Origin of the sequence: Streptomyces sp. NPDC058335 (assembly GCF_042723915.1) — a bacterium.
GTDB lineage: Bacteria > Actinomycetota > Actinomycetes > Streptomycetales > Streptomycetaceae > Streptomyces.
Window position 1 is genome coordinate 1 of the sequence record NZ_JBHXHX010000010.1, and the last position, 114,621, is coordinate 114,621.

Below are 114,621 nucleotides of genomic sequence, written 5' to 3' on the forward strand. Positions count from 1 at the left end.
GCATCCCACCCCCGGTCCACCGGAAACCCCGACACCGCATCCACACCGTCCGACACCAGACGCCACAGATCCTCCGGAGACTCCACCCCACCCGGCAACCGACACGCCATCCCCACGATCACCACCGGATCGTCCGCAGCGGCGGTGCCGCGAAGGGGGACCGGGGCCGTCCCGGACACGGGGGTCTCCTCCACGCCGAGGAGTTCTGCGCGCAGGCGACGGGCGACGGCGGTGGGGGTGGGGCAGTCGAAGGCCAGGGTGGCGGGCAGGGAGAGGCCGGTAGCGGCGACGAGCCGGTCGCGCAGGGCGACGGCGGTGACGGAGGTGAAGCCCAGCTCCTTGAACGACCGCTCGGCTCCGCCCTGGGGAGCGTCGGCGCCGAGGGCCGCCGTGGCCGCGTCCCGGATCAGGTCCAGCAGCATCCGGTGCTGTTCTGACGCCCGCAGGCCGGTGAGGCGGGTGCGCAGCGCGGACGCCGTCGCCTCGTCCGGTGCCTTGGCGCGGCGGGGCGCGTCGATCAGCTCGGACATCAGGGCGGGCACGGAGTGCAGGACGAGGGAGGCGGTGTCGAGCCGCATGGCCACGAGGAACGCCTGGTCGACGGTCTGGGCCGCGTCGAACATGGCGAGCCCGTCCTGTGTGGAGAGCGGCCCGGTACCGGCGGGGACACCGGCGGTGTGCGACTGCGTGGGCTCCCAGGCACCCCAGGCGAGCGAGAGGGCGGGCAGGCCCATGGCGCGGCGGCGGCCGGCCAGGGCGTCCAGGAATACGTGGGCGGCGGCCTGACCGCGCCGGGTCGCGTCACCGAGCACCCCGGTCGCGGAGGAGAACAGCACGAACGACGACAAATCCATCGTGCGGGTCAGTTCGTGAAGGTTGAAGGCGCCCTGTACGGCGGCCGCGCAGAGTTCGTCGGTGCCGGCGGCGCCGACGGTGTGCACGACGGCGGACAGTGACTGCCTGTCCAGCGCGGCGGCGAGCTGGTCGCGGTCGGTCACGTCGAACGCGAGGATCCGGGCCTGGGCCCCGAGGGCGGCGAGTTCCGCCCTGAGGTCCTCGGCCACGCCGCCCGGGATGTTCCGGGTGACCTGGAGGAGCAGGCGGCGCACGCCGTGGCCGGCGACGAGGTGGCGGGCCACGGCCACACCGGCGGGGGTGTCGGCGCCGGTCACCAGGACGGTGCGCCGGGGCGGGAAGGCGCTGCCGGTGTCCTGTTCCGCTGGGGCCGACACACGGGCCAGGCGCGGCAGCAGGGCGATGCCGTCGCGGACGGCGAACTGGGTCTCGCCGGAGGAGACGGCGACCGGGAGCGTGGCCGTGGACTCGGCGGAGTCGTCGAGGTCGACGAGGGCGAAGCGGTCGGGGTGGGCGTTCTGGGCGGAGCGCACCAGGCCCCACAGCGGTGCCTGGAGGAGGTCCTCGACATCGGCGTCGGAGCCCACGGCGACCGCGCGCCGGGTGACGACGACGAGTTTGCTGCCGTCGAGGGCGCGGTTCGCGGTCCAGGCGTCGAGCTGTCCGGTGAGACGGTCGCAGGCCTCGTTCACCGAGTCGGCGAGCGGCCGGGTGCGGCGCACACCCGCTCCGCAGGACACGACGGCGACGTCGGGGGCGGCGGCGCCGTCGGCGACCGCGGCGTGCAGTTCCTCGAAGCCGGTGTAGGTGCGCAGTTCGACGCCGTGCCGGGCGAGGGCCTCACCGACACCGAAGGCGTCCGGGCCGACGACGGCCCAGTTGCGGGCCACCTCCGGCCGGGGCGGGACAGAGGTCTGCGGGATCCAGTCGAGCCGGAACAGCGACTGGTAGTGGCTTCCGCTGGTGGCCCGCAGCCTGGCCGGCTGGTCGAACAGCACATGGCGGGTGATCTTCCCGGACGCGGTGCGCGGGACGCTCGCGATCTCGTAGAGCTCCTCGGGCACCTTGAAGTACGACAGGCGCTCGCGGCAGACGGCGAGGAGCCGCGCCGGGTCGAGGCCCTCGGGGCCGGGCACGAGGAAGGCGACGGGTACCTCGCCGAGCACGTCGTGGGGCTTGCCGACGACGGCGACGTCGGCGACGCCGGGCACCGTGCGCAGGACGTCCTCGACCTCGGTGGGGTGGATGTTCTCGCCGCCCCGGATGATGAGTTCCTTGGTGCGTCCGGTGATGGTGAAGTAACCCTCGGCGTCGCGCCGGGCGAGGTCTCCGGTGTGGTACCAGCCGTCGCGCAGCGCCGCCGCGGTCTCCTCGGGCCGGTTGTGGTAGCCGACCATGACGCTCGGTCCGCGGACCCAGACCTCGCCCTCCTCGCCGGGTGCGGTGTCCAGCCCTGTGCCGGGGTCGACCACGCGCACCCCGAGTCCGGGGACGGGCAGGCCGCAGGAGCCCTCGACGCGGGCGCCGGTGGGCCAGTTGATGGTGATCGAGCCGCAGGTCTCGGTGCTGCCGTAGGCGTCGAGGAGCGGGGCGTCGAAGGCCTCCTCGAAGGACTTGCGCAGGGCCGCGGTCGTGATGGCGCCGCCGACCAGGCACATCCGCAGGGAGGGGGCGCGGAAGCCGCGGTCGCGGGCGGCGCGCACCAGGTGCTGGTACATGGTGGGCACGCCGGCCAGGAAGGTCGACGCGTCCTCGGCGAGCGCGTCGAGCACCTCGTCGGCGGAGAAGCCGTCGAGGATTCGGGCGGTGGCGCCGACGGCCGTGACGCCGAGGACGCAGACGATGTGGGCGAGGCTGTGGAAGAGCGGCAGCGGCCACAGCACCCGGTCCTCGGCGGAGAGTCCGGGGACGGGGACGTAGCAGGCGGCCACGGACCACAGGCAGTTGCGCTGGGTGGAGAGCACCCCCTTGGGCCTGCCGGTGGTGCCGGAGGTGTAGAGCATCCAGGCCAGGTCGTCGAGGCCGAGGTCGTCGCGGGCCGGGGTGGCCGGGTCGGTCTCGGCCAGGGCGGCGAACGAAAGGGCGCCGGGCGGCGCGTCGGCGGGGGGCCGGCCGTCGCCGGTGACCAGGACGCGCAGGTTGCCGAGGTCCTGGGTGGCGCGGGCGAGAAGTCCGGCGCGGGCCGGGTCGGTGACGACGAGCCGGGCCCCGCTGTCCTCGATGAGGTAGGCGAGTTCGTCCTCGGTGACCCGCGGGTTGACGGGGACGCCGATGGCACCGGCCCGCAGGATCGCCAGGTAGGTCTCGATGGTCTCGACGGAGTTGCCGAGCAGGATGAGTGCCCGGTCGCCCGGCTGAAGCCGGAGTTCCGCGAGATGGCCGGCGAGGCGCCGGGTACGCAGCTCGAGTTCCGCGTACGTGACGGTGCGCCGCGCGTCGTGGAACGCCACCTTGCCACCGAAGTTCTCGGCGTGTGCCTTCAGCAATTGGGGCAACGGCCGGATCAGTTCGGTACGCAGCATGTCACCATACCTCTCGGAAGAACGAGCCACCTGGCGCGGTATCGCGGGGCCGTCACCGCACCACCGCCAGTGTGGCTTTCCGAAGGGCGTCCGAACCCCCTGCCCACCCCCCTATTGCCGCCCTTACTTGGGTCCGCGGAAATCCGTCGTGTGCTTTCCCGGGAAGAATCGGAGACCCAGGTGAGAAACGAAGGGAATGGCCGACGTGGATTCGACGGGCGACACCGGGCACAAGGAGATCAAGGTCGAACTGGGCGAGCGTTCCTACGCCGTCCGTATCGGGGCGGGTGTCCGGCACGGGCTCGCCGAGGTGATCGCGGGTCTCGGTGCGCGGCGGGCCGCGGTGGTCTCCGCACGGCCCCGGGAGTGGGTTCCGGAGACAGGGGTGCCGACGCTGCATGTACCGGCCCGCGACGGCGAGCGGGACAAGACACTGGCGACGGTGGCGGAGTTGTGCAGCCGCTTCGCCTCGTTCGGGCTGACCAGGAGCGATGTGGTGGTCTCCTGCGGTGGCGGGACGACGACGGACTCGGTCGGCCTGGCCGCCGCCCTCTACCACCGCGGTGTGTCCGTGGTTCATCTGCCGACGTCGCTGCTGGCGCAGGTGGACGCCAGTGTGGGTGGCAAGACAGCGGTGAACCTGCCCGAGGGGAAGAACCTCGTGGGTGCCTACTGGCAGCCGCGTGCGGTGCTGTGCGACACCGACTACCTCCGCACGTTGCCCCGGCGGGAACTGGTCAACGGGCTGGGGGAGATCGCCCGTTGCCACTTCATCGGCGCCGGTGACCTGCGAGGTCTTCCGCTGGCGGAGCAGATCGCGGCGAACGTGGCGCTGAAGGCCTCCGTGGTCGCTGCCGACGAACGGGACGCGGGGCTGCGGCATCTGCTCAACTACGGCCATACGCTGGGGCACGCGCTGGAGCGGGCCACCGGGTACCGGCTGCGGCACGGGGAGTGTGTGGCCGTGGGTACGGTGTTCGCCGGCCGGCTGGCCGGGGAGCTGGGCCGGATCCCGTCGGCCCGGGTCGCCGAACACCTCGACGTCGTACGTCATTACGGACTGCCGACGGCGCTGCCGGAGGGGCCGTCCGTCGCCGAGCTGATCTCGTTGATGCGGCTGGACAAGAAGGCCGTGGACGGGCTGGCGTTCGTGCTGGACGGGCCGCGGGGCGCCGAACTGGTGTCCGGGGTGCCGCAGGACGTCGTGGCGCGCACGCTGGCGGGGATGCCGCGCGCGGACCACTGACCGTCACCGCACGAGGAAGTGCCGGTGACCGCCTCGGGGGATGCGGTCACCGGCCTGCTCGGGCCCGGTCCTCGTCGTCAGCGGACGGGGACGTGCACGGCGGGGCAGTGCTCCAGGAGGTCGGCGGGCTTGTCCAGTACGGCGTCGGGACCGGTGGCGAGGAGTTCGTGCGGGTCGGACTCGCCCCACAGGGCGGCGACGGCCATGACGTCGGCGCCTCGGGCGCTCTCGATGTCGGTCACCGCGTCGCCGATCATCATCGCCTCGTGCGGGGCGGCGCCCAACAGGTCGAGGGCGTGCAGCACGATGTCCGGTGCGGGCTTGGCGCGGGCGACCTCGTCGGAGCCGATGACGTGCGCGAACAGCGGCAGCAGGCCGAGCTGATCGAGCAGGTGCCGGGCGCGGTCGCCGCTCTTGCCGGTGGCCACGGCGAGCCGGAATCCGCGCTCGTCCAGTGTGTGGAGCAGCTCGCGCACCCCGTCGAAGACGGTCACCCGGTGGGCGAGGCGGTAGCTCTCGCGGACGAAGGGCTCCTCCATCTCCAGGGGCAGGCCCATGATGCGCATGATGTCGGGGAAGTACCGGCCCAGATGGCGTTCGTACTCGTCGAAGGGGGCCTCCTCGCCGTCGCCGACCACCTCCGCGTAGGCGATGGTGAACGCCTCCCGCATGACCGGGAAGCTGTCGACGATCACACCGTCGAGGTCGAAGACGACCACGCGCTTCCCGGTGGTGTGCCGGGTGCCGTGCTCGTCGGTGTAGGCCACGGGTTTGGCGGTCATGGGAGTGTGGGTCCTCTCAATACGCGTTGGTCACTGTGCGACCGCGCCCGCGGGTGGGGGCGGGCCGGTTCAGGTACGCGGCTCACGCACCTGTGTGGTGCGGGCCGAGGCGTAGATGCGTTCGATCACGGCGATGGTGTGCCGTACCTCGTCGATCGCCTTGCCCTGACGGTCGGGTTCGCCGAGCAGACGGGTGAGCGCGTCGAGCTGGCGGTCGTACTCGGAGCCGACGGCGCTGTGCGGCAGGTCCACCAGGGTGTGCTCGCCGTCGCGGTGGACGGTGAGGACGGAGCCGTCGAGCCGGTTCGGGCTGAAGCCGAAGGTGCAGCGCAGGGTCGCCGTGCCGGCGCTGCCCTCGACGGTGATCGCGGTGACATCGGTGGCCTGGTGCGAGGCCCAGCTGGCGCGCAGCGCGACGGACACGCCGTCCTCGGTGACGAGGAAGCCGCGTGCGGTGTCCTCGACGTCGCCGGTGCCCGTCTCCGGGTCGTACTCCTGGCCGTCCTGCCGCCAGGCGGCGCGCCGGGAGCGGCTGTTGACGAAGTCGTCGGAGACGGTGCCGGTCACCTGCCCGTAGTCGACCGGGCCGAGCAGCGGACCGAGGGCATCGAGCAGATGCCAGCCGAGGTCGACCAGCGCGCCGCCGCCGGACAGTTCACGGCGGGTGAACCAGCCGCCCGCGTCGGGTACGCCGCTGGCCCGCACCCAGGAGATGTCGACATGCCGGACGCGGCCCAGCGTGGCGACCACGGCGGCGAGTTCCCGCATGTCGGTGCGGTGGCGGGCGGCGCTGCCGGCGAGGAGCACGGACCCGCCGGCCCGCTCGGCGGCGGCGAGTTGTTCCGCCTCCGCCGAGTTCAGGCAGACCGGCTTCTCCAGGAAGACGGGTACGGACCGTTCCAGGAGCCGGCAGGCGACCGTGGTGTGCAGATGGTTGGGTACGGCGACGACGGCGAGGTCGAGGTCGGCGGGGTGGAGCGCGGCCACGTCGGTGACGAGCCGCAGTCCGGGAACCTCGGCTCCGGCCGCCTCGCGGGCCGCCGGGTCGGCGTCCACGCCTGCGACGACCTGGAAGGCCGGGTGCCGGTGGAGCCGGGGCAGCCAGATCGACCGGCCGGCCCAGCCCAGGCCCACGACGGCGACCTTGACGGGGCTGGGGACCGGGCGGGTGCCGTCCGGGTGCGGCACGGTCACGACGCCGCCAGTACGTCGGCGAGTATCTCCGCGATCTCCTGCATCTGCTGCTCGGTGCCGAGCAGGGTGCGGTGGTGCAGCCAGACGCAGTCCGCGTAGATGGCCTCGGTGTTGGGGCAGCGGCGGGCGATGTCCTCGACCGACTCGTCCGGCGCGCCGGTCTCCCAGAAGCCTTCGCAGCGGTAGATCGCGCGGAAGGCGGCGAAGGCGGGCAGCCCTCGCTCGACCAGCCGGTCGACGATCTCGTTGCGGCGTTCCTCGGTGATGCCGGGGATCCGGAACATCGCCATGTAGTGGGGGTTGCGGTCGACTCGGGCGTCGATCCGCTGCGGTACGACGCCGGGGATCTGCTCCAGCAGCGCGGACAGCACCGGCCAGCGCGCCTCACGGGTGTCGATCTGTTCGGGCAGTCGGCCCAGTTGGGCGCGCAGCACGCTCGCGGAGAACTCGTTGAGGCGGAAGTTGGAGCCGGACGTGCGGTGCAGGTAGAAGCGGTCGGTGCGGGGCCTGCCGCAGCTGTGGCGCAGGAAGGCCGTCTCGTACTGCTCAGCCTCGGGGAAGGTGACCGCGCCGCCCTCGCCGGCGGTCATCAGCTTGCCGTTCTGGAAGCTGAAGGCGGCGACGGACCCGAGTTCGCCGACCTTCCTGCCCTGCCACTGCGCGCCGTGGGCGTGCGCGGCGTCCTGGATGAGCGGCACGCCGCTGTCGGCGGAGAGCTTGGCGAGGGCGTCCATGTCGGCGATCTGACCGGCCATGTGGACGGGCATGATGGCCCGGGTCCGCGGCCCGATCCGGTCGGCGACGGCCACCGGGTCGATGTTGTAGGTGTCGGCGTCGACGTCGACCGGGACCGCGACGGCGCCGAGCCGCTGAGCCGCCTGCGAGGAGGAGATGAAGGTGAACGCCGGCACGATCACCTCGGTACCGGGGCTGACCCCCAGAACCTGGAGGGCGAGTTCCAGGGCGTGCGTACCGTTGGTGACGGCGAGCGCGTGGTCGCTGCCGTGGAATTCCGCGAATTCACGCTCGAAGGAGTCGACTTCGGTTCCGCCCATGCGCCACCACTGGCCCTGCTCCAGCGCGTGGATCAGACCTTCCCGCTCCGCGTCGTCGTACTGAGGCCATACCGGGAATTCCGAAGCCCGCTGCGCAATACTACTCACGATTTCCCCGTCCTCGTGTTGCCGAATTTCCGACAGACCGGACGCTACGCGAACGGGGAAGGAACGTCATCCCCCCTATTCTCACCCCTATCGGCCCCCTTACCTGGGACGATCACGCATAAGGCACCCCCCGTTTATCGCAGGAACTGGGTAACTTTTCAGCGAGACCTGATCGGGCGGACTTGGCAGTCCGGGAAATGGGGTACGCACATGAGCAGACTGCTACTGGTGAACGGCCCCAATCTGGGGATACTCGGCCGCCGCGAGCCGGAGGTGTACGGCACGGACACACTCACCGATATCAAGGAGGCCGTCGCCAAGGAAGTGGCCGGCCGCGGCTGGGAGGTGGTCTCCGTCCAGCACAACGGCGAGGGCGAACTGGTCGACGCGATCGAGGCCCACTACGACACGGTCGGCGCGATCGTGAACCCCGGTGCGCTGATGATGGCCGGCTGGAGTCTGCGCGACGCGCTCGCCAGCTACCCGCGGCCCTGGATAGAGGTGCATCTGTCCAACGTGTGGGCCCGCGAGTCGTTCCGGCACGAGTCGGTGCTGGCGCCGCTGGCGACCGGCCTCGTGGTCGGGCTCGGCGCGCTCGGCTACCGGCTGGCCGCACAGGCGCTGCTGGCGAAGGTACCGGCCTGAGATGAGCACCGAGAACCTGTGGATCAGGCGGTTCCATCCCTCGGAGCGGGCCCGGGTGCGGCTGGTCTGTCTGCCGCACGCCGGGGGCTCCGCGAGTTTCTGGTTCCCCGTCTCGCATGCGCTGTCCCCCGAGGTCGACGTGGTGTGCGTCCAGTACCCGGGCCGACAGGACCGGCGCGACGAACCGGGTCTGGACAGCATCACCGCGTTGGCCGACGGGGTCACCGCGGCGCTCGGCCCGTGGCAGGACCTGCCACTCGCCTTCCTCGGCCACAGCATGGGCGCCCTGGTCGGTTTCGAGGTCGCTTCCCGGCTCCAGGAGCGCGGCGTGCTCGCCGAGACCCTCTTCGTCTCCGCGCGGCGGGCCCCGTCCCGGTACCGCTCGGAGCATGTGCACCTGCGGACCGACGAGGAGGTGGTCGCCGAGCTGCGCGCGCTCAGCGGCACGGAGAGCGATCTGCTGGGCGACGACGAGATCGTCAGGATGATCCTGCCCGCCGTACGGTCCGACTACCGCGCCGTGGAGACGTACCGCTACACGCCCCGCCCGCCGCTGAAGGCGCGGGTGGTGGCACTTGCCGGGGAGAGCGACCCACGGGTGGACGTGGCCGAGGTCGCGGCCTGGGAGGAGCACACCGCCGGGGCCTTCGAGCTGCGGACCTTCCCCGGTGGGCACTTCTTTCTCGCGCCGCACCGGGAGGCGGTGCTGACGGTGCTGCGCGAGAACCTGCTCTGACGGCCCCGGCGGTGTGCGCGGTCACGACGCGACGGATAGGTTCGGGCTCTCGGCTCCGGCGAGGACGCACAGGTCCTGCCAGACCCAGGTCCCCGTCGAGGGCCCACGGTCCGCGTCCGGGGTGAGGCCGTGTCTGTCCGGGCGCAGGGCGAGGCTGCGGTGGAAGGCCAGACCCGTCCGGTGGTCGCCGGGCTGCTGCTCCAGCCACAGCGCGGCTCTGCGGTGCTTCTCGCTCCGGGTGGAGCGGGGCAGCTGGGAGTAGGCGACGTCCCGCACCAGCACTTGGGAGAAGCCGTAGTGCGGCGCTGTGCCCGGACGCAGGCCCCGGCCGCGGCGCAACAGGCCCCGCTGCTCCAGCGATTCCAATACGACGGAGGCGTGGGCCGGGCCGCCCTCGCTGAGAGCGGCTATGCCCCGGGCCGTCACCCACTCGCGCAGGACGGCCGCGTCCTGGAGGACGGCCTTCTCGGGCGGCGGGAGTTCGTCGATCTCGGAGGCGACGACCGTGTGCACCGTCTTGGGAAGAGCGAAGCCGACGCCTCCGGGACCGACCCAGTGCAGGGCGGACTCCAGGGTGGCGGGCCGACGGTCGACGGCGGAGCCGCCGTCGCGGAGCATGCCGGCGAACTCCACGGCGAACAGCGGGTTACCGCCGATCCGCAGCAGCAGGGCGCTGCGGAAACGTTCCAGTGCGGCTCCGGTGAGGGATCTGCGGTGTCCCTCGCGCGGGTCTTCGCCGTCGCACAGGCCGTTGCGCAGCGACAGTTCCTCCATGAGCCGGCGCACGGCCCGGTCGGACAGCCGCTGGACGTGGAGCGAGGAGATCCCCTCGGCGTTCCGGGCCCACTCCGGCTTGCGCCGGAAGATCTCGGGCCGGGCCGTGGTGACCACCAACATGGGCGCCGGGACGGTGCGGGTCGCGAGATTCTCGACGAAGTGCAGCAGCGAGTCGCTCGCCCAGTGCATGTCCTCGAAGACCAGCACGACGGGGCGCCGGGCCGCGATCTCCTCCACGAACCGCCGGAACGCCATCAGGGCGGTGTGCCCGTCGGACGGTTCGGGCAGGACGCCGGGGCCGCTGACGAGCTGCGCCAGGTGGGGCAGCAGCCCCTGATAGGCGTGTCCCTCGCCGACCAGTCGGCGCAGGGCGTCGGCCAGTTTCCGTTCGGCGACCTCGGAGCTGTCGCTGTCGGCGATGCCCGCGTACGACTTGACGATTCCGGCCACCGCGCAGAACTCGTTGTTCTGGCCGACGCGGGTGGCGCGGCCGACCAGGAAGCACACGTTGTCGGGGCCTCGGGCGGCCCTGCGGCCGAACTCGGCGAGGAGCCGGCTCTTGCCGATGCCCGCCTCACCGACGACGGTCACGAGATGCTGGCGCCGGCGCCGCAGGACCCCGCCGAACAGCCAGTGCAGTGCGGACATCTCCCGCTCCCGTTCGATGAACGGGCTCGTCTGGTGGCCGTCGGTGGGCTTGGTGCGGGCGGCGATGACACCCCAGCCGTTGCGGGCGTCGCCCTGACTGCAGTGGATCAGCGCCTGTTCGCTGGCCCGGCGGGTCGCGTCGCAGATCACGACGTCGCCGGGTTCGCTACGGGCGAGCAGCGCCAGTCCGGTGTCCACGACGGCACCCGCCGCCTCCGGCACGGTCCGGCCGTCCTCGTCGTAGGGGTGGACCACCAGGACCTCACCGGTGGCGACCGCGAGCCGCAGCGCTGTCGGGGCGGAGTCGGCGAACCTGCCCGGCAGGCTGTTGCGGGTGGCGAACCGGTCGCGCAGGGACAGCGCGGCACGCACCGCGCACTCGGCGTCGTCCTCGCGGGTGCGTGGCACCCCGAAGACGACGAGCCGCGCGGAGCCGATCGTGCCGTGCACGATCCCGCCCAGCGGTTCGGCCTCCTCGCGGACCACGGACGTGAGGTCCTTGAGGATCTCCTCCATGTGCTCCGGGTCGTACTCGCCCATGGTCGCCGCGGTCTCGGCGCGGACCAGGAGCACGCTGACCCGCTTGCGCTCCACCCGCATCTCGCCAGGCAGCCCACCGGTCGCGACGGGCTCGGGGCGTGGCGCGGCGGGCGCCTCGAAGGCGCGGCCGTTCAGCCGGCCGCCGAGCGGCGGACCGACCCGGTCGGGGCCGCCCGCGGGCAGGTTCAGTTCAGGCGCGTGGTCGAGGATGGCCCGTTCCAGCTGGCGCAGTTCGGGGCTGGGGTCGAGTCCCAGTTCCTCGACGAGGCGAGTGCGCAGATGCCGGTAGACGCCGAGCGCGTCGGCCTGGCGGCCGCCCCGGTAGAGGGCGAGCATGAGCTGTCCGCAGAGCCGCTCACGGGGCGACTCGGCCCTGACGACGTCCTCCAGCTCGTGCACGACCTCGTGGTGGCGGCCCATCATGAGCAGGGCTTCCATACAGTCCTCGAGGGCGGCGAGGCGGCTCTGGCGGAGAGCGGCGATCTCCGGCCAGTCGACGCCGGCCTCGACCAGGTCGGCCAGGACCGGGCCGCGCCACAGAGCGAGGGCCTGCTGGAGTCCGGTCGCCGCCTTCTGCCAGTCGCCGGCGGCCAGGTCTGTGCGGCCCAGGCTGAACATCCGCTGGAAGCGCACGGCGTCGACCCGCTCGGCGTCGGCGCGCAGACAGTATCCGGGCTGCTGGGTGACGAGAGAGACGCTTTCACCGCCGCCTTCGCCGCCCCGGGATTCACGGGTGATGGACCGGCGAATTCCAGCCACGGCGTTGTGGAGTATCTTGCGCGCCGTCAAAGGCCCGCCGTTGGGCCACAGGGCATCCAGCAGTTGACTTGTGGCGACCGTCTCGTTGGCGTGCAGCAACATGAATCCGAGGGCGGCCCGCTGCTTCAGGCCTTTTACACCGACTCGCGTCCCGTCGTCTAAGACTTCCAGTGGCCCAAGCACGTTGAAATCCATACGCGTCCCCCATGTTCGCGATGACTGCAAACCCCATAAGTCAACCAGCCCACCTCGGTCCTGTCTCGACGGGGCGGCAAGTGTGACGTTGCTCACTCCGAAGAACTCGACTCGGCGGAATTCCCCGCCGATCAGGACGATGCCCCCGCTCTCCGCCAGACGGTATTCGGCCGGTCAGGAGACGCCGACGCATATGCAGCGCATCTCGCGCCAAATGCGGGCGCCCCTCGGGGGAACCGGGACCGGCCGACTCGGACAGGGAGCGGGGGCGTACGAAGTCACACGATATGGACGTTCGGCGCATAGAGGATCCACCGGCCGCCGGAGTCCTTGAACTCCTGCTCCTTGGCCATGATTTCCTCGGCGTGATTCCACGCGAAAAGCACCGCGTAGTCCGGGTACGACTCCCGGAACGCCTCCGCGGGCCGGATCGGGATGTGCGACCCGGGCGTCACCCGGTTCTGCTTCTCCGGTGTCGAGTCGGAGATGAACGAGATCGACTCCGCGCCGATACCGCAGTAGTTGAGGACCGTGGCGCTCTTGCAGGTGGCGCCGTAGCCCACGATGCTGCGGCCCTCGGCGCGCAGCCGGGTCAGCGTCTCCTTGAGCCGGTCGCAGTTCTCCTTCACCCGGGCCGCGAAGGAGTCGTACGTCGCGAGCTCCCACAGCCCCTGCGCCCGCTCGCGCTCCAGCCACCGGTCGACCGCCGCGGTGGGAGTGCGCTCACCCTTGCGGGCGGTGGTGTAGCGCATCGTGCCGCCGTGCACCGGCAGGTGCTCCACGTCGACGAGTTCGAAGCCGAACCGCTCGGCCATGGCCTGCACCGAACGCACGGAGAACAGGTAGAAGTGCTCGTCGTAGATCTGGTCGAAGTAGGTGTGCTCGACGATGTCACCCAGGTAGCGGTCCTCGAACACGAAGACGCCGGCGTGGTCGAGCAGGACGCCCGCGCCGGCGAAGACCGAGTCGATGTAGGCGATGTGGCTGATCGTGTTGGCCGAGAAGATCAGATCGGCCGGCCCTTCCGCCGCCCGGATCTCGCGTGCGCTGGACTCCTCGAAGAAGCCGACGTGCACCCGGCTGCCGCCCGCGCCGGCCACCTTCGCGGCCTCCTCGGCGGGGTCCACGCCCAGGTGCCGGACGCCGGCGTCACGGATCGAGTTGAGCATGATCCCGTCGTTGCAGCCGACCTCGACGTAGAAGGCGTCGGGTCCGGACAGCTCGGTGGCCAGGAAGTGGGCGGCCACACGCTCGAAGTGCTGCCGCATCAGAGTCGACCCGGACGAACGGTACGGATAATCCGTCGGGAACATGCGGTCTCGCGGCACTTCCTCCAACTGCTGCACGGTGGTGCATTTCTCGCAGAACGCGACGGCGAGCCGGAAGAAGTGTTCCGTGCCGATTTCACCGGGCGCGGGAAACACATCGGATACGGGCTGGCGGCCGAAATCGAAGAACTCCTGGACAGGGCCGTCACAGATACGACACTTTGGCATGTACGGCAGCCTGCCTATCGCCGGAGTACACGGTCAACCCCCTAGCCCCCGGCAGGGGGAGGGATAGGGGGTTGCGTGGGGGAAGGCGAACCGACGGAGAGGAACAGCCGAGTTCAGCCGGTCGGCACCGCAAACCGGTGATACCACTCGACAGTGCGTCGAAGTCCTTCGCGCAGACCGCACGGTTCAAAGTCGATGATCTCGCTCAACTTCCCGAGATCGAGGGTCCGGCTGCGCCTTCCGCCGGATTTGGTGGGGTCGAAGGTGACGCGTTCGGGGCGCCCCAGCGCGGCACACACCTCCCGGGCGAGTTCCAGCAGCGTGACCGTCTCCGCTGTGCCCATGTTCAGGACCGGGTGTTTCTTTTTCTCCACCATGCGCAGGGTGGCGTCCACCAGGTCGGTTACGTACATGTAGGTGCGTGTCTGGCTTCCGTCGCCCCAGATCTCGATCGGCCGACCGGCGGCGGCCCTGGCGAACATGGCCGGCACCACCCGGTCGGTGTCCTTCTCGAAATTGTCCCGGGGTCCGTAGATGCTGGTGAGCCGGGGACGGAAGATGTTCATCCCGTATTCATGGGCGTACGCCTCGGCGAGGATTTCCGCGTAGTTCTTCGACAGGTAGTAGCCGTCCAGGGCGTACGGCATCCCCGCCCTGAAGTCGTCCTCCTCCAGCGTCGGGCGGTCGGTGGGCGACAGATAGATCTCGCTGGAGCCGAGCAGGACCACGTCCTGGACGTCGTGCCGTCTGGCACCGGCCAGGACGTTCGAGACGGCACGCACGTTAGCGTCCAGGATCTGCGCGGGATGCTCGCGCCGGAACCGCGCCCCGCCGGTGAGCGCCGCGCAGTGGACGATCGCGTCGACGCCGCCGGGCTCCTGGGCGAGGACCGCCTCCAGTCCGGTCTCGTCCAGCAGGTCGAGCCGCACCGCACGCAGCGCGGGCCCGCCCGGGAGCTGGGCGAGGACGCCCCGGTTGTCCCGGCGGTACAGGCAGACCACCTCGGCGCCGCGGGCCAGCAGCCCCTCGGTGAACTGCGACCCGATGAAACCGGTCCCGCCGGTCACCACGACCGTCCGGCCCGCCCAGTACGCGGTCTCCATGGTCCTCCCCTTCGGCCACGGGCCGCCCAGACACACGGCCCCCTGGGCACGCTAGTGAGCGGAAACGACCCCCTGCACCCCTCCCGCCCCCTGTCGCTCCCCCTGGCACCCCCCTTGTCGTCTCGCAGCCGCCCTCCCACTCCGCTCGGTACATGCCGCCGATCAGCGGATCCCCCTTGAGGTTGCCGTCGGCAAGCCCCTCCGTGTGAGCGACCCTGTCGATCGCCGGAAGGATGGCCGGTGCCTGCCCGCGGTAGGAGGCGAGGACCAGAGGCACGGGGAGCGGAACGGGCACGGGAAGAAGCGCCGGCACGGGAGGTCCGGGCAGATCGGCGGAGCCCTGGGGGAGCTTGACGCGTTTCTCGGACTCGTCCAGGGCATGGGCGACGTCGCCGAGCCGGTGGATCCAGGGGGTCACTGCCTGCTGCCCGGGGCAGCTGTCCGGATCGAAAGAGTTGGGGATGATCAGGGCCGCCGTCGTGGAGCCCTGGGCCGTGCGCAGGGCCGTGCCATCAGAACAGGCGGGGAAGAGGGCGGGCAGGCCTGTCCGGTCCGGTACGGCGGCGATCGCGGCGCCGCGGCAGGACCGGTGCACCGCGTGCACGTTCCGACGTGTTGGTCTCGAAGACGGCGCGCCAGGACTTCGAGTCGTGTCCCCGTCTCCGTCCCCGCCCCGCGGCACAGCGGGGAGCGGCTCCGTCGATGCCACAGCGGCACCGGTGATGTCGAAGCGGTCGACGGATCTGGCGGCGGCAGACGAGTCGGGCTGTACGCCGGGGAGAGTCACCGCAGCGCTATGACCTGCGCAAACGTGTGGGGAGGGAGCCTGTGTGGCTACCTTGAATGGCTACGTAAGACGACATCCCGCCCTGGAGCGGTCCGGACGGGGACTTCCTCAGTATTGGTGTCAGATGGTCTGCTCGATGCGCTCGAAGACGTCCGAGTCCGTCTCCATTCGGCTGCCTTCGCATATTGCAGGCGACCCCGACGGTGGTCGCGTAGACCGCGAGCCCAACGACGGCTGGGCGGGTGCGGTACCTGCGCGAAGTCGGCAGGCGGACGCCAACCGATCACGATTCGCCGCACGCGGCCTCAACGCCACCACGGTGGACACCGCCAACCGCCTCCAACGCCGCGAGTTCGATGTAGCCCTCGTTTGAAACTCCCTCTCCGGCCGCCAAGACGCCTCCGCCGTGCACCCCGCCGGGTACTCGGCTACTCGATGGCCCCGCACATGCGCGCCGAGCTCGTCATCGACGCGTTTCAGGCCGCAGTAGCGGCCCGCGGCGGCAGCGTCGCCGGAGTGATCTTCCATGCGGACAGGGGCTCGCAGGACACATCCGCTGCGTTCGCCCAGGTCTGCTACCGGCACGTCATCCGTAGAAGCATGGGCAAGGTCGGCTCAAGCTACGGCAATGCCCCCGCTGAGAGTTTCTGGCCCGCCGTCGCCACAGTGCGCTGGGCTACCTCTCCCCGATGGAGTTCGAACAGCAGCACCACAAGACAGCTAAACTCCAACTCGCAGCATGAATCCCTGTGTCCACACTCCAAGGGTCACCTCACTCGTCGTCATCCCCGTCATCGAGGTCGAAATCGAAGGTCAGCTGCCCCCGCGGCTCCCCGTCCGGCGGAGCCGCGGGCTGGGGCTGCGTCGGATCTACGGAGTCTTCGATCTCGTGAGGCAGGGCATAGGCGTCCGCCAACCGCGCGAGGTGCAGGATGAGGGGCATGCCCAGGCCATCGCGGGCCTCTCGGTAATCCTCGCTGAAACGCTGCTGGTGCACGAACGCCGCCCAGGCTTCAGCATCGTCGCCCGGCTGGAGACAGGCGACCGTGAATTCGAGAAGATCCGGGTTCCAGGCGTTCGCCGTCGGGCGGTGTGCGCTGTTGCCCGACGGGTTGGTGTGCGGCGTCAGCTTCGCGTCATCGTTGGTGAGCTTCGTCTGGGTACTGGACTTGCCGACCGTGCTGTAGAAGACGCGGCCCGGATCGCCCTGTACACCGGGCTTCCACAACCCCATCGCAATGCCCCCTCGCTGCTGGCCCTCCAGCTCAGGTTTGAGTTCCTCCCGCTCCGCCCACCACTGCGCCGTCTCGTCCCTGGTGCCGTCGGCGACCCGAACGACTCGTAGCTGTTTGCCGTAGAGTCCGATCCGCTGCGTCGGCCCTCCGTCGAGACCGAGTCGGTCCTGCTCCAGTCCGTCGTTCTTCAGCCACATCCAACGCTTCCGCACGTCCTGCGCATGTGTCAGTACGAGCGTCGGAGTGCTGCGCAGGCTTGACAGCGTCTGCTTGATGAAGGCCGCCATGAGAGCCGCCTGGTCGGCGCTGGTCCTCTTTGCCTCGACACGTCCGGTCAACGCCTTGAGGAGTTCCGGGTACGGAACCCATCCGTGCATGTCCGCGGACCTGCCGAGGACACACTTCGCGCCCGGTCGGACGAGGATCGCGATCGGCGTGAACTGCTGCCTGCCCGTGGGCCCGTCGTGGCGGCGCTCCACGAGGTGGAAGGCCACCTGGTTCAGGCCAACGGGGATGAGGTCGCCGAGAGTGTGCTGCGGCAGCAACCGCATACCGGTCTGGCGCATACCGTCCGACCAGGCCGAGGCAGCACGCATCCGCGCGTCCTCGATGGCCTGCTCCTGCTTTTCAGCGGTGGCGTCCAAGGGGCGGATGAACTGGGTCACCAAACCCGCGTCGGCGCAGCCGAGACGGATCGCGTACTTGGGGTCGCTGCGCCGCCGGGCATGTTGGAAGGCATCCTGGCCGTCGAGTTCCACGATGGCCAACCGCATGCCCGGTACGGTCGCGCGCAGGCTGGTCATGGCTTCCGCCACCTGGGTCCGGCGGTCCGCGATGGCCTCGTCGTGCTCCTTGCCCCTGCGGGGCACGCGGTGACCACCCAGTAGGCCACCCAGCGAGCCCAGTCGCCGGGCATGCAGCCGAACCGTCAGTTCCTCCGACTCCCAGACCCACGTGTCGGCCGTCTCCTCCCTCCGGAGCCCGGCGAGACCCAGTCCGGCCTCCGCGGCAGCGACGATCTGGTCACGCATGATGTCCGACTGGTAGAGAACGAGCGCCGTGAGATCCTCACCCTCCAAAGCCTCGGCCAGGCGGGCGCGGAGCACCTGGGCGTTGTGCGCCGAGAGGAGTTCCCGCTGGTCAAGGATCGCTGCGAGATCCTCGGGCGTCTGCTCCTTCTTGGGAATGGACGGCAGCTTCTTCAACTGCTTCTTGGGCGGCCGAGCGTACGAGCTGCGCGTGAGTGCCGGAATGGGCACGAACTCCGGGGCGAGCGCCTGTTCCGCCCACTCGATCAGCCTCCGTCGTTCGCTGGGCATCAGGCCCGTGCCGATGGTGTGCCTGCCCATGACCGCGTGATGCCCGACGGCGATTCGGATGCCGTCCCGGCCGTGGATCCAGTGGTCGGCCTCCTTGACCAGCCGGTCCGGGGAGGGCAGCGCGTCGAGAGCGGTGATCTGGGTGAGCATTCCCTCCGGCCCGCCCTGTCGCCACTCGGTCGTGCCGTTCCTCCAGTCCAGCATGGCGACCGCGTAGCGCTGCGGGACAGGGCCGTCGAGCACAAGTGAGGCGTCCGGCAGCAGGTAGGCCGACACACCCTTGCCATAAGGGATGAACACCTTGCCGCTTACGAACCGACGGACACCGGCACTCAGGTGGACCCGCGGGACGGGCGAGAACGGCACGGTACGTACGGTGACCCGGATGGTCGCGGCGTAGTACGCCGGCCTGCCGTCTCCTCCGCCGCGGCGCTTGGGCACGTACTCGATCAGCTCGGACATCAGCTCGGCACCCCCACTGCCCGCTCCGCGCGAACCGCCGAGACCTGCCACTTGGCGGAAGGTGAGTCGCTTCCCGTTGTGCTCGTACGGCGCCAGGCGCGTGATCCTGGCTGCGAGGACGTCGGGAAGGAGCCGGTACACGTGGGAGGCGGGGACCGCGGTCTGGCGTGGCGTGTCCTGTAGTTCGAGCAGATCGACCATGCCCGGCTGCCAGCTGAGGGCGGACGTGTCCAGATCCCGGAAGCAGTCCATCAGCAGCCCCATCGTCTCGGGGTCGTCCGGGTTCTTCTGGAGGCTCTTGAGCCAGGTGGCGACGTAGAGGTTGGTCACCGCGATCGGGTACGGGTCCGTGCAGTACAGCCAGGGGTTCGCCGAGCCGAACCGGGCCGTGGAGTCGACCGTGACGATGTCCGGGGCGGTGGCGCGCAGCAGCTGGTTGATGCGCTTCGTCGGCACGCGGCGGCGTCGCTCGGCCTGCCGCTCGCTCAACCTGTCGTGGTGCAGTCGCAGAACGGGCTCCTCCCAGTGCGCGGGGAGGGCGAGCGTGTGCATCGGGACCGCGAACGGTCCCTGCGCCGGGTCGGGAACATATGCGGCGGCCCGGAGGAACTGGTATTCCACGGTGCTGGTTCTCCTTGGAGGCGAAGAGGGTCGTGTGGGTCTCGGGTGTGCCGACAGGCCGTCAGCCCATGTCCGCAAGGGCGCGGTAGAGCGGTTCGTACAGCTCGCGGACGAGCGACTTGTCGATCGGGTCAGGCTCCGGATCGGCCGCGCCGTCTGCGCCGAAGTAGGGGGCGAGGACTTCGCGCATACTCGCCAGAAGACTCGTGTCGGGCGTGTCCATGGCTTGGAACCCGGCTTCGCGCGGCGAGAACGCCGCGTCGACGAAGACCACCCTGGCCGGCACGCCGCCGCGTACGAGACGGCCGATGACCTGCCACACGACGACGAGTTGGTCCCAGGTGAACGCCACCTTCTCGTCGTCCCGCAGGCTCGACCAGGCGAACTTGCGGGTCAGGTAACGGTTCCACTGACGACGGGCACGGCTACGGAACGCGACCGCGGCTCTGTCGGGTGTGGCCGCAGCGAGCGCGCTCTGCCGGAACGTGCCGTCGGCGTCACGGAGTTGGCGTACGGCCCAGTCGTTGACGGACTGGATGGCGAGCGAAATGTCGTCGGGGCGTGGGTGGGGGCGGGCCAGGAAGTAGACGGTGCCGATGGCAGCCTTGCCCCCGCGCAGCACGATGTTGTGCCCGCGCTCCACCGCGAGGAGCGGGGCGACGAGGAGGTCGCCGCCGACGGAGGGAAACGACTTGACGTCACCGCGCGGCAGGGTGCGAGCGGCGGTGTCCTCCGGCAGCCGGGTCCAGGCGGTGTCGGCGTCCGCGTCGTCGGACACGAGTTGGGTGACGCGTCCGTTCCACTCGGGGATCTGGTTGAGGTATTCGGCGGCCCTGCGTGCCTCGTCGTAGCTGCCGACGAGGAGGAGGATGCGACGTCGTTCCGGGTCGTCGATCTCGGCCAGTTCGGTGTCCAGCATGCTCACCGAGTCGGGCAGGCTACGGTCGGGCACAGCCAGCTGGTGCAGCATGTGCAGCAGGGCCTGCGGCCGCTCCTCGGGGTCGCAGCCGGACAGGCGCAGCGGTTTCGGCTGGTCGCCTCCGGGCCAGTACAGGAACTCCTTGCGGAACTCGCTGCCCAGCACAGCCTCGACCTCCTCGTCGCGGGGCCGCAGTACAGCTCCCACCTCGGTGTGCACGTGGTACCTGCTGGATGTGCCCGCCCAGCTCGTGGCGGACATCAGCAGGACGTGCGGTCCGGGGCGGCCGTCCACGGCGCACAGGTCACCCAGCCGCATGAGCAGCTCACGGCCGACGCCGTTGCAGTGGAAGAAGCGGAGTTCGCCGCTGCGGTCGCCGTCTCGCTCCCGATCGTCGTGGCGGAACTGGAAGCCGAGGACATTGCCCATGGGCGACTCGGGGATGACCGCCTCATAGTCCTTCGGGGGCCTCCTGGAGAGCACGTTGGAGGCGCTTTCCAGGTTGAGGGCGGCTTCGACACGCGGCCACAGCGTGGTCATGAAGTCGAGGCGGCTGTGCAGGGCGGAAAGGATCAGTGTGAACTCGAAGCGCCGGGCCTGGAGGTCAATATCGGCGAGCACGCCGCAGTCGTCCGAGACGACGTCGGTCAGGGCCTCGCGGAGCCGTTCGCGGGTTCGGGCTCCCTGAGGCGCGTGCAAAAGCTCAAGGGTGAGGTGGACGAAGGTGTTGACCAGGGGAGTCACCTCGTCGTCGCCCGTACCGCTCTGCTGCTCGTGCAGCGGATCGTCCCTGAACCGTCCGAGTGCGACGTCCAGGCTCCGGGCCGCCGCGGGCGGGCGCTCGCCCTCCTTCCGGCCGGGAAACCAGCTGTCGAGCAGCAGACTGTGCAGGGTGAAGGCGCTGAAGTAGTCCATGCTGATCCAGCGCCTGAGGCCGTCGTCCTTGACGAGCAGCGCGTAGAGGCGATCGGTGGCGGCGCTGACCGTGTTGACGGCGTTGGTCCAGTCGTCGACGTCACGGGCGGACAGCTGGAGCCGTCCGTCACGGGCCATCTGCTGGAACTTGTGCACGGCGACCTCGTCGAACCAGGAGTTCGGGGCTTTGCCCACGAGGGTGCTGGCAGGCGCGAAGGCCGTGTCGAGTTGCATCTGCACTCGGTCCGCCTCGTCCACGATGATCAGATCGCTCATCCTGCAGGCGAGTTCGAGATACCTCAGCTGCTCGTCGTGCTGGTGCTGCGGCACGGAGCTGTGCACCAGGCCGGCCGGGGTGGCGACCCACACCTGGGCGTCGACCAGGTCGCGGGCCCCGCGATGCCGGGGACAGCGGTTCCACAGCGGGCACAGCCGCCGCTGTGGCTTCGGGCGCCGGAAGTCACGCGCCGCCGGGCTCTCGTCGTCGAGCAGCGGATCGCCGTCAGCCGACTCGACCTCGGGCACGGTGAAAAGGGTCAGGCAAGGCGCCTCACGGATACCGAGAGGGCGGCGCGCTTCCAGGCCGCGCAGGACGTCGACCGGGCAGGCACTGCTCAGAAAGGAGAAACCGGCGTGGTCGTGCCCCAGCATGGTGGCCGCACCGGCCGTGGCTGTGCGGCGGTGCAGCCGGTTGATGTTGCGCTCACGCGTGGAGTGCCCGAGGATCGGCGCGGCACCCACGCCCAGCCGGTCGAACTGCTCGACGACAGCAAGGGTTTCCGCCACGTCGCCGACGACGATGGTGACGCGACGGGGTGTCTGGGTCACGACGTGGTACGTCAGGATGTCGCGGATCGTGGACTTGCCGGCGCCGACCATGCCCACCAGGTGCAGCAGCCGGTCGACCGTCAGCCGCCCCTTCTCCGTGAAGCTCTCGGCCTCCTCGTCGCGCACGAGCAGTTTGACGCGCCGAAGCCGCCCGGCCCAGTCGTTGCGGGGACCGTCCGGTGCCGCCGCCTCCGCGGTGTCCATCGTGTCGGCGGCCTTTTCGAGTTCCGCCCACGTGACGTCCACCGGCTCTCCCCGTCCTGCGGGCGGCGCGTCGAGAGCGTGTGCACGGGGCCGGGTGTCCGACAGCAGTTCCTCCTCGAAGACGACGGAGTGGGTGCGGTCCTGTACACGAAAGGTGTACTCACCAGCCTCGGCGAACGGGATGGGCCGCGTCGAGAAGTCGGGCGCGGTGCTGAGCAGATCTTCGAAGATCTCGAAGCGGCGCGCGGCGCGCGCGGGCTCACGGCGACGAGGTACGTCATCGGGTCCGTCGAGGTCGTAACCCCGCAGTTGCTGAGGAACTGTCAGGTAGTCGGTCAGTGCCTCGCGCCACGCGTGCCGTCGGCGCAGGTCCCACAGGTAGTGGCGGGCCCGCAGGACGCGCAGGCGCTGTTCGTCCGTGCGCACGTCGCCGAAGGCTTCGCTGTAGGGGTAGCCGCCCAGCAGCGGCCAGACGTCTGCGGCCGTGCGGGTCGGCGTCACGTCCTGAAGCAGGTACAGGCCCAGTTCGATGTCGAGCAGGTCGCCGGGACGGAAGCTGCCGAGGTTCGCCGGCCATACTTCGGTGAGCTGCTTCGGCGAGCAACGCCGGTGCCATCCACTGCGGTCACGCATGGCGGCCTCCTTCGGTACGCGGTGGTTCTGTCTCCTGTCGGCTCAGGGTGGTGATCTCGCGGCCCACCAGTCGTAGAAACGCCTGGTCGTCCAGGAGAGTGACCCGCCCTGCCATGTCGTCGGGCAGGTTGCGGCGGAACTGCCGCCCGTACGCCTCGTTCTCGCGGAAGCGGTACCGGGGTACGACGAGGAAGGCACGCTCGTACGGCGGGTCGCCCCGGAAGGGAGTGGTCGTCCGCGCCAGGAGTGCGGGGTTGACGCGGTCCTTCACATCCACAGCCCAGTGCCGCCGCCCGGGCAGGGGGACACGAAGGTCGTACGCGTCGTAGTTCGGCCACATCTCGGCTGCGATCCCGAACTTCTTCTTCAGGGCGGCTTCCAGCTCCGTCTCGGCGAGTCCGGGGCTGGTGACGAACATGCGGAGGGGACGGCTGAGTTGGAAGACTCCACCCTTGTCGGGGAGCAGTGGAGTGCCATCGCCCCGTTCTCCGTCCCGGCGGCAACGGTCCAGTTCGCAGCGGTGTCCGCCGACGAGCAGCGGCACCATGAGGCAGTGGCAGCGCGGGCACTGCCGATACGCGCCCTCACGCAGATAGGACGCGGGGGCGGGTTCGTAGCAGCGCTTGATGACGCTGTGCAGCAGCATCCCGCACTCCGGATCGCCGCCGAGCAGGGCCAGTTCGGCACCGGTGAGCACGGGCCGAGTGGTGAGAAGGGCACGGAACGCGGTGTAGGCCCGGGGTGTCCTGGCTGCGCGGCAGATGGCGAGGGCTTCCAGGATCCGCTCGTTCTCGAACAGTTCGGCGGCGGGATCGGCCGCGTTCACCTCCCACTCCAGGCACGACTGATGCGGCAGTCTGGTCTCGGGATCGACCAGCAGGGCCGTGCCCGAGCGGGCCTCGTCGGGCAGGGTCAACGGCCATTCGGCGAGCGGGCGTTCGCAGGCCCAGCGAACCATTTCAGGCACGCTGCCCGGTGGTTCCTCACTCCGCTGCAGGCAGTGCAACACGAGGCGGTTGTAGGCGTTCTGCACCTTGGCCGGGTAGACCGGGTTGGGCACGGTCCGCTGTCGGGACAGGCAGGCGAGGGCGCTGGCGATCAGCCGCAACAGCGTCTCGTCGGCGGTCCCGGCACCTTCGGGAATTGCGGGCAGCAGGTCCGTCGTCGTCATACCTCTCCCTCTCCCTCAACGGCCAAGCTTGGCGTCGAACTCGGACACCACTGGGATACCGGACAGGACTGACAATGCGGTCCGGGCCGGGCATCCCACGCCTCGTCCTCCCGCCAGGGACCGCCATACCGCTGCAGCACGGACCGCGCCTTGGCCTGCTGCTCGGGATCGGTCGGATCGATGACATGGGGATCGGAGCCGTCCGGCCCGAGGATCTCCACCTCGACACGCGATCCACCCGGGTCACCGCCCAGTGCGCCCTGCGCCAGCAGCGTGACGGCCAGAGCGAGTTGGGGATACACCTCCAGGAGATCCGCCTGATTCCGGCGCCGCTTCCTCGTCGTCTTCAGTTCTCGCCACACCCAGGATCCGTCCTCCTGGTAGAGCAGGTCGGGCTTGGCTATGACCACGGCCTGGGCGGCTGTGTCGTGGACGACCCGGAGCGCCTCGGGCTCGACCTGCTGGACAAGTCCCGGGTCCTGGAAGGGGCAGGCGTCAACATGGTGGAGCAACATGTCCCGGCCGGTCGCGGCGTCCTCGTCGGAGACCCGCCACCGCCCTTCCGTCCAGTTCTCGCCCTCGGCGGGCATGTCCGCGACGGCGCAGGGAGGCCACCCGTCGCGCCGGTGCAGCTTCTCGATCCAGCCGTGCACCGCCTGGCCGAGTTTGGCGGCGCTGCCGTACTCATCGGACCTGGGCAGGTGTAACGCGCGCAGGAACGCCTGTGCGGGGCAGGCCGCGTGGTAGCGAAGGTCGCTGACGGACACCTTCCGCAGCGGTGCGACGCGCGACGACACTCCAAGGACGCCGGGCCTGCGCGGCACGGCCGGGCAGGCCGTGAACTGCTTGCAGTCGACACAGGAGGAGCCGGGCGTCGGCGCCCCACCCGCCACGACACGAGCGACATGCGAGTGCCCGTGCTCGGCGTAGTACGCCTCGGCGTCCTCGGCGGTACCGTCGAACTGCACCCGGGGCCGACCGTCGGCCAGCCCCACCTCGACGACGCGCACGCGCTCGGGCCGCGCGACGGGCCCGAGCGGCTGGAAGGCCCGCGACCACTTGCCGGGCCACGCCGCCGGTCGCCCGTGGACCGCCACGTACACGGCGATGGCAATCTCTCCGGGCTCGGATCCCTTGGCCTGGTCGTGCCGCAGCCGCCGGTACTCGCGCAGCCGTCCGTCGGCGGACTCGTACCGCCGCCACCAGGCGTACATCTCCCAGAACTTGCCGTTCTCGCGCTGCGCCACCCAGTAGGCACGGACGGGTCGCAGCTTCTTGTTGCTTTCCGCGGCGAAGGCCTGCCTGTACGACCGCAGGGCGTGCTCGGCGTAGGTGAGATGTCCGGGGTGGAGGGCGGGCGTCCTGGAGCGCAGTCCCTCCAGGGCCTGGTCGAGTGTCTCCTCGTGGAACTCGACCCGGTCGACGGCGTCCATGACCGGCCCGAGGGTGAACGTTTCGAGCTCCGGCTTCGGCAACCGCAGGCGCTGGGCCGGCCACATCCCCGGTCGGGCCTTGGCGGCGGCGTGCGAGGGGCAGGTGTGCTCCTCGTCTCCGCCGGTTCCCGGCCCGACCCGCAGAAGACTGTCGTCCCCCGTGAGCCAGTGCGGCCTGCGCCATGCCATGTCGTGGCCCATTACCTCCCCCTTCGAAACAGACGTCATCCCAGACGTCACCCCTCGGACCGAGCAGCCGGAGGCGTCGACGTCTTCGACCGTAGCATGAAACATTGGAACTCCTTGGAAGTTCTTGGCATAGATTGGCTCTTGCGCTAAGGTGCCCCTCATGGCGGCATCACTGGAGGAGCTCGAGCAGCGCCTGTCCCACCTGCGCACCGAGTTGCGCGGCGCCGTACGCGCCCGGGACAAGGCCGAGACCGCGCGTATCCGTCGCGCTCTGCGCGAGGCGGAGACCGCATGGGAGCACGCTCTGGAGGTCGAGGCCGGACCGGACATCGAGACACTTCCGTCCGAAGCCGAGACTCGGACGCCGCCGAGGGCGACAAGCGAACCACGCCGCCAGGAGCTCCCCACGCACGGCTCCATCCCAGTCCGCGAACAAGTCCACCAAGCGCTCACCCTGCTGGGTGCTCCCGCGTCCCCGAAGCTCATCTCGTCCGCGTACGAGGCGTTCTTCACCGAGCCGCTCGTCGCCGCCAAGCTCGCGTCGCTCCGCCGGGACGAGGAACGCTCCTTCACCGCACAGGGTTATGCCCGCCCGTACTACATCTGCGCGGCGCTGACCCACGACCGTCTCGTGCCCGCCCGCGGGCTTCTGGCCCTGTCCACCTGGCCCGTGGAGCGGCGGATCATCACCCCGCTCAGCCCCCGGACCGACTTCCTCTCCCACGCTGTCGGCACCGCCGAGCAGATCCAGCGGCTGGACACGGCCGGGCATCCGGCCCCGGACGCGGCCTGGCGGCTGCTGCGCCGGTTCGCCCTCACGATCCCGGGCGCCTGCGATTCCGCGGCCCCGGAGCCCGACCCCGCCCGCGTGATCGCCGCCGCCCAAGCCGAAGCGACCGTCCACCAACAGGAGGACGACCAACGGCGGCAGGCGGCGGCGCAGCGCGCCCGTACTCAACTCACCGACGCACAAAAGCTGTTCGGTGCGCCACCGCTGCGTGATGCCCTGCGTGACGCGAGCGGCAGCATGCACTGACCTCACCCGGCGGAGACGACCACGGTCGTTTCACCCACCGGCACACTCCGAAGACGTCCCCGAAGCAGAGACGATGCCCTCGCAGCAGTCCGATCCCCCCGACGACAGACTCGCGCGGCTACGCGGACCGCGCCCCCCGCAGCCCTACACCGCCCGCAAGATCACCGCCCTGACCGCCAACCCCGCCTGCGCCCGCCGCGCAGTCCTCGACGCGGCCGGCGTGGACAAGGCGCTGCTCGCCCAGCAGGTCGGATACGAACCGCGCTTCGGCCAGTCGCCCTTCGCCCTCGCCCGCGAGCAGGCGTTCCACAGCCTCGTGAAGTGGGGCGGGTACGCCGAGCTCATCCGGCTGCTGCGCGAGGAGCTCTCCGTCCCCGTGGCGGAGGCCCATGTCGAAGACCTCAACGAGGTGGGAGGCAACAGCTCTCTGCCCGTGCGGGAGCGCGAGACCCGCCGCCTCATCGCGCACGTCGCCTCCGGGCAGGACGTACGACTGATCCTCGACCGCCCCGTACTCACCCTCGAAGTCGCCGGACGGACGGCGTACCTCGAACCGGACGCCCTCACCCACCGCGTCGACGGGAAATTCTATGTCGTCCTGATCCGCTCGTTCGCGGCGATCGACGGGCAGGCCAACCCGACGGCCGTGGCCCAGGCGGCCAAGCAGGCCGCCGTGTACGTCCTCGCCCTGCGCCACGCCTTCGACGCCGCGGGCCTGCCCGCCGAGCAGCTCGCCCACGACTTCCTGCTCGTCTGCCCGAAGGACTTCTCCAACCGGCCCTACGGCCGCCTGATCGACCTCCGGCAGGAGCTCGACGCCCTGCAGTTCCAGCTCACGCGGCTGCGGCGCGCAGAGGACCTGGCGGCGCAGCTCCCCGAGTCGGCGACCCTGGATCCGGACCGGAGCATGACCGAACTCGCCTCGTCCATAGAGGCGTTGGACGCGTCGTACACGCCCGCATGCCTCTCCTTCTGTGAGATGGCGCGCTACTGCCGCGACGAGGCCGACGGGTGTGCCTCGCCGGCCCGTCTGGGCAGCGCCGTCCGCAACGACCTGCCGGGCATCGACTCCACCCGTACCGCGCTCGACTACCTGGACGGTGTCGCCGCCCAGGGAGAGGCCGAGACGGAGGCAGCCGACCTGCTGCGCGCCGCCGCCCGGCTGCGCCGACTCCGCCGGGGGGCCGCATGAGCGTCCTGTCCACCGTCGCGGCCCTTACGGCATCCCGCACCGGCCACGCCGAGCCACTGACCACCGTCCGCCACCAGCACCTGGACCAGAAGCCGTTCGTGCTGGTGCCGCTCACCCTCGCCGGAGAGGCCTGCGCTCCCCTGGCCGCCCTCGCGGGTACGGACCCGGCACACCCGACCTTGCTGACCGCCCGTCAGCCACGGAACCGCGCCGAACGGTTCCGCTTCGCCGAGCGTCTCGCCACACTGCTGCTGGCGCACATCGACGGATGCCGGACGGAGACGGAGCCGTACACCGTCGGCCGTGGCAAGGAGAAGGAGGAACGCCTGCGCTGCCTGCGGGCCCCGCAGCTCCTCGTGCCGAACGGCGAGGGCATCGCGTACGTCCGCCTGCTCGGCCGTCTGACCAGGCTGCGCGCCACCGAAGGGCCGTACGCGGTGGCCCCGTCCGTGCCCACCCTCGGCAAGTGGCTGACCCGGTTCGCGGATCTGGCCGAGTTCCCGGACTCCAGCATGCTCCTCGCGATGACCCGGCAGCTCGCCGCGCACTGGGCGACAGGCCAGAGCCCTTCGGAGGACTCCCACCTCGCGTCCCTGCTCGCCTGGATCGACCCGCCGGAGGGCAGCGACGGCGCACGTGCGGCGCGGGAGGCGGAAGACCCCGCCGTGTGGCCTCCCGCCGGCCCGGCCACGGACCCGGTCTTCGACCGGACGCTCCATGAGCTGATGACACGCTACGACGAGGCGTCCGACGAGCGCGGACGCGAGGCGGTCGGCCGTCAGATCGACGGTGAGCTGCGCGGCCAGATGCTGCCCACCTGGCAGCTGATGTGGCGCGGCGTGGAACTGCTCCGAGACCTGCCGGAGGGCGCCCACGTCCCCGAACGCTGGGCCTTCGACCGGCGCCTGTTCTCCGAGTACGCCGAGTACCTGGACGCGGACGGCCGCCCGCAGGCTCGCCGCGACCACGCCGTCGGGGCCGCGCGCCGCCTGGCCCGCCTGGAGGACGCGGTCGCCCGCTACGAGGCCCAGCGGGCCTACGACGATCCGCTGGTGATGGCGGAGTACGAGCTGGCGGGCGAGGCGTTCACGGGGACGGTGACCGCCAGGGACGAGAACCGGTTCGTCCCCGGCACCCGGCCCGGTTCCCAGGTGTGGCGGCCGACGATCACCCTCCGCACCGACGCCCCCGACGCCCCCGTCGGCCTCGCGGCCGGCACGGAAGTGAGGTCCCCGGCCCGCCCCGGCCAGGAGGGCCGGATCCTCGAAGTACGGCAGCAGGACGACGCCTGCACCGTGGTACTGGAACTCAAGGGCGGCTTCGCGAGGAAGCGCACGCCTCCGGCACCGCCCGGCACTCTCGCCGAGACCGGTGAGGAGCTGACGTACACCACACTCAACCCCACCGCCATGCCCGCCTCACTGGCCGCCGAGGAGGACACCCCCTGGACCCACGGCGGCCCGCCGCGACCGTACGAACCCACCGACGAGGACGCAGAGGAGACCTGGGAATGACCTCCACCCTCCCCCGCACGGAAACCCACGAAGGTCCCGATGACGGTGGCACCCCCGGGGAGCGCGCCGACCGGGCGGTCGCCGACATCCTTTCCAGCCTCGACACAGCACCGGGCCGCGGCGTCGTCGTGGATTCACCGCCCGGCGCCGGGAAGTCGACCCTGGTCGTGCGGGCGACCGGGCATCTGACGTCGGCAGGCCACCAGCTCATGATCGTCGCGCAGACCAACGAACAGGTCGACGACCTGGTGGACCGCCTCGCACGCGAGCATCCCGGCCTGGCCATCGGCCGCCTGCACGCCGGCGGCCACACCCTTCCGCCTCGCGTCACCCGGCACCCCCACGTCACCGGAAGCACCCAGGCGGCAGACCTGCGCGAGCTGCCCGTCGTGGTGTCCACCGCGAAGAAGTGGTCGTACGTCACCCCGGACAAGTGCCGGCCGTGGCGCTGGGCCATCGTCGACGAGGCGTACCAGATGCGCTCGGACGCGCTCCTCGCGACGGCCCCGCTGTTCAGCGAGGCCGACTCGCAGGTCCTCTTCGTCGGCGACCCCGGCCAGCTCGACCCCTTCGCCACCGTGGAGACCGACCGCTGGCACGGCCTGACCTGGGACCCCCTGCGCAACGCGGTCGACGTGACGCTCGCCCACACCCCGGATCTCGTACGCCACCAGCTCCCCGTCTCCTGGCGCCTGCCGGAGACGGCGGCCCCCCTCGTCGAGCAGGCCTTCTACCCCTTCTACCGGTTCGTCCCCGGTACGACGGCACAGGACCGCCTCCTGTCGTACGCCAGCCTGCCCCACGGCTCCACCCCGCTGGACGACGTCCTGACCCGCGCCGCCGCCTCCGGCTGGGGCCACCTGGAACTCCCCGCCCGCCACACCCTCGACCAGGACCCGGAGGTCGCCGAAGCCCTCGCGGCGACGGCGGCCCGGCTGCTGGAGCGCGGGGCGCTGGTCAACGGGGAGCCCCTCACCGAGGCCCGCATCGCGATCGGCGCGGCCCGCACCGTGCAGGCGGACGCGGTCCGCACCCGCCTCGCCGACCGCGGCCTGACCAACATCACCGTGGACACCGCCAACCGCCTCCAGGGCCGCGAGTTCGACGTCACCCTGGTCTGGCACCCTCTGTCCGGCCGCCACGACGCCTCCGCCTTCCACCTGGAGACGGGCCGCCTGTGCGTCCTGCTCTCCCGGCACCGTTTCGCGTGCATCGTGGTGGCCCGCGCCGGGATCCGGGATCTGCTGGACCGGCATCCGCGGAGCAGTCCGGTGTACCTGGACGTGCCGCCTAAGTTTCCGGATGGGTGGCGGGCGCATCAGGTGGTTATGGGGCGTCTGGAGCGGGGGGAGCACCGGGTGCGGGCGGCGTGATCATGGGACGAAATGGATCGCTGTCGGTAACAGAATGTAAGGCACAGCCGGAACCGCACAACTCTCAGGTTCGGCACGACAGACTGAGTCAGCTCCTCCATGCCTCCGGCAGCCAGATGCCTGCTCCCCAGTCGTCAAGTTCGCGACGGCGATGCTCGTAGTCGGTAAGCGTTCGGCCGACGGCACGCCAGAACTCGGGGGTGTGATGCGGATGGTGAAGGTGGACGAGCTCATGGACGAGGACGTAGTCGATCAGGCGGATGGGCAACTGCATGACGGCCCAGTTGATGTTGACGGCGCCGTGATGGGAGCAAGAGCCCCAACGGTAGCCGAGGGCACGGACGTTCAGCCCAACCTTTGGGGTGTCCATGCGCTGGGTCCATGGACGCATACGGCCGGGAAGCCAGTCCCGGCCGCGGGCGGTGTACCACACGACAAGGTCGTGCTCGGCGGTGTCGCGGTGGTCGCGGCGCAAGTGGAGACGGCCGTTCTTCAGTGTGACAGGGGAGGCTGCGAGGTCGTCGGTGAGTTTGAGGCGGTGGCTGCGACCGAGGTACCAGAAACCTTCGCCATCGATGAAACGTCGTCGAGGGCGTTCGGCTACTTCAGCGCGGCGGGTGTTGACCTTGGCGTAGAGCCAGGCCAGCCGCGTGCGGATGAGGGCGGCAAGCGCGTCGCGGTCGGCGTCTGCGGGCACCTTGGCAACGATGCGAGCGTCGCGTTCCACGGTGACGCGGACGCCGGTTTGCCCCGAGGCGAGGGCCAGGTGGATGGTCAGCCCGCCGACGTACAGCGGGCTGTCGTTGTCGGCCACCCTGTCGGGCAGGTCAGGCATGGTGACGGCCAACATCCTTGCGGTTGTGGTGGACGATGTCACGGAGTGCGTCGGCAAGGGGATCGGCTTTTGCCCGGGTGTGCGGGCAGGCCACGGCCTCCATCCAGATGTCGGTACGGAAGTCGTGCTGAGCCGCAGGGTTGGTCCAGAAGTCGGGCTTGGCGCTGTAGTGCACCGCCAGGTCGTGCACCCTCTGAGCGAGGATGACGAAGGCCCCGCGTATCTCGTCACCGATCACACCATCGGTCAGCACGCTGGTGAGCTGCTGGTAAAGGGCCTGTTCCAGCGGGGTGAGGCTGCGCACGTCCTCGGGTAGATTCGAGCCGGCGCCGCCTTCCATGTCCTTGACTTCCTCGGCAAGGCGCTGGAATGCCGCCAGTTGGGCGTCCCAATCGTCGGCGTGCCTCTTGAGGATCTCTTCCACCCGCTTGCGCAGCGCGGCATACGCGGCAGGGTTCTTGCCAAAGTTTAGGTCGATGTGATTGCGGAGGGCGTGCCGCATCATGGACGCCTTCGCGCGGCTGCCGGGAAGCTGCCGGACCTTGGTCTTGAAGTCCTCAGAGGTAAGCCGGGTGGGCTCGATCATCTTGTCCACCCCTAGGGAACGGACGTGCTGGTTGATGAGCTGCTGGACCTTCTTGCCGTAGGCCGCCGGGTCGAAGGCGTCCTCCTCGCTGAAGCGTTGCCGGGCCAGCTGGGCGATGAAGGTGAACAGCCGTACGACCTCCGCGTAGGGGCGGGCCGACTCTCGGGGGGTGACGACCGTGTAGGTTTCCAGGAAGTCGCGCAACAAGGAGCGAAATGCGATCCGGCGCTGGTCGTCCTCAAGCGAGTCCACCAGGCGGTTGACGGCTTCAACGTCATCGGGGTCGATGAGGTCACGGGGGAGGTCGAAGTGCTGGCGCAGGGCCGTGCACTGGGTCTCCAGCTTGTGCTCCTCGACCTCGAATTCGATGGGCTTGCCCTCGCGTTCGTCGGCAGCGTACTGGTCCATTGCTTCTTTGAGGGCGGTCGCGACTCCGGCGTAGTCCACAACTAGCCCAGCGCTCTTGCCGTCGGCGGTGCGGTTGACGCGGGCGACCGCCTGGAGGAGTTCGGCCTCCTTCATCCGCCGGTCCAGGTACATCACCTGTTCGATCGGGGCGTCGAAGCCGGTCAACAGCATGGTCCGCACGATGAGGAACGCGACTGGGCGGCGTGTGCCGTCTAGCTGATCGGGTTCCGGGAAGGGGCTGAGGAAGGACTTTTCCGCCTTCTTGTGCGTCGACTCCTTCGTCCACTCCTTCCAGCTTGCTGGGTCGTTCTGCCCTTCGGAGATGATGGGAACGAAATCGATCGCCTTGAGCAGGCGCAGGTTCTCGTACGCGACCACCAACGTCTGCTGCTTCGGTTTGAGTTCCTCGGGCCTTTTCTCCAGCAGCCGCTGAAGTCGCTCTTCAGACATAGCCTCCACCTCGGCCACGATCTCGTCCCGCGCGTCCTCGAGCGCCTCGCGGTAGCGCACAGCGATGCCCCGGGAGTGAGCAACGACCTGGGCCTTAAACCCTTCGGGCAGCACGCTCTGCACATAGTGGCGCAGCATGTGGCGAGCCTTACGCCGAATCATGTCGTCCGCGCTGAGAACGGCAGTCGAGGTCGCGTACCGCTTCTGGAGCCGCTCGTACTCCTCGTCGGTGAGTTCCTCGAATTCCTCCTCCATCGCCTCGTCCAGCGCGGCACCATCCTCGACCGCACCTCTGGCAATGTGCCCCTCGTAGTAGATCGGGACGATCGCGCCGTCCTCCTCGGCGTCCGCGATCCGGTATTTGTCGATGAACTCCCCGAAGGTGGTCTCGGTCAGCTTCCGCCGGTTCATCAGGATCGGTGTGCCGGTGAAACCGATCCGCGCGGCGTTCGGCAGCGACTCCGTCAGGTTCTCGTGCAGGCCGGAGCTGTGCGAGCGGTGCGCCTCGTCGACGAGGATCACAACGCCCTCGTCGTCATTGACGAGTCCCCAGCCTGCGACTTTCTTCCTCGCCGCCGACTTGGCGCGCTCTGCGCGGGTCTTCTCCGTGTCCTGCTGCTTCTGAATCATCACGAAGACCAGGCCAGCACCGTGTCGGGCAAGCACTACCGGCACCTGATCGGCCCGAGTGACTGTGTCCGGCTTCTCCCCGGTCAGGGTGGCCGTCTCCGACAACTGCTGCTGGAGCTGCTTGCGGTCGGTGACCACGACCACCTTCAGGTGCTCCAGTCCCGGCGTGGAACGCAGCTTGCGCACCAGGAACACCATCGTCAGCGACTTGCCCGAGCCCTGGGTATGCCATACGATCCCGCCCCGCTTGTCCTCCTTGCCGTGCACGGCCTTCGTCTCACCGCGCTGCAACCGCGAGACAGCCTTGGCGACCGCTCGGTACTGCTGATAACGCGGCCCGATCTTCACCCGGGCCGTACGCCCCTCTGCGACCTCCACATCCCGGAACAGCACGAAGTTCCGAACGATGTCCAACAGCCGGTGCGGGTGCAGCACCCCGGCCGCCAGCACCTTCTGCGCCACGGCGTCCCGATCCTCAGGAACAAAGCTGCGCGCGGCAACGTCCTTGGCCTTGAGTGGGTACGGGTCCCGCCACACCACATAATCCTGCCGGCGCGCGGTGAACGTGCCCAGCCGCGCCCGGTCCCCAGTCGTGGCCACCGTCAACTGCACCGTGCGGAACAGCCGTTCGCTGCCTTCCGGGACAGTGGAGTCCCGCCGGTTCGCGTAACGCTGCAGCTGCTCCACCGCGTCGAAGACGTTGCCGCCGAGCGCGGTGGGCTTCTTGCACTCAATGACGACCAGCGGGATGCCGTTAACGAACAGCACCAGGTCCGGGGCGATCGTCTCCCCACCGCTGCCAGGGATCGTCATCCGAAACTGGGAGACCGCCAGGAAATCGTTCCGCTCCGGGTGCTGCCAGTCGATGAACCGCACCGTCTGGTTCCGGCCCCCGTCCCAGTCCTGGAACCCCGGAACGTCTACGCCATCGAGCAGATACCTGGTGGCGGCCTCGTTCGCCTCCACCAGCCCCCCGCCAGCCGACACCGCCCCCCGAGTCAACGCGGACACGGCTTGGTCCGCGCGCGCCTCATCCACCCACGGGCTACCGTTCGGGCGCCGGTTCAGCTCCACGAGCTTCGCCCGCAAGATCCCTTCGAAAACGGAGTCGTCGTAGCCACGCCGGACGTACGAGGGCATCCCCGGCGGCTGCAACTCAACACCGGTCGTCCCGCGCACATGCCTCCACCCCATGTCGGTGCTGGTCAACTGCGCGATCAGCGGCTTCTCAACGAATATGCGCTCCGGACCGGAATCGGCCATCAGTCATTCCTCTCCAACAGGCGATCTCAATCGCTCCCAGCCAGCAGTCCATTCATGAGCGCGCGCTTGAGGTGTTGCACCTTCTCGATGTTGACATCGAATTGATCCAATTCAGATCTCACCTGGCGCAACACACTGGAAATCTCCTTCTGCCTGGAAAACGAGGGGACAAATAGTTGAATCTGCGAGAATGTTGACTTATTAAGGATCGGGGTCACTTGCAGGCTGGATGCAGCCTTCACTTTAGCGGACGCCTCACAGATACTCTCAAAGAGGAAGTGAGGGTCCACTTGCCCACCTGGAACGACGGCATTAATTTGCTGATTTACGCATGCACGGTGCTCAAGCAGGCCAACTTTCCCTGTGCCGAAACCGATACACACTACGAGAGTGGAGCCACTCGGAACCTCAACTACATTAGCTTCTCCGCGCCATGCTTCCCGGGTGGAGTCTAGAACTGCTTCGCCATCTACAATCTCACTTGGCGTAACAAAAGGAATGCTGTGACCGTGACCCAGGCGAGGGCCGACATCCGGCGTCTTTCCGGTGACGACACGACCCAGATGGCCAATCGCAACCAGCTCGCCGTCGCGTGTTTCGGAAATGAGACGGCGCCGCATGCCTTGAAGCCAATTTTCTGTCTTTGCCCGCAAGTTACGCAATCTGGCTAGCTGCTCGTCCAGCTCGTCAAGGATCTCGGCGATGCGCTGCTGCTCTGCCAGCGAGGGGAGGGAGATTGGAACTCTCAGCAGTTCACTTCGAGACAACTCAACCTGCCCAGTTGATCCAATGAAGCAGTGCGTATCGAGATAGCGCTGTCCCCAATGAGATTGAAGGGTGGCATTTAGCCACCTAGCATCGAGTAGTTCCCCTGGCCGGATCACCGTAACGTGACTATCCACAACATAATCGCCATCCAACGGGAATACGCAACTGCGTCCGATGGTTCCGACTCCAGTGGAATTCAGAAGTACGTCCCCCGGACGGGGGCGCACCTCTCTGCCCCCCAATGGCTCGTGGCGCCTCGCAGCTTCGGGCACGAAACCCGATACCTGAACGCATTTCTGCCCAATAGCATAGAAATAGCCGTTCTCGTCATAATTTGGGGCAGTCCCACGGGATACGAGCTGGCAAAGCTCTCCCAGAGGAAAATTCTTCCGCTGTCCTGCGCCGAGCCAATCCTCACGCATAGCCCAGCTCCTCCAGGTACCCCCGCAGCCGCTTCGCGGACGCCTCTCGTTCGTGTTCCAGGTCCTGCAATGTCACGGCGTATTTGTTGCCCCAGTTGCGGTAGGCGTCGATCACGGCGCGGCGGTCGGCGGCGACGAATCGGTCCATGCGGGCGCGGAGGTCGGCCTTTAGGAAGCCGAGGACGATGTGCTGGGCCTGGTCGGCGGTGAGGTTTTCTGCGGCTTCGCGCAGCTCAACGAGGAAGCGAGCCTTGATCACCGCGAGGTCCTTCTTGGCGGCGGTGAGCTGCCTCTTGAGCATGGCGAGTTCCTTGGGGGGCAGGACGCCGGTCAGGTCCGGCTCGTCCGCATCATCCCCGTCAGCGGTCTTCTGGGACGGGGAGCCCACCTTGACCTTCGCGTCGAGTTCCGCGACGAGCGCCTCCGCGGTCTCCAGCCGCTCCACATAGGCGGGGATCAGTTCGGGTACGAGGCGGTGTTCGCGAGCCTTGCGCTGAGCGGCGCGGATGCGGGCTCTGGTCTTGGCGTCGGCGCCCTCCGGTGGTTCCGTGAAGGCGGACTCGATGCTGGTGACCCAGCGATCGATAACGCCAGGGAAGCCGGTGCGGGCGAGGCTGCGTAGGTCGTTGCGGGAGTCGAACCACCAAGCGGCCACGGTACCGGCAAGTTGGTACTTGTCCAGGACCTTCAGCTGCTCCAGTGCCCGGGTGAAGGTGTCGAGGAGTTCGGCGCGGGTGTCGGCGAGCTGCTGGTGCTTGGGAAGTTCGTCGAGTCGGCCGCGGTGCTCCATCCACCAGGCGTCGAAAGCGGCGCCGAGTTCGGCCTCCCGTGCGGCGGTGAGCTCGGGGATGCGCTCAGCGACGGCCTCGTAGCCTTCCTCGGGGAAGTCGTAGTAGTCCTCATCCCGGTCGCGGAAGAGCTGGCGGCCGGGGTCGATTCCGAAGGCTCGGAACTGGCGGGCGCGGTCGCGGACTTCGCTCTTGGGGACGCCGCCATACAGGTGCGCGCGGACGTCCTGCGGCTCGGGGGGTGGGGTGTTGTCGACGTAGCGGCGGATGTTGAGGTTGTAGTCGTTCTTCTCCAGCTCCTCGAAGGGCACGACGCGCGCGAAGTTCTCGATGTCCTGCCAGCCACGGTACGCGGAGACGATCTTTTCAGCGTGCTGGGCTTCGAGGAGGTTCTGGGCGCGGCCGGCGGTGACCTCGCGGTCGGCATTGATGAACAGCACCCCATTCCGGCGGCCTTCGGGGGCGCCATCGCGCCCGCGCAGGACGAGGATGCAGGCGGGGATGCCGGTGCCGTAGAAGACGTTGGGCCCGACCCCGATGACGGCCTCCAGCCGCCGGTCCTCGATGATCTGGCGGCGGATGTCCTGTTCGGCGCCGCCGCGGAAGAGGACTCCGTGCGGCATGACGGAGGCGGCGATGCCGTCGGCTTTTAGGACGGCCAGCACGTGCTGGATGAACATCAGGTCGGCCTTCTTGCCCGACTCGGGGCACCAGCCGTAGCCCATCCGCTCTTGGTGCTGCATGTCCTTGCGGCGGTAGTTCTGCGCAAAAGGCGGGTTGGTGAGGACGCGGTCGAAGCGCAACAACTCGCCGCTGGGGGTGGTGTGCTTGGGATCGGCGAGGGTGTCACCGTGCCGAATGTCGCCGTCGGCGACCTCGTGCAGGAGCAGGTTCATGCGGGCCATCGCCCAGGCGCTGCCGTTGTCTTCCTGCCCGAAGACGGAGACGTGGGCGGCGTCCCCGCCGTGCTCTTGCACAAACTCCTTCGCGAGGATGAGCATGCCGCCCGAGCCGCAGCACGGGTCGTAGACCGACATGCCCTCGCGGGGCTGAACGAGCTGGTTCATCATGCGGATCACGGAGCGGGGGGTGTAGAATTGCCCACCCTTTTTGCCGCCCTCGTCTGCGAACTCGCCGATCAAGTACTCGTACGCGTAGCCGAGAAGGTCGGGGAACTCGAAGTCGTCGTTGCTCAGCCGGTACTGGTCGAAGTGGTCGATCAGCGCCTGAAGGACAGGCTTGCTCAGCTTGGTGTTGCCCGATCCACGCTTAAAGTCGATGTAGCCGAGCACGCCGTCCAGCGACTGGTTCTCGTTTTCCAGGCCGCCCAGGGCCACGTTCAGCGCCTCGGCCGGATCGGAGCGCGACGCCTCCTTGATCGTCTTCCAGCGCGAGACCTCGGGGACGAAGAACTGGTGCGAGCGGTACGCCGAGGGGGACTCGGCCCGCCGCTCCGCCTCGGCCCTCTCCAGGCCCAGGTCCATGAACCGCTTGACAGCGGCGCCCCGCGCCACGTCGAACTGGTCCGAGGCCCGCTTCAGGAACAGCATCCCAAAGATGTAGTCCTGATACTGCGCGGCATCCATCTTGCCGCGCAGGATGTCCGCAGCGGCATACAGGTGCCTCTCCAGCTGCGGCAACGTGAGCTGGGCCACTTGCGTTTCTCCTTAGTTCCTCAAACCACCTGACACAGTGCACGGCGGGCGCCATGTCTGGCGGTGGCCAGCCTGACCGCCTCAAGAGTAGGGGCGGCCTACGACAATCTCCTCGGGCGCGGCCCTCGTGCCGCACGCCGCAACGACTCCGGCGCGGTGGTGGGTATGGGCAGGCGCTCTCCAGGGACTTCGCCGCCGAGTAGGTGCGTGATCAGAGCGGGGCGCAGGGCCTCCAACCGGGCCAGGGAGCGGCGGTGGTTGTCCATCTGGGCATCTACCTCCGCCAGTGCCCCGACCAAGAGCCGCTGCTCGGTAAGCGGCGGCACGGCCACCGGCAGTTCCTCGACCATGCGGGCGGTGACGGTGGTGACTGTGCCCACGTTGGCGCGCACGAGGAGCTGATCCAGCACCTTCGGATGCGAGAGGTAGGCAATCAGGTAGCCGGGATCGACCAGCTCACGGCGCGGCCGGATGCGCATGCAGGCGAAGTGGTAGATCCAGTCGCGCGAGCGCTCCTCCACCAGTGCCATTCGCCCGACCGCGCCTTGGCGGACCATGACTAGGTCGTCCGGCTCCACCCGGAACCGCGCCAGGGCGTCCGGCACCCTGTCTAGACTCCGCAGCAACGACCGCTCGGCGATCTTCCCATCGGCGATGTCCCCGGGGGAAATCACCGGAGTGTCGCCCAGCCCATCGCTCAGCCCCTCGAACTGATCACTGGAAGGACTCGGCGTGACCTCACTCAGGTCCCCGAGCCGTTGTATGCGGGCCACCTCGAATCCCGTCCTATCCCTTCGCTACCCACGCAACAAAGTTCTATCGTGTATCCAACTACCCTGGAGGGATGGATTAGTTGCAATCCCAGTTAGAACATGCGTACATTCCGTAGCGCCTAGGGGGGAGCCTAACACCTGGAGTGCTCGCCGCAGGTGCCCCGCCCTGCTCCGGACACGCCACAAGCGACCCTCCGGAAGGGGCCTGAACCAACCAGTCGAGCACGAAAGGGATGATCTGTGCCCGAAGTGAACAAGGGCGACCCAAACAAGCCGAAGGAAGCACGCTGGCGCAAGATCCGCCTGATCGCTTCCGTGGTAGCGGCCCTCAGTGCCGCCGCGTTCCAGTGCGGACGCCTGCTGATCTGGCTCCGTAACTGGCTGTGACCGCCAGCCCCCAGAAACGGTTTGGCGGCCGAGGGGACTGACAGTCACTCCACGGGTCCCGTCGCAACCAGCGGCGGGACCTATGCCACATGCCACCATACGAAACGACACGGGCGCTGACCAGCCCTGAATCCCGTGACCTGGCACCGTGCCCCGCTCGGCTCACCGCTGCCAATCGACGCTCGCCTTCGGCAAACGCGCCGGCGTGGTCACGAGTGAATCTCACAGGTCACAGGGGGTACGAAACGACCAGCCCTTGATTGCGGCTCCCTCAAGGACTCGAACCTCCAGTCAAGCAAAAGACGCCAGTAACAGGGCATCTCCCCCAACTGACGGGACCGGTCGGTACCGCATCCACATCACACCAGTCACCGCCCCTCAACGTCTACACCGCTCAGGCCTTCGTCACGAACCCCACGAACCGCGACCACTCCTCACGCCCGACAGCGAAGTGAGGGCGCGTCAAGTCCTTGGAGTCCCGTACGCGCACGGCCTGTTCGGTGAAGGCGACTTCGACGCAGTCGTCACCCTGACTGCCGCTATAGCTGGACTTGAACCACGCCAATTCCGGCCTCGTGCTCATAGCTCTCCTCGGAGTCGCTCCAACAGACCCCGCGAGTCCTTGGCGTTCAGGGCCTGCGAGCGCAGTGTGTCATAGCGCTGGCAGAGGAGGCTTACCTCTTTCACGTCGGAGATCAGACGGCCGTTCTGTTGTCCCTCGGAGTACGCGTACCGCTGCTCCCCGAGAGTCTCCAGAAGCCGCACCGGCCCATCCAGACAGGCATGCAACCCTGCCTCCAACGGCACGACTTGAAGCGTCACGTTCCGCGGCGCGCTCGACTCCAGCACATGGTCGAACATCTCCCGCATCTGGTCCGGATCCCCGAACCGGCGCCGGAAGACGTGCTCTTCGACGATGAAGCTGAACGGTGTCGTCGGCCGCTCGAACAACATCCGCTGCCGCTCCATCCGCCGGGCCATGAAGTCCTCCAGCAGGCTGTCCGGGGCCACCGGAACGGTGCCCTCGAACACCGCCCGGGCATACCCCTCCGACTGCAACAACCCCGGCACCAGTCGGCACTCGTACGTACACAGGCTCACCGCCACCCGCTCCAGCCGGGCCCACTGCCGGAACCACGCCGCGAGCCCCACATCCCCGCGCCCCCGGGTCACATACTTCGACGACTTCCGCAGCGCCCCCGTGTTGCCCAGCGCCTCCTCGGACCGCTCCACCAACGCCACGTCGGGCATCCGGCGCCCCAACTCCACCGACTCCACCGTGTGCTTGGAGAAGCTCACCAGGTCCGCGAACTCGGTCCTGCTGTACCCCGCGTGCTCGCGCAGTGCCTGCATGACCGCCCCGAACGTCCGCAGGCTGTCCGAGGGATCGGGCTCCCGGTCCTCGCCGGCCAGCACGTCTTCGTCGTCCACCACACCGCCGTCGGTCACCCGCGGCCACCTCCGGTTCCGTACCCGCGCTGCTCGCCGTCCCACAGCCGACGACACCCAGCGTGACCCATAAACCGTCGTACCGTCCACGGAATGTGCTCGTACGCTGACGCAGCGTACGGACCGCACCTCTGGAACGCGCCCACGCGCACCCGTCACCGTGGCCTCATGAGCGCAACTACACCCCAACTCGGGGCCACCGTACACACGTTCGCCCAGCTCCTGTCGTCCACCCGTCGCGGAGCCCGGCTCGCCCGTCTCCTCGCCGCCGAGCAGCTCCGCGCGTGGCCGGTGGCACCCGGCGTCACCGAGCGCGCCGAGCAGATCGTGGCCGAGCTCGCCGCCAACGCCGCCCTGCACGGTCGTGTCAACAGCCGCGACTTCCGGCTCACCCTCACCCTCGACACCACGGCCGGCCTGCTCCGCATCGCCGTCATCGACGCCCGGGACGAGCACCTCCCGGCGCCGCCTGCGGAATGCGGTACGCCCCTGGACGCCGAGTCCGGCCGCGGCCTCCTCCTGGTCACCGCCCTCGCCGACCGCTGGGGCGTCGAGCCCTACCCGCCCAGCGGCAAGTCGGTCTGGGCCGAATGCGCCTGCGAGACCCCCGGCCCGGACACACACAGCGGGCGGCGCTGACCGTGACAGCTGGACGTGGGGGTCGGTCAGGGTCGTGACGAGACGGTATGCGCCGATACGGCGCCCCTGGGAGGTGCTGACAGTGATCTCGCAGTCGATGGGACGGACAGCAGCGGCTCCGAGCCTCGACAGGTAGGAGCTGTTGGGGGAAACCCTCCAGAACGGGCAGCCTGAGTGGGAGACTTGGGACCTAACGACCCAAGGAGTTCAAGGCATGACAACAGGCGCCCCCGACGGACCGGATCCGGCAGCAGCCGTACGTGGGCAGCGAGTCCTCGCCCTCCTGGACAAGGCAATCGACAGCCAGAGCCTGCTGGTGCGCAAGAACATCGCCCGGGCCCGTCAGCGGAACCCGGAGGCGACACCAGCGCAGGTGATCCGCAATCTGGAGCGGATGTACGTCAGCGCCCTGACCGGGACGGGCGCCGCGGTGGGAGGAACTGCGGCCGCGCCCGGCGTCGGCACGGGAGTCGCACTGGCGCTGTCGGCAGGCGAGGCTCTGTCATCTCTTGAGCTGAGCGCCCTCTTCGCGCTTTCGCTCGCCGAAGTCCACGGAGTCCCCATCGACGAGGTCGAGCGCCGCCGAACGATCGTGATGGGGATCATGCTCGGCGGGAGCGGCTCCACCACCATTACCAAGGTCGCCGAGCGGACGGGGCAACACTGGGGACGTCAGGTGGTCGCCAAGGTGCCAGTCGAGACGTTGCGTCAGATCAACAAGATCCTGGGGAGGAACTTCGTCACGAAGTACGGGACCAAGCAGGGAATCATTGTTCTCGGTCGCGTGGCACCGTTCGGTATCGGCGCTGTGATTGGTGGTGGCGCCAACGCCGCCATGGCCACTCTGGCGGTGAGGGCCGGTCGTCGCGCATTCGGCCCACCCCCGACGTCGTGGCCAGAGCTGGCGTGCAGCACCGCGCCAACGTCCGAGAACCCGCTTGACTGACCCTCGGTGCACTGAAGGGCCACGAGCACCCCGCCCCGCTTTCCTGGCGACGGCTCGTTCACCGCCTGCGCGGTCAGTGGATGGGGCGGAGCGTGAATGCAGGTCGTCAGACGGCAACCACGTGCACGTCCGTCGGCGCGAGGACCGTCAGGTAGGCGTGGATGTCCCCCGGGTCGGTGGTGAAGATCACCGCGCTGCCGTGTCGGGCCGCCGCCAGGGCCACCCAGGCGTCCACCGCGTCCGGCCGCTTCTTCGCCGGCAGGGCCGCCCGCCCCAGAGCGGTGCCGATGCGCCGCCAGTCCGCGAGGTCCGGGCCCGTCGCGCAGGCCAGACACTCCGGACGGCCCGCCTTCGTCTCACGCATGGGCGGCTCGGACGTACGGGCCTGAGGGACCGTGCAGTCCTTCAGGACGCCGGACAGGGCGTGCACCAGCGCCGGTTGAGGGCGCCACACCTGGGCGAGGACCGGTCCGAGCACCAGCGCCCGGTGCGGGACCGTGCGCAGTCCCTCGTGGAGAGCCACCGCCTTCGCCTTGCGGTCCGCGAGTGCGATGAGCATGCCGGTGTCGTAGACCGGCACCCGTGCGCTCACGCGGCGTGTCCCGGACGGCGGCCTTGCCGGTCCCGGCCCTGGACGAGGCCCAGGGCCTCCTCGACCTCGCGGCGTTCCTGCTCCGTCAGTTCCGCGTGCGGTTCCGGGGCGGGTTCGGCGGGCAGCACACCCGCTGCCTGCTCCGCCCGGGCGATGAGCGCGTCCACCTCGGCGAACTGTTCCTCTATGGCATCACTCTCAGCCATCTGGCGCGTTGCGGCATGCACCAGGTAGGCCGATACGTCCATGCCCACCCGCTCCGCGTGCTGCCTGATGCGTTCGGCTTGGTCCTGCTCCAAGCTGATGGTGATGCGCGCCTTTGCCATGAGGGCATCGTAATACGCGTATGACGGCAGTGCGAGTGCGGTCGGGGTGGGGAACCGGGCACGCCTCTTCTCTCCGGCGCCCCGTTCCGTACCGCCCCGCCCCCGTCAACCGGCGACCGCGGTCCGCCCCGCGCGGCGGACCTGCGGTCCGACCGGGATCCGTCACCGCGTCCGGGGCGCCAAGGCTTCGATCACCCGCTCGACGTCGTCCCGCCACGCACACAACTCCACCTGCGTGGGGGCCAGTTCGTACCCGTGGTAGTGGCAGGCCCGGCTGAGGCCGGCCCAGGTCACCGACCAGCGGCGGGCCGTGTCGGGGTCGGCGTAGGACTCCAGGCACAGGGCCTGGGCGTGCGGCGCGCAGCGGGCCAGCTGCGGTTTGCGGGCCTGCCAGTAGCGGCGCAGGGCCTCTTCGAGGGCGTGGCGCAGCAGGAGTGCCACGGCGCGTGGCCAGACGCCGGTGGTGGAGGCGGTGGCCGTGCCGAGCAACCGGTCCGCGCCCGCGAGCAGTTCCTCGGGGGTCGAGGTGGACGGCGGTGGAGGCGGGAAGGCCGCGGGGAGCCGGGGCGGGCGCGCGGACGGGACGGGTGCGGCCGGGCGGATCCTGGTCACAGGGATCGCACCGCCTTCGCGAGGTCCGCGGTGCGGCGGATGATCTCCTCCACGTCGTCCACGGGCACGGCTTCGTGGGAGCCCCTGTTGCACCACCGGATGTGGTCGGTGGCCTCCTGGCCGTAGGCCCGGGTGAGGTCGGTCATGGCCTCGCCCACCCGGTCGGTCTCCCCGTAGAGGGCGAGGGAGGCCAATTCGGTGAGCTTGTGGGCCTTGGCGATGCGTCGCTCGATCTCGTCGTGGGGCAGTCCCGTACCGAGGAGCCGACGTCGGGCCGGTTCGAGGAAGGCGGCCTCCAGGGCGGTGCGGCACAGGCCGGGCAGGACCCGCGCTACGACGTCGCCGGGCAGGTCGCGGGTCTTGGCGAGCGCCTTCGCGTCGTACAGCGCCTGCTTGACGGGGTCGTCGCCGGAGCGGACGCGTACGGCGGAGTGCTCACGGCGGTCGACGGTGAGGACGGTGGCGGGCAGCCGCAGGTACTTCAGGGCCTGCGGCAGGCGGGTGTCGTGCGTGAAGACGACGACCTGGCGGTGTTCGGCGAGGAGTGCGAGGACGCGGGCGAGGCCGTCCACCTTGGCAGGGTCCATGGACTGCACCGGGTCGTCGATGACCAGGAACCGGAAGGGGTTCTCCGGCAGGAAGGTGCGCGGGAGGAAGAGGGAGAGGGCGAGGGCGTGCAGTTCGCCCTGGCTCATCACGCCGAGCGCGGGGGCGTCGATGTCGTCGACGGTCACGTCGAGGGCGACCTTGCGCTGGGTCGCGGAGCCGCTCAGGCGGACCGGGCCGAGAGCGACGTTGCTCTGCTGGCGCAGGTTGGACCAGATGCGCTGGGCGTCCTCGGCGATGGGCCGCATCCGGTCGGCGCGGATCTCGTCGTGGGCGGCCTTGATCCATTTCTGGGCAGCCTTGACGCGGGCCAGGCTCGGAATCGCCCGCTCGGCGGCGTGGGCCTTGTCGAGCCAGGCAGCGAGCGCCCGTGCGGCGTCACGCCAGGCGTCGTCCTGGTCGGCGAGGCGCCCTGCGGCCTCCTGGCGGGTGACACGCGCGGCGTCGGCCGCGGTCCGTGCGGCGTTCTCCGCGACGGACGCCAGTGCGGCCGGGTCGGAGACGGTACGACACCCCAGCCAGTCGTCCCAGGCGGCGGCGATCTCAGGCGGCAGCCAGCCCGGAGGCGGCACGGCGAGATCACGGACGGCCTGACCGGCCGCGTGCAGTTCCCGGCGTGCGGTGAGGGCCTGTGCGGCCTCGGCACGCAGGAGACGTTCCTGCTCGGCCGCATCCAGCGCCCAGTCCTCGTCCAGCCGTGCCGCGCCACCGCACACGGGACAGGTACCGAGGTCGGGGTGGGCGTGGTGGTGAGCGAGAGCGCGGGCGAGGATTTCGGCGCGTTGCAGCGCGTCCTCTGCGGAGGTGCCCCGCAGGTCCTCGGCGGCGGCGATCGTCTCGCGCAACCGGGCCACCGCCGTGGCCACCACCTCGGTGTCGGGTCCGGCCAGGGTGGAGCGGCGGCGCAGGTCGAACAGAAGCGACTCGTCCGCCGCACCGGTCCCGGCGGCCAGTTCGGCCGCCCGCGCGAGGTCCGGGCGCCGCCCGTCGAGTGCGGAACGGGCGGCCTGCGCGCGGGGGTCGTCGGTGTTGTCCAGCAGGACGAGCAGGGCGGGGAGTTCGGCCTTGGCCTCCTTCGCGGGCGCGTCGTACTCGCGGGCCAGGTCGCGCAGCCGCTTGTCGGCGGCGGCGAGCTGCTCCAGGCCGAGGATGGAGGCGACGGCGTCGTACATCTCGCTGGGCTTGCCGCCGATGACCTGGCCGAGTTCGGAGTACGACAGGAAGGGGCGGTAGGTCGCCAGGTCCTCCTGCCAGCCGAGGTCCGGAAGGGGAACGGGGTCGTGGCCGGGCCGGTCGAGTTCGGCGGCGGAGTCGGCGACGTCGTCTCCGTGCCACGTGCGCAGCACGGTGGCGGACTCCGGGTCGCCGTCGATGCGCAACTCCACGGCGATCTGCGGCTCCTGGCCGTGGTGAAGGTTGCGCCAGCTTCTGCGCCAGATGTCACTGCGGCCGCGCCAGCGGGCGTTGTCGCCGGTCAGCGCGATCTCGGTGGCTTCCGCGAAACTCGACTTGCCGGAGCCGTTGCGGCCGGTGACCAGCGTGAGCCCCGGGCCGGGGGTGAGCGGGAGACGTGCGGTCCGGCCGATGCCACGGAATCCGCTGACGGTGACGGACTGCAGATAGGCGCCCGGCATCCGGCCGCGAACCGGGCCGTCGTCCTGGAAGGCGGTGAGCAGGACGGCCTTGGCATCCTCGTCGAGATCCGAGGCGGCGAGCCGTTCGGCGATGAGGAGAGCGAGGGTGCCGGGGGCCGCCGGCTGCCCGGCGGGCTGCTGTGCGGGGGGCGGCTCCGGAGCGGAATCGACGGATTCGGGCATGACGTGAACTCCCGTGGAGGCGACGGCTGCGGAGGCGGCGGTCGGACAGGCGTACGGAGACCGCGCAGCGTGAGGGGCACGGGCCGCACGGTGCAGTCGGCATGACGTGTGGGCCGTGAGCTGTGAATGACCATAGCCCAGACGCCCATAAGAATGGAAGACATTGGAACTCTTTGGAAATCACTGGGATCGGCAAGCGGAGGAACGCGAAGCCTCCCGCCCCGTACCTACAGACGCCACTCCTCAGCGAGCACGCCGATCAGTTCGTCCTGCCTCGCCCCCAGCAGCCCGGGGGTCCAATCGGCATGCTGAAGCACCTGGCTCGTCAGCGCGAAGGGGACCACTCCCCCGCGGCCGGTGAAGTACCTGGCCTTCTTCTCGGCGAAGTCGTAGTTCTGGGCAGCCGAGTTCTTCGCGCGGTTCAGCAGGACCAGGTTGCCGAGGCGATGCGTCCACCGGGCGCGCTGCCCCTCGTCGAACAACGCGGTCCACCGCGACCCGGACCCCGGGTTCTGCGGCAGAACATGCTCGACGGTGATGAGCCCATGGTTGTAGGTCACCCCCTGCCCACGAGCCAGCAACTCATCGAGGCGGAGGAGCACGTACTTGCGGATCTTGCCGACGAGATAGAGATCGCCGTCGAGCCTGGCGCGGGTGTCCGCCTTCTCGTCATCCGTCAGCTCGAGGGCGGGGGAATCGAGACCCTGTCCTTCATCGAGTTGCCGGAGCAGTTCGGCGTAGCGTCTGACCCGAGGGGTGGTGTACTCGCGGCGGATGAACAGGCTTGCCGACAGACGCTCCAGCGCCCGCATGAACGCGTCGAGCCAGACCGGGTCGTGCTCGTGGTGGCGCAGTGCCCAGAGAGCGGCGGGCCGCCAGTCGTAGTTGTCGACCTGCTGGAGCCTCCGAAACCAGGCGTTGACCGCGTCCGCGCCCAATGCGGACTCGTAACGCGCCTCCCGGATCCTGGCGTACGCGTCGGCGTACGGCCGGACGACATCGTGGACGAAGACCTCGGCCTTGCCGGGGAGGTAGTGGCTGAGCACCTGCTCCGGGAATTCCTTGAGCAGTTCCTGTTCGGCGCGCTTCTTGGCGAAGATCATCCGCAGGTGGAGGAAGAGCTCGGCGAAGTCGTCGCGCCCGAGCATCTCCTCGGCGTCCTCCCAGACGGTGGCGCACTCGTCGGACGCCTCCGGTCCGAGATCGCCGATTATGCGCGACTTGAAGATGTCGGTCGGGGACAGGTCCAGCCCCCGGGAGTTCATGACACTGAAGATCCGGTGCGCGCTGTCGAGGTCGGGGGTACTGACGACGACCAGGAACGTCCGCTCGGCGAGCATCTGAGCCAGCTTCAGCCGGTCCTCCTCAGGCGAAGCCGAGAGGCTGCGGTACAGGACTGTCGCGTTGCGGAGAATGGCCTTCTGCGCATCGGTGCGCAGCGCGTCCTCCTTGAGCGTCAGCAGAGTGCCTACCGCGTCTTTCGTCTGCACGTACTTCCCGAAGAAGTCCGCGTCGCGACTCCGCAGGGTGAGCCGCGGTCTCGGCGCGAGCCCACGGATCTTGGCGCCCGGCTCCATCACCAGCCTGTCGAGGTCGCCGCGCAGTTCCGGATCGTCGGTGAGATCACGCAGGACCGACAGGAGGATGGTCAGGGTCGTGAGACGCTGCTGGCCGTCGATGACGTCCGCCCTCGGAGCCCCTCCGTTCTTGACGAGCACGACAGATCCGAGGAAGTACGGTTCGTCCGTCCCTCGGTCCAGGGCTTCCTGCAGGTCTGTCAGCAGTTGAACCGCCTGCTCCTCCTGCCACGCGTAGGGGCGCTGGTAGTCGGGGATCTGAAAGTCGTAGTCACTGCTGAACACCTTGTGCAGGGGCATCTCATGCGCCTCAAGCTTTTGCATGCCCCTGATGATGGCGGAAAGGCCGAGCTTCCTGGCACCCGATCGGCTCAGCTTCCTTCGATCCGGCAGTGGCCTCGTCGGTGCGGGGACCGCCCCACGCCCGAACGAGGTTTCTACCGCACAGCCACGCTTGGGAAAGCGGAACCAATTGGGCTGGTTGGGCCCCTCTCAGGGGCGGCGGAGGTCTTCGGCAAGGGGGCGAGACAGGGGTCGGGTGTGACGGGCGATGACCGGCCGAACCATGGGTCGGCGGTCTGCGGGGCACGTATCTCATCCACGCCGCGCCGACATGGCCGACTACACCCGTGACCTGAGTGACAACGCTGCCCGCGTTGCGGTGGAACGAAACCCGTTCCGAACTGCTCCGCGCCGAAACTCGACCGCCACGGAGCCGGCTGTGTCCTGGGGGAGTTGCCAACCGTCAAGCGGGAGGACAAAACCACGGCACCTACCGAGTCATGACCCTGACCCTCGACATCTACAACCTCATGGCCGAGGATCAACAATCCAACACCCTTACCCGACCATTCTCGCCCCCGGCCAGAACCCCCACGCACCCCGCCTGAGCACCCCCACCGGCGCGCTGCAAGCGAACTGCAGCGCGGCGCACTCGGCGCTTCGAAACCGCCCGCCCACCACACCGCACAGGCAGCCGCCCATGGAACCCCGTAATTACCGCATGGTCGTCTCGACCACGAAGGACTTCGTCACGGCCTCCGCCGAAGCCGATCGCCAACTGCACCACTGGTTAAGCGTGATGAAGCCGTACGACACCTCGGTCCTCGACGAGGGCCGCAACGAGATAGCCGAGGGCGTCACTCTCGACCACGACGCAGCGGCGGGCCGCCACGGTTCGTACTCCCGCTGGCGCCTGCGCGAGACCAAGGACGCCACCCAGGGCACATGGCAGTCCACCCTGGTCGTCCGCTCAGGCAGCCGCCACGACAACCGCCGCACCTGGCTCCAGGTTGACATCGAGCATCAGCCGGCCCCGGACCAACGGCACATCAGAGCGAACACACCCGGAATAGCCAGACTGCTCCTCGATGCCCTCCCCGCCCAGGACGGTCTCGCTGACGTCGGCACGGACCCGAAGTTCATCGAGCCGGACGACTTGGAGGAGGTCATCGAGGAACTCTGCGAGCAGGACCGCAGACTTCCCATCGTCGTGGCGAGTGTCCCCTACGGACAGGACCCCGAGGCTTGGACGGAAAGGATCATCGAACCGGCCTTCCGCCACCTCACCGGGCTCGCCGTCATGTACGTCCTCAGCCCAGAAGCGCAGCAGGCCTTCAACGCGACCCTCGAATACCACCCCGTCTTCGGCGGTGGCATCCGCACCTACCGCCCCGGCGTCGACCCAGCCTGGCAGCCTGACGCCCAGCGCCACCCGGTGATGTCACGGACGACGATCGAGGCGAACCCGAGGCGCGCGGCAGCGATCCTCGCCTCGCTCCCCCAGCGGCTGGCCCTGAGCCACCCACTCCCCAAGGCACTGGACACCCTGCCCGTCCAGCGCACCCGCCCCCGCCCGGCCGCCGGCAACTCCAGCCTTGAGGCACTGCGCGGGGAACTCAGGACGGCCGAGGTACTACTCCAGGAGGCAGAACAGCGTGAGGAGTCCCGCGACGAGGAGATCCGGGACTTCCGCCGACAGCTGAAGCAGTCGGAGGACCGGGACTTGCAGCAGATCGTCGAGAACGACCAGCTGTACGGCGATCTCCAGGACGCCCGCCGCAAGGCGCGCTTCCTCCAGAAGCAGCTCGAAGAGGCCGGCCTCCACACACTCGCCCACACTCCGCCCCCGGAACCAGCCGACCGGCCCACCACCTTCGTCGAAATCCTGGGCCGCATTGGCGAGTTCAAGCATCTGCATTTCACCGGAAACGCCAAGAAGACCAAGGACCTCGACGCCCAGTGCATCGGCAACTGGGTCACCGTCGCCTGGGACGCTCTGCGCGCCCTGAACGACTACGCCGCTGCGTCCGCCACAGGCACGGCGGGCGGCGACTTCCGCCACTGGTGCGACAACCTGCCGGACGACTGCGAGAACCCCTTCCCCTCCGGCAAGGTCAAGATGAAGGAGTCGGAGACGGTCGGGAACAACACTGACTGGCGCCGCCAGCGCACATTCCCCGTGCCGAAGTCCGTCGCCAGGGAAACCAAGTTGTTCATGCAGGCCCACCTGCGCATCGGCGGAGGCAACACGGTCTCGCCCCGCCTCTACTTCCACGACGACGGCCCCGGCACGGGACTCGTGTACGTCGGATACATCGGCCCGCATCCGGACAATACGCAGACCTGATCGAAATGGCCGCCGGCACTTACAGCCGCCCGATGGATCCGGACCATCTGGCCGAGTTCATCGAGACGGTCACCGGGCGGCTGGAAGAGCTTCGCGCGATGTACCCCCGGCTCACCGCAGCCCGCGTCAAATGGGTTGCGCGGGCCGACACGACGGCCAATGCCGAGGCCGCGTTCTCCCGCCGTGCCAAAACCGCCCCGATGCCTGCGGCTCCAGCACCATGCTCCGCCGGGAGGCTCTCGCGAGCACCCAGCCCAGATGCCTCGCGTGGCCCTCCGCTCCAAGGATTTTTCAGGGACTTTCAGCCCTGTCCGAGGGACTTTCCGCCACCTAACGCAGCAAGCCCCTGAAAAATCGGAAAGGGCCTCCGCCGCAGGTCAGACGCCCTCCCCCAGGCAAAGCCGCAGTTGGCGGCAGACGAGTCGGGCTGTACGCCGGGTTCTGTCACCCTGCCGCCTCGCGGCGGCCGGGGAGACGGCCATCCATCTAGGACCGGCGTTGCCGCCGGCCTCGTGCGGTCTACCCGCGGACTCGGGCGGGCAGCCCTCGAACGTCCGCGCAGAGTCGCTTTTCACAGCGGCTCCTTTTGACCTTGCTCCGGGTGGGGTTTACCTAGCCGCCTGAGTCACCTCAGGCGCTGGTGGTCTCTTACACCACCGTTTCACCCTTACCGAGGACCGAGGTCCCCGGCGGTCTGTTTTCTGTGGCACTGTCCCGCGGGTCACCCCGGGTGGCCGTTAGCCACCACCCTGCCCTGTGGAGCCCGGACGTTCCTCGGGAAGCACCTCGAGAGGCACTCCACGCGGCCGTCCGCCCGGCTCGTCTGCCGTATCGACCATGCTACCGGGCGTCGGGTCAGAGAAAATCCGCGGTCTCCAGGTCGAAGGCGAAGGGCTCGGGGAGGGTGAGCGGCTTGCCGAAGGGGAGGGTGGTGTGCTCCCGGTAGTCGTCGTGCATCGGGTCGCTGAAGAGCGTGACCTGGGAGGTGTCGCGGTCGACGAGGAGGTAACGGGGGATGCCGCCGCGGGCGTAGCAGCGGCGTTTTGCCTCGCGGTCCGCAGTGGGCTTCGTGGACGTCACCTCGAGCACCATGGCGACGCCGTCGCAGGGCATCCAGGGGCCGGCGTTCCCGAAGAGGTCGAGGTCGAGGGCCGCGAAGGTGGCGTCCGGGACCACGTGGTTCTTCGGGCAGGCGCCTCCGCTCCTCAGCTTCAGCCCCTTGTTCCCGGAGACGTCCATGTCGGTCCCGGACCGCTTGATCACCTGCCGCACGATCCGGCTGATGTACTTCTCGTGATCCCCGTCCGGCGGCGGCGTCACAACGATCTCCCCCTCGACGAGCTCCGCCCGGAAGCCCTCCGGGGTGTCCAGGGCGAGGAAGCCCTCCAGCAGGACTTCTTCCTGCGTGAGCGGCTGGTGGGCCATGGCAGTCATGTCACGCCCCTCCTTCGGTCGCTCGCCGGACTCGGGCATCGCCGGATCACCTGTCCGTGAGATCGGGAACCGTTCCCTCGATCGTGGCACAGGATCATCACCGCCGTCGGGACACCGCTCGCTTGACCCTGCCGCGACGTCAACGTCTGTACTGGTGGCATGCGGATCGGAGAACTCGCCGAGGCCGTCGGCGTCACCACGCGGACCGTCCGGCACTACCACCACCTGGGGCTGCTCCCCGAGCCCGAGCGGCGTACCAACGGCTACCGCGACTACACGCTCCGGCATGCGGTCGTCCTGGCGCGGATCCGGCGGCTGACGGAGCTGGGGCTGGGGCTCGCCGAGGTGCGGGACGTGCTGGCGGACGACGCGGGCAAGGATCTCGTCGAGGTACTGACCGAGCTGGACGAGGACCTGGCCCGGCAGGAGGTGGCGATCCGGGAGCGCCGTGGGCGGCTGCGGGCGCTGCTGGACGGGGAGGCGCTGCCCGCCGAGGGGCCCGTCTCGCCCGAGCTGGCCGCGCTGTTCGCGGAGACGGCCCACCTGTACGACTCGCCCATGGCCGCCCGGGACCGCGAGGTGCTCGCGCTCGTCGAGACGGCGGCGAGCCCCGCGGAACGGGAGCGGCTGATGGCGGCGGTGAGCGCGGTCGCCGGGTCGCCGGAGACGGTGGCCATGGCCAAGGAGGCGTACGCCCTGCTGGACGCCCTCGCCGACGCCGCTCCCGACGACCCGGGGGTGGAGACCGCGGCGCGCAGGCTGGCCGCGTGCACCCCTCGGAGCCTGCTCCCCGACACCTTGGCCATCGACCAGGACAGCAGTTTTCTGCGGGCCTTCTACGCCGACTTCGCGCCCGCCCAGGCGGCGGCGATCCGGCGGTCGCTGGAGATCCTCATGGAGGAGGGCGGTTCCGGATGAGGACGATCACCGTGCTCCTGCGCCATGAGCTGCGGCTGCTGGCGAGCCTGCTGCTGTGGGCGGGGCGGCGGCGGCACGGGGTGGGCGCCGGGAGGGCGTTCGGGTACGCGCGGGGGCAGGGCGCGGTGCTGGCCGGGTTCGGGTTCGTGTGTCTGATAGAGACGTTCACGATGTCCGTGCTGCTGCGGGACTGGCCCGCCCTGCACACCGCCGTGCTGATCCTGGACGTGTACACGCTGGTCCTGCTGGCCGGGATGTACGCGGCCTGGCAGGTCCGGCCGCACGTCCTGGCCGACGGCACCCTGCGTGTCCGCCACGCCGCCCATGTCGACCTGCGCATCCCGCTGGACCGGATCGCGGCCGTACGGCACGAGAGGCGCTCCACGCACGAGCGGGCCGACGGCGAGCTGAACCTCGCGGTGGGCTCGCAGACCTCCGTCACCCTCGAACTGACCGAGCCGGTCGCCCACGTCACCTTCCTCGGCCGCCGCCGGGACGTGGACGTGGTGCGGCTGCACGCCGACGACGCGCGGGACCTCGTACGCGACCTCGAACGCGGGCTCACGCGGGTGCGAAACATACCTTCGCCGTCGCCGGATCCGCCTGGGTGAGGCGGACGCGGAGGCGTTCGCCCAGGGGCAGGGGGATGCCTTCCGGGGCTGCCTCGATGCGGCCGATGACCGCCGGGGACTCCAGCTGGACGGTGCCGACGTTCGGGTGGCGCTCGTCGATGTCGACGACGCAGCCGTCGAAGACCTCGCCGATCCGGTCCTTCAGGAGGGCCGCCTCCACGGCGTCGACGCAGGCGCGTTCGACGGCCCCCGCGCGCCGGCCGCCGTCGGCCATCTCGCCGGGCAGGGCGTCGAGCGCGGCGAGCACCCATGGGGGTGGGTCCGTACCGGCGACGGCGGCCAGGCACAGTTCGGTGGCGTAGCGGTCGGTGAGGCGGCGGAGCGGGGCCGTGCAGTGGGTGTAGGGGGCGGCGACGGCGGCGTGGGTGGTGATCTCGGGCAGGACGCCACCGCGGAAGACGGTGTAGCCGGCGCCGCGCAGCAGGGTCGTGCACTCCTGGAGGAAGGCCGCGTGCCGGGGCAGGTGCGGGTCCAGGGAGCGGATGAGCTGCGCGTACGACACGTGGTGGGGCCAGTCGATGTGCAGGGCGTGGGCGGTGCGCCGCAATCGGCCCACGGCGCCGTCGGGGGCGGCCGGGAGGGTGCGCAGTACTCCGGTGCCGTAGGCGAGCATCAGGTCTGCGGCGGCCATGCCGGTCAGCAGGGAGAGCTGGGCGTTCCAGCCCTCGGCGGGCAGCGGGGCGCGGAAGGAGAGTTCGTAGGTGTGGTCGTGCTCGACGATCTCCTGTTCGGGCACGTCGAGGGAGATCCCGCCCCGGTCGGCCTCCAGCCCCTGCCGGAGCTGCCCGACGGTCCTCAGGAGCGCGAGAGGTTCCTCGGCGGTGCCGTCGTCGATCTGTCGCTGCACGTTCGCGTAGTCGAGTTTGGCCCGGCTGCGGACGAGGGCGCGGCGGGCGTCGACGGCGAGGGTACGGCCGTCGGCGTCGAGGTCGACGGTCCACAGCGCGGCCGGGCGCGGCCCGTCGGGCAGCAGGCTCGCGGCGCCCTCGCCGAGCGCCGGCGGATGCAGCGGGACCTTCCCGTCCGGGAAGTAGAGGGTGCTCACCCGGCGGTGCGCCTCGGCGTCCAGCGGCCCGCCGGGTACGACGAACGCGGCGACGTCGGCGATGGCGTACCGCACGCGGTAGCCGGTGCCATGCCGGGACAGGTGGAGGGCCTGGTCGAGGTCGGTGGAGGTGGGCGGGTCGACGGTGACGAAGGGGATGTCGGTGGCGTCGTACGCGGGCAGGGCGGGGGCTCCGGCGGCGCGTTCCGCCTCCGCGAGCACCTCGGGCGGGAAGCTCGTGGGCACGCCCAGCTCCGTGCGCACGGCGGCGAGGGCGGCCCGGAGCGGTGCTTCGGGGGCGCCGGTCACGCGGATGTGGCGGCGGGGCATAGGGCGAGCGTAGGGCGGGGGCGGGGTGTCGGCACCCCGTACGCTGGCGCGCGGAGCCCTACCCGAAGGAGAAACGCTCGTGCTCGTCCTGTTGCCCCCGTCCGAAGGAAAGGCCGCCGCCGGCCGTGGCGCCCCGCTGAAGCCGGAGTCGCTGTCGCTGCCGGGGCTCGCCGCCGCGCGTGAGGCGGTGCTGCGCGAGCTGGTCGAGCTGTGCGCCGGGGACGAGGAGAAGGCGCGTGAGGTGCTCGGTCTGAGCGAGGGGCTGCGCGGCGAGATCGCGAAGAACACGGAACTGCACACGGCCGGGACCCGGCCGGCCGGGGAGATCTACACGGGTGTGCTGTACGACGCCCTCGACCTGGCGTCGCTCGACGCGGCCGCCAAGCGGCGGGCGGCCCGTTCGCTGCTGGTGTTCTCGGGGCTGTGGGGTGCCGTCCGGGTGACGGACCGCATTCCGTCGTACCGCTGCTCGATGGGTGTGCGGCTGCCGGGGCTCGGGGCGCTGGGCGCGCACTGGCGGGCGCCGATGGCGGAGGTGCTGCCGGAGGCGGCCGGGGACGGGCTGGTGCTGGACCTGCGGTCGGCGGCGTACGCGGCGGCGTGGAAGCCGAAGGGGGAGGTCGCCGCGCGGACGGCGAGCGTGCGGGTGCTGCACGCGCCGACCCGGAAGGTGGTCAGCCACTTCAACAAGGCGACGAAGGGCCGGATCGTGCGGAGCCTGCTGACGGCGGGCATCGCGCCGAAGGACCCGGCCGGGCTGGTGGTGGCGCTGCGGGACCTCGGCTACACGGTGGAGGAGCAGGCGCCGGCGCGGGCGGGGTCGACGTGGACGCTGGACGTGCTGGTGGACGAGATCCACTGACACCGACAGGCAGTGCGTTGCACCATGCGCAACGACCTTTGCGTGTAGTGCACCCCTCGGGCAGGATGAGGCGCATGACCTCACCCCTGCCCTCCCCTTCGGCTGCCTCGGTACTGGATCTCGCGCCCGTCGTGCCCGTGGTGGTCGTGGCGGACGTCGCCGACGCGGTACCGCTGGCGCGGGCGCTGGTCGCGGGCGGGCTGCCCGCGATCGAGGTGACCCTGCGCACCCCGGCCGCCCTCGACGCGATCCGGGAGATCGCCGCCGCGGTGCCGGACGCGGTGGTCGGGGCCGGAACCGTGATCACCCCGGACCAGGTGACGGCCTGTCGGGCGGCCGGGGCGCGGTTCCTCGTGAGCCCCGGGTGGACGGACGCGCTGCTGACGGCGATGCGGGCGTCCGGGCTGCCCTTCCTGCCCGGGGTGTCGACCACCTCGGAGGTCGTGGCACTGCTGGAACGCGGGGTGCGGGAGATGAAGTTCTTCCCCGCGCAGGCGGCGGGCGGTACGGCCTATCTGCGGTCGCTGGCCGGACCGTTGCCGCAGGCCCGCTTCTGCCCGACCGGCGGCATCGGCCCCGACAACGCGGCGGACTATCTGGACCTGCCCAACGTCGGCTGTGTGGGCGGCAGTTGGATGGTGCCCGCGGACGCGGTGGCGGCACGGGACTGGGCGCGGGTGGAAGAACTGGCGCGGGCCGCCTCGCGGCTTACCCGCGCAGGTGGGACGTGTCGTTGAGGAGGCGGACGCTGGCATTGCCGTCCGCGTAGTACGCCACGACCGACAGCGAGGCCGCCGACAGCTCCATCCGGAACAGCGATTCGGGCGGGGCGCCCAGGGCGAGCCGGACCAGGGTCTTGATCGGGGTCACGTGCGTGACCAGCAGGACCGTACGCCCCGCGTAGGCCGCGACCAGCTTGTCCCGGGCGGCGGCGATCCGGACCGCGGTCGCCGCGAAGCTCTCGCCGCCGCCGGTCGGCTCCGCCTCCGGGTCGGCCAGCCAGGCGGTGAGGTCCTCCGGGTGGCGCTCGCGGACCTCACCGAAGGTGAGCCCCTCCCAGGCCCCGAAGTCCGTCTCGCGCAGCCCGTCGTCGACGGTGACCTCCAGCCCCAGCCGGGCCGCGACGGCACCGGCGGTCTCCCGCGTCCGGGCGAGCGGAGAGGCGACGATGTGCTGGACCGTGCCCCGCCGGGCCAGCGCGGCAGCGACTCGCTCAGCCTGCTCCCGCCCGACGGCGGAGAGCGCGGGATCACTCCCCCCGCTCCCGGAGAACCGCTTCTCCGGCGTGAGCGGTGTCTCCCCGTGCCGCAGCAGTACGAAGGTTGCGGGCGCCCCGAGATCGGGGGCGGCCCCCCAGCCGACGGACGGCTGCGCCCGCTCGGACGCGGAAGTGGACGAAGGAGCGGCGGAGGAAGGGGAGGCGAGGGTACGGGCGGCACGACGGTCGGCGTCGGATGTGGTGGTGGCGGGGGTGGTCGCGACGGTCCCGGAGCCTGAGCCGGAGGCAGTGGCTCCGCTGTCGCCTGCCCCGGTCCCGGTCCCGGTGGCCGTGGCGGCGTCGGCCTCCCCGGCGGCTCCGCCGTCACGCTGGGCGCCGGCGACCGTGTCGCCGCCCGCGCCCGACGGCTGGGGGTCCGCCGACCGGGCGAGGGAGTCGGCGGAAGCCGAACCCGCAGCCGCGCCGACGTCTGCTCCGGCGGAAGCCGTGTACGCCGCCGCGCCACTCGCGGAAGTCCCGCCGCTCCCGCCTGCGGCCGGGGCCGAGTCAGCAGGGCCCCCGGCGGCAGCCGTGCCCATGGTCGCCTCCCCGGCAGGCGTCGACGCCTGAGCGCCACCCACCCGTCCCTTCGCCAGGGCCTCGCGGGCCTTGGCTGCGCCGACGGTCGCGTCTCCGGGAGGACCCGACGGTTCACGGGACGCCGGTGAAACCGGAGACGCCACGGTCAGGGCCGCCATGGACGCCCCGGCGTCCCACTGTTCGCCGCGCTTGCCCGCGTCCATCGCCTCGTTGGCCAGGCGGTCGGCGTGCTTGTTGTGTTCGCGGGGGATCCACTCGTAGGTGACCTGGCCGGGCGGGTAGATCCGGGCGGCCTCCATGGCCAGTGGCTTCATGTCGGGGTGCTTGATCTTCCAGCGGCCCGACATCTGCTCGACGACGAGCTTGGAGTCCATGCGGACGCGCACCGGGGCGGTGGGGTCCAGTTCGCGGGCGGCGCGCAGGCCGGCCAGCAGGCCCCGGTACTCGGCGACGTTGTTGGTGGCGATGCCGATGTACTCGGCCCGCTCGACGAGGGTCTCCCCCGTCGCCGCGTCGATGACCACGCTGCCGTAGCCCGCGGGCCCCGGGTTGCCCCGGGACCCCCCGTCGGCCTCGACGATGAACTCCCGCACGTCAGCCGTCCCTACAGGCCGGACTCGGAGGTCCGCACCAGGATCCGGCGGCAGTTCTCGCACCGTACGACGGTGTCGGGAGCGGCCTTGCGGATGTCGTTGATGTCGGTGATCGCCAGCTCCTGGCGGCAGCCCTGGCAGGTGCGCTGGTAGAGCTTGGCCGCGCCGACGCCGCCCTGCTGCTCGCGCAGCTTGTCGTAGAGCTTGAGCAGGTCGGCGGGGACGGTGGCGGCGATGACCTCGCGCTCCTTGGTGGCGGAGGCGATCTCGCCGTCGAGCTTCTCGAATGCGGCGTCGCGGCGGGCGGTCGCGTCGTCGATCCGGCCCTGGACGGAGCCGACGCGCTCGGTCAGCTCGGCGGCCCGCTCCTGGGCGGCCTCACGGCGCTCCATGATCTCCAGGACGACGTCCTCGAGGTCGCCCTGGCGCTTGGCGAGGGAGACGATCTCGCGCTGGAGGTTCTCCAGGTCCTTCGAGGAGGTGACGGCGCCGGTGTCGAGGCGCTGCTGGTCACGGGCGGCACGCTGACGGACCTGGTCGACGTCCTGCTCGGCCTTGGTCTGCTCGCGGGCGGTGTCGCTCTCCTCGGTCTGCGCGGCCACCAGGAGGTCGCGCAGCTGCGTGAGGTCCTTGGTCAGCGACTCGATCTCGGCGTGCTCGGGCAGCGAGCGGCGCTTGTGCGCGAGCTGCTGGAGGCGGACATCGAGGTCCTGGACGTCGAGGAGTCGGATCTGGTCGGCGGGCGCGGCGTTCAGTTGGGGGCTCCAGGTGAAGGGAATTGGCTGGTCCAGGGGTCGGTGACCGTCTTCGAGACGTGGACCCGCAGGCCCCAGCCGTGGCGGTCGGAGATCTCGTCGAGCTGGGCTGCGGCCAGCTCGCACCAGGGCCACTCGGTGGCCCAGTGCGCCGCGTCGAGCAGCGCGAGAGGTTGGTGGGCGGCGTGGGCGGCGTGGGCGCCGTGCGCGCGGGCCTCGGACGCCGGGTGATGGCGCAGGTCCGCGGTGAGGAACGCGTCGACGCCGGCGGCGCGGACGTGGTCGAAGAGGCTGTCGCCGGACCCGCCGCTGACCGCGACGGTCCGCACGGTCGCGTCCGGGTCGCCCGCCACCCGGATGCCCTGCGCGGTGGCGGGCAGCCGTTCGGCGGCGCGGGCGGCGAGTTCGCGGACGGTGAGCGGGTGGTCGAGTTCACAGACCCGGCCGAGGCCGCGCCGCCCGTCGGGATCGGCGGGATCGGGCACGAGGGGCCGTACGACGCGCAGGTCGAGGGCGCCGGCGAGGGCGTCGCTGACGCCGGGGTCGGCGGTGTCGGCGTTGGTGTGGGCGACGTGCAGGGCGATGTCGTGCTTGATGAGGGTGTGCACGACGCGGCCCTTGAAGGTGGAGGCCGCGACGGTCGTCGTCCCGCGGAGGTAGAGGGGGTGGTGGGTGACGAGCAGGTCGGCGCCCAGCTTCACCGCCTCGTCGACGATCTCCTGGACGGGGTCCACGGCGAACAGGACCCGTTCGACGTCCTGGCCGGGTTCGCCCACGACGGTGCCGACCGCGTCCCAGGACTCGGCCCGCTCGGCGGGCCACAGGTTCTCCAGCGCGGCGATGACTTCAGACAGACGGGGCACGGGGAAAGGCTACCTGGCCGCCTCCCGGCCCTGAACCGCCGCAGGCCAGGAGGCCTGGGAGAGCTGGGCCTCCTGTCCGACCGAGCCGGGCGGGCAGGTGGGCGATCCCCCTGGCGGCGTACGGGGGCAGAGTCCCGGACAGCGGGACACACCACCCCAACCCCATGCACACCCCCCACAACCCCCGGAGCAGAATCGCTTCTGCGCCACTCTTATGAGCGAAGCCCCCGCCCGCCGATGCCCCGCCCGTGCGTACGAAAACTAGCTTCGTCGGCGGAGGTGACCGAACCATGACGGCCTGTGCGATCGAACCCGCCGCGGAGAACGGGCACGACGATCCGACGCCGGACGCGCCCTGCGCGATCACGGCGGACGGCACCTACGCCGCACGTCTCGCCCGCGACGGCGATTCCTGGTTCCCGGAGCGCTGGACGCTGGACGGCCCCGAGCCGTACGCCGTACCGCTGCCCGCCCACCAGCCGGAGGAGCCCGGCACGGAGGTGCAGCCGATGGCCGACGGGCGGGTCCTGATCCGCCGGCTGTCGCAGCGGCGGCACATGTTCTCGCTGCTGTACCCGACCGGCCCCGGCACGGGTGAGCTGCTGCTGGGCGCGGTCGAGTGCCCGGACGAGGACACCGTCCTGCGGCTGCTGCCGCCGGCCCCGTGCGGGCAGCGGGCGTACGCCGTCGCCGTGGGCCGGCGTTCGACGGCGCTGTGGCTGGTGGCGGGCGGCGCCTTCGGCCCCGAGCACCTCGCCGAGATCCCGGGCCGCTGCTCGGGCGGGGTGTGGCTGGACCGGAGCGGCCGCATGCTGGCCCTGGACCGTGAGGTCGGCGGCCGCACCAAGGCGGTCGTGGTGGACCTGGAGCGGGGCGGCGAGGTGTCCCCGCTGCTCCAGATCGCCGCCGGCAGCGACGACCGGCTGCTGCTCGCGGCCCCGGACAGCGGGCTGCTGCTGATCAGCTCGGACGCGCCGTCGCCCGGCAAGCCCCGGCTCGGCTGGGGGGTGCTGGGCAGCACGCTGCCGGTGCGTTTCCCGGAGTCGCTGCGGCTCGCCGACCGGGCGCTGACGCCGTTCGCGATCCAGCCGGGTCAGGTCCTGCAGCCGGAGAGCTGCGCGGTGGGCCTGCGCATCGACGGCCCGTTCGGGAGTTGGGTCGGCGTGTGGCGTCCCGCGGACCGGCGGTTGCACCAACTCGCGGCGCCGGAGGGGTGGTTGGCGGGCAGCGGCCTGTGGACGGAGGACGGGGTGCTGCGGCTGCCGTACGCGACGAGGGCGGAGCCGTGCGGGGTGGCGCGGATGGCTGTGCCGGCCGCGGGCGGGGAACAGCCGTGGAGCGGCTCGGCCGAGGTCGCCCCCGAGACCGCCCCCGACACCCTGGAACCGGAAGCTCCGGCACCTGTCGCGCCCCGGCCCGTTCCGCTCCAACAGGCGCCCCTGGCACGGCTTGTAACGAAGTAGTGGCGGTTGGCGTGGCCGCCTGGATTCACCCCGAGGTCCGCCGGATAAGCTTTCCCGGCTGAAAAGGATCATGTTGACGGGGTGAACACTTCCGATGAGCGACACAAGCACCATGCAGCCGTGGTCCGCCGACACACAGGAGGACACCGGTCACGGTCGGCACCGGGGCCCGGTCTCGTCCCACGAAGGCGAGTCCGCTCCCCTCGGCCGGCACCGTAAGCCGGCCGAGGACAAGGCCGACGCGACTGTCTGACCGCTACACCTGTGGGCCCGGTCCGTCGTGACGACGGGCAGGGCCCACACCTGTTTCCGTCACCGCTCCCGCCGCAGTCCCAGCACCTCCGCCGCCGCGAACGTCTCCCCCTCGGGCCGTCCGGCGTAGTGCGGGGTGAGCACGGCGTCCAGTTCCTCGTGGCTGAAGGTCTCCTGCTTGCTGTCGAACGTGGCCTGCACGCGGGGCCGTTCGATCACGGCGACCATCCCGCCGTGCACGACGAGGAGCTGCCCGTTGATCCGGGCGGCGGCGGGCGAGGCCAGATAGCCGACGAGCGGGGCGACATGCTCGGGGGCGAGGGGATCGAGCCCTTCGTCGGGGCGGCCGAGGCCCGCGAAGACGTCCTCCGTCATCCGGGTGCGGGCGCGCGGGCAGATGACGTTGGCGGTGACGCCGTACTTGGCGAGCGCGAGGGCGGTGGACGTCGTCAGGCCGACGATGCCGCCCTTGGCCGCCGCGTAGTTGGGCTGCCCGGCGGAGCCCGCGAGGAACGCCTCCGAGGAGGTGTTCACGATCCGCCCGTAGACCGGCCCGCCCGCCGCCTTGGACCGTTCGCGCCAGTGCGCGGCGGCGAAGCGGGTCGTGTTGAAGTGGCCCTTGAGGTGGACGCGGATCACCGAGTCCCACTCCTCCTCCGTCATGGAGAAGACCATGCGGTCGCGCAGGATACCCGCGTTGTTGACCAGGATGTCCAGCGTGCCGAACTCCGTGATCGCCAGGTCGACGAGGTCACGGGCGGCGGCGAAGTCGGAGACGTCCCCGGTGTGGGCGAGCGCGGTGCCGCCGGCCGTACGGATCTCCCGCGCCACCTCCTCGGCGGGCGCGGCCGAGGCCTCGCCCGAGCCGTCGCGGCCGGGTCTGCCGTAGTCGTTGACGACGACGGCCGCGCCCAGCCGGGCCAGTTCCAGGGCCTCGGCCCGGCCCAGTCCGCGTCCGGCACCGGTGACGATCGCCGAACGGCCGGCGAGAGGGAGCGACATGACGGTTCCTCAGATCTCTATGCAGGTGCGCAGGGCCGCCCCGGTGCGCATCTGGTCGAGGGCCTCGTTGATCTCCGCCAGCGGGACGCGGTGCGTGATCAGTCCGGCGAGGTCGATCCGCCCGGCCCGCCACAGGGCGACCGTCCGCTCGTAGGAACGCAGGACGTCGCCGCCGCCGTACATGGAGGGCAGGATCCGCTTCTCGTCGAAGAACAGCTCGAACATGTTGAGCTGGAGGAAGTCGTCCATGGCGCCGGCGCCGACGACGACCAGGGTGCCGCCGCGGCGGGTGGTCTCGTAGGCGGTGCGGGCGGTGGTGGAGCGGCCGACGACCTCGAAGACGTAGTCGAAGCCCTCGCCGCCGGTGACCCGCTGCTTGGCGTCGGCGAGTTCCTCGGGAGAAACGGCCTCTGTGGCACCGAACCTGAGGGCGGCCTCGCGGCGCGCGGCGACCGGGTCCACGGCGACGATCTCGGCGGCGCCCTTGAGCCGGGCGCCCTGGATCGCCGAGACGCCCACTCCCCCGCAGCCGATGACGGCGACGGACGAACCGGCCTCCACGTCCGCCGTGTTGAGCGCGGCGCCCAGCCCCGTGGTCACCCCGCAGCCGATGAGCGCGGCGATGTCGAAGGGCACGTCGTCGGGGATCGGGACGGCGCAGCCGGCGTCGACCACCACCTCCTCGGTGAAGGTGCCGGTGCCGGCGAAGCCGAAGAGATCGCCGCCGGGGCGGCGGAAGTTGGGGGTGCCCGCGTTCATGAACCCGGCCAGGCACAGCTCGGTCTGGCCGCGCCGGCAGGCGGGGCAGACACCGCAGGCGGGCAGCCAGCACACGACGACCCGGTCGCCGGGCTTCACCCGGGTGACGCCCTCGCCCACCTCGAGGATCTCGCCCGCGCCCTCGTGGCCGGGCACGAACGGCGCGGGCTGCGGCAGCACCCCGCTCATCGCGGACAGGTCCGAGTGGCACAGCCCCGTGGCGCGCACCCGGATCCTGACCTTGCCGGGGCCGAAGCCCACCGCCTCGACGTCGTCGAGGACCTCCAGCTTGTCCTGGCCGATCTCGTGCAGTACGGCTGCGCGCATGGTGCGGCTCCCCTCGGGGTCCCCTCGGATGCTGGCTGGTTCAGGCGGGTACAGGCTGGTTCCGGACCGGTTCGGCACAGGTTCAGGAGTGTTCGACGTCCGGACAGGTTCAGGAGTGCTCGACGTCCGGACAGGTTCAGGAGTGCTCGACGTCCGGACAGGTTCAGGAGTGTTCGACGATCGTGTCGGCGAGCACCGGCGCGTCGTCACGTTCCGCCGCGCTCACCGCGACCCGGACCGCCCCCTCGCCGCGCCACATGCGGATGCGGAGGGTCTCCCCGGGGAAGACCACGCCGGCGAACCGGGTGGCGTAGGCGCGCACCCGCGTCACATCGCCGTCGAGCAGGGTGTCGACGACCGCCTTGAGGGTCATCCCGTAGGTGCACAGGCCGTGCAGGATGGGCCGGTCGAAACCGGCGGCTGCCGCGAAGTCCGGGTCGGCGTGCAGGGGGTTCCGGTCGCCGGAGAGACGGTAGAGGAGCGCCTGGTCCTCGCGGATGTGCCGTTCCACGGTCTTGTCGGGGTCGCCCGCCGGGGGGTCGAGCCGGGCGGAGGGGCCCCGGTCGCCGCCCCAGCCGCCCTCCCCGCGGACGAAGATCTGGGCGTCGTTCGTCCATAGTGGGCCGTCCGCGTCGGTGACCTCGGTACGCATGACGAGGACGGCGGCCTTGCCCTTGTCGTACACGGCGGCGATGCGGCCGGTGGCGGTGGCGGTGCCCTCGGCGGGCAGTGGGCGGTGCAGGGTGAGCGACTGGCCGCCGTGCAGGACGCGGGCCAGGTCGACGTCGACGCCGGGCATGGACAGTCCGCTGATCACGCCGGGTGAGCCGGAGCCCGCGACGGTGGCGAAGCTGGGCAGGACGTGCAGCCGGGACTCCAGCGTGTAGCGCAGTTCGTCGGGGTCGGTGGCGGGGACGCCCGCGCCGACGCCGAGGTGGTAGAGCAGGACGTCCTTGCGGTCCCAGGTGATCTCGCCGGTCCGGGGTCGGGCGGCGAGGGCCTTGGCTGCGTCGATGGGCATGGGGCTCCTGGCGGGTCTCGAGACCTCGGTGCGACCGTCCGCACCGTCGGCCGCACCGAGGTCGTCACGGGCGGGACCTAGAACGCGTTCCAGTCCGGCGCCCCTCTGTATAGCCGAGCGCCTGACACTTGTGAAGGCTCCTGACGCATCGTCAGGTCACGTGTCCCCTGGCGTGGCGGGTCTGTGTCCCGTGACATCTGTCCTGCATGGGTCCGTACAACCGGATCTCCCGGCGGGCTGGGGTGGGTGCGTAACGGGTACGGACGGGTACGGCCGAGGTGACTTCGCCACAGGCGGCTCCGGCACGGACGGCCCCCCTGCGCGCGGCGGACCGCGGGACCGGTCCGACCGGCCTGCGTGAGCGCCTCGCGGCGGCGGGCGGTGCACTGACGGCGGGCCCGGACCCGCGAGGCGGCTTCACGGTCACGGCGGAACTCCCCGCGGACGCCGGGCAGCCGTACGGGGCGGAGGCGCAGGGCGGCGCCCACCAGCCGTACGGGGCGGGAGCACCGGGGGATGCGCCGCGGCCGTACCTGGGCGGGGCGGGCTCGGCTTCCTCCCTGGTGGAGCCGGTGGCCGGGGCGGTGCCGTCCGGGCCCGCCGGTCCTACGCTTGGGCCGTGAACGAGATGCCCCGTGACCACCGGCCTGCCAAGTCCATCAGGGTTCTGCTCGCGGAGGACCAGGGCATGGTGCGCGGGGCGCTGGCCCTGCTGCTGGGGCTGGAGCCGGACATCGAGGTGGTGGCACAGGTCGGCACCGGCGACGCGATCGTGGACGCCGCCCTCCTCCACCGCCCTGACGTCGCCCTCCTCGACATCGAGCTGCCCGGCATGAGCGGTCTGGACGCCGCCGCCGAGCTGCGCGAGCAGGCGCCCGACTGCCGGGTGCTGATCCTCACCACCTTCGGCCGACCGGGCTATCTGCGGCGGGCGATGGAGGCCGGGGCCGCCGGGTTCCTCGTGAAGGACGGTCCCGTGGAGGAGCTGGCGGCCACGATCCGCCGGGTGCTGATCGGTGAGACGGTGGTCGATCCCGCCCTGGCGGCCGCCGCGCTCGGTGCGGGGCCGAGCCCGCTGACGACCCGCGAGTGCGATGTCCTCAGAGCGTCCGCCGACGGCGCGACCGTCGCCGATGTCACCGCGAAGCTGCATCTGCCGGAGTCGACGGTCCGCAACCACCTCTCCGCCGCCATCGGCAAGACGGGCACCCGCAACCGCACGGAGGCGATGCGCGAGGCACGGCAGCAGGGCTGGCTCTGAGCGGCGCGGAGCCCGCTGGCATAGTGCCCGCATGTTTCGACGCACACGGATTCGACGCATACGGACAGGAAGACGCGGGGCAGCTCTGGCGGTGAGTCTCGCCGCCGTCCTCATGACTGCGGTCACGCCCACCGCGCCCGCCGAGGCCGTCGCGGCGGACGGTTCCGGCGAGGTCGCGTTGAGGCTGGAGACACCCTCGACCTTCGCGATGTACAACGCCGACGAAGGCGCCGGTGCCTCCAACAGCGATTTCGTGGTGCCGGTCGCCGTCGAGGCGAGCGACGGGGGCCCGGCCCGCGATGTCAGGGTCGTCGTGGACGCCTCGGGCCTGGCGGGCGTCGCCCGTGCGGTGAAGGGCGGCTACGGCAACTGCACGGGCGACGGCCCGGTGTTCACCTGCGTCTACGGCGACCTGCAGAACGGCGACGGCGAGAGCAACGCGCCCTTCACCCTGCACGGCGTGGACGGCGTCGAGCCGGGCGCGAGCGGCACGGTGACCTACACCGCGAGCGCCGACAACGCGGCGTCCGTCACCGGCACCACCCGGATGACCGTCGGCGGACCCACGCTGCACGGGCCCGGCGCGCACGCCGGGGTGAGCGGGCTGAGGCCGGGAAAGCCGGGGACGGTCACGCCGGGCTTCGCCAACAACTCCCGGTTCCCGGCGGCCCAGGGCGTCGCCCTCCAGGTCGATGCGGAGGGCCTGGCGCTGGCGACCCGGTACAGCAACTGCTCCTACCCGGGTCCGCTGCCCGCCTCCGCGTGGTGCGTGTTCCCCACGAAGGCCGCGGCGGGTGCCGCCTACCGCACGAGCGCCCCGCTGGTCTACACGGCCCTGCCCGGCAAGCTGACGGGCTCGCTGGTCTACACGTGGTCGGCGTCCCCGCAGAAGCCGGCCGACCACACCGTCCGCGGCACCGGCGCCCCGCTCACCCTGGTGGGCACCGCCGACAACGGCTTCGCGTCCGGCGACGGCACCCTCGGCGTGACCACCACCGTGCAGGCCGACTACCGTCCGGTCACCGCGACCGTACGGGGCCGGGTCGGGGACACGGTGAAGGTGCGGCTCGGGGTGCGCGACCTCGGGCCCGGCCGGCTGCTCGGCGACGAGTCGCCGGGCCGCTTCGAGGTGGTCCCGCCGGAGGGCACCACGGTCACCTCGATCCCGTACACCTTCGAGGACGGGGGCGGGACGTGGGCGTGCGACCGGCCGGAGACCCCCGGTGGGGTGTTCGTCTGCGAGATCGGCGGCGACCGGTTCATGGAGGCGCGGCACGAGGGGGACACGACCACCCTCGACTTCCACGTCCGCATCGACCGGCGGGTCCCCGGCGCGCGGGGCACCATCCGCACGTACAACCCCTACGACCGCACCCCCGGCAACGATGTCGCGGCCATCCCGCTGGAGGCCTCTCCGGCCCTGCCGTACCGGCCCCTGCGACAGCCCGGGACCTGGGTGGCGGTCGGCTCGGGTGTCCTGGCCGTCGTGGTGGCGGCGGTGTACCGGCGCCGCCGGGCGGCGGGAGGCTAGAGGCCCGTTCCGGTGCGGCGCAGGACGCGCAGGCAGCCGGTGTCCGAGATCTCCGTGAAGGCACCGGACCTCAGGGCGCGGAGGTAGACGCGGTAGGGGGCCTGGCCGGTGAACTCGTCGGCCGGGTCCGGGAAGACGTCGTGGATGACGAGCAGGCCGCCCTCGGCGACGTGCGGGGCCCAGCCCTGGTAGTCGGAGCCGGCGTGCTCGTCGGTGTGGCCGCCGTCGACGAAGACCAGGCCGAGGGGCGAGTTCCAGAAGGCGGCGATCTGCGGGGAGCGGCCGACCAGCGCCACCACGTGCTCCTCCAGGCCGGCCCGGTGCAGGGTGCGGCGGAAGGCCGGCAGCGTGTCCATCAGGCCGATCTCGGGGTCGACGGTCTCCGGGTCGTGGTAGTCCCAGCCCGGCTGCTGCTCCTCGCTGCCCCGGTGGTGGTCGAGGGTGAGCGCGGTGACCCCGCCCCGCCGGGCCGCGTCGGCGAGCAGGATCGTGGAGCGTCCGCAGTACGTGCCGACCTCCAGCAGCGGCAGCCCCAGACCGGCGGCCTCGACCGCGGCGGCGTACAGCGCGAGTCCCTCGTCGAGAGGCATGAACCCCTTCGCGGCCTCGAACGCGGCCAGGATCTCGGGCTCGGGTGCCGCGGGCATGGGGGTCCTTCCGGTCGTGCGTGCGTCTGGGCCCGCCCATGATGCACCGCGCCCCCCGTCGGACGGTCGACGGGGGTTGCGGGGTTGCGGGATGCGCGGGTCAGGCGGTGACCGTCTCTCCGGGCAGCGCCAGGTCCAGGTCGACGGGGCGCTCGTCGCCCGCGTGGGTCGCGGCGGAGGCGAGGGGACCGTGGCCGGTGGCCTTGGCGGCGAGGACGTAGGTGCCCTGGGCGGGGACGGCGACGGCGTAGCTGCCGTCCGCCTCCGACAGGGTGGCACCGGCCTGGCGGCCGCGGCGGTCGATGAGGGTGACCCTGGCGTGGGCGACGGGGGCGCCGCCGGCGTCCAGGACCCGGCCGCGGAAGCTCCGCAGGACCTCTTCGGCACGCGCCAGGTTGGCGTCCTCCTCGCTGCTGGCGCGCAGCTGCGGCGTCGCCGCCGGGGTGCGGCGGGGCAGGAACAGGGCGAGCAGCAGGCCCACGGCGACGGCACCGGTGGCGATCAGGAAGGAGACCCGGAAGCCGTGCATGGTCGGGACGGCGACGCCGCCGACGTTGTTCGCCGTGTTGGCCAGCACCATGCCGATGACGGCGCTGGAGACCGACGTACCGATGGACCGCATCAGGGTGTTGAGGCCGTTGGCCGCGCCCGTCTCCGAGGCCGGGACCGCGCCGACGATCAGCGCGGGGAGCGAGGAGTAGGCGAAACCGATGCCGGCGCCCAGGACGACCGCGATGACGAGGCTCTGCCAGGCGGCGCTCATCAGGCCGAGGCCGGCGCCGTAGCCGATCGCCATGATCAGCAGGCCGAGGATCAGGGTGACCTTGGGGCCGTACTTGGCGGAGAGGCGGGCGTACACCGGTGCGGTGACCATCATCGTCAGGCCGAGCGGCGCCACCAGGAGACCTGCGCTGACCATGGACTGGCCGAGGCCGTAGCCGGTGCTCGTGGGCAGCTGGAGGAGCTGGGGCAGGACGAGGGAGACGACGTAGAAGGAGACGCCGACCATGATCGAGGCGAGGTTGGTGAAGAGGACCGCCGGGCGGGCGCTGGTGCGCAGGTCGACCAGTGGGGCCTTGACGCGCAGCTCCATCACGCCCCACAGGCCGAGCACGACGGCGGAGGCGGCGAACAGGCCGAGCGTGGTGCCCGAGGACCAGCCCCAGTCGCTGCCCTTGGTGATCGGCAGCAGGAACAGGACGAGGCCGGCGGAGAGGCCGATCGCGCCCGGCAGGTCGAAGGAACCCGCGGCGCGGGCCGGGGACTCGGGTACGACGAGCAGGGTGAGGCCGATGGCGAGGACGCCGAGACCGGCGGCGCCGTAGAAGAGGGCGTGCCAGTCTGCGTGCTGGGCGATGAGGGCCGCGGCCGGCAGGGCGAGGCCGCCGCCGACGCCGATGGAGGAACTCATCAGGGCCATCGCCGAGCCGAGCTTCTCGCGGGGCAGCATGTCGCGCATCAGGCCGATGCCGAGCGGTATCGCGCCCATCGCGAAGCCCTGGAGGGTACGGCCGACGATCATGATGAGCAGATCGCTGGTGACGGCGCTGACCAGCGCGCCGACGACCATCACGGCGAGGCTGAGGATCAGCAGTCGCCGCTTGCCGTACAGGTCGCCGAGGCGGCCCATGATCGGGGTGGCGACGGCGCCGGACAGCAGGGTCGAGGTGAGGACCCAGGTGGCGTTGCTGGGTGAGGTGGCCAGCAGTTGCGGCAGGTCCTTGATGACCGGGACCAGCAGGGTCTGCATCACCGCGACCACGATGCCCGCGAAGGCGAGCACGGGGACGACGGCACCGCCCGCCCTGCGTCCGGGCCGGTCGGTCGACGTGTGCGTCATGGAGCGAGGCCTCCAGGCCTGGGAGTGAGGTGGGGACGGGCGAGCCGCGCCGGATACGTGCAGAGTGAACCCCGTATGCATGAGCAACTATTCCGATGCTTCGGCACACTAACGAAATCTTGACCTTCTCTTTGGGGAAGGAGGCGCGGCGTATGTCGCCCGCCCTAGGTCGAAATCCCGATGCAAGGGGTGGAGGGCGGTTGAGACCATGACACCCATGCCCTCTGCCTCCCGCCCCGCCCGCTCCCCCGCCTGGCTTGTCGTCGCGCTCGCCTGCGCCGGGCAGTTCCTCGTCGTCCTCGACGTGTCCGTCGTGAACGTGGCGCTGCCCTCGATGCGGGCCGAGCTGGACATGAGCGCGTCCGGCCTCCAGTGGGTGGTCAACGCCTACGCCATCGCCTTCGCCGGGTTCATGCTGCTCGGCGGACGGGCCGGCGACCTCTACGGCCGCAAGCGGATGTTCCTCGTCGGGCTCACCCTGTTCACGCTGGCCTCGCTGGCCGGCGGGCTCGCCCAGGACGACTGGCAGTTGCTCCTCGCGCGGGCCGCGCAAGGGCTCGGCGCCGCCGTGCTGGCGCCCTCGACGCTGACGATCGTCACGTCCGCCGTGGCGGAGGGCGCGGCGCGGGCGCGGGCGATCGCCACCTGGACGGCGGTCGGCGCGGGCGGCGGCGCCGCGGGCGGGCTCGTCGGCGGAGTCCTCGTCGACCTGCTGTCGTGGCGCTGGGTGCTGCTGATCAACGTGCCGGTCGGCGCGGTCGTCCTGGCCGGCGCCCTCGCCCTGCTCCCCGAGAGCCGCGCCGGGGACCGCCGCCGCCTGGACCTGCCGGGCGCCCTCCTCGTCACGGCCGGCCTGGCCACGGTCGCGTACGGCATCTCGCGGACCGAGGCCGAGGGGTGGACCGCGGCGGCGGCACTGGGGCCGCTGGCCGCCGGACTGGCGCTGATCGCCCTGTTCCTCGCCGTCGAGGCCCGCACGGCGGCCCCGCTGATGCCCCTGGGCCTGCTGCGGCGGCGGTCGGTGTCCTCCGCCAACGTGGCGATGCTGCTGTGCGGCTCGGCGATGTTCTCGATGTGGTACTTCATGACGCTGTACGCGCAGAACGTGCTCGGCTACAGCCCGCTGGCGGCCGGCCTGGCCCTGATGCCCAGCTCCCTGGCGGTCGTGCTGGGCTCGAAACTGGCACCCCGGCTGATGCGGGCGCTCGGGGCGCGCACGGTGGCGGCGCTGGGCGCCGTGACGGCGGCGGCCGGGTTCGGCTGGCAGTCGACGATGACCGCGGACGGCGCCTACGTCACCGCGATCATGCTGCCGGGCGTGCTGATGATGCTGGGCGCGGGCCTGTCGGCCACCCCGCTCGCCTCGCTGGCCACCGCCGGGGCGGCGCCGGGCGAGGCGGGGCTGGTGTCCGGCCTGGTGAACACCTCCCGCACGATGGGCGGCTCGCTGGGCCTGGCGGTGCTGTCCACGCTGGCCGCGGGACGCACGGCGGGGCGGGGCACGCCCGAGGCGCTGACGGCCGGGTACGCGCTGGCGTTCCGCACGGGGGCGGTGGTGCTGGTCCTGGGGGTGGCGCTCATGCTGCTGTGGCTGCCGCGGAGGGCGGAGAAGACGGGGCCGACGCAGACGCCCAGGCCGGATGGTCCGGGCGCGGGCCCCGTACCGTCGGCCTCGACCTCGGCCTCGACGTCTGCCTCGACCTCTGCCTCGACGGATCGGGCCGGATCGACGGATTCGGGGATGTCCGCGAGCTGAGGCGCGGCCCTGATCCCTTGTGGACCCTCCCCTCCCCCGCGCGGCCCGCCGCCGTCGCCCTCCCGGCCCCGTCGGGGACGTCCGGCCAGGGCCTGTCACCACATTCCCGTCGTCCGCCCGGAGGGCGGGCCTCGCGGCGTCGGACGCGTGCTCCGGTGGTCCCCCCGGAGCAAGGCTGGGGGAGTGCCGGGCGCAGGCCCTCGTACTGCATGTACGTGGGCCTGTGCCCGGTGCGGCGGGAGGGCTGCGTGGCGTCGCGAGGCAGGCGGGAATGTGGCGCCAGGCCCTAGGGTGGCAGGCGTGTCGTACGTAGGTCCTGACATCGATCCCCCGCGTCCCCGCCGCTCCCCGCTGCGGCGCACGCTCACCGTGGTGCTCTCCGCGCTCGTGCCGGGCGCGCTGCTCGGCTGGCTGGCGTTCGAGGCGCTGGGCGGGTCGGACGACGGCGGGCCCGGCCGGGTCACGGGGGCGGCCTCCAGCACCGGGGGGCCCGCCTCGGCCGGCGGTGACCCCGACGGCAGGCCGGGCGCCTCGGCCTCGCAGTCCCCGACGGCGTCCGCGCCCGGCGGCGGGGGGTCCCTCGTGGGCAAGGTCGTCGTCATCGACCCGGGGCACAACCCCGCCAACTTCGAGCACACGGCCGAGATCAACCGCAAGGTGGACATCGGCACCCACAAGAAGGAATGCGACACCACCGGCACCGCCACCAACTCCGGTTACAGCGAGGCCGCGTTCACCCTGGACGTGGCGCACCGGCTGCGCGCCCTGCTGGAGCGGGAGGGTGCCACGGTGAAGCTGACGCAGGACGCCGACCGGCCCTACGGGCCCTGCGTCGACGAGCGGGCCCGGATCGGCAACTCCGCCCGCGCGGACGCCGTCGTCTCGGTCCACGCCGACGGTGCGGCCACCGGGCAGCGCGGCTTCCACGTGATCCTGCCGGGCGCGGTGCACGCGGGCGCCGCCGACACCCGTGCCATCGTGGCGCCTTCGCGGGAACTCGGCGAACTGATCGCGGACGACTTCGCGGAGTCCACGGACACCTCGCCCTCCAACTACGTCGGCGACGGTACCGGTCTCGTCACACGTGAGGACCTGGGCGGTCTCAATCTGTCAACGGTTCCCAAGGTGTTCATCGAGTGCGGCAACATGCGCGATAGCAAGGACGCGGCACTGCTCACCAGCGGCGCCTGGCGGCAGAAGGCGGCGCAGGGAATCTCTGAGGGAATCGTGAGTTTCCTGCGCGGGTAGTGATCGGCGCGCTGATCCCTGGGGACAGTCCGATCGTGCGGACGATAGTGTCGTCCCTACGATGAGGGGCCACCCCCGCGCTTCCCACCCGGGCCTGACGGCGACATGGTGACAGCGACGCCTCTACCGACGCGTGTATCGATGACGAGACGACTGACGAAGGACCTGAAGTGAATATCCGCTCCCTCACTCGAGGCGACGGCGTGGTGATCGGAGCAGCGGTATTGCTGTTCATCGCGTCGTTCCTGAACACGTTCGACGGCTCCGGCAGCGATGTCCCCACCGCCTGGGACAACCTCGGTCTGCTGATGAGCATGTACGTCGGCGGGATCATCGGTGCGGCCCTGATCGTCCTCGCCCGTGCGCTGCCCCAGCCGCGCAAGGTCGTCGGCCTGGATCTCGGCCAGCTCGGGGTCGCGTTGACGGTGTTCGCCGCATGGACGGCGCTCTGGACGATCTTCGACCCGCTGGGCGCGTTCAGCGACACCTTCGGCAGTGCGGACGTGGAGCGGGGTGCCGGTCTCATCCTCGGCTTCATCGCGACGCTCGTGCTGGCCGGCGGCGCCGTCGCCACCGCCGTGGTCCCGGCCCTCCAGGGCGCGCTGATCCCGGCCCCCAAGCCGCCGGCCCCGCTGCCCTACGGCGCTCAGCCGCCCGGTGGTTACGGCTACCCGGGCGCGCAGCAGCAGCCGTCGCCGTTCGGCGGTCCGCCGCAGCAGCAGGGTCAGCAGCCGGGGCAGCCGCCGTTCGCGGGCGGGCAGCCGGCTCCGGCGCCGCAGCCGCCGGCCGACTTCTCGCCGTTCTGGTTCGCCGTGCCGGTGCCGCGTCCGCTGTACGCGGAGGACGGCGCGCCCATGCCGATCGCCGAACTGGCGCCGGGCACCTGGTACCTGGCCGTCGAGCAGGGCGCCCAGGGTCTGGTGGCGCAGACCCAGGACGGCCGTCGCGGCGTGCTGCGGGACGCCTCCGGCATCCAGCGCGGCTGAAGTCCTCGCCCGCGTCTCGCGGCCCCTCGCCCTTCCGGGCGGGGGGCCGTTGTCGTACAGTCACCTACCCCCAAGGCAGCTGACGTACCGTCAGGAGGCAGGCATGCGGCTCGGTCTCGCGCTCGGTTACTGGGGGCGCGGCCCCTCCCCCGGCCATGTGGAGCTGGCGCGGGAGGCGGAGCGGCTCGGGTACGACTCGGTGTGGACGGCCGAGTCCTGGGGGTCGGACGCCTTCACCCCGCTCACCTGGATCGCCGCGCACACCTCGACGATCGGGCTGGGCACGGCGGTCGCGCAGATGGCGGCCCGTTCGCCGACCACGACGGCGATGCACGCGCTCACCCTGGACCATCTCTCCGGCGGGCGGATGACGCTGGGCCTCGGCCTGTCCGGTCCGCAGGTCGTCGAGGGCTGGTACGGGCGCCCGTTCCCCGACTCGCCGCTGACCGCGACCCGCGAGTACGTCGACGTCGTACGGCAGGTCCTGCGGCGGGAGGGGCCGGTCGAGCTGGACGGGCGCTTCCACGCGCATCCCTACCGGGGTCCGGGCGGGACGGGGCTCGGCAAACCGCTGAAGCCGATCACCCATCCGTTCCGGTCCGACCTGCCGGTGCTGCTGGGCGCGGAGGGGCCGAGGAACGTGGCGCAGACGGCCAGGATCGCCGACGGCTGGCTGCCGCTGTACTGGTCGCCGGACCGGCCGGACGCGTACGGGCCGGCGGTGGCGGAGCTGCCGGCGGGGTTCCGCGTGGCGCCGATGGCGCGGGTGCGGGTGTGCGACGACCTCGCGGAGGGACTGTTGCCGGTCAAGGCGATGCTGGGCTTCTACGTCGGCGGGATGGGGCACGCCCGGCGCAACTTCCACGCCGATCTGATGGCCCGCATGGGGTACGAGGGGGAGGCCCGGCGGATCCAGGAGCTGTTCCTGGCCGGGCGCCGGGAGGAGGCCGTGCTGGCCGTCCCGGACGCGTTCGCCGACGAGATCTCCCTGGTCGGCCCGCGCGAGCGCATCGCCGAGCGGCTGGAGCGGTGGCGCGAGGGCCCGGTGACGGACCTGCTGGTCCTGACCCCGGACCCGCACACCCTGCGTGTCCTGGCCGAACTCAACTCCTAGGCAGCACACAGAGGTTCAGAGGAACACCGCGATCGGGTTCAGTGTCAGTTCGCCGCGTTCGCGGTTCCAGGTCGGGACCTTGCCGAGGCAGCGGGCCTGGAACTCCCCGGTGAAGTACTCGGCGTTCTGGAAGCCCTCGCGGACCCCGGCCGCCTCGCAGGTGATCCGTACCTGCGCGGCGGGCTCCCCGGTGCCGTACCGGGCGCGCAGCTCGATGTCGCCGTTCTCCGTGCGGCGGGCGGTGAACAGGCCGGTGACCGAGACGAACGCCGAGCCGACGCCGACCGCGGTCAGCGGCACGCTGCGGTCGCCGCCCCGGTCGGCGAGGGTGTCGGCGAGGGCGCGGTTCGGTGTGACGACGCCGGTGGTGAGGTCGGCCTGCACGACGACGTCCTCCTTGCGCATGGTGTCCATCAGCAGCCGGATCACGGTGATGGGCGTGCTCTGCTGGAGGTAGGCGGTGACGCGTTCCCTGGCGATCTCCCGGCGGGCCCCGGCCATGCCGCCGGACAGCCGGGCGAAGAGTCCGACGCCCGCGTTGACGTTGGTGCGGTCGGCGACCTCCGCCTCCAGCGCGGCAGAGAAGCCGCCCTGCTGGTAGAGGTCCATGACCCGCTGTTCGTGCAGGAAGAAGGCCATGCCGTGCACGATGCGCCCGCCGCGCCGACGGCGCCGGAGCAGGCCCAGCCGGGCCAGCGCGTGCCGGGCCAGTACGGCGAGGGCGGCCGCCGTCACCGCCCAGACGACCAGCCACGGCCACCACAGGCTCCACCACTGACTGTCAATGACACCCACGGATCTCCTTGAACGCGTCGGTGAGCGAGGAGAGACCGGCGTCGACCATGCGGCCGCCGGTCGCCGCGGCGGCCCGCTTCAGGGCGGCGGCGTCGGCCTCTCCGAACTGGACGGTGAAGGTGGGCACCGCGTCGGCGGCGGAGCCCAGCCGGCCGTGCCGGCGCAGGAACTCGGCGTACGACAGGCCCGTGTTGTTCTCGCCGTCCGTCATCAGCACGATGGCGACCGGCCGTTCGGGGGCGGCGCGTACGGCGTCGGCGGCGATGCGGTAGCCGCGGTCGAGGGCCGACCAGACGGCGGTGGCGTCGTCGAAGCCACCGTCCGCGACGATCCGGTCGAGGGTCTTCAGATCGGCGTCGGAGCGCACGGTGACCGTGCGTTCCTGGAGCACGCTCCCGCCGAAGCGGACGACGGTGAGGCGTTCGCCGCGGTAGAAGCGGGCGAACTTGCCGGTGGAGGTCCGGTCGGCGCCGCTGAGGCCGGCGAAGGCCGCGCGCAGGGCGGCGATCCGCTCGCCGCGCATCGAGGTGGAGAAGTCCAGCAGGAACACCACCTGGTCGCCGGTGGCGTGCACCGGGTCGCCGTAGTCGTCGACGAGTTGCCGCACGATGGACAGCCGGTCGGGGAAGGACAGGGCGTTGCCGACGGAGGTGCGCAGTTCGCGGGAGGGCTCGACGTCCTGGTTGACGGGCCGCCGGTGGGTGCGCCGCATCAGCTCGCGCTGGGTGTCGGCGCTGAGCAGCCAGTCGACGACCTTGCCGTACGCCTCGCGTTCGCCGGGGTCGAGGAGGAGCAGCGGGAAGTCGGAGAGGACCATGCCGTCGTCGGGGTGGACGATCTCCAGGGGCTCGCGCAGTCTGCCGCTCGCGTTGAGGGAGAGCAGTTCGGCCTCGTGGGCGATCAGCGCGTCGGCGGCCTCCGGGCGTTTGGCGTAGGTGTCCGTCAGTTCGCGTGAGCCGGGGGCGGTGAGGGTCTGGCCGGAGCGGAAGCCGCGCAGCCGGTCGCAGGAGACGTCCTCCTCGCGCAGTGCGCCGCCGGTGCCGGCGGCGGCGGTGGCGACGCCGACGAGCGCGGCCCGCCCGGTGTCGCTGCGCCGGGGGTCGGCCATGCCGAAGCGTACGGTTCCGTCGGCGGCGGCGTCGGCGAGGTCGGCCCAGGAGACGCGGCCGCCGGGGGCGCGTTCGCGCAGGTCGCGGGCGGCGTCGGGGGTGAGACCCACGACGACGGGTGAGCGCATGATCGAGGTGGACTCGGGGCGGGCGAGGCCGTCGGCGGAGTCCTGGAGGCGCAGCAGGAAGGAGCGGTCGGAGGCGAGCCAGGCCAGGTCGTGGGCGGACTTCTGTCCGGCGGCGGGCGGCTGGCCCGCCAGCTCCGCGGTCGCCGTGTACTCCAGCTTCAGCTCGACCCCGGTGTCCTCCTCCAGCTCTCCCAGCAACGGTTCCACGTCGGCCAGTTCCGGACTTGCCAGGACGCGCAGGGTGATGTGGTCGCCGCCGTCGGTGCAGGCGGAGCTGAGGGTGGCGAGGAGGGCGAGGACCAGGCCGGCGCCGAGGGCCGCCGTCGGCCGCCTCACGGGGTGTCCTGGACGGGCGGGGGGCAGGTGCCGACGTAGGTGATGATCCGCTCCAGGACGTCCAGGTCGGGTTCGTAGGACTTGGTCTGGTCGGGGTTGGCGGCGGGGACCTGGATGCCGTGGTCGCCGAGGTAGGCGTTGAGGCGTTCGCTGGTGCCGTCCTCGCCGGAGAAGCGGACGCGGAAGCCGAGTTCGATGGCCCGGTCGCGCAGTGCCTCGTCCTCCTGGATCAGCCGGACCAGGCGGTCGCCCCGGTCGGTGAGGGAGATGAGCTGGGGTTCGGTGAGGGCGTAGGGCGTGGGGTAGAGCAGGACGCGTTCGGTGTCCTGCTCGCCGTTCTTGCGGTGGTGGGCGATCTGGTGCGCCAGGTACTGGTGCTCGTAGATGAGGGAGATGGGGGCGATGCTCTCGCCGAGGTCGGAGAGGTAGCTGTCGGCCTGTTCGTCGGCCCACATGCCCTGGAGGCTGATCAGGGGCTTGATCTTCGCCGCCAGGTCGGTGACCGCGTCCTGGGCGAGCCGCGGGTCGTTGACGTTCTCGGTGCCGGGGGTGGTGTTCCGGTTGGCGACGAAGGCGAGGAGGCTGAGGTAGGTGCCGGCGGCGTTGGACTCGCAGACGTTGGAGGTGCGTACCAGGACCCGGCCGCTGTTGCTGCGGCCGCCGGTGTCGAAGCCGATGCCGTTCCAGGTGTCGGCGCCTTCGGGCCTGCCGTCGCCGTCCTGGTCGGCGGTGCCCCGGCCGCCGTCGGTGCCGTCGAGCAGACCCATGAACGCCGGCATCCTGAGGTCGTAGTAGAGGGTGGGGCCGCCGCCTGGGGTCCGCTGCGGAGTGGCCACACCCGCCTTCACCAGGGTGTCGGCGTAGGCGCGGAAGGTGCCGAGGACCAGCGGGGTGACGAAGGGGCGGACGGACCGGACGGAGTGGTCCTGCCGGTCGAGGATGATCTTGGCGGCGGGCTGCCCGGAGGGGAAGACGACGTCCGTGCCCGTCAGGGACTGGGTGGCGATGCCGCGGGAGCCGAGGCGGCGGATGTCGACGCGTATGCCGTGGCCGAGCAGCAGCCGCTGCACCTCGGGGTCCTTGAAGAAGTCCGATTTGGAGGCCATCCTCGCCTCCAGCGTGGTGACCCGTTCGAAGGGGCGCAGGGTGTTGCCCGAGATCAGCAGGGCGATCAGCCCGGCCAGCGCGATCGGCAGGGCGACGACGACATGCCGGGGCGCCCGACGGCGTCTGACCTGGCGGGTGGTGAGTCTCGGCTCCTCGATCGCTGCTCTTGCGGAGTGGGACAACGGCCCTCCTGCCACTCAAGGGGGCAGGATCATCGAGGATCCCCTCGAACAACGTCCCCCGGAAGGCTCAACTCCAAGCCAACACACGGGAAATGGAGAAGTCGTGAACCGGCCGTGTTTCATCCCGTCGCGGGCGGCAAGGCGGACTGCATGTCCCCTCGATATCGGAACGGTACGCATTCGGCCGGCACGGTCATCGCCGCTGTCGCCGACGTGATGGCCTTCATCCTGGGCCTGTGGATCGTCATGTATCTGCTCGACGCCAACCGGGGCAACGACTTCGTGCAGTTCGTGCACGAGGCGGCCCGCTGGCTGGCGGGCTGGTCGCACGACCTGTTCACGTTCGACGAGGCGTGGGCGAGGGTCGTGGCGGGCTACGGCCTGGCGGCGATCGTGTACCTGTTCGTCGGCCACGCGATCGCGAACCGGGTCCGCCACTGACCCCTCGAAGGTTTCTCCGGCGGCACTCTCAGTCGCAGCAGTCGGGATCCAGCCCCGTCGGCAGGCGGTCGCCGGAGAACACCGCGCAGGTGGCGTCGTGGCCGCCCAGCGCGGCGACCGCGAGCAGCAGCGACCCGGCGGTCCACGTCGTCAGCTCCTGCGGCCAGATCGCCGCGTCCTCGAAGACGTACCCCGTCCAGTACAGCCCCGACTCCGGGTCGCGCAGCAGCTGGATCCACTGGAGGATCTCCAGCGCCCGGTCGGACTCGCCGATCACCCAGAGCGCCAGGGCCAGTTCGGCCGACTCCCCGCCGGTCACCCATGGGTTGGGCACGACACAGCGCACGCCGAGCCCCGGCACGACGAACCGCTCCCACATCTCCTCGATGCGGGCCTTGGCCTCCGCGCCGGTGAGCGCGCCGCCCAGGATCGGGTAGTACCAGTCCATCGAGTAGCGGGCCTTGTCCAGGAACCGCTCCGGGTGCCGCCGGATGGCGTGCCGCAGCGCGCCCGCCGCCAACTCCCAGTCCGGCTGGGGTTCTTCGCGCTGCTCGGCGATGGCCAGGGCGCAGCGCAGCGCGTGGTGGATCGACGAGGAGCCGGTCAGCAGCGCGTCCGCGGTGGGCGTGCCGTCGTCGTCGCGGCGCCAGCCGATCTGCCCGCCGCTCTGCTGGAGCCGCAGCACGTACTCGACGGCCCCGTGGACGACCGGCCACATGCGGTCCAGGAAGGTGTCGTCGCCGGTGGACAGGTAGTGGTGCCAGACACCGACGGCGACGTAGGCGACGAAGTTCGTCTCGCGGCCGCGGTCGGTGACGTCGGCGAAGTCGCCGTCGGCGTAGGCCGCGTACCAGGAGCCGTCCTCGTGCTGGTGCCGGGCGAGCCACTCGTAGGCCCGCTCGGCGGCCTCGTGCTCGCCCGCCGCGTCGAGCGCCATCGCGGCCTCGGTGTGGTCCCACGGGTCGAGGTGGTGCCCGCGGAACCACGGGATCGCCCCGTCCTCGCGCTGTTCGGCGAGGATGCCGTGGACGGTCTCGACGGCCTGCTCGGCGGTGAGGACCCCGGCCAGGACGAGGTGTTCTGTCCGGGGAGTCGTCACTTGGCGTCCACTCGGGGCAGGTGGGGCTTGGTCGCGTACGCCACGAAGCTCTTGCCGATCAGCGGGTTCAGCGCCTGTTCGGCGACCCGGGTCGCGAGGGGCTTCTTCATGATGTCCCAGACCAGCAGCTTGTGGTACGCCCGCACCGGCAGCGCCTGGTCGTTGTCGACGCCGAACGCGCACTTCAGCCACCAGTACGGCGAGTGCAGCGCGTGGGCGTGGTGGCTGCCGTACGGCTTGAGGCCGGCCTCGCGGATCTTGCCGAGCAGTTCGTCCGCCCTGTAGATGCGGATGTGGCCGCCCTCGACCTCGTGGTAGGCGTCGGACAGGGTCCAGCAGACCTTCTCGGGGCCGTAGCGCGGGACGGTGATGGCGATGCGGCCGCCCGGCTTCAGGACCCGCACCATCTCCGCGAGGACGCCCTTGTCGTCGGGGATGTGCTCCATCACCTCGGAGATGATGACGACGTCGAAGGACTCGTCGGGGAAGGGCAGCGCGAGGGCGTCGCCCTCCATCGCGGTGGCGGTCGCGCCCTCGGGGGCCTCGCCCGCCTCCTTCATCGCGGCGAACCACTTGGCGACCTCGCGGATCTCCTCGCCGTTCTGGTCCAGCGCCACGACCTGGGCGCCGCGCCGGTAGCACTCGAAGGCGTGGCGTCCCGCTCCGCAGCCGAGGTCCAGGACACGGTCGCCCGGGGCGAGCGGGAACCGGGAGAAGTCGACGGTCAGCACGTGGCCCTGCTTTCGCGATCGGATTCGACGTCAACGTCTGGGACAGCATCGGGGTCTGGGACAGCAGCTGCGGAGGCGGCGGTACGGCCGCCCGGCCGCGCTGCGGGCGGGCGGGGGGCGCGTCGGTCTCCGGCCCGCTCGACGGCCTCGCGGTACCGCTCGACGGTGCCCTCGGCGGCGCGCGCCCAGGTGAACCGCTCCAGCACCCGCTCGCGTCCGGCTGCGCCCAGCCGGGCCCGCAGTCCGGGATCGGCGAGCAGCCGGCTCAGCGCGGTGGCCAGCGCTCCCGCATCGCCCGGCGGTACGGCCAGGCAGGTCTCGCCGTCGCGTCCGGCGACCTCCGGGGTGGCACCGCCGGTGGTGGCGACGAGCGGGGTGCCGGTCGCCATGGCCTCGGCGGCCGGCAGCGAGAAGCCCTCGTAGAGGGAGGGCACGCAGGCGACCTCCGCCGAGCGGACCAGGTCGACGAGTTCGGCGTCGGAGATGCCCTTGACGAACTCGATGGCGCCTTCGAGGCCGTAGCGCTCGACCGCGGCGGCGACGGGGCCCTCCTGGGGGCGCTTGCCGACGACGACGAGGTGGGCGTTCGGCTGCTCGGTACGGACCTTGGCCAGCGCCTCGACGAGGAAGACCAGGCCCTTGAGCGGCACGTCCGCGCTGGACGTCGTGACGATCCGGCCCGGTACGACGGGCACGGACGGGTCGGGCGCGAACAGGTCGGTGTCGGCGCCGATGTGGACGACGTGGATGCGGTCGTCGCGGACCCCGAGGTGGTCGACGATCTCCTGGCGGGAGGTGCCGGAGACGGTGAGCACGGACGGCAGGCGGCGGGCGACGCGCTTCTGCATGCGGGTGAAGGCGTACCAGCGGCGCACCGAGGCGCGCCGCTTCCAGCCCTCGGCGGCGTCCAGCTCCAACTGCCGGTCCACGGTGATGGGGTGGTGGATGGTGGTGACCAGCGGGGCGCCGACATCGCCCAGCAGGCCGTAGCCGAGGGTCTGGTTGTCGTGCACCACGTCGAACTCACCGCGCCGGGCCCGCAGATGGCGGCGGGCGCGCAGGGAGAAGGTCAGCGGCTCGGGAAAGCCACCGGTCCACATCGTCGCCACTTCGAGGGCGTCGATCCAGTCGCGGTACTCACCGCGGCCCGGGGTGCGGAAGGGGTCCGGCTGGCGGTAGAGGTCCAGACTGGCCAGCTCGGTGAGGGACAGCCGGCCGTCGTGGCCCTCGTCGAGGACCGGGTACGGCTGGGAGCCGATGACCTCGACGCGGTGGCCGAGGCGGGCCAGTTCGCGCGAGAGGTGGCGGACGTAGACACCCTGGCCACCGCAGAACGGGTTTCCCTTGTAGGTGAGGAGCGCGATGTCGAGCGGTCGCCCGCCGTCCGCGGCGAGGTCCTGGGACCCCGCCTGACTGGCCTCAGCGGTCACTCCGGGCCCCCTTCTGCCTGCACTGTCCCGCGAGACTACGACGGGACGCTAATCTAGAACAAGTTTCAGACTTGATCGTCCGGGAGGCTCTGAATCTACCGGCAGGTAAGGACGCTGTGAGCCGTGGATCAGGTGATTCACGCCACGACCCGGCGCCCCGTTTCCGCTGAGTGGTCCCGAGCCCTCACCGACCGTCACGGAACGGGACCCATGCCCGCGCACGCCAAGGGGGACAAGGTGGAAACCAGCATCCAGCGCCCCTCCGCCGCTCCCCTCACCGAGCGGCAGGAGGCCCGCCGCCGCCGCATCCTGCACGCGAGCGCGCGACTGGCGAGCCGGGGCGGGTTCGACGCGGTGCAGATGCGGGAGGTCGCCGAGTCCTCGCAGGTGGCCCTGGGCACGCTCTACCGCTACTTCCCGTCCAAGGTGCATCTGCTGGTCGCCACGATGCAGGACCAGCTGGAGCGCATGCACGGCACGCTGAGGAAGAAGCCCCCGGCGGGCGACACCCCGGCCGAACGCGTCGCGGAGACCCTGATGCGCGCCTTCCGGGCCCTCCAGCGCGAACCGCACCTGGCCGACGCGATGGTCCGCGCCCTCACCTTCGCCGACCGCAGCGTCTCCCCCGAGGTCGACCAGGTCTCCCGCCAGACCACCGCGATCATCCTCGACGCGATGGGTCTGGCGGACCCCACCCCGGAACAGCTCTCCGCGGTCCGCGTCATCGAACACACCTGGCACTCCGCCCTCATCACCTGGCTCTCGGGCCGGGCCTCCATCGCCCAGGTCCGCATCGACATCGAGACGGTGTGCCGGCTGATCGACGTGACGGAGCCGGGGGCGCGGGAGTAGCGCTCGCTCCCGGCCCTACTCCTCGGGCGGGAACACCGCCTCCCCGTTCGCCGCCAGAGTGATCACGATCGCCTCCACCGGGCAGCTCTCCGCCGCCTCCAGGACGCGTTCGTTGGCGTCCGTGTCGGGGGACCTCGGGTGGGACTGGCGGGCGGTGTCGAGGTGGAAGCGGTCGGGGGCGTGGTGGAGGCACTGGGCGGAGCCGATGCACAGGGAGCGGTCGACCTCGACGTGCCAGCGGTCTCCCGTCTCGGGTACGCCCATCCGCTCAGCCCTCCCAGCCGGCCGGCAGGTGGATCATCTTGTGCTCCAGGTACTCGCCGTACCCCTCGGGGCCGAACTCCCGGCCCAGGCCGCTGTTCTTGTAGCCGCCGAACGGGCCGAGCATGTCGAGGCTGAAGGTGTTCACGGAGTACGTGCCGGTGCGGACCTGGCGGGCCACCTCGATGCCGTGCCCGACGTCCGCGGTCCACACGCTGCCGCTCAGGCCGTAGTCGGAGTCGTTCGCGATCTTCAGGGCCTCGGCCTCGTCGCCGTAGGGGAGGAGGCAGATCACCGGGCCGAAGATCTCCTCGCGGGCGATCCGCATGGAGTTGTCGACGTCCCCGAAGAGGGTCGGCTCGACGTACCAGCCGCGGTCCAGGCCGGGCGGGCGGCCGCCGCCCGTGAGGATCTTCGCGCCCTCCTCCTGGCCGATGCGGATGTAGTCGAGGTTGCGCTGCTGCTGGCGCCTGGCGACCAGCGGGCCGACCTGGGTCGCCGGGTCCAGCGGGTCGCCGACGACCAGCGCGCCCGCCGCCGCCGCGAAGGCGTCCGCGAACTCGTCGTAGCGGGACCTCGGCAGCAGGATGCGGGTCTGGGCGACGCAGGCCTGGCCGTTGTTCATCCAGGCCGCCGGGACGATCCCGGCCACCGCCGTCTCCACGTCCGCGTCCGGCAGGACGACCGCCGCCGACTTGCCGCCCAACTCCAGGGTGACGCGGGTGAGATGACGGGCGGCGACCTCCATCACGCGCTTGCCGGCCGCCACCGATCCGGTGAAGGAGACCTTGTCCACGCCGGGATGCCCGACCAGGTACTCGCTGACCTCGCGGTCCGCCGGAAGGATCGACAGGACGCCCTCGGGCAGCCCCGCCTCCCGGGTTATCTCCGCCAACAGGTAGGCGTCCAGGGGTGATTCGGGCGACGGCTTGAGGACCACCGTGCAGCCGGTGAGCAGCGCGGGCGCGAGCTTGGCGGCGGCCACGAACTGCGGGACGTTCCAGGGGGCGACCGCGGCCACGACCCCGACCGGCTCGCGCCGAACCAGAATCTTCCCGAGGACGCCGTCGCGCCGCTCCTCGACGGGGAAGCCGCGCGCGACGGTGATCGCGGCGTCCCACACCATCATCGCGCCGAGGGCCTGCGCGAGGACGCTCCAGGAGTAGGGGGAGCCGTTCTCGGAGGAGATCACGCGGGCGATCTCCTCGTGCCGGGCGGCGATCCCGTCCTTGATGCGGGTGACGACCGCGATCCGCTCCGCCAGCGGCAGCCGGGGCCAGGGCCCCTCGTCGAAGGCCCGCCGCGCCGCCGCGACCGCCCGGTCCACATCGGCGGGCGAGGCGTGCGGGACGCGCCCGATGACCTCCTCGGTGTGCGGCGAGACGACCTCGATGACGTCCTTGCCCAGGGGGTCGGTCAACTCCCCGCCGATGAACAGCTGTCCGTGTTCCACTAGCTCGGCCATGGCGACTGCCTCCCGAGGGCACCGGCGTCTCTGAGTCTCTGACACCGTTTCTGACGGCGTTTCAGAAACTGATACCAGTTCTCGTTAAAGTAGTCCACGGACAAGACGAAAATACCCCTGACCAGCGGTTTCCCGATGATCAGGGGTGGGGCCGGAACCCGTGGGCCGTCAGGGGGCCGTCGGGGCCTGGTGGGCCGTGCGGTACATCGCGTCGACGGCGTTCCGCGTACGCGTCTCGCTGCTCGGCATGAGATGGGTGTAGGTGCGGAGCGTGAACCCGGCGTCGGCGTGACCGAGGTAGGCGCTCAGGGCCGGACGATGTCGCTCATGTGCTCGCGGCGGCCGAGATGGCGGGCCAGAGCCCGCCAGTTCTTCAGATGCGCGATGCCGTGCTCGACCCGGATGCGTCGCGAGGAGTGTGCTTTGCGCTGTCGCTCGTACATTTCCTCGTACGGCTAGCGCGGTCTCAGATAGCGTTCGCCCTGGCGCAGCGCGAGTGATGATCTTTGTGCTATCTTCGCGTCGCTGTGCACCACTGCACATTCAAGGAGGTGAGACCGATCAACGCTATGACACGTCGGGGCTCCCTCCTTCGCATGGCCTAGGGAGCGCCCGCACAAGGCATCCCGAAAGGCTTGAAACGCTCATGCGCTTCACTTCCCAGACGTCGTCGGACGGCGTCACCGAACAGTTCTTCACCCTTGATGAGATCCCCGGCGTGCTGTGGACGCCGGAAGGCGCCTGCGGCAATCGTCCGCTCATTCTGCTGGGCCACGGCGGACGGCAGCACAAGACAGCCCCCAACACCGCTTACCGCGCGCGCCGTTACGCCGCCGAGGGCTTCGCGGTCCTCGCCATCGACGCGCCCAACCACGGCGACCGGCCCCAGGACGAGGGGTTCGGCCGGATCGCGGCCCAGATGCGGGCCGGCATGACCGCCGGTGAGAATCCGGGCGCGCTGGTCGCCGGCATGCACAGCTATCTGGCCGGTCAGGCTGTCGCGGACTGGCAGGCGGTCCTGGCCGCGGTCCAGCGCCTCGACCAGGTCGGCGTCGGCCCGGTGGGTTACTGCGGCATGTCGATGGGCTGCGGGCTCGGCATCCCGCTCATCGCCGCAGAGCCCCGCATCCGCGCCGCGGTGCTGGGCTTGCTCGGCGTGCACGGACTGGCCGAGGACGCCGCGCGGATCACCGTGCCGGTGCAGTTCCTGCTCCAGTGGGACGACCACATGGTGCCGCGGGAACAGGGCCTGGCCTTGTTCGACGCCCTGGGCTCAGCCGAAAAGACGCTGCACGCCAATCCCGGCAAGCACGGGGACGTGCCGTCCTTCGAGGTGGACAGCTCGCTGCAGTTCTTCGCCCGGCATCTGAGCTGACACAAAGATCGAAGTGCTCGGCGTGCCGGCCAGAGATCGTTTCCGGCCGGCACGTTCGGGGCTGACGGACCAAGCATGCCGCCGATAAAGACCCCGCGCTGTCGTCAACAGGGCGAACGTTGCCTGTTACGGCACTAGCGTCGTGAACCATTGACGCTGGTGTCCAACTGACCGCGGCCCCAGGTCAATCTCTGATCGGCAGCGGCTCGTGACGGTGCCAAATCAGGTACCGGTCCTCGCGGCGCAACTCCGCGGAACCCCACTCGATGCGCATGACGCCCTTGTCCATGGAGCAGGCATAGACGACCAGTACGAGCTGCACGTCTTCGGGAAGCAGCTCCAGGTCCGGGTGCACCTCGGAGTCATCGAGTTCTCCCCAGTCCAGGTCGAACGCCGGCTGCCTGGGAGGCGGGCCATGCCGGCGGATCAGGTCCGCTCGAAAGCCTGTGGCCCGACGGAGACGTGCAGCCGTGACGGGCACGTCCTTCTTCGCGTAGCGGAGGGGGTAGATCAGGTGGCCGCGGACGAGCATCATCGTCCGTCCTTGGAGGCGCACAGCTTCCCCAAGTCCGGAGATGCCGGCGGCCAGTTCCTCGTATTGCACCGCGTAGAGGCCATGTCCGTAGGCTTCCAGCGTCTGAGTGTGGACGCCCTCGTGCCCGGTCCGGGCGCGATCATGAGCCCGGAGGAGGCAAGCCGGGATGATGTCCGCCAGTTCACCGGCTATGTCCCCGAAGGTCTCACGTGCCCATTGACTGGGTGAACCCACGACGTACCGCCCTTTCCTGGTGGTCCAGCAGAACAGCACCGAGCAGCATCCACTTAAACCGTGGTGCGTCCAGGCGGGTCACACAAGGTGGCACCAGCGCACAAGGGGAGCGCACGCCACTCGAGCAGCCTCACCGCACGTATCCCTCGCGCGGAGAAGTCGGCGTCTCCAGCAGGAGCAGCGCTGCGAGAGCTGGGCCGTCCCTGGGCCGTCCGCCAGTGACCAACGTCGACAAGCGACGACAGGCAGCGCCCACATCAGCGCAGGTCAGACCAACTCCCCACAGCATCAGTCGACTTGGGCACCCATTGAAACCAGTTCTCGTTATAGTGGGCAATGGCCGTGGACGGAGGGCGCATGACGAGCAGCCTGGACGGGGACCCCGTGCCCCCGACGACGTACGACCACGGCGGAGGCGTGCGCTCGCTGCGCGTGCCCATCCCGGACAATCCCCTCGGGCACACCCTGGTGTACGTCGTCGACACCGACCGCGGGCCGGTCCTCGTCGACACCGGCTGGGACGACCCGGCTTCCTGGGACGCCCTGACCGCCGGGCTGACCGCCTGCGGCACCTCCGTCACCGAGCTGTACGGCGTCGTCGTCACCCACCACCACCCCGACCACCACGGCCTGTCGGGCGCGGTGCGCGAGGCCTCCGGGGCGTGGATCGCGATGCACGCGGCGGACGGCGCGATCGTCCGGCGGACCCGCGCGACCCGGCCCGCCCGCTGGTACGCGTACATGACGGACAAGCTGGTGGCCGCCGGTGCGCCCGAGGAGCACGTGGCCCCGCTGCGCACCGCGGGCCGCCGCGCCTTCCCCGGCCTCTCCCCCGCCCTCCCCGACCGCGAGATCGAACCGGGAGAGCTGCTCGACCTGCCCGGCCGCCGCCTGCGCGCGATCTGGACGCCGGGCCACACCCCCGGCCATGTCTGCCTCCACCTGGAGGAGGAGCACCCGGACCGACTGCCCGGCCACGGACGGCTGTTCTCCGGCGACCACCTGCTGCCCGAGATCACCCCGCACATCGGCCTGTACGAGGACCCCGACGACGCCACCGTCACCGACCCCCTCGGTGACTACCTCGCCTCCCTCGAACGCGTCGGCCGCCTCGCCGCCGCCGAGATCCTCCCCGCCCACCAGTACGCCTTCACCGACGCCCCTTCCCGCGTCCGGGAGTTGCTCGCCCACCACGAGGACCGCCTCGCCGACCTGCGGGAGTTGCTGGCCGAGCCGCTCACCCCCTGGCAGCTCGCCGAGCGCATGGAGTGGAACCGGCCCTGGGCGCAGATCCCGTACGGCTCACGGAACATCGCCGTCTCGGAGGCCGAGGCGCATCTGCGGCGCCTGGTGAAACTGGGGCACGCGGAGGCGGTGACGGGGAGCGAGCCGGTGACGTACGTGGCGGTCTGAGGCGCGGCCCGGCGGACCGGGCGCGCGCGTCACCGGACATGTCGGCACCCTTCACCACCCCGCCGTGGCCGTCGGCCTCGAACCACCGTCGAGCGCAGCACCCACCCCGCGTCGATCCCGTACACGTCGGCCGTCCGCCCCGGGCCGAGCGGGCGGCGCGGCACACTCCCCGGCGTCCCCATGACCCGAACCCGGCCGCACCCACAGGCTGCCCTCAGGGCTTTCCCTACGGCCGAGTACAGTGGCCCGGTCGTCATCACACCCGTACGGGGGAAAGCCGGTGCAATTCCGGCGCTGACCCTTCCCCAAGCCTCGGCTTCGCTCGACCCGGGGATACCCCTATCCGTGAGCCACGGAACACCGTGGCCAGCCGGACTGCCCCGGACGGACGTGACCGGCTCACGTGCGTCGGCGCCGCCGCCGTACGGCACCGTCGAGGTATGCGGAGCCGAGCCGCCGGGATGTCCCGTGCTGCCCGGCTCCCTGACAGGGAGAGGCACCCGCCGATCATGAACGTCCGCCGCAGCGCCGCGGTCCTGGCCGCCACCGCAGTGATCGGCGCCGCCACGCCCGCCGTGGCCGCGTCACCGTCGCCGACTCCGTCCGTGGCGATCCCGTCCGGTCTGTACGGCAGCACCGACCCGACGTACGACGGCGTCTGGCGCCAGTCGCTCGCGCTGCTCGCCCAGGACACGGCCGGGGTGAAGCCGGCGGGGAAGGCCGTGGACTGGCTGACCGGCCAGCAGTGTGCGAACGGCTCCTTCGCCGCGTTCCGCGCCGATCCCGCCAAGGCCTGCGACGCCAAGCTGATGGTCGACTCCAACAGCACGGCCGCCGCCGTCCAGGCCCTCGCGGCCCTCGGCGGTCACGAGGCCGTGGCGGACAAGGCCGTCGTATGGCTGAAGTCCGTGCAGAACGCGGACGGCGGCTGGGGGTACGCCCCCGGCGGCGCCAGCGACACCAACTCGACGTCCGTCGTCGTCGGCGCGCTGGCTGCGGCCGGGGAGAAGCCGGCGGAGGTCGTGAAGGGCGGGAAGTCGCCGTACGACGCCCTGGTGAAGCTCGCGCTGCCCTGCGACGCGGGCGGCGCCTTCGCCTACCAGCCCGACAAGCAGGGCACCTTGTCGGCGAACGCGGACGCGACGGCGGCGGGCGTCCTCGGCGCGCTCGGCGAGGGCCTGGCCGCCGAGGCCGCGACAGGCGGCGCGGCCGCTACCTGCGCGGCGCCCGGCACCCCGCAGCAGGCCGCCGCGAACGGCGCCGCCTACCTGGCGAAGGCCGTCGCCGAGGACGGGTATCTGACCTCCGTGCTGCCCGGCGCCGAGAACCAGCCGGACTACGGCAACACCGCCGACGCCGTGGTCGCGCTCGCCGCGCAGGGCGGCACCGAGCAGGCACGCAAGCCCCTCAGCTGGCTCCAGCAGAACGCCGCCGCCTGGGCGAAGCAGAACGGCCCCGCCGCCTACGCCCAGCTGGTCCTCGCCGCCCACGCCACGGGTGCGGACCCGCGCGCGTTCGGGGGCACGGACCTGGTCGCGGCCCTCAACGCGACGGGGCCGGCGCCGCAGCCGACCGGCAAGGCGACCGGCGGCCTCCAGCGGGACGACTCGGACGGGAAGGACGACGAGAAGGACTCCGACGACGGCTTCGGCGTCTGGTGGACCGTCGGCGTCTTCCTCGTCGCGGGAATCGGCATCGGCTTCCTGATCAGCGGCCGCAGGAAGCGGCAGCCGTGATACGCCGCCTCGCCGCCCTGCTCGTCGCCGCCCTGTTCCTGGGTCTGGCCGGCACCGGCCCGGCCCAGGCGGCCGGCTACCGCTACTGGTCCTTCTGGGACCGCGACGGCGACCGCTGGGTCTACGCCACCGAGGGCCCGTCCACGGCCCGCCCCGCCGACGGCGCCGTCCAGGGCTTCCGCTTCGCGGTCAGCGAGGACTCGCAGGCCGCGTCGCAACCCCGCGGCGCGGCCTCGTTCGAGGCGATCTGCGCGCGCACTCCGGCGCGGGACGGCATGAAGCGGGTCGCCCTGGTCGTCGACTTCGGCACCCCGGCGGACGCGCCGTCCGGCGAGACCCCGCCCGCCGCGCGCACGGCCTGCGCCCGCGTCCCGCAGGACGCGACCACGGCGGAGGCCCTCGCCTCCACCTCCAAGCCCCTCCGCTACGACACGAACGCGCTGCTGTGCGCGATCGCGGGCTACCCGAAGTCCGGCTGCGCAGACCAGGTGACGACGACCGACAAGGACTCGGACCAGCCCGCGTCGAAGCCCTCGGCCTCCTCGGCCGACGACGGCGGCCCGGCGGCGGGCGTGTACGCCGGCGGTGCGCTGATCGCCGCCCTGGCAGCGGCGGCGGTGTGGCAGGCCCGGCGGCGCAGGAATGTCTGAGGGCACCCGCCCCGGCACGTGCGGCTCCCGCCCCGGCACGATCGGCACCCGCCCCGGCAGGAGCGGCACCCGTCCCGCCGAGAGCGCCACCGGGCCGACGCGAGCCATGGCGGCCGTCCCCCAGCTCCACCCAGGTGCCTGGTGGTTGTGGGCGCTGGGGCTCGGAACGGCCGCGACCCGCACCACCAACCCGCTCCTCCTCGCCCTGCTCCTCGCCACCTCCGCCTACGTCGTCCTCACCTGCCGCCCGGACACCCCCTGGTCCCGCTCCTACTCCGCCTTCCTCCACCTCGCCCTCGCCGTGCTCGCCGTCCGCCTCTTCTTCGTCGTGGTCCTCGGCTCCCCCGTCCCCGGCTCGCACGTGATCGTGACGCTCCCCGAAGTCCCGCTCCCCGACTGGGCGCAGGGCATCCGGCTGGGCGGCAGGGTGACCGCCGAGGGGGTCGTCTTCGCGCTGTACGACGGTCTGCGCCTGGCCACCCTGCTCGTCTGCGTCGGCGCCGCGAACGCCCTCGCCAGCCCCTCCCGCCTCCTGAAATCCCTCCCCGGCGCCCTCTACGAGGCCGGGGTCGCCGTCGTGGTGGCGCTGACCTTCGCGCCGCATCTCATCGCCGACGTGCAGCGTCTGCGTGCCGCCCGCCGGCTGCGCGGTCGGCCGGACAGTGGCCTGCGCGGCCTGTTGCAGGTGGCGCTCCCGGTCCTGGAGGGCGCCCTGGAACGCTCGGTCGCCCTCGCCGCCGCCATGGACGCCCGCGGCTACGGCCGTACCGCCGACGTCCCCGCCCGCGTCCGCCGTACGACGACCGCCCTCACCCTGGGCGGCCTGCTCGGCGTCTGCGCGGGGACGTACGGCCTGCTCACCGCGGCGGGAGGCACGTACGGGCTGCCGGTGCTGCTCGCCGGGGCGGTCGCCGCGCTCGCCGGTCTCCGGCTGGGCGGGCGCCGCTCCCCCCGCACCCGCTACCGCCCGGACCGCTGGACCCCGCGCGCCTGTCTGGTCGCCGGGTCGGGTGTCGCGGTCGCCGCGCTGATGACGCTCGCCGCCTCCGCCGACCCCGAGGCACTGCACCCCGGCGTCATCCCCCTGACCGCGCCCACGCTCCCCCTCTGGCCCGCCGCGGCCGTGCTCCTCGGCCTCCTGCCGGCTCTCCTCCCCGCTCAGCTCCCTGCTCCGCTCCCGAAGGAGCCGTCGTCGTGATCCGCTTCGAGAACGTCTCCGTGACGTACGACGGCTGCTCCGAGGCCACCGTCCAGGGCGTCGACTTCGCGATCCCGGAAGGTGAACTGGTGCTGCTCGCCGGTCCGTCCGGCGTAGGCAAGTCGACGCTGCTCGGCACGGTCGGCGGTCTCGTCCCGCACTTCACGGGCGGCACCCTGCGCGGCCGGGTGACGGTCGACGGCCGCGACACCCGCACCCACAAGCCGCGTGAACTCGCCGACGTGGTGGGGACGGTGGGCCAGGACCCGCTGTCGCACTTCGTCACGGACACCGTCGAGGAGGAACTCGCCTACGGCATGGAGTCGTTGGGGCTGCCTCCGGCGGTGATGCGCCGCCGCGTCGAGGAGACCCTCGACCTGCTGGGCCTGGCCGGCCTGCGCGACCGTCCGATCGCCACGCTCTCCGGGGGCCAGCGGCAGCGCGTCGCGATCGGCTCGGTCCTCACCCCGCACCCTCGCGTCCTCGTGCTGGACGAGCCGACCTCAGCGCTCGACCCGGCCGCCGCCGAGGAGGTCCTCGCCGTCCTCCTGCGCCTGGTCCACGACCTCGGTACGACCGTCCTGCTCGCGGAGCACCGGCTGGAACGCGTCCTCCAGTACGCCGACCAGGTCGCCCTCCTGCCCGCGCCCGGCGCCGCCCCGGTGCTGGGCACCCCGGCCGAGATCATGGCCGTATCGCCGGTGTGTCCGCCGGTGGTGGACCTGGGCCGGCTGGCGGGCTGGTCCCCGCTGCCACTGACCGTCCGCGACGCCCGGCGACGAGCCGGTGACCTGCGCGAACGGCTCGCCGGGCGGGAGCCGGAGCACGCCCCGCCCGCGACCGTCGAGCCCCCGGTGCCGCGCCCGGCACTGCCCCGTTGGCGGGGCCGCCGCGCCACGCCCGCCCCGGCCACGTCCGCGCCCCCGGCGGAGGTCCGCGCCCTCGCCGTACGCCGCGCGCGGGTCCAGGCGCTGCGGGACGTCGACCTCACCGTGTCCCCCGGCGAGACCATCGCCCTCATGGGCCGCAACGGCGCCGGGAAGTCCACGCTGCTCAACACCCTCGTGGGCCTGGTCGAGCCGTCCTCCGGCACGGTCCGGGTGGGCGGCGCGCTCCCGCACCGCACCGCGCCCCGCGACCTCGTCCGCCGGGTCGGCCTCGTCCCGCAGGAGCCCCGCGACCTGCTGTACGCCGACACGGTCGCCGCCGAGTGCGCGGCCGCCGACCGGGACGCGCAGGCCGCCCCCGGCACCTGCCGCGCCCTGGTCACCGGTCTGCTCCCCGGCATCGGCGACGACACCCACCCCCGCGACCTCTCCGAGGGCCAGCGGCTGACGCTCGCGCTGGCGATCGTCCTGGCCGCCCGCCCGCCGCTGCTCCTGCTCGACGAGCCGACCCGCGGTCTGGACTACGCGGCGAAGACCCGCCTGGTCGGCGTCCTGCGCGAGCTGGCCGCGGCCGGGCACGCGATCGTGCTGGCCACGCACGACGTGGAACTGGCGGCGGAGCTGGCCCACCGGGTCGTCCTGCTCGCCGAGGGCGAGGTGATCGCGGACGGCCCGACGGCCGAGGTGATCGTCTCCTCCCCGTCCTTCGCCCCGCAGGTGACGAAGATCCTTGCCCCGCAGAAGTGGCTGACCGTCGCGCAGGTGCGGGAGGCCCTGCGGTGAGCCGGACCCGGCAGGCGCGGGCCGTGCGGCTCGGCCCCCGTTCCGTCGCCGCGCTCGGGCTCGTCAGCGCCGTCGGTGCGGTCGCCTTCGGCTGGCCGTTCCTGGCCCCGCCCGCCTCGACGCTGAACGCGCACGCGCAGGACGCCCCCTGGCTCTTCGCGGGCCTGCTGGTGCTGCTGGTCGCCGTCGTCGCGGCGACGATCTCGGAGTCGGGGCTCGGCGCGAAGGCGGTCGCCATGCTCGGCGTGCTGGCGGCGACCGGCGCCGCCCTGCGTCCGATCGGGGCCGGGACGGCGGGCATCGAGCCGATGTTCTTCCTGATGGTGCTCAGCGGCCGGGTCCTCGGCCCCGGCTTCGGCTTCGTCCTGGGCTCGGTCACGATGTTCGCGTCCGCCCTGCTCACGGGCGGGGTGGGCCCGTGGATGCCGTTCCAGATGCTGTCGATGGGCTGGTTCACGATGGGCGCGGGCCTGCTGCCGGGCCCGGACCGGCTGCGCGGCCGGGGCGAGCTGGGCCTGCTCGCGGTCTACGGCTTCCTGGCCGCCTTCGCCTACGGCACGGTGATGAACATGGCGGGCTGGCCCTTCCTGGGCGAGCTGGCCTCGCGCGTCTCCTTCGACCCGGACGCGGCCGTACCGGAGAACCTGGCCCGCTTCCTCGCCTACTGCGCGGCCACGTCCCTCGGCTGGGACCTGGGCCGGGCCGTCGTCACGGTCGTCCTGACCCTGACGCTGGGTCCGGCCGTGCTCAGGGCGCTACGCAGAGCCACCCGGCGCGCGGCCTTCGAGACCGCGGTCACATTCGAGGACCGTTGATCGGTGAAGCACCCCACATGACCCACATCACCTACGATCCACCTTAGTGGGACATTCGGCACGTCGCGCTCGCGCAGCACCACCCCTGACCTGCACATTGAGAGCCAGGTCACACAAACGACCATCACCCCACATGCGGCCACAACTAGTAAAAGGGGTCATTGCGGACCCCTTTCGAGCCTGCTTCTCTGGATGACGTCGCACAGGGCCGACAGACCCCCGGGTCTCGGCCCCGACGCATGCAAGCCCCCCGCCGCACATCACGCGGTGCGGCCACGCACCGCGTGACTCCGCATGCACAGCGACTCATCCGTCCCCGAAGAAAAAGGTTCTCCGTGTCCGTCTCCGTCATCCGCCGTATCGCTTCCCCGAAGAAGGCCCTCACCGCCGCCGCCCTGGCCGCCGCGACCGCCGGCATGGCGCTGTCCGCGGCCCCCGCCCAGGCCTCGACCGTGACCTCCGCCTCCCAGGCCAAGGCGATCGCGCACAAGATGATCCCGGACGCCGCACAGTTCAACGCGTTCAGCAAGATCGTGGAGCACGAGAGCGGCTGGGACGTCGACGCCACCAACGCCTCGTCCGGCGCCTACGGCCTGGTCCAGGCCCTGCCGGCCAACAAGATGGCCTCGGCCGGCTCCGACTGGAAGACCAACCCCAGGACCCAGATCGAGTGGGGCCTGGACTACATGAACTCCCGCTACGGCAGCCCGGCCGGCGCGTGGGCCTTCTGGCAGGCCAACGGCTGGTACTGAGCCAGGCCCTAGGCTCACCCCGTACGCGTGAGGCGGCGGCCCCCCCGATCCCCGGGGGCCGCCGCCTCACGCTTTTTCCGATGCGGTTCTCCGCGTGCCCGCGTCATTCACCGGCGCTGACCCGCAGCTCCTTCACCCCGTTGATCCAGGCGGACCGCAGCCGCCGCGGGTCCTCGACGAGCCGCATCCGTGGCATCGCGTCGGCGAGGGCGTTGAAGATGAGGTCGATCTCCAGCACGGCGAGGGACTTGCCGAGGCAGAAGTGGGGCCCGCCGCCGCCGAAGCCGAGGTGGGGATTGGGGTCCCGGGTGACGTCGAAGTCGTCGGGCCGGTCGAACACCTCGGGGTCGTGGTTGGCGGAGGCGTAGAACAGGCCGACCCGGTCCCCCTTCCTGATCGTCTTCCCGCCCAGCTCGGTGTCCTGCGTGGCGGTCCGCTGGAAGGCGGTCACGGGCGTGGCCCAGCGCACGATCTCCTCGGCGGCGGTGCCGGGCCGCTCCCGCTTGTACACCTCCCACTGCTCGGGGTGCGTGAGGAAGGCGTGCATGCCGTGGGTGATGGCGTTGCGGGTGGTCTCGTTGCCGGCCACGGCCAGCATGAGCACGAAGAACCCGAACTCGTCGGAGTTGAGGTTGCCCTCGTCCTCGGCGGCGACCAGCGTGGACACGATGTCGTGGGCCGGGCGCTGCTTCCGCTCGGCGGCCATGCTCATGGCGTACGCGATGATCTCGGCGGCGGACCGGGCGCCGACCTCCTCGGTGACGGCGTACTCGGGGTCGTCGTAGGCGATCATCTTGTTGGACCAGTCGAAGATCTTGGTCCGGTCGTCCTGGGGTATGCCGATCAGCTCGGCGATGGCCTGGAGGGGCAGCTCACAGGCGACCGAGGTGACGAAGTCGAAGGGCCCGTCGAGCGCGCGGGCCTCGGCGACGATGGCGGTGGCCCGCTCCCGCAGCCGCTGCTCCAGCGCCCGGATGGACCGGGGAGTGAACCCCCGCTGCACGATCTGCCGCACGCGCGTGTGCTCCGGCGGGTCCATGTTCAGCAGGATGAGCCGTTGTGCGTCGATGGAGTCGCGGGCGATGTGCTCGTTGAAGCGGATGATCGCGGTGTTGAGGGTGGAGGAGAAGATCTCGGGGTGGGTGGAGACGTACCGGACGTCGGCGTGCCGGGTCACCGCCCAGTAGCCCTCGTCCTCGAAGCCGGCCACGTTCCCCGACTGCGGGATCCAGCGGACCGGTTCGGCCAGCCGCAGCTCGGCGAACTCCGGCAGTGGCACACGGTGTTGCAGCAGGTCGGGGTCGGTGAAGTCGAACCCGTCGGGAAGCGCTGGACAGGGCATGGGCAGCTCCAGCCAGAAGGCAGCTTTTCTGACGGTGCATCAGAAACAGGTTCCGGTGAAGGTAGTTCAGGCACCCGAAGGCTGCAAGACCCTTGCGGTGACGCACATCACGTCATCAGACTGCTCCAAGAACTAGTACCTGTTCTAGTTCCGTAGTGCCGTACGTCCGGAGGAGAGCCGCCCCCCGAGAGGATCCGCACCCATGGCCGCCGAACCCGTGATCGTGGAAGCAGTCCGCACCCCCATCGGCAAGCGCGGCGGCGCGCTCGCCAACCTGCACCCCGCCTACCTCCTCGGCGAGACCTACCGCGAACTCCTCGGCCGCACCGGCATCCCCGCCGACGCCGTGGAGCAGATAGTCGGCGGCACGGTCACCCACGCCGGCGAACAGTCCATGAACCCCGCGCGCACGGCCTGGCTGACCGTGGGCCTCCCGTACGAGACGGCGGCGACGACGGTCGACTGCCAGTGCGGCTCGTCGCAGCAGGCGTCCCACATGACGGCGAACATGATCGCGGCGGGCGTGATCGACGTGGGCATCAGCTGCGGGGTCGAGGCGATGTCCCGGGTCCCGCTCGGCTCGGGCTCGAAGCACGGCCCGGGAAAACCGTTCCCGGAGGAGTGGAACGTAGACCTCCCGAACCAGTTCGAGGCGGCGGAACGCATCGCGCGCCACAGGGGTCTGAGCCGGGATGACGTCGACAGGCTGGGCCTGCTCTCCCAGGAACGGGCGGCGGTGGCCTGGTCGGAGGAACGCTTCAAGAAGGAGACCTTCGCCGTCCAGGTCCCGACGACGGAGGAGGAACAGGCGGCGGGCCAGGGCATGTGGCGCCTGGTGGACCGGGACGAGGGCCTGAGGGACACGTCACTGGAGGCGCTGTCGCGCCTGAAGCCGGTCATGCCCACAGCGATCCACACGGCCGGCAACTCCTCGCAGATCTCGGACGGCGCGGCGGCGATCATGTGGTCGTCGAAGCGGATGGCCCGCGCCCTGAAGCTGAAGCCGAGGGCGAGGATCGTGGCCCAGGCCCTGGTCGGCGCCGACCCCCACTTCCACCTGGACGGCCCGATCGACGCGACGCGAGCGGTGCTCGGCAAGGCGGGCATGACGCTGAGGGACATCGACCTGGTCGAAATCAACGAGGCTTTCGCGTCAGTGGTGTTGAGCTGGGCGAAGGTCTTCGAGGCGGACCTGTCGAAGGTCAACGTGAACGGCGGCGGAATCGCCCTCGGCCACCCGGTAGGAGCGACGGGCGCCCGCCTGATCACGACGGCCCTTCACGAACTGGAGCGCTCGGACAGGGAGTTCGCCCTCATCACGATGTGCGCGGGGGGCGGCTTGGCTACCGGGACGATCATCCAGCGGCTGTAGACGCCCACGAGAGGAACTCGGCGAAGGCGGCGGGCCGGAGGGTGAGGATCGGGCCCGCCGGGGTCTTGGAGTCGCGGACGGCTACGGCGGCGCCCGGAAGGTCGGCGATCTCGACGCAGTTGCCGCCCTGGTCGCTGCTGTAGCTGGACTTACGCCAGTTGATCTCCATAGCGGGCCTCCGTCACACGCCGGATCAGATCCTGCTGCGCCAACTGCCACATACCCATCTCCATCAAGTCCCTCCCCCTTCCCTCCCGACCTGGCGAAGGACCATCGCGACGGAAGCGCCAGAGGCCGATGAGCCGGACGCGGTCACCGCACAGCATGGCCATGTCATCGACGTCGGACGTCAGTGGAACAGTGGGCGCGGGCAGGGGCGATATTCTCGCTCCTCTGTTCGGGACAGGCTGGAGCACCCCGCCGAACGGTGGCTGCGGGGCCGCGTGGGGCGCCGCCCCTCCCAGCTCTCCGTCCGCCCACCCGCCGAGGTGAGCGGACGGTGAGCCCGTCAGGCGCTGGCCGTCCGTTCCTTCTCCGGTTCCAGCGGGCGGTGGTCGTCCTTCGTGGGCGTCACCGCCGCCGACCCCGCCCGCGGCCCCTGCAACACGTACGCCAGCCCGAAGCCGGCCAGCACGACCGCCGCGCCGCCCACCGCGTCGAGGACCCAGTGGTTGCCGGTGGCCACGATCGCGGAGACCGTGAACAGGGGGTGCAGGAGGCCCAGGGCCTTCATCCACCACTTCGGGGCGACGATCGCGATCGCCATGCCGCACCACAGGGACCAACCGAAGTGCAGGGACGGCATCGCCGCGTACTGGTTGGTCAGGGACGTCAGGGTGCCGTAGTCGGGCTGGGTGAAGTCCTGGACTCCGTGGACGGTGTCGACGATGCCCAGGCCCGGCATCAGGCGCGGCGGGGCCAGCGGGTAGAGCCAGAAGCCGACCAGCGCGAGCAGGGTCGCGAAGCCGAGGGAGGAGCGGGCCCAGCGGTAGTCCACCGGGCGACGCCAGTAGAGGACGGCCAGCACCGACAGCGGGACCACGAAGTGGAACGACGTGTAGTAGAAGTCGAAGAAGTCGCGCAGCCAGCCGACCTTGACGACCGCGTGGTTGGCCCAGTGCTCGATGTCGATGTGCAGGAAGCGCTCGATGTCGAGGATCTCGCGGCCGTGGGCCTCCGCCCGCTCCCGTCCGCCCGAGATGGTCCCGCCCGTCGCCGCGAGCCTGACCTGCTGGTACGCCGCGTAGGTGACGCGGATGAGCAGCAGCTCCAGGAGGAGGTTGGGGCGGGTGAGGACCCGGCGCAGGAACGGCAGCAGCGGGATGCGTTTCCAGCGGGCCGGGACGGGTGCGGCGTACTGCGTGGGGATCGGGGTCCGGTAGTACGGGGAGGTGCGCGACAGGAAGGGCATGACCGTCGCGGCGGCCAGGGCGGCGAGGAGGACGACGTTGTCGCGCAGGGGGTACAGGGACGCCATGTTCGGCAGCATCATCTTCGCCGGGAGCGTCATGACCAGGATGACGGCGACCGGCCACACGTATCGGTCCGAGGCGCGCTTGCCGACCCGGCCGACCACCGCCGGCAGGACCCAGAGGAGCTGGTGCTGCCAGGTCGTCGGGGATACGGCGACGGCGGCGCAGCCGGTGATCGCCACCGCCAGCAGGAGCTGGCCGTCGCGGGCGTAGCGCACCGCCCGGCGGACGCCGAGCGCGGCGACGGCCGCGCCCAGTGTCAGGAACAGGGCGATCTCCAGCGGACCGGACAGGCCGAAGCGCAGCAGGGCGCCGTGCAGGGACTGGTTGCCGAGTGCGTCCGCCCTGCCGCCGAGGCCGACGCCCGCCATGTGGTGGACCCAGTACGTGTACGAGTCGTGCGGCATCGCCGCCCAGGCGAGCAGCGTGCAGGCCAGGAACGACGCCCCCGCGGTCGCGGCGGCCCGGCGCCGGCCGGTGAACCACAGGAGCGGGGCGAACAGCAGGACGGTCGGCTGGAGGGCCGCCGCAAGGCCGATCAGCGCGCCGCCCGCGTGCCGCCCCCGTACGACGAAGCAGCCGAGCAGGACGAGCAGGACGGGGATGATGCTGGTCTGGCCGAGCCAGAGGGTGTTGCGGACGGGGAGGGACAGCATGAGCAGGCTGATCGCGACGGGCGCGGCCAGCAGCGAGGTGCGTCTGCTCACCGGCTGCGGCAGGGCCCGCGCGACGACGAGACCGAGCGCGGCGACCAGCAGCAGCGTGCCGAAGGTCCAGCCCCAGCCGAGGGCCTGTTCGGCCGCCCGGGTGAGGGGCTTGAGGACGAGTCCGCCGAACGGGGTGCCGGTGAACCGCGTCGAGTCGTAGAGCGAACCGTTGACGTGCAGGACGCCGTTCGGTCCGACCCAGGTCTCCAGGTCCGTCAGCCGCTCTCCGCGCGGGGTGCCGAGGACGACGGCCACCTGCCGGACGGCGAGGACCGCCGCGACCAGCCAGAGGCCGAGGCGGGCCACGCGCAGGCGCGCTCTCGCCGTGTCGACCGCCGTCGCTCCGAACGGTTCCGCCGGTCGTCCGCTCTGCTCCGCATTCGCCACGCCTCGTAGGCCTCCCGCCCCGTAGGTCCCACGCGTTCCCTCGTGGGGTTTTTCTTCACGAACCCTATGAGGCTCGCGGCACCCCCGGACAGAGACGCAGGCCACCCCGCCTTCACCTGACGCCCGTTCTCCTTTTGTCCGGAAGACGATAGTGCTCCTGGGGAGGCGTCGGATCCGCGGGGTGCGGGGTCGGTCACGGCCCGGACACAACCGGCGCGCACGGCCGGCGCGACGGAACCGGCGCCTCGGGCCCGCCGTCGTAGACCCGGACGATGATCGACGGGCGCGACCGGCACGCCGGTCGCGACGGACGGAGGGGCTCGGGGGATGCTCGGACACTCGCGGAGACGGCTCACACGGCGAGGGCGGCTGCTGACGCTTCTTCTCGCGCTGGTCGCCACCCAGCTCGGCTCGCTCGTGGCACCGGCCTACGCCTGCGGCTGCGGCGCGCTGGTCCCGGGCGACCAGCAGCGGGTGGCGGTCGGCCGGGAGGTCTCCGTGGTGCGCTGGGACGGTGCGCAGGAACAGATCGTGATGAGCCTGTCGGTCTCCGGGGACGCCGACCGGGCCGCGTGGATCATGCCGGTGCCGGGCCGCGCGACGGTGAAGCTCGGCGATCCGGAGATCCTCGACCAGCTGACCGAGGCGACCGCCCCCGAGCGCCGGGAGCGGCACTACTTCTGGCCGCAGGACGGCGACTGGCCGCTGACCGAGAGCAACGACGGCGCGGGGGCCGCCCCGCAGCTGCCGGGGGCGGCTCCCGGTGTGGGCGTGGTCGGGCGCGAGCGGCTCGGCCCGTTCGACGTGGCCCGACTGACGGCCACCGACCCGTCCGCCCTGGACGACTGGCTGGGCGACAACGGCTTCGCCTTCCCGCCCCGCCTGGAGACGGCCCTCCAGCCGTACGTCGACCGGCGCTGGGAGTACGTGGCCGTACGGCTGGTCCCCGAGACCGCCGGCACGCCGCTGGGCGGCGACCTGGATCCGCTCCACCTCACCTTCGCCAGCGACACGCTCGTCTACCCGATGCGGCTGTCGCGGCTGGCGACCACCCCGCAGTCCCTCGGCCTGTACGTGCTGGCCGACCACCGGATGGAACCGGTGTCCCGGATCGGCGGCGGACGGCCGCAAGTGACCTTCGCGGGGCCGGTGGACACGGAGGAGGGCCCGCTGGGCGAGCTGGCGGCGGGTACGCCGTTCCTGACGGCGCTCACTCAGGAGTTCCCGGAGCCGTCGGCGATCTCGGCGGACCACGAGCTGCGCCGGACGGCGCAGGACACGGCGTACCGGCGGGTGGTCTACCAGGACCGGCTGCTCACGGTGGCCGGGATCCCGGTCTGGCTGCTGACCGTCGTGGGCGGCCTGGCGGCGCTGGTGACGGGGGCGGTCGCGCTCGGGCTGCGCCGGGGCCGGGCGCGGCGACGGGCGGCAGCGGAGGGGGCGACGCCTCCGATGCCTCAGATGCCTCCGATGCCTCAGGTGCCTCCGCGCCCGCCCACCGCAGCCGCCCCGCCTGGGCCGAACGGCTGAATCGGGCCGGTGCGGACCCTGTGAGTTCCGGGCGAGGGGGAACTCGGGGACGGCGTACGACGTTGGCAGACTAGTTAGCGTTCCTAACGAGTCACGTCGGCAACTGAGAGGCAGAGCGCATGAGCGAGTCGCAGATCTGGGACACCGTCGACGCCTACTTCACCGCCCACCTCGCCCCGGACGACGAGGTGACCGCGGCCGCGCTGCGCGACAGCGAGGCGGCCGAGCTGCCCCAGGTCAACGTCACGGCGAACCAGGGCAAGCTGCTCCAGCTCCTCGCGGAGATCCAGGGTGCCCGGACCATCCTGGAGATCGGCACCCTCGGCGGCTACAGCACCATCTGGCTGGGCCGCGCGCTCCCGGCCGACGGCCGGCTCGTCTCGCTGGAGTACAGCCCGAAGCACGCCGAGGTCGCCACCCGCAACATCGCGCGCGCGGGCCTCGACAAGCAGGTCGAGGTGCGGGTGGGCGCGGCCCTGGACTCGCTGCCCCTGCTGGCGGACGAGAACCCGCCGCCGTTCGACCTGGTCTTCATCGACGCCGACAAGGTCAACAACGCCCACTATCTGGAGTGGGCGCTGCGGCTCACCAGCGCCGGCAGCCTGATCGTCGTCGACAACGTCGTACGGGGCGGCCGGGTGGTGGACGCGGACAGCGGCGCGGGTGACGTGCAGGGCACCCGCGACGCCATCGAACTCATCGGCGCGCACCCGAGGTTGAGCGGTACGGCGATCCAGACGGTGGGCTCCAAGGGCTACGACGGCTTCGCGCTGGCGCGCGTGCTGGCGTAGCCCGGACCCGCGAGGTCGTGCCCCGGCTCTCAGCCCTCAGCCCTCAGCCCTCGGTAATCAGCCCTCGGTAATCAGCAATCAGTTCTCACGCCTCGTGATAGAAGCCCACGTTGACGCTGCGCGGGCCGGTGCGGTCCGTGACGACGATCTCGCCGTTGCCGCCCCGGGGAAGCCGCACGCTCCCGCCGTAGGCGATGGTCTGGGCGTACTCGCCGACCACCAGCCGGACCTCCGAGGACGGGTCCGGCTGGGAGCCGCGCAGCCAGCTGACCTGCCAGACGCCCTCGGGGCCGCACAGGAACTCCAGGTGGACCCGGGAGACGAACAGCCACTCCTCGGGCGTGGTGAGGCGGCACACGGACTTGTCCCGGCCCACCCGCAGCACGGCGCCCGGCTCGCTGGGCGCGTCGGCCATGAGCATGCCGGCCGTGGCACCCTCTTCCGTCCCGGAGACGGTGGCCATGGTGAGTTCGAGCACGTGCGCTCCTCAAGAGATGTCTGTCTGACAGCGTCCGAACTGTGCGTGCACAGCCGCCGCATACTAAATCGCCCGGCCCCGCCGCGTCCGGCACAATGGACCCATGACCGAGCGAAAGCCACCCGGTGTCCCGTTCGAGTCCTGGATCGACAAGCAGATCCAGGACGCGGAGCGACGTGGCGAGTTCGATCAACTGCCGGGCCTGGGCAGGCCGTTGGACCCGGAGATCGAGAGTCCCTACGACGAACTGTGGTGGATCAGGCGCAAGATGGCGCGCGAGGGGCTCTCGGTACTGCCCCCCGCGCTGGCCCTGCGCAAGGAGGCGGAGGACGCCCTCGCCGCGGCGTACGCGGCGCCCTCGGAGCGCATCGTCCGGAAGATCATCACGGACGTCAACGTGAAGCTCCGCGACATGATGTTCAAGCCACCGCCCGGCCCCCCGCTGGGCATGAAGCCGTACGACGTCGAGCAGGTCGTACGGCAGTGGCGGGAGCGCCGGGCGGACGCTGCGGACGGCTAGCGGAGAGCCAGGACCCCTAGATGTGCAGGAGCCGGTCCGTCAGCTCGCGGTAGTCCCGCAGGGCCAGGCGGAGTTGCTCGGTGTCGGCGGTCGTGGCGGCGTCGCCCTTCTTGTCGTCCGCGAGCTGCCAGGAGCCGCGCAGCGTACGGCGGCGGCTGTTCACGGCCTCGGTGAAGCGGGCGGCGAGATCCTCCAGGACGTGGTCGGCCTCCTCGACGGCGTCACGGGGCCGGTCCACGAAGCCGGCGACCGCGTGCCGCATCCGCGAGGCGAGCTCGTCGGACTCGTCGTGCGGGAGCAGCGAGGGCTTTTCGGCGGGGCGGGCGTCCTGGGCCCCGTGGGCCGCGCCGGTGCCCCGAGGGGCGCCGATGCCGCCGCTGTCCTCCACGGCTCCGGCCGGGAGGCCGCCCGGTGCGGGGGCGGGTGCGGCGGTGGGACGCGGGTCCCGGCCGCCGGTGACCGGGTCGACGGCCGGTGCGGCGGCGGGGTCGACGGTCGGTCCGGCGGGGTCGGCCGCCGGGTTCCGCGTCGGCGCGCCCACACCGGGCCCGTGGCCCTGGCTCTCTCCCAGCGGTACGACTCGCGGCTGCTCCTGTTCCTGCGCCGTCTCCTGTGCCTGTGCCGTTTCCTGTTTCTGTGCCGCGCGGCGGTACTCGCCGCCGGATGTCACGTCGGGCATGCCTGTTCACCCCTGCTTCGTCTGGTGGCGGTGGAGGCCCGGCAGGTGGAAGCCGGAGCGGCCCTCGTGGCGTGTGGCCGACCGACGGTCCTCCGGATGCCGGGTCGTCGTCGCCCGGTGGTGGCCCTCGCCGACCAGGTCGTCGAAGAGGGCGCGGGCCTCGACCATGGCGGCCCGCAGGTCCTCGGTGCCGGGGGCCTCGCCGCCCCGTGCGCCGCCGTCCTGGTGGAATCGGGTGACGTGGTGCACGTGCCGGTAGCCCTGCACGTGGTCGGCGTGGTGCACGGCGAGCGCGGCGACCTGCTCGTCGTACTGGCCGCCGTCCGGGTAGCCGCGGGCGCCCGCCGCGTCGGCGAGGATCCGGTCCGCCTCGGCGACCGCCTCACGCGGGGAGTCGACGAAGCGCTCCTGCGCGGCCGCCCAGCGGGCCTCGAACCGCTCGCGCTCGGCGGGCTCCAGCGGCCGCTCCTTCAGCCCGCCGTGCCGCTCCACGAGACCGCCGAGTTCCCGCTCGGCCGCCTTGACGTCCCCGTCGTGCCGGGCCACGGCCCGGTCGTACTCGGGCCCGAAGCGGCGCTTCAGACCCCGTCCTCCGTGTGACGACCCTCGGGCCCGTACGGCCAGGACGGCCGCGACGGCGACGACGACGACCGCCACGATCACGATGAGAGCGATGATCACGCCTGTGGACATGGTTGCCTTCCGGTGTTTCGGCCCCACGGGCCGGTTCACCGTCCGGGTTGCCCGGACTGCGCCGGACAAACGGCCGCGGGCGTCGTACCCTGCCCACGCATATCCGGTTGCGCGCCCGGTGGGACCCTCGCCGAGAATGACCGGCATGGCCTGGATCATCGCCCCCGAACCCGTGGACTCCCCCGTCGCCGCCGCGCTGTGGCGGGAGTACTACACCGAGGTCAGCGACCGCTGGTATCTGCTGCACGAGGGGCGGCTGACCGATCCGGCCGAGCTGGAGCGGGAGATCGCCGCCCACCCGGGGACCGAACTGGCGCCGCCCACCGGCCGGTTGCTCGTCGCGCGGTACGACGGTGAGCCGGCCGGCAGTGCGGGCGTACGGCTGCTGGACGCGTCGACGGCCGAGCTGACGCGGGTGTTCCTGCGGCCGGGGGCGCGGGGCAGGGGTGGCGGACCGCTGCTCGTCGGGGCCGCCGAGGAGGCCGCCCGCGCGCTCGGCGCCGGACGGATGATCCTCGACACCCGCGGCGACCTCGTCGAGGCCCGCGCGCTGTACGCCCGCCTCGGCTACCGGGAGGGCGCCCCGCACAACGACGCCCCTTACGCCGAGCACTGGTTCGCCAAGGACCTGGCCGGCGCGGAGGTGACGGGCGCGGAGGCGACGGGCGCGGACGGGACCGGCGCGGACCCCGGCGGCGCGCGCCTCAGCTGAGCCGGGTCGCCGGGCGTTCGTCGTGCGGCTGCTCGCGGTCGGAGCCGCACAGCTCGGCGTTCAGCTCCTTCACCAGCTGCGTCAGGTCGGTGGGGCGGTCCGGGCCCCACCAGTCGCCGAGCAGTTCGGCCAGGGACTCCTCGCGGGCCCGCGAGAGGTGTTCGGCGACCTCGCGGCCCTCGTCGGTCGGCACCAGGTCGAGGCCCTCGCGCACGGCGAGCCGGCGTTCCTCGACCTGCCGGGCGGCCTCCAGGATCACCGGCAGCGGTACGGGGACGCGCTCGGCGAGCCTGCCCGGCTCGACGCTGCCGTAGCGCTTCATCCGCAGCAGCATCCAGCTCGCGGCGGGCAGCAGGTCGTAGCCGGCCCGGTCGGTGATCGTCCGGTAGATCTCGCGGCGGCCCTCGCGGGTGCCGAGGACGGAGAGCGCCCGGCACACCTCGTCGTACGACGAGCGCTGGACCGGATTACTGGCCAGCGTCTCCGTCACGTCCGGCGCGGTGACCGAGCCGCGCAGCGGGTCCTCCCTGAGGAACCAGGCGAGGAGGAAGCCGAGGACGGCGACCGGGGCGGCGTACAGGAAGACGTCCGTGATGGACGAGGCGTAGGCGTGCAGGACCGGTGGGCGCAGGGCGGCGGGCAGGTCGCCGATGACGCGCGGGTCGGCCTCCAGCGCGTCGAGGGAGACGGCCGACGGGAGGTCGACGCCCCGGAAGGCGTCCGCGAGCTTGTCGCCGAGGCGGTTGGTGAAGACCGTGCCGAAGATGGCGACGCCGAAGGAGGCCCCGATGGAGCGGAAGAAGGTCGCGCCGGAGGTGGCGACGCCGAGATCCTCGTAGGAGACGGCGTTCTGCACGATGAGGACCAGGACCTGCATCACCAGGCCGAGACCCAGGCCGAAGACGAAGAAGAACGCACTCATCTCGGCGGTGGAGCTGTGCTCGTCGAGCTGGTGCAGCAGAAGCAGGCCGATGGCCGTCACGGCGGTGCCGGTGACCGGGAACACCTTCCAGCGGCCGGTGCGGCTGACGATCTGCCCGGACGCCGTCGACGCCAGCAGCAGACCGGCCACCATCGGCAGCATGTGCACACCGGACAGGGTCGGTGAGACGCCCTGGACGACCTGGAGGAAGGTCGGCAGGTAGGTCATCGCGCCGAACATCGCGAACCCGACGATGAAGCTGATCACGGCGGACAGCGTGAAGGTACGGATGCGGAACAGCTTGAGCGGCAGGACGGGTTCGGCGGCCCTGCGCTCCACGGCCACGAAGATGAAGGCCAGGACGACGCCCAGCACGGCGAGTCCGACGATCTGCGGCGAGCCCCAGCCCCAGGTGGTGCCCCCCAGCGAGGCCACCAGCACCAGGCAGGTGGCGACGGAGGCGATGAGGAGGGTGCCGAGGTAGTCGATGACGTGCTTCGCCGACTTGCGCGGGATGCGCAGGACGGCCGCGATGACGGCGAGCGCGACGACACCGAGCGGGAGGTTGACGTAGAAGACCCAGCGCCAGCTCAGATGCTCGGTGAACAGGCCGCCCAGGAGCGGCCCGAGGACACTGGTCGCGCCGAAGACCGCGCCGAACAGACCCTGGTAGCGGCCGCGTTCACGCGGCGGAACGATGTCGCCGACGATCGCCATCGACAGCACCATCAACCCGCCGCCGCCCAGTCCCTGGAGCGCGCGGAAACCGATGAGCTGCGGCATGTTCTGCGCCATCCCGCACAGCGCCGAGCCGATCAGGAAGATCACGATCGCGATCTGGAACAGCCTCTTGCGCCCGTACTGGTCGCCCAGCTTGCCCCACAGCGGGGTCGCGGCCGTCGACGCCAGCAGATACGCCGTGACCACCCAGGAGAGGTGTTCCATGCCGCCCAGCTCGCTGACGATCGTGGGCAGCGCCGTCGACACGATCGTCTGGTCCAGGGCGGCGAGCAGCATGCCGAGCAGCAGCGCGCCGATCGACACGAGGACGTTCCCGGGCACGTGCTCCTGACGGGGATCCCCCGTCCGGGCCTGCGCGTCCAAGGACATGGATGCCTCCTGAGGCTCGCGTGGACATCTTCCATCGTGATTGGTGTGTCCCGTTATGGCCTGTCGAGTCCCGCCGGAACCTCCCGTTCCGGGGGTCGCGGGCAGCCAGTTGTGTGGAGGATCTGCATAATCCTTGGAGTTTGGATGGGGAGGGACGAACGGGTGAACGATCCGACGGACCGGCAGGGGCGACCGGGTGAACCGGTGCGCCCGGAGCGGCATGGGCACCCGTGCCCGCAGTGCGGCGCGCTCCGGGAGGCGGACAACACCCCGTCGTGCGCGTGCGCGCAGCGCGCCTCCGACGCCCTGCGCGACACCCGCGAGGCGGAGGTGGCCGCGGCGGAGGGCTTCGATCCGCTGCGGATACGGCCGTACGTGGAGCTGGGGGAAGCTGCCGGGGGCGGCGGGGAGGATGCCGCCGGTGACGTGACGGTGCCGTTGCCCGCGGTTCCGCCCGCGCCTCCCGGTGACGCGGTGTCCGACGCGACCATGACCCTGCGTGCCGTGGCCCCGTCCGGTACGGCCCCGGTGCCGACGCCGCTCGCGCCCTCCGGCTCGACGCCCAGCGACACCGACCTGAGCCTGTTCGAGGCCCACGGGGACTCCGGGAGCGGGCCGTACGACGACGGCGAGGCCCCGCGCGGCCGACGGCGCCGTACGCTGCTGATCGCGTCGACCGGTGCCGCCGTCGCCGTGATCGCCGCGGCCGGGTTCGCGAGCGGGATGTTCTCCTACGAGACGCCGAGCCGCGACCAGGCCGCCCCGGAGGAGGTCCGGGCGGCCGTTCCGGACACCTCGACCAGCGCGCCCCCGGAGTCGCCGTCGGCGAGCCGCTCCGCGTCCCCGTCGGCGTCGAGCGCCTCGCCGTCGCCCTCCGAGAGCGCGAGCCCGTCACCGTCCGCCACGGAGTCCAGCGCCTCCCCGTCGCCCTCCCGCACGACCGAGCCGAGCCCGAGCGCGCCGACCACCCCCACCACGGGGTCCCTGGCGCCGGGGAACGGCGCGGAGGGCGGCAGCGGCGAGGTGACCGTCCTGCGCCGCGGGGACCGGGGGCCCGAGGTGACCGAACTCCAGCTACGGCTGCGGCAGTTGTACCTCTTCAACGACGAGGCGAACGGGGTGTTCGGCAACCGGGTCGAGGAAGCCCTCCGCAACTACCAGTGGTCGCGGGGCATCCAGGGGGACGAGCTGGGCGAGTACGGGGCGGCCACCCGGACGAGCCTGGAGTCGGAGACGAAGGAGCCGTAGCGGCCCGGTCGGGCTGGGCCGCGCGCACCCGGCATCGGGCTGATCAGTCGCCGATGTGAATCCGGATCCGGACCCCGTCCCCCACGACCTCCACCCGCACCTCCGTCAGATCCCCCACCACCACGTCCGGCCGGTGCGCGACCGCCCGCGCCCCGACCCCCACCACCCGCATCCCCGCGGCGCGCCCCGCCGCGATTCCGGCCCCCGAGTCCTCGAAGACGACGCACTCGGCCGGGGCCACGCCCAGCTCGGCCGCACCCTTGAGGAAGCCCTCGGGGTCCGGCTTGCTCGCGCCGACCGATTCCGCGGTGACGCGGATCCCGGGGAGGGGCAGGCCCGCCGCGGCCATGCGGGCCGTCGAGAGGGGGGCGTCCGCCGAGGTGACCAGGGCGTGCCGGACGTCCTGGAGGGAGGCGAGGAACGCGGAGGCGCCGGGCACCGGGACGACGCCGTCCATGTCGGCGGTCTCCTCGGCGAGCATCCGCGCGTTGTCGGCGAGGTTCTGCTCCATGGGGCGGTGCGGCAGCAGGACGGCCATCGAGGCGTATCCCTGGCGGCCGTGGACGACCTTCATCACCTCGTCGCCGTCCAGGCCGTGCCGGTCGGCCCAGCGCCGCCAGACGCGTTCCACGACGGCGTCGGAGTTCACGAGGGTGCCGTCCATGTCGAGGAGGAGGGCACGGGCGGTCAGGACGGTGGTGGACACGGCGGCCGGCATCGGCGACTCCCAGCGCGGACGGGCGCGTGCGCGGGCACGCGGGAAACAAGGCGGCCCCGCCCGCCGGTCAGGGAAAACGGACGGGAGCCACTTTGTTTCCCTACGGTACAAAACAGTCGGGCCCGCACGCCACCCGCCCCGGGAAGGTTCACCTTCCGTTCAGCTCTCGCGCCGGGCTCAGCCGGTGATCGCCTCCCACAGGCTCCACACTCCGAGGCCCAGCATCAGCACCGCCGCGATCTGGGTGATCAGCTTCAGCGGCACCCGCTTCATCAGGGCTTTTCCGCCGACGATGCCCAGTCCGGCCACCGACCACAGGGCCAGCACCGCGCCGAGCCCAACGGAGAGCGGGTCGTCGTAACGGGCGGCGAGATTGGCCGTCATGATCTGCGTCAGATCGCCGAACTCGGCGACGAGGATGAGCATGAAGCCCGCCCCGGAGACCTTCCAGAAGGACTGGTTCTCGGGCTTGCGGATCTCCTCGTCGTCCTCGTCCTTCTTCATCAGCAGCACGGCCGCGCCGCCCAGGAACAGCACGCCGGTGAGCGCGTGCACGATCTGCTGCGGCAGCAGGGTCAGCACGCTGCCGGCCGCGACGGCGAGCGTGACGTGCAGCGCGAAGGCGGCGGCGACGCCGGCGAAGACGTACGAGGCGCGGTAGCGGGTGCCCAGGACGAGGCCGGCGAGGGCGGTCTTGTCCGGCAGTTCGGCGAGGAAGACGACGCCGAAGACGAGCGCCGTCACGGTCAGGCTGATCAAGGGTCCTCAATCGGTCGGGGCTGCCCCACCGAGAGTGCTGTTTCCTTCGCACAGGACGCCTCGGCACGGCAGCACACGTCTGCTCCGTGCCGTACGGCACGGAGGTGCACTGCTTGCCGAAGGTCTCGCTGGCCGACCGGGTGACGGTCTGCCTCCGGGCGCCGGCTCAGACGAGCTGAGCAGTATGTCGACGGTCCGGCGAAGAGCTACTCCCCTTCTGCGCCGTCCATAGTACGTGACCCTCGCACCGACCGCCGGGGCCGACCGCGGAGCGGACCCGGCGGTCGGCCGCGGGAGCACCCTGGGCCCGACTGCGGGAGCACCCTGGGCCCGCCACCGGAGCGACCGCGGGACCGAAAGTCCCGTCACACCCCTTGTTGTGTCATGCACACGTCACTAGCTTCTTACCGCGCGCACACCTCCCCGCAACGCGGCCCCGCGAGCATTCCCTCGCTCGCACCGCAACACCCCCACCCCCCAAGGGAGTTCGCATGTCGAAGTTCTACGCGCGTCGACGGGTCAGCATACTCGCGGCGCTCACCGGACTGATAGCCTCCGCCGCCCTCTTCAACTCCCCGAGCGCCTCCGCGGCCCTCCCCACCCCGGTCAGCGCCAGCACCGCCCGCACCTACCTCGCCTCGCTCACCGTGGCGACCGAGGACCGCACCGGCTACAACCGCGACCTCTTCCCGCACTGGATCACCCAGTCCGGCACCTGCAACACCCGCGAGGTCGTCCTGAAGCGCGACGGCACGAACGTCGTCCAGGACTCCGCCTGCGCCGCCACCAGCGGCAGCTGGTACTCGGTCTACGAGGGCGCGACCTGGACCGCCGCCTCCGACGTCGACATCGACCACCTCGTGCCGCTCGCCGAGGCCTGGGACTCCGGCGCCGACAGCTGGACCACCGCCCGCCGCCAGTCCTTCGCCAACGACCTGACCCGCCCGCAGCTCATCGCGGTCACCGACAACGTCAACCAGGCCAAGGGCGACCAGGACCCCGCCACCTGGATGCCCTCGCGCACGGCCTACCGCTGCACGTACGTCCGCGCCTGGGTCCAGGTGAAGTACTACTACGGCCTCTCCGTGGACTCCGCCGAGAAGAGCGCCCTCACCAACTACCTCGCGAGCTGCTGATCCGAAATCCCGTCGAGGAATCTCCCCATCCTCCTCCGTCGTTCCGTACCGTACGGGGCGACGGAGGAGGCGATCACGTGGCCGGACTGCGGCTGGGACCCCTGCTGAGATACGCCGACGGTGCGTCCGCGACGGTCTGGATCGAGGCGAGCCGTCCGTGCGCCGCCGAGGTGCGCTGCGCGGACGGCTCCGGCGGTACGACCCACACCTTCCAGGTGGCGGGCCATCACTACGCCCTGATCCCGGTCACCGGACTCACCCCGGGCACGGCCACGCCGTACGAGGTGTTCCTCGACGGCACACGCGTGTGGCCGCCCGCCGATTCCCCTTTCCCGCCCTCGGCCATCCGCACCCCGGCCGGCGACGACGACGTACGGGTGGCCTTCGGGTCCTGCCGGTGGGCGTCGCCCCCGGCCGGCGAGCACGACCCGGTGGGCCCCGACGCCCTGGACAGCCTGGCCGCGCGGATCGCCGCCGACCCGGAGGGCGAGCGGCCCGACGTCCTGCTGCTGCTCGGCGACCAGGTGTACGCGGACGAGACCTCGGACGGGACCAGGCGGCGCATCGCGGGCCGCCGCGACCTCACCGAACCGCCGGGCAGCGAGGTCGCCGACTACGAGGAGTACACCTGGCTGTACTACGAGTCCTGGCTCGATCCCGAGGTCCGCTGGCTGCTGTCCACCGTGCCCAGCTGCATGATCTTCGACGACCACGACGTCATAGACGACTGGAACACCTCCGCCGCCTGGGTCGCCGACATGCGGGCCACCGACTGGTGGCGCGAGCGGGTGCTGAGCGGCCTGATGTCGTACTGGGTGTACCAGCACCTCGGGAACGTCTCCCCCGCCGCCCTGGCCGCCGACCCGCTCTACGCGGCCGTCCTCGACACGCCCGACGGCACCGACCTCGTGCGCGACTTCGCCTGCCGGGCCGACACCGAACCGGCGAGCGTGCGCTGGAGCTACCGGCGCGACTTCGGGCGGGTCCGGCTGCTGATGGTGGACAGCCGGGCCGCGCGGGTCCTCGCCGAGGACGAGCGCTCGATGCTCGACGCCGGGGAGGCGCGCTGGGTACGCGAACAGGCCCTGGACGCGCCGGGGTCGTACGACCATCTCCTCGTCGGCACCTCCCTGCCCTGGCTGCTGCCGCACCTGGTGCACGACGCCGAGGCGTGGAACGCGGCCCTGTGCCGGGGTGAACGCGGGCCGCGCTGGGCGCGGATCGGGGAGAAGGTGCGGCGGGCGGCGGACCTGGAGCACTGGGCGGCGTTCCCGGACTCCTTCGCCGCGCTGACCCGGCTGCTGGCCGAGGCGGGGACGGGGCCGCAGGCACCGGCGAGCGTGCTCGTGCTGTCGGGGGACGTGCACCACGCCTACGTCGCCGAGGCGCGCTGGCCCGGCGACGCGCCCGACGCGCGGGTCCTGCAACTCACCTGCTCGCCGGTCCACAACTCCATCCCGCTGTCGATACGCGTGGGTTTCCGCTTCGGGTGGAGTGCCCTCGCCCGCGCCCTGGGGCGCCGCTTCCGACGGCACGGGCGCTCGCCGCGGCCGCCCGTGGACTGGCGCAAGACCGGCGGCCCCTGGTTCGGCAACCAGCTCATGACGCTGACCCTGCGCGGGCGTTCGGCCCGGCTGCGGCTGGAACACGCCCGCGCGGACCGCGGGCTCGTCCTCGTGGAGGAGTCCGAACTGACCTCTCGTTAGCGGAATGCGGGGGACGACCGGGGCCGGTGGGGGCCGCGTTGGCCTCCGCCGGACGCGGGGGCATGATGAGGCGGACCGTCCGCTTCCAGTGAGCCGTGTGAGCCGCACGGGTCCGGTGCGTCCCGTGGGCGGTCCGCTCCATTGCGCCCCACCCGCCCGGGAGTCCCCCCTTTGTCCTCAGCGAACACGGAACCGGCGCCCCTCCGCCCGGCGTCGGCGTCCGCCGCCGTCGCCGTCGCCCTCGTCGGTGCCGGACCACGCGGCACCAGCGTCCTGGAACGCCTCTGCGCCTCCGCGCCCGACCTGCTCCCGCCCGGCGTACGGCTGACGGTCCATGTCGTCGACCCCGCACCGCCGGGGCCCGGCCGGGTCTGGCGTACGGCGCAGTCGCCGGAGCTGCTGATGAACACGGTGGCCTCGCAGGTGACCCTGTTCACCGACGACAGCGTGGACTGCGCGGGGCCCGTCCGGCCCGGCCCGAGCCTGCACGAGTGGTCGGGCGGTGCGCTGGGCCCGGACGAGTATCCGACCCGCCCGCAGTACGGCCGTTATCTGGAGTGGGTGTTCGCGCGGACCGTGCGGGCGGCGCCGGACCCGGTGCGGGTGCACACGCACGCGGCCCGCGCGGTCCGGCTCGACGACGGGGCCGACGGCCGCCAGGTGCTCACCCTGGACGACGGCCGGGTGCTGTCCGGCCTGTCCGCCGTGGTCCTCGCCCAGGGCCACCTCCCGGTGGCCGCCGACGCCGCCCACCGGCGTCACGCCGCCCACGCCGAACGGCACGGCCTGCGCCATGTCCCGCCCGCCAACCCGGCCGACGTCGACCTCTCTTCCGTCCGCCCCGGCGAGCCGGTGCTGCTGCGCGGCCTGGGCCTGAACTTCTTCGACCACATGGCCCTGCTGACGACCGGCCGCGGCGGCCGCTTCCTCCCCGCCGC

Annotated in this window: 94 protein-coding genes, 1 other RNA gene and 1 pseudogene (1 of these 96 only partly in view); 43 read left to right on the top strand and 53 right to left on the bottom strand. The window is 71.2% G+C overall.

The genetic code is table 11. From position 1 onward, the window contains the following. Window positions 1-3,377 (bottom strand): AMP-binding protein (locus tag ACFWJX_RS20700; protein WP_383245059.1); only part of this gene is annotated, 3,377 nt, incomplete at its 3' end. 196 nt (window positions 3,378-3,573) lie between these two features. Between ACFWJX_RS20700 and ACFWJX_RS20705 the strand changes: the two genes are divergently transcribed. Beyond that, window positions 3,574-4,623 (top strand): 3-dehydroquinate synthase family protein, encoded by a 1,050-nt coding sequence (locus ACFWJX_RS20705; RefSeq protein ID WP_383245062.1) that lies wholly within the window; start codon window positions 3,574-3,576, stop codon window positions 4,621-4,623. 77 nt (window positions 4,624-4,700) lie between these two features. On the opposite strand, the gene ACFWJX_RS20710 is transcribed toward ACFWJX_RS20705, so the two are convergent. From ACFWJX_RS20710 to ACFWJX_RS20720, 3 genes are all read right to left on the bottom strand, one after another. Beyond that, the gene (locus tag ACFWJX_RS20710; RefSeq protein WP_383245064.1) at window positions 4,701-5,405 is read right to left on the bottom strand and encodes an HAD-IA family hydrolase; all 705 of its coding nucleotides are present in this window, start codon (window positions 5,403-5,405) and stop codon (window positions 4,701-4,703) included. A gap of 69 nt (window positions 5,406-5,474) precedes the next feature. Then, a complete protein-coding gene (locus ACFWJX_RS20715; RefSeq protein WP_383245066.1) occupies window positions 5,475-6,599 on the bottom strand; it encodes a Gfo/Idh/MocA family protein in 1,125 nt (374 codons plus the stop codon). Then, on the bottom strand, window positions 6,596-7,753 hold the full coding sequence (locus ACFWJX_RS20720; RefSeq protein WP_383245726.1) for a DegT/DnrJ/EryC1/StrS family aminotransferase: 1,158 nt from the start codon (window positions 7,751-7,753) through the stop codon (window positions 6,596-6,598). The genes ACFWJX_RS20715 and ACFWJX_RS20720 overlap by 4 nt, the downstream gene beginning before the upstream one ends. Before the next feature lie 219 nt (window positions 7,754-7,972). Here ACFWJX_RS20720 and ACFWJX_RS20725 point away from each other — a divergent pair, with 219 nt between their 5' ends. Beyond that, on the top strand, window positions 7,973-8,407 hold the full coding sequence (locus ACFWJX_RS20725) for a type II 3-dehydroquinate dehydratase (RefSeq protein WP_383245068.1): 435 nt from the start codon (window positions 7,973-7,975) through the stop codon (window positions 8,405-8,407). A gap of 1 nt (window position 8,408) precedes the next feature. Then, a complete protein-coding gene (locus ACFWJX_RS20730) occupies window positions 8,409-9,143 on the top strand; it encodes a thioesterase II family protein (protein WP_383245071.1) in 735 nt (244 codons plus the stop codon). A 21-nt stretch (window positions 9,144-9,164) separates the two neighbouring features. Here the strand turns inward: ACFWJX_RS20730 and ACFWJX_RS20735 are convergent, their stop codons facing one another. The 3 genes from ACFWJX_RS20735 to ACFWJX_RS20745 form a co-directional block, all read right to left on the bottom strand. Next, window positions 9,165-11,867, bottom strand: coding sequence for a BTAD domain-containing putative transcriptional regulator (locus ACFWJX_RS20735; protein WP_383245074.1), 2,703 nt, complete (start codon window positions 11,865-11,867; stop codon window positions 9,165-9,167). 473 nt (window positions 11,868-12,340) lie between these two features. Then, complete coding sequence (locus tag ACFWJX_RS20740; protein ID WP_383245077.1) at window positions 12,341-13,558, bottom strand: methyltransferase domain-containing protein; 1,218 nt, start codon at window positions 13,556-13,558, stop codon at window positions 12,341-12,343. A 113-nt stretch (window positions 13,559-13,671) separates the two neighbouring features. Next, window positions 13,672-14,661, bottom strand: a complete 990-nt coding sequence (locus ACFWJX_RS20745) for an NAD-dependent epimerase/dehydratase family protein (protein WP_383245080.1) — start codon at window positions 14,659-14,661, stop codon at window positions 13,672-13,674. 1,201 nt (window positions 14,662-15,862) lie between these two features. On the opposite strand from ACFWJX_RS20745, the pseudogene ACFWJX_RS20750 reads away from it, so the two are divergent. After that, window positions 15,863-16,191 (top strand): annotated as a pseudogene (locus ACFWJX_RS20750) (transposase); the annotation flags it as partial. A gap of 29 nt (window positions 16,192-16,220) precedes the next feature. On the opposite strand, the gene ACFWJX_RS20755 reads toward ACFWJX_RS20750, so the two are convergent. The 4 genes from ACFWJX_RS20755 to ACFWJX_RS20770 form a co-directional block, all read right to left on the bottom strand. Next, window positions 16,221-19,085, bottom strand: a complete 2,865-nt coding sequence (locus tag ACFWJX_RS20755) for a pPIWI_RE module domain-containing protein (RefSeq protein WP_383245082.1) — start codon at window positions 19,083-19,085, stop codon at window positions 16,221-16,223. 61 nt (window positions 19,086-19,146) lie between these two features. After that, a complete protein-coding gene (locus ACFWJX_RS20760) occupies window positions 19,147-22,584 on the bottom strand; it encodes a signal recognition particle (RefSeq protein ID WP_383245085.1) in 3,438 nt (1,145 codons plus the stop codon). Beyond that, window positions 22,577-23,755 (bottom strand): hypothetical protein, encoded by a 1,179-nt coding sequence (locus ACFWJX_RS20765; protein ID WP_383245088.1) that lies wholly within the window; start codon window positions 23,753-23,755, stop codon window positions 22,577-22,579. The genes ACFWJX_RS20760 and ACFWJX_RS20765 overlap by 8 nt, the downstream gene beginning before the upstream one ends. Continuing rightward, window positions 23,752-25,389, bottom strand: a complete 1,638-nt coding sequence (locus ACFWJX_RS20770; protein WP_383245091.1) for a PD-(D/E)XK nuclease family protein — start codon at window positions 25,387-25,389, stop codon at window positions 23,752-23,754. The genes ACFWJX_RS20765 and ACFWJX_RS20770 overlap by 4 nt, the downstream gene beginning before the upstream one ends. Before the next feature lie 148 nt (window positions 25,390-25,537). Between ACFWJX_RS20770 and ACFWJX_RS20775 the strand changes: the two genes are divergently transcribed. The 4 genes from ACFWJX_RS20775 to ACFWJX_RS20790 all read left to right on the top strand — a co-directional run bounded on the left by ACFWJX_RS20775 (window position 25,538) and on the right by ACFWJX_RS20790 (window position 30,492). After that, window positions 25,538-26,413: a hypothetical protein gene (locus ACFWJX_RS20775; RefSeq protein WP_383245093.1), complete on the top strand. Its 876-nt coding sequence runs from the start codon at window positions 25,538-25,540 to the stop codon at window positions 26,411-26,413. Between the two features lie 73 nt (window positions 26,414-26,486). After that, window positions 26,487-27,605, top strand: a complete 1,119-nt coding sequence (locus ACFWJX_RS20780; RefSeq protein WP_383245096.1) for a hypothetical protein — start codon at window positions 26,487-26,489, stop codon at window positions 27,603-27,605. Then, complete coding sequence (locus ACFWJX_RS20785; RefSeq protein WP_383245098.1) at window positions 27,602-29,119, top strand: hypothetical protein; 1,518 nt, start codon at window positions 27,602-27,604, stop codon at window positions 29,117-29,119. Before ACFWJX_RS20780 ends, ACFWJX_RS20785 begins: the two co-directional genes overlap by 4 nt. After that, complete coding sequence (locus ACFWJX_RS20790) at window positions 29,116-30,492, top strand: AAA family ATPase (protein ID WP_383245101.1); 1,377 nt, start codon at window positions 29,116-29,118, stop codon at window positions 30,490-30,492. Before ACFWJX_RS20785 ends, ACFWJX_RS20790 begins: the two co-directional genes overlap by 4 nt. 88 nt (window positions 30,493-30,580) lie before the next feature. Here ACFWJX_RS20790 and ACFWJX_RS20795 read toward each other — a convergent pair whose 3' ends face one another. The 5 genes from ACFWJX_RS20795 to ACFWJX_RS20815 all read right to left on the bottom strand — a co-directional run bounded on the left by ACFWJX_RS20795 (window position 30,581) and on the right by ACFWJX_RS20815 (window position 39,070). Beyond that, window positions 30,581-31,327, bottom strand: a complete 747-nt coding sequence (locus ACFWJX_RS20795) for a M48 family metallopeptidase (protein ID WP_383245104.1) — start codon at window positions 31,325-31,327, stop codon at window positions 30,581-30,583. Then, entirely contained in the window at window positions 31,320-34,664 is a 3,345-nt protein-coding gene (locus ACFWJX_RS20800) for a type I restriction endonuclease subunit R (protein WP_383245108.1), read from the bottom strand. Before ACFWJX_RS20800 ends, ACFWJX_RS20795 begins: the two co-directional genes overlap by 8 nt. 26 nt (window positions 34,665-34,690) lie before the next feature. Continuing rightward, a complete protein-coding gene (locus tag ACFWJX_RS20805; RefSeq protein WP_383245111.1) occupies window positions 34,691-35,854 on the bottom strand; it encodes a restriction endonuclease subunit S in 1,164 nt (387 codons plus the stop codon). Beyond that, window positions 35,847-38,297: an N-6 DNA methylase gene (locus tag ACFWJX_RS20810; RefSeq protein ID WP_383245114.1), complete on the bottom strand. Its 2,451-nt coding sequence runs from the start codon at window positions 38,295-38,297 to the stop codon at window positions 35,847-35,849. Before ACFWJX_RS20810 ends, ACFWJX_RS20805 begins: the two co-directional genes overlap by 8 nt. Before the next feature lie 98 nt (window positions 38,298-38,395). Continuing rightward, window positions 38,396-39,070, bottom strand: coding sequence for a restriction endonuclease subunit S (locus ACFWJX_RS20815; RefSeq protein ID WP_383245117.1), 675 nt, complete (start codon window positions 39,068-39,070; stop codon window positions 38,396-38,398). Between the two features lie 240 nt (window positions 39,071-39,310). Between ACFWJX_RS20815 and ACFWJX_RS20820 the strand changes: the two genes are divergently transcribed. Further along, window positions 39,311-39,457 (top strand): hypothetical protein, encoded by a 147-nt coding sequence (locus tag ACFWJX_RS20820; RefSeq protein WP_383245119.1) that lies wholly within the window; start codon window positions 39,311-39,313, stop codon window positions 39,455-39,457. Between the two features lie 394 nt (window positions 39,458-39,851). On the opposite strand, the gene ACFWJX_RS20825 is transcribed toward ACFWJX_RS20820, so the two are convergent. Together ACFWJX_RS20825 and ACFWJX_RS20830 are read right to left on the bottom strand one after the other, a co-directional pair. Further along, complete coding sequence (locus ACFWJX_RS20825) at window positions 39,852-40,040, bottom strand: DUF397 domain-containing protein (protein WP_383245121.1); 189 nt, start codon at window positions 40,038-40,040, stop codon at window positions 39,852-39,854. After that, window positions 40,037-40,906, bottom strand: a complete 870-nt coding sequence (locus tag ACFWJX_RS20830; RefSeq protein ID WP_383245124.1) for a Scr1 family TA system antitoxin-like transcriptional regulator — start codon at window positions 40,904-40,906, stop codon at window positions 40,037-40,039. The genes ACFWJX_RS20825 and ACFWJX_RS20830 overlap by 4 nt, the downstream gene beginning before the upstream one ends. 168 nt (window positions 40,907-41,074) lie before the next feature. On the opposite strand from ACFWJX_RS20830, the gene ACFWJX_RS20835 reads away from it, so the two are divergent. Then, complete coding sequence (locus tag ACFWJX_RS20835; RefSeq protein WP_383245127.1) at window positions 41,075-41,545, top strand: ATP-binding protein; 471 nt, start codon at window positions 41,075-41,077, stop codon at window positions 41,543-41,545. 214 nt (window positions 41,546-41,759) lie between these two features. After that, window positions 41,760-42,491 (top strand): hypothetical protein, encoded by a 732-nt coding sequence (locus ACFWJX_RS20840; RefSeq protein WP_383245129.1) that lies wholly within the window; start codon window positions 41,760-41,762, stop codon window positions 42,489-42,491. A gap of 106 nt (window positions 42,492-42,597) precedes the next feature. Here the strand turns inward: ACFWJX_RS20840 and ACFWJX_RS20845 are convergent, their stop codons facing one another. From ACFWJX_RS20845 to ACFWJX_RS20865, 5 genes are all read right to left on the bottom strand, one after another. Continuing rightward, window positions 42,598-43,083: a hypothetical protein gene (locus ACFWJX_RS20845; protein WP_262057842.1), complete on the bottom strand. Its 486-nt coding sequence runs from the start codon at window positions 43,081-43,083 to the stop codon at window positions 42,598-42,600. After that, window positions 43,080-43,409 carry a hypothetical protein gene (locus ACFWJX_RS20850; RefSeq protein WP_383245133.1) on the bottom strand — a complete coding sequence of 110 codons (330 nt, stop codon included), beginning with the start codon at window positions 43,407-43,409 and terminating at the stop codon, window positions 43,080-43,082. The genes ACFWJX_RS20845 and ACFWJX_RS20850 overlap by 4 nt, the downstream gene beginning before the upstream one ends. A 162-nt stretch (window positions 43,410-43,571) precedes the next feature. Beyond that, complete coding sequence (locus tag ACFWJX_RS20855) at window positions 43,572-44,021, bottom strand: hypothetical protein (protein ID WP_383245136.1); 450 nt, start codon at window positions 44,019-44,021, stop codon at window positions 43,572-43,574. Beyond that, window positions 44,018-46,444 carry an AAA family ATPase gene (locus tag ACFWJX_RS20860; protein ID WP_383245138.1) on the bottom strand — a complete coding sequence of 809 codons (2,427 nt, stop codon included), beginning with the start codon at window positions 46,442-46,444 and terminating at the stop codon, window positions 44,018-44,020. The genes ACFWJX_RS20855 and ACFWJX_RS20860 overlap by 4 nt, the downstream gene beginning before the upstream one ends. 227 nt (window positions 46,445-46,671) lie before the next feature. Further along, a complete protein-coding gene (locus ACFWJX_RS20865) occupies window positions 46,672-48,345 on the bottom strand; it encodes a DUF262 domain-containing protein (RefSeq protein ID WP_383245141.1) in 1,674 nt (557 codons plus the stop codon). 658 nt (window positions 48,346-49,003) lie between these two features. Between ACFWJX_RS20865 and ACFWJX_RS20870 the strand changes: the two genes are divergently transcribed. After that, window positions 49,004-50,650 carry a hypothetical protein gene (locus ACFWJX_RS20870; RefSeq protein ID WP_383245144.1) on the top strand — a complete coding sequence of 549 codons (1,647 nt, stop codon included), beginning with the start codon at window positions 49,004-49,006 and terminating at the stop codon, window positions 50,648-50,650. A gap of 414 nt (window positions 50,651-51,064) precedes the next feature. Here the strand turns inward: ACFWJX_RS20870 and rnpB are convergent. Next, an RNA gene (rnpB, locus tag ACFWJX_RS20875) (RNase P RNA component class A) lies at window positions 51,065-51,472 on the bottom strand. A gap of 33 nt (window positions 51,473-51,505) precedes the next feature. Next, window positions 51,506-52,075 (bottom strand): Uma2 family endonuclease, encoded by a 570-nt coding sequence (locus tag ACFWJX_RS20880; protein ID WP_383245729.1) that lies wholly within the window; start codon window positions 52,073-52,075, stop codon window positions 51,506-51,508. A 168-nt stretch (window positions 52,076-52,243) separates the two neighbouring features. On the opposite strand from ACFWJX_RS20880, the gene ACFWJX_RS20885 reads away from it, so the two are divergent. Continuing rightward, window positions 52,244-53,002, top strand: a complete 759-nt coding sequence (locus ACFWJX_RS20885; RefSeq protein WP_383245147.1) for a MerR family transcriptional regulator — start codon at window positions 52,244-52,246, stop codon at window positions 53,000-53,002. After that, window positions 52,999-53,613, top strand: a complete 615-nt coding sequence (locus ACFWJX_RS20890; protein WP_383245150.1) for a hypothetical protein — start codon at window positions 52,999-53,001, stop codon at window positions 53,611-53,613. Before ACFWJX_RS20885 ends, ACFWJX_RS20890 begins: the two co-directional genes overlap by 4 nt. Here ACFWJX_RS20890 and ACFWJX_RS20895 read toward each other — a convergent pair. Next, entirely contained in the window at window positions 53,564-55,009 is a 1,446-nt protein-coding gene (locus ACFWJX_RS20895) for an RNB domain-containing ribonuclease (protein ID WP_383245152.1), read from the bottom strand. The genes ACFWJX_RS20890 and ACFWJX_RS20895 overlap by 50 nt on opposite strands. Before the next feature lie 79 nt (window positions 55,010-55,088). On the opposite strand from ACFWJX_RS20895, the gene yaaA reads away from it, so the two are divergent. Both yaaA and eda read left to right on the top strand, forming a co-directional pair. Continuing rightward, on the top strand, window positions 55,089-55,871 hold the full coding sequence (gene yaaA / locus ACFWJX_RS20900; RefSeq protein WP_383245156.1) for a peroxide stress protein YaaA: 783 nt from the start codon (window positions 55,089-55,091) through the stop codon (window positions 55,869-55,871). 74 nt (window positions 55,872-55,945) lie between these two features. Next, a complete protein-coding gene (gene eda / locus ACFWJX_RS20905; RefSeq protein ID WP_383245159.1) occupies window positions 55,946-56,608 on the top strand; it encodes a bifunctional 4-hydroxy-2-oxoglutarate aldolase/2-dehydro-3-deoxy-phosphogluconate aldolase in 663 nt (220 codons plus the stop codon). Here eda and ACFWJX_RS20910 read toward each other — a convergent pair. From ACFWJX_RS20910 to ACFWJX_RS20920, 3 genes are read right to left on the bottom strand one after another with little or no spacing between them, the layout of a single operon-like run. Then, a complete protein-coding gene (locus ACFWJX_RS20910) occupies window positions 56,580-58,262 on the bottom strand; it encodes a bifunctional RNase H/acid phosphatase (protein WP_383245161.1) in 1,683 nt (560 codons plus the stop codon). The two genes, eda and ACFWJX_RS20910, sit on opposite strands and share 29 nt — an antisense overlap. An 11-nt stretch (window positions 58,263-58,273) precedes the next feature. Next, a complete protein-coding gene (locus ACFWJX_RS20915; protein ID WP_383245732.1) occupies window positions 58,274-59,017 on the bottom strand; it encodes a zinc ribbon domain-containing protein in 744 nt (247 codons plus the stop codon). Next, on the bottom strand, window positions 59,014-59,880 hold the full coding sequence (locus ACFWJX_RS20920; protein WP_383245164.1) for a Nif3-like dinuclear metal center hexameric protein: 867 nt from the start codon (window positions 59,878-59,880) through the stop codon (window positions 59,014-59,016). The genes ACFWJX_RS20915 and ACFWJX_RS20920 overlap by 4 nt, the downstream gene beginning before the upstream one ends. Before the next feature lie 290 nt (window positions 59,881-60,170). Between ACFWJX_RS20920 and ACFWJX_RS20925 the strand changes: the two genes are divergently transcribed. Beyond that, entirely contained in the window at window positions 60,171-61,343 is a 1,173-nt protein-coding gene (locus tag ACFWJX_RS20925) for a hypothetical protein (protein ID WP_383245167.1), read from the top strand. A 312-nt stretch (window positions 61,344-61,655) separates the two neighbouring features. Here the strand turns inward: ACFWJX_RS20925 and ACFWJX_RS20930 are convergent, their stop codons facing one another. The 3 genes from ACFWJX_RS20930 to ACFWJX_RS20940 all read right to left on the bottom strand — a co-directional run bounded on the left by ACFWJX_RS20930 (window position 61,656) and on the right by ACFWJX_RS20940 (window position 64,704). Then, window positions 61,656-62,597, bottom strand: coding sequence for a 3-oxoacyl-ACP reductase (locus ACFWJX_RS20930; protein WP_383245170.1), 942 nt, complete (start codon window positions 62,595-62,597; stop codon window positions 61,656-61,658). A 9-nt stretch (window positions 62,598-62,606) separates the two neighbouring features. Next, complete coding sequence (locus ACFWJX_RS20935) at window positions 62,607-63,683, bottom strand: Zn-dependent alcohol dehydrogenase (protein WP_383245172.1); 1,077 nt, start codon at window positions 63,681-63,683, stop codon at window positions 62,607-62,609. Window positions 63,684-63,846: 163 nt separating this feature from the next. Further along, window positions 63,847-64,704 (bottom strand): MaoC/PaaZ C-terminal domain-containing protein, encoded by an 858-nt coding sequence (locus tag ACFWJX_RS20940; RefSeq protein ID WP_383245175.1) that lies wholly within the window; start codon window positions 64,702-64,704, stop codon window positions 63,847-63,849. Between the two features lie 278 nt (window positions 64,705-64,982). On the opposite strand from ACFWJX_RS20940, the gene ACFWJX_RS20945 reads away from it, so the two are divergent. The 3 genes from ACFWJX_RS20945 to ACFWJX_RS20955 all read left to right on the top strand — a co-directional run bounded on the left by ACFWJX_RS20945 (window position 64,983) and on the right by ACFWJX_RS20955 (window position 67,496). Further along, on the top strand, window positions 64,983-65,327 hold the full coding sequence (locus ACFWJX_RS20945; RefSeq protein WP_383245178.1) for a hypothetical protein: 345 nt from the start codon (window positions 64,983-64,985) through the stop codon (window positions 65,325-65,327). 5 nt (window positions 65,328-65,332) lie between these two features. Further along, complete coding sequence (locus ACFWJX_RS20950; RefSeq protein WP_383245735.1) at window positions 65,333-65,965, top strand: response regulator; 633 nt, start codon at window positions 65,333-65,335, stop codon at window positions 65,963-65,965. A gap of 112 nt (window positions 65,966-66,077) precedes the next feature. After that, window positions 66,078-67,496 carry a hypothetical protein gene (locus ACFWJX_RS20955; protein ID WP_383245181.1) on the top strand — a complete coding sequence of 473 codons (1,419 nt, stop codon included), beginning with the start codon at window positions 66,078-66,080 and terminating at the stop codon, window positions 67,494-67,496. Here the strand turns inward: ACFWJX_RS20955 and ACFWJX_RS20960 are convergent. Together ACFWJX_RS20960 and ACFWJX_RS20965 are read right to left on the bottom strand one after the other, a co-directional pair. Then, a complete protein-coding gene (locus ACFWJX_RS20960; protein ID WP_383245184.1) occupies window positions 67,493-68,143 on the bottom strand; it encodes a class I SAM-dependent methyltransferase in 651 nt (216 codons plus the stop codon). The two genes, ACFWJX_RS20955 and ACFWJX_RS20960, sit on opposite strands and share 4 nt — an antisense overlap. A gap of 100 nt (window positions 68,144-68,243) precedes the next feature. Further along, window positions 68,244-69,983 carry an MFS transporter gene (locus ACFWJX_RS20965; RefSeq protein WP_383245187.1) on the bottom strand — a complete coding sequence of 580 codons (1,740 nt, stop codon included), beginning with the start codon at window positions 69,981-69,983 and terminating at the stop codon, window positions 68,244-68,246. A 217-nt stretch (window positions 69,984-70,200) separates the two neighbouring features. On the opposite strand from ACFWJX_RS20965, the gene ACFWJX_RS20970 reads away from it, so the two are divergent. The 4 genes from ACFWJX_RS20970 to ACFWJX_RS20985 all read left to right on the top strand — a co-directional run bounded on the left by ACFWJX_RS20970 (window position 70,201) and on the right by ACFWJX_RS20985 (window position 75,087). Beyond that, on the top strand, window positions 70,201-71,739 hold the full coding sequence (locus ACFWJX_RS20970) for an MFS transporter (protein WP_383245190.1): 1,539 nt from the start codon (window positions 70,201-70,203) through the stop codon (window positions 71,737-71,739). A gap of 300 nt (window positions 71,740-72,039) precedes the next feature. After that, window positions 72,040-72,987, top strand: coding sequence for an N-acetylmuramoyl-L-alanine amidase (locus tag ACFWJX_RS20975; RefSeq protein ID WP_383245192.1), 948 nt, complete (start codon window positions 72,040-72,042; stop codon window positions 72,985-72,987). A gap of 170 nt (window positions 72,988-73,157) precedes the next feature. Next, window positions 73,158-73,973 (top strand): hypothetical protein, encoded by an 816-nt coding sequence (locus tag ACFWJX_RS20980; RefSeq protein ID WP_383245195.1) that lies wholly within the window; start codon window positions 73,158-73,160, stop codon window positions 73,971-73,973. Between the two features lie 103 nt (window positions 73,974-74,076). Further along, a complete protein-coding gene (locus ACFWJX_RS20985; protein ID WP_383245198.1) occupies window positions 74,077-75,087 on the top strand; it encodes an LLM class F420-dependent oxidoreductase in 1,011 nt (336 codons plus the stop codon). Between the two features lie 15 nt (window positions 75,088-75,102). On the opposite strand, the gene ACFWJX_RS20990 is transcribed toward ACFWJX_RS20985, so the two are convergent. Genes ACFWJX_RS20990 through ACFWJX_RS21000 form a run of 3 tightly spaced genes read right to left on the bottom strand, consistent with a single transcriptional unit; the run spans window position 75,103 to window position 78,744 of the window. Next, on the bottom strand, window positions 75,103-75,882 hold the full coding sequence (locus ACFWJX_RS20990) for a hypothetical protein (RefSeq protein WP_383245201.1): 780 nt from the start codon (window positions 75,880-75,882) through the stop codon (window positions 75,103-75,105). Continuing rightward, window positions 75,869-77,455, bottom strand: a complete 1,587-nt coding sequence (locus tag ACFWJX_RS20995) for a substrate-binding domain-containing protein (RefSeq protein ID WP_383245204.1) — start codon at window positions 77,453-77,455, stop codon at window positions 75,869-75,871. The genes ACFWJX_RS20990 and ACFWJX_RS20995 overlap by 14 nt, the downstream gene beginning before the upstream one ends. Next, entirely contained in the window at window positions 77,452-78,744 is a 1,293-nt protein-coding gene (locus ACFWJX_RS21000) for a hypothetical protein (RefSeq protein ID WP_383245206.1), read from the bottom strand. Before ACFWJX_RS21000 ends, ACFWJX_RS20995 begins: the two co-directional genes overlap by 4 nt. Window positions 78,745-78,894: 150 nt before the next feature. Between ACFWJX_RS21000 and ACFWJX_RS21005 the strand changes: the two genes are divergently transcribed. Beyond that, the gene (locus ACFWJX_RS21005; RefSeq protein ID WP_383245209.1) at window positions 78,895-79,185 is read left to right on the top strand and encodes a hypothetical protein; all 291 of its coding nucleotides are present in this window, start codon (window positions 78,895-78,897) and stop codon (window positions 79,183-79,185) included. Window positions 79,186-79,213: 28 nt separating this feature from the next. Here ACFWJX_RS21005 and ACFWJX_RS21010 read toward each other — a convergent pair whose 3' ends face one another. Genes ACFWJX_RS21010 through ACFWJX_RS21020 form a run of 3 tightly spaced genes read right to left on the bottom strand, consistent with a single transcriptional unit; the run spans window position 79,214 to window position 82,445 of the window. Next, a complete protein-coding gene (locus tag ACFWJX_RS21010; RefSeq protein WP_383245212.1) occupies window positions 79,214-80,284 on the bottom strand; it encodes a prenyltransferase/squalene oxidase repeat-containing protein in 1,071 nt (356 codons plus the stop codon). Then, window positions 80,281-81,015 carry a class I SAM-dependent methyltransferase gene (locus tag ACFWJX_RS21015; RefSeq protein ID WP_383245214.1) on the bottom strand — a complete coding sequence of 245 codons (735 nt, stop codon included), beginning with the start codon at window positions 81,013-81,015 and terminating at the stop codon, window positions 80,281-80,283. Before ACFWJX_RS21015 ends, ACFWJX_RS21010 begins: the two co-directional genes overlap by 4 nt. Further along, on the bottom strand, window positions 81,009-82,445 hold the full coding sequence (locus ACFWJX_RS21020; RefSeq protein WP_383245217.1) for a glycosyltransferase family 4 protein: 1,437 nt from the start codon (window positions 82,443-82,445) through the stop codon (window positions 81,009-81,011). The genes ACFWJX_RS21015 and ACFWJX_RS21020 overlap by 7 nt, the downstream gene beginning before the upstream one ends. A 210-nt stretch (window positions 82,446-82,655) precedes the next feature. Between ACFWJX_RS21020 and ACFWJX_RS21025 the strand changes: the two genes are divergently transcribed. Beyond that, a complete protein-coding gene (locus ACFWJX_RS21025; protein WP_383245220.1) occupies window positions 82,656-83,297 on the top strand; it encodes a TetR family transcriptional regulator in 642 nt (213 codons plus the stop codon). Between the two features lie 15 nt (window positions 83,298-83,312). Here ACFWJX_RS21025 and ACFWJX_RS21030 read toward each other — a convergent pair whose 3' ends face one another. The 3 genes from ACFWJX_RS21030 to ACFWJX_RS21040 form a co-directional block, all read right to left on the bottom strand. Then, window positions 83,313-83,561 (bottom strand): ferredoxin, encoded by a 249-nt coding sequence (locus ACFWJX_RS21030; protein ID WP_383245223.1) that lies wholly within the window; start codon window positions 83,559-83,561, stop codon window positions 83,313-83,315. Between the two features lie 4 nt (window positions 83,562-83,565). Continuing rightward, on the bottom strand, window positions 83,566-85,023 hold the full coding sequence (locus ACFWJX_RS21035) for an aldehyde dehydrogenase (protein WP_383245226.1): 1,458 nt from the start codon (window positions 85,021-85,023) through the stop codon (window positions 83,566-83,568). Between the two features lie 305 nt (window positions 85,024-85,328). Further along, window positions 85,329-85,466, bottom strand: coding sequence for a hypothetical protein (locus ACFWJX_RS21040; RefSeq protein ID WP_383245229.1), 138 nt, complete (start codon window positions 85,464-85,466; stop codon window positions 85,329-85,331). Between the two features lie 203 nt (window positions 85,467-85,669). On the opposite strand from ACFWJX_RS21040, the gene ACFWJX_RS21045 reads away from it, so the two are divergent. Next, window positions 85,670-86,398, top strand: coding sequence for a dienelactone hydrolase family protein (locus ACFWJX_RS21045; RefSeq protein WP_383245232.1), 729 nt, complete (start codon window positions 85,670-85,672; stop codon window positions 86,396-86,398). Window positions 86,399-86,582: 184 nt separating this feature from the next. On the opposite strand, the gene ACFWJX_RS21050 is transcribed toward ACFWJX_RS21045, so the two are convergent. Then, complete coding sequence (locus ACFWJX_RS21050; RefSeq protein ID WP_383245235.1) at window positions 86,583-87,167, bottom strand: hypothetical protein; 585 nt, start codon at window positions 87,165-87,167, stop codon at window positions 86,583-86,585. Between the two features lie 357 nt (window positions 87,168-87,524). Between ACFWJX_RS21050 and ACFWJX_RS21055 the strand changes: the two genes are divergently transcribed. The 7 genes from ACFWJX_RS21055 to ACFWJX_RS21085 all read left to right on the top strand — a co-directional run bounded on the left by ACFWJX_RS21055 (window position 87,525) and on the right by ACFWJX_RS21085 (window position 95,401). Then, a complete protein-coding gene (locus tag ACFWJX_RS21055; RefSeq protein WP_383245238.1) occupies window positions 87,525-88,580 on the top strand; it encodes an MBL fold metallo-hydrolase in 1,056 nt (351 codons plus the stop codon). Window positions 88,581-89,089: 509 nt separating this feature from the next. Continuing rightward, on the top strand, window positions 89,090-90,316 hold the full coding sequence (locus ACFWJX_RS21060) for a prenyltransferase/squalene oxidase repeat-containing protein (protein WP_383245241.1): 1,227 nt from the start codon (window positions 89,090-89,092) through the stop codon (window positions 90,314-90,316). Beyond that, the gene (locus ACFWJX_RS21065) at window positions 90,313-90,966 is read left to right on the top strand and encodes an SCO2322 family protein (protein WP_383245244.1); all 654 of its coding nucleotides are present in this window, start codon (window positions 90,313-90,315) and stop codon (window positions 90,964-90,966) included. The genes ACFWJX_RS21060 and ACFWJX_RS21065 overlap by 4 nt, the downstream gene beginning before the upstream one ends. Before the next feature lie 106 nt (window positions 90,967-91,072). Beyond that, window positions 91,073-92,164, top strand: coding sequence for an energy-coupling factor transporter transmembrane component T (locus tag ACFWJX_RS21070; RefSeq protein WP_383245738.1), 1,092 nt, complete (start codon window positions 91,073-91,075; stop codon window positions 92,162-92,164). Then, a complete protein-coding gene (locus ACFWJX_RS21075; protein ID WP_383245247.1) occupies window positions 92,161-93,834 on the top strand; it encodes an ABC transporter ATP-binding protein in 1,674 nt (557 codons plus the stop codon). Before ACFWJX_RS21070 ends, ACFWJX_RS21075 begins: the two co-directional genes overlap by 4 nt. After that, window positions 93,831-94,649, top strand: coding sequence for an ECF transporter S component (locus ACFWJX_RS21080; protein WP_383245250.1), 819 nt, complete (start codon window positions 93,831-93,833; stop codon window positions 94,647-94,649). Before ACFWJX_RS21075 ends, ACFWJX_RS21080 begins: the two co-directional genes overlap by 4 nt. A 335-nt stretch (window positions 94,650-94,984) precedes the next feature. Next, a complete protein-coding gene (locus tag ACFWJX_RS21085; protein ID WP_383245253.1) occupies window positions 94,985-95,401 on the top strand; it encodes a transglycosylase SLT domain-containing protein in 417 nt (138 codons plus the stop codon). 103 nt (window positions 95,402-95,504) lie between these two features. On the opposite strand, the gene ACFWJX_RS21090 is transcribed toward ACFWJX_RS21085, so the two are convergent. Then, window positions 95,505-96,743, bottom strand: coding sequence for a cytochrome P450 (locus ACFWJX_RS21090; protein WP_383245257.1), 1,239 nt, complete (start codon window positions 96,741-96,743; stop codon window positions 95,505-95,507). Window positions 96,744-96,945: 202 nt separating this feature from the next. Here ACFWJX_RS21090 and ACFWJX_RS21095 point away from each other — a divergent pair, with 202 nt between their 5' ends. Continuing rightward, entirely contained in the window at window positions 96,946-98,115 is a 1,170-nt protein-coding gene (locus ACFWJX_RS21095; RefSeq protein ID WP_383245260.1) for a steroid 3-ketoacyl-CoA thiolase, read from the top strand. Here the strand turns inward: ACFWJX_RS21095 and ACFWJX_RS21100 are convergent. Then, window positions 98,099-98,284 (bottom strand): DUF397 domain-containing protein, encoded by a 186-nt coding sequence (locus tag ACFWJX_RS21100; RefSeq protein ID WP_383245263.1) that lies wholly within the window; start codon window positions 98,282-98,284, stop codon window positions 98,099-98,101. The two genes, ACFWJX_RS21095 and ACFWJX_RS21100, sit on opposite strands and share 17 nt — an antisense overlap. A gap of 339 nt (window positions 98,285-98,623) precedes the next feature. Next, window positions 98,624-100,681 (bottom strand): bifunctional glycosyltransferase 87/phosphatase PAP2 family protein, encoded by a 2,058-nt coding sequence (locus tag ACFWJX_RS21105; RefSeq protein ID WP_383245265.1) that lies wholly within the window; start codon window positions 100,679-100,681, stop codon window positions 98,624-98,626. Window positions 100,682-101,008: 327 nt separating this feature from the next. Between ACFWJX_RS21105 and ACFWJX_RS21110 the strand changes: the two genes are divergently transcribed. Together ACFWJX_RS21110 and ACFWJX_RS21115 are read left to right on the top strand one after the other, a co-directional pair. Further along, window positions 101,009-102,211 carry a DUF2330 domain-containing protein gene (locus tag ACFWJX_RS21110; RefSeq protein WP_383245268.1) on the top strand — a complete coding sequence of 401 codons (1,203 nt, stop codon included), beginning with the start codon at window positions 101,009-101,011 and terminating at the stop codon, window positions 102,209-102,211. Between the two features lie 119 nt (window positions 102,212-102,330). After that, the gene (locus ACFWJX_RS21115; protein ID WP_383245271.1) at window positions 102,331-103,002 is read left to right on the top strand and encodes an O-methyltransferase; all 672 of its coding nucleotides are present in this window, start codon (window positions 102,331-102,333) and stop codon (window positions 103,000-103,002) included. An 85-nt stretch (window positions 103,003-103,087) separates the two neighbouring features. Here ACFWJX_RS21115 and ACFWJX_RS21120 read toward each other — a convergent pair whose 3' ends face one another. Further along, entirely contained in the window at window positions 103,088-103,480 is a 393-nt protein-coding gene (locus ACFWJX_RS21120; RefSeq protein ID WP_383245277.1) for a hypothetical protein, read from the bottom strand. Between the two features lie 103 nt (window positions 103,481-103,583). Between ACFWJX_RS21120 and ACFWJX_RS21125 the strand changes: the two genes are divergently transcribed. After that, complete coding sequence (locus ACFWJX_RS21125) at window positions 103,584-104,000, top strand: DUF1992 domain-containing protein (protein ID WP_383245280.1); 417 nt, start codon at window positions 103,584-103,586, stop codon at window positions 103,998-104,000. A 16-nt stretch (window positions 104,001-104,016) separates the two neighbouring features. On the opposite strand, the gene ACFWJX_RS21130 is transcribed toward ACFWJX_RS21125, so the two are convergent. Together ACFWJX_RS21130 and ACFWJX_RS21135 are read right to left on the bottom strand one after the other, a co-directional pair. Continuing rightward, a complete protein-coding gene (locus ACFWJX_RS21130; protein WP_383245282.1) occupies window positions 104,017-104,679 on the bottom strand; it encodes a hypothetical protein in 663 nt (220 codons plus the stop codon). Window positions 104,680-104,685: 6 nt separating this feature from the next. After that, entirely contained in the window at window positions 104,686-105,372 is a 687-nt protein-coding gene (locus ACFWJX_RS21135) for a hypothetical protein (RefSeq protein ID WP_383245285.1), read from the bottom strand. Between the two features lie 145 nt (window positions 105,373-105,517). On the opposite strand from ACFWJX_RS21135, the gene ACFWJX_RS21140 reads away from it, so the two are divergent. Further along, a complete protein-coding gene (locus ACFWJX_RS21140; protein WP_383245288.1) occupies window positions 105,518-106,084 on the top strand; it encodes a GNAT family N-acetyltransferase in 567 nt (188 codons plus the stop codon). Here ACFWJX_RS21140 and ACFWJX_RS21145 read toward each other — a convergent pair. Further along, window positions 106,077-108,116, bottom strand: coding sequence for a DHA2 family efflux MFS transporter permease subunit (locus ACFWJX_RS21145; RefSeq protein WP_383245291.1), 2,040 nt, complete (start codon window positions 108,114-108,116; stop codon window positions 106,077-106,079). The genes ACFWJX_RS21140 and ACFWJX_RS21145 overlap by 8 nt on opposite strands. 162 nt (window positions 108,117-108,278) lie before the next feature. Between ACFWJX_RS21145 and ACFWJX_RS21150 the strand changes: the two genes are divergently transcribed. Continuing rightward, window positions 108,279-109,364 (top strand): peptidoglycan-binding protein, encoded by a 1,086-nt coding sequence (locus ACFWJX_RS21150; protein ID WP_383245294.1) that lies wholly within the window; start codon window positions 108,279-108,281, stop codon window positions 109,362-109,364. A 43-nt stretch (window positions 109,365-109,407) separates the two neighbouring features. Here the strand turns inward: ACFWJX_RS21150 and ACFWJX_RS21155 are convergent, their stop codons facing one another. Both ACFWJX_RS21155 and ACFWJX_RS21160 read right to left on the bottom strand, forming a co-directional pair. Then, window positions 109,408-110,082, bottom strand: a complete 675-nt coding sequence (locus ACFWJX_RS21155) for an HAD-IA family hydrolase (RefSeq protein WP_383245297.1) — start codon at window positions 110,080-110,082, stop codon at window positions 109,408-109,410. 177 nt (window positions 110,083-110,259) lie between these two features. Beyond that, entirely contained in the window at window positions 110,260-110,841 is a 582-nt protein-coding gene (locus ACFWJX_RS21160; protein ID WP_383245300.1) for a TMEM165/GDT1 family protein, read from the bottom strand. A gap of 491 nt (window positions 110,842-111,332) precedes the next feature. Between ACFWJX_RS21160 and ACFWJX_RS21165 the strand changes: the two genes are divergently transcribed. From ACFWJX_RS21165 to ACFWJX_RS21175, 3 genes are all read left to right on the top strand, one after another. Further along, on the top strand, window positions 111,333-111,977 hold the full coding sequence (locus tag ACFWJX_RS21165; RefSeq protein ID WP_383245303.1) for an HNH endonuclease family protein: 645 nt from the start codon (window positions 111,333-111,335) through the stop codon (window positions 111,975-111,977). A 77-nt stretch (window positions 111,978-112,054) separates the two neighbouring features. Continuing rightward, window positions 112,055-113,683 (top strand): alkaline phosphatase D family protein, encoded by a 1,629-nt coding sequence (locus tag ACFWJX_RS21170; RefSeq protein ID WP_383245306.1) that lies wholly within the window; start codon window positions 112,055-112,057, stop codon window positions 113,681-113,683. Between the two features lie 171 nt (window positions 113,684-113,854). Beyond that, window positions 113,855-114,621: the beginning of an FAD/NAD(P)-binding protein gene (locus tag ACFWJX_RS21175; RefSeq protein WP_383245309.1), read on the top strand. It continues 1,159 nt past the right edge of the window; the window shows 767 of its 1,926 coding nt (coding positions 1-767); it begins with the start codon at window positions 113,855-113,857; its stop codon lies off the right edge, out of view.

Excerpts from the sequence above, each read along its gene's own strand:
- ACFWJX_RS20705 (WP_383245062.1), top strand. The coding sequence starts at position 3,574 with ATGGCCGACGTGGATTCGACGGGCGACACCGGGCACAAGGAGATCAAG.
- ACFWJX_RS20710 (WP_383245064.1), bottom strand. The coding sequence starts at position 5,405 with ATGACCGCCAAACCCGTGGCCTACACCGACGAGCACGGCACCCGGCAC.
- ACFWJX_RS20725 (WP_383245068.1), top strand. The coding sequence starts at position 7,973 with ATGAGCAGACTGCTACTGGTGAACGGCCCCAATCTGGGGATACTCGGC.
- ACFWJX_RS20730 (WP_383245071.1), top strand. The coding sequence starts at position 8,409 with ATGAGCACCGAGAACCTGTGGATCAGGCGGTTCCATCCCTCGGAGCGG.
- ACFWJX_RS20740 (WP_383245077.1), bottom strand. The coding sequence starts at position 13,558 with ATGCCAAAGTGTCGTATCTGTGACGGCCCTGTCCAGGAGTTCTTCGAT.
- ACFWJX_RS20745 (WP_383245080.1), bottom strand. The coding sequence starts at position 14,661 with ATGGAGACCGCGTACTGGGCGGGCCGGACGGTCGTGGTGACCGGCGGG.
- ACFWJX_RS20760 (WP_383245085.1), bottom strand. The coding sequence starts at position 22,584 with ATGCGTGACCGCAGTGGATGGCACCGGCGTTGCTCGCCGAAGCAGCTC.
- ACFWJX_RS20765 (WP_383245088.1), bottom strand. The coding sequence starts at position 23,755 with ATGACGACGACGGACCTGCTGCCCGCAATTCCCGAAGGTGCCGGGACC.
- ACFWJX_RS20770 (WP_383245091.1), bottom strand. The coding sequence starts at position 25,389 with ATGGGCCACGACATGGCATGGCGCAGGCCGCACTGGCTCACGGGGGAC.
- ACFWJX_RS20775 (WP_383245093.1), top strand. The coding sequence starts at position 25,538 with ATGGCGGCATCACTGGAGGAGCTCGAGCAGCGCCTGTCCCACCTGCGC.
- ACFWJX_RS20780 (WP_383245096.1), top strand. The coding sequence starts at position 26,487 with ATGCCCTCGCAGCAGTCCGATCCCCCCGACGACAGACTCGCGCGGCTA.
- ACFWJX_RS20785 (WP_383245098.1), top strand. The coding sequence starts at position 27,602 with ATGAGCGTCCTGTCCACCGTCGCGGCCCTTACGGCATCCCGCACCGGC.
- ACFWJX_RS20790 (WP_383245101.1), top strand. The coding sequence starts at position 29,116 with ATGACCTCCACCCTCCCCCGCACGGAAACCCACGAAGGTCCCGATGAC.
- ACFWJX_RS20795 (WP_383245104.1), bottom strand. The coding sequence starts at position 31,327 with ATGCCTGACCTGCCCGACAGGGTGGCCGACAACGACAGCCCGCTGTAC.
- ACFWJX_RS20800 (WP_383245108.1), bottom strand. The coding sequence starts at position 34,664 with ATGGCCGATTCCGGTCCGGAGCGCATATTCGTTGAGAAGCCGCTGATC.
- ACFWJX_RS20805 (WP_383245111.1), bottom strand. The coding sequence starts at position 35,854 with ATGCGTGAGGATTGGCTCGGCGCAGGACAGCGGAAGAATTTTCCTCTG.
- ACFWJX_RS20825 (WP_383245121.1), bottom strand. The coding sequence starts at position 40,040 with ATGAGCACGAGGCCGGAATTGGCGTGGTTCAAGTCCAGCTATAGCGGC.
- ACFWJX_RS20835 (WP_383245127.1), top strand. The coding sequence starts at position 41,075 with ATGAGCGCAACTACACCCCAACTCGGGGCCACCGTACACACGTTCGCC.
- ACFWJX_RS20840 (WP_383245129.1), top strand. The coding sequence starts at position 41,760 with ATGACAACAGGCGCCCCCGACGGACCGGATCCGGCAGCAGCCGTACGT.
- ACFWJX_RS20850 (WP_383245133.1), bottom strand. The coding sequence starts at position 43,409 with ATGGCAAAGGCGCGCATCACCATCAGCTTGGAGCAGGACCAAGCCGAA.
- ACFWJX_RS20860 (WP_383245138.1), bottom strand. The coding sequence starts at position 46,444 with ATGCCCGAATCCGTCGATTCCGCTCCGGAGCCGCCCCCCGCACAGCAG.
- ACFWJX_RS20865 (WP_383245141.1), bottom strand. The coding sequence starts at position 48,345 with ATGCAAAAGCTTGAGGCGCATGAGATGCCCCTGCACAAGGTGTTCAGC.
- ACFWJX_RS20870 (WP_383245144.1), top strand. The coding sequence starts at position 49,004 with ATGGAACCCCGTAATTACCGCATGGTCGTCTCGACCACGAAGGACTTC.
- ACFWJX_RS20880 (WP_383245729.1), bottom strand. The coding sequence starts at position 52,075 with ATGGCCCACCAGCCGCTCACGCAGGAAGAAGTCCTGCTGGAGGGCTTC.
- ACFWJX_RS20885 (WP_383245147.1), top strand. The coding sequence starts at position 52,244 with ATGCGGATCGGAGAACTCGCCGAGGCCGTCGGCGTCACCACGCGGACC.
- ACFWJX_RS20890 (WP_383245150.1), top strand. The coding sequence starts at position 52,999 with ATGAGGACGATCACCGTGCTCCTGCGCCATGAGCTGCGGCTGCTGGCG.
- ACFWJX_RS20895 (WP_383245152.1), bottom strand. The coding sequence starts at position 55,009 with ATGCCCCGCCGCCACATCCGCGTGACCGGCGCCCCCGAAGCACCGCTC.
- eda (WP_383245159.1), top strand. The coding sequence starts at position 55,946 with ATGACCTCACCCCTGCCCTCCCCTTCGGCTGCCTCGGTACTGGATCTC.
- ACFWJX_RS20925 (WP_383245167.1), top strand. The coding sequence starts at position 60,171 with ATGACGGCCTGTGCGATCGAACCCGCCGCGGAGAACGGGCACGACGAT.
- ACFWJX_RS20930 (WP_383245170.1), bottom strand. The coding sequence starts at position 62,597 with ATGTCGCTCCCTCTCGCCGGCCGTTCGGCGATCGTCACCGGTGCCGGA.
- ACFWJX_RS20935 (WP_383245172.1), bottom strand. The coding sequence starts at position 63,683 with ATGCGCGCAGCCGTACTGCACGAGATCGGCCAGGACAAGCTGGAGGTC.
- ACFWJX_RS20940 (WP_383245175.1), bottom strand. The coding sequence starts at position 64,704 with ATGCCCATCGACGCAGCCAAGGCCCTCGCCGCCCGACCCCGGACCGGC.
- ACFWJX_RS20950 (WP_383245735.1), top strand. The coding sequence starts at position 65,333 with ATGCCCCGTGACCACCGGCCTGCCAAGTCCATCAGGGTTCTGCTCGCG.
- ACFWJX_RS20955 (WP_383245181.1), top strand. The coding sequence starts at position 66,078 with ATGACTGCGGTCACGCCCACCGCGCCCGCCGAGGCCGTCGCGGCGGAC.
- ACFWJX_RS20960 (WP_383245184.1), bottom strand. The coding sequence starts at position 68,143 with ATGCCCGCGGCACCCGAGCCCGAGATCCTGGCCGCGTTCGAGGCCGCG.
- ACFWJX_RS20965 (WP_383245187.1), bottom strand. The coding sequence starts at position 69,983 with ATGACGCACACGTCGACCGACCGGCCCGGACGCAGGGCGGGCGGTGCC.
- ACFWJX_RS20970 (WP_383245190.1), top strand. The coding sequence starts at position 70,201 with ATGCCCTCTGCCTCCCGCCCCGCCCGCTCCCCCGCCTGGCTTGTCGTC.
- ACFWJX_RS20985 (WP_383245198.1), top strand. The coding sequence starts at position 74,077 with ATGCGGCTCGGTCTCGCGCTCGGTTACTGGGGGCGCGGCCCCTCCCCC.
- ACFWJX_RS21005 (WP_383245209.1), top strand. The coding sequence starts at position 78,895 with ATGTCCCCTCGATATCGGAACGGTACGCATTCGGCCGGCACGGTCATC.
- ACFWJX_RS21025 (WP_383245220.1), top strand. The coding sequence starts at position 82,656 with ATGCCCGCGCACGCCAAGGGGGACAAGGTGGAAACCAGCATCCAGCGC.
- ACFWJX_RS21030 (WP_383245223.1), bottom strand. The coding sequence starts at position 83,561 with ATGGGCGTACCCGAGACGGGAGACCGCTGGCACGTCGAGGTCGACCGC.
- ACFWJX_RS21035 (WP_383245226.1), bottom strand. The coding sequence starts at position 85,023 with ATGGCCGAGCTAGTGGAACACGGACAGCTGTTCATCGGCGGGGAGTTG.
- ACFWJX_RS21040 (WP_383245229.1), bottom strand. The coding sequence starts at position 85,466 with ATGTACGAGCGACAGCGCAAAGCACACTCCTCGCGACGCATCCGGGTC.
- ACFWJX_RS21045 (WP_383245232.1), top strand. The coding sequence starts at position 85,670 with ATGCGCTTCACTTCCCAGACGTCGTCGGACGGCGTCACCGAACAGTTC.
- ACFWJX_RS21055 (WP_383245238.1), top strand. The coding sequence starts at position 87,525 with ATGACGAGCAGCCTGGACGGGGACCCCGTGCCCCCGACGACGTACGAC.
- ACFWJX_RS21060 (WP_383245241.1), top strand. The coding sequence starts at position 89,090 with ATGAACGTCCGCCGCAGCGCCGCGGTCCTGGCCGCCACCGCAGTGATC.
- ACFWJX_RS21070 (WP_383245738.1), top strand. The coding sequence starts at position 91,073 with ATGGCGGCCGTCCCCCAGCTCCACCCAGGTGCCTGGTGGTTGTGGGCG.
- ACFWJX_RS21090 (WP_383245257.1), bottom strand. The coding sequence starts at position 96,743 with ATGCCCTGTCCAGCGCTTCCCGACGGGTTCGACTTCACCGACCCCGAC.
- ACFWJX_RS21095 (WP_383245260.1), top strand. The coding sequence starts at position 96,946 with ATGGCCGCCGAACCCGTGATCGTGGAAGCAGTCCGCACCCCCATCGGC.
- ACFWJX_RS21100 (WP_383245263.1), bottom strand. The coding sequence starts at position 98,284 with ATGGAGATCAACTGGCGTAAGTCCAGCTACAGCAGCGACCAGGGCGGC.
- ACFWJX_RS21110 (WP_383245268.1), top strand. The coding sequence starts at position 101,009 with ATGCTCGGACACTCGCGGAGACGGCTCACACGGCGAGGGCGGCTGCTG.
- ACFWJX_RS21115 (WP_383245271.1), top strand. The coding sequence starts at position 102,331 with ATGAGCGAGTCGCAGATCTGGGACACCGTCGACGCCTACTTCACCGCC.
- ACFWJX_RS21125 (WP_383245280.1), top strand. The coding sequence starts at position 103,584 with ATGACCGAGCGAAAGCCACCCGGTGTCCCGTTCGAGTCCTGGATCGAC.
- ACFWJX_RS21130 (WP_383245282.1), bottom strand. The coding sequence starts at position 104,679 with ATGCCCGACGTGACATCCGGCGGCGAGTACCGCCGCGCGGCACAGAAA.
- ACFWJX_RS21135 (WP_383245285.1), bottom strand. The coding sequence starts at position 105,372 with ATGTCCACAGGCGTGATCATCGCTCTCATCGTGATCGTGGCGGTCGTC.
- ACFWJX_RS21140 (WP_383245288.1), top strand. The coding sequence starts at position 105,518 with ATGGCCTGGATCATCGCCCCCGAACCCGTGGACTCCCCCGTCGCCGCC.
- ACFWJX_RS21145 (WP_383245291.1), bottom strand. The coding sequence starts at position 108,116 with ATGTCCTTGGACGCGCAGGCCCGGACGGGGGATCCCCGTCAGGAGCAC.
- ACFWJX_RS21155 (WP_383245297.1), bottom strand. The coding sequence starts at position 110,082 with ATGCCGGCCGCCGTGTCCACCACCGTCCTGACCGCCCGTGCCCTCCTC.
- ACFWJX_RS21165 (WP_383245303.1), top strand. The coding sequence starts at position 111,333 with ATGTCGAAGTTCTACGCGCGTCGACGGGTCAGCATACTCGCGGCGCTC.